Origin of the sequence: Novosphingobium sp. SG919, assembly GCF_012932495.1 — a bacterium.
Taxonomy (GTDB): domain Bacteria; phylum Pseudomonadota; class Alphaproteobacteria; order Sphingomonadales; family Sphingomonadaceae; genus Novosphingobium; species Novosphingobium rhizosphaerae.
Map to the genome: position 1 here is coordinate 1 of NZ_JABCNG010000007.1, position 101915 is coordinate 101915.

Below are 101915 nucleotides of genomic sequence, written 5' to 3' on the forward strand. Positions count from 1 at the left end.
CCAGCCGACTCCCACGCCTCGCGAGCCACGCCCAGCATCGCGCTCTTGCCGGTGCCGGCATAGCCGATGACACTGCTGATCCCGCGTGCATCGGTGACATGCTCCAACGCGCCGCGCTGTTCAGGCGAGAGCACCATGCCGCGTTGCTCGGCGTGGGTGAGCGCGCGTTCCAGGTGACGGTCATTGACGCCGTGGTGGCGCCGCGCGTCCAGCGAGATGGTCGCACGCTCCAACCGCTGTTCGGTCTCCAGCATCGAGCGCGAGGTGAAACGGTCCTCGCCGCGCCCGTCAGGTCCCAGACGGACAAGATCGGGCGAGCCTCGCACCGCCGCCAGCACGGCGTCGAACTGGTCCTTGCCCTCGCTGTGGCGGTGCACGAACGTGGCAAGGTCGCGGTTGGTGAACGTGGCCTGCTGGTGGGTAATGGCATCGAGCGCGATGCCGGGATTTTCGAGGATCTTCTCGCCATTGCTTCTGGCAATGGCAAAATGTTCTTCCAGCCGCTCGCGCGCCAGGCCTTCCTGCGCCATGCGCGCAGCGGCTGGGCCGATCTTGTTCTGAGGCTCCAGGTCAATGCCCTGGGCCTCCAAGCTGCGGTGATCGATCCGTGCATCGATATCGAGCTGGGCCAGCCGTTCATTGACGTGCTCGGCCCAGGCTTCGCGCCAGTGGGTCAGGAGCTCGGTTCTGTTCCACTCGCGCACTTTGGCGCCGAAGCCATCCGCTCCAACTTCGCGCATCCCCAGCATGACATGGGCATGGGGCTTGGCGAGGCCGTCCGGTCCCACATCCCAGTGCACATTGAGATCGGCCACCATGCCTCGGTCGACGAATTCCTTTTGCACAAAGTCCCGCGCCAGTGCGATGCCATCGGCCTGGGTCATTTCGCGCGGAATGGCGAACTCGATCTCGCGGGCCAGTTGCGCGTCCTTGCGCACTTCGACAGCTTCGACCTCGTTCCACAGCTTCGCCCGGTCGCACCATTCCTCCGGCGCGCCTTCGGGCAGCATGACTTCGCTGTGCACGACACCGGTCTTGTTGGAGAAATCGTGGTGCCGATCGAGCCGCTGATCATAGAGCCGATCGGCGGAGCGATAGGCAGCGGCGGCCACGGCGCTCGAGCCGGCACCGCGCGAAATGACTTTGGCCGAGAAATGGTAGATCGCCATGGCGACGCACCAGATACGCCTAAAAGCGCACGTCGGCACGACGTATAAGCGCGCCCTCAAAAGATTTCATCATTCTCGGGACGGCAGAATCCCATGAGGTTTCAGGCAATTGGCATTGATCGTCAAGGCCGATAACTGGAAGGCCTCGCGGCCCAACAGACCGCCGTCACAGGACACCAGACATGCGCAAGCCCCGCAACTATGACGAGGACCTCAAGGCCCTCACCGCCAAGGCCAAGCAACTCAAGGCACGCAAGCAGAGCCAGCTTGGCGAACTGGTTGAAGCAACCGGCGCCGATGCGCTGCCCATCGAAGAACTGGCCGGCGCGCTGCTCTCGATCGCTGCCATCACCGATCCAACGCGACGGGAGGCATGGCGCAAACGCGGCGCCGCCTTCTTTTCTGGCGAGCGGACCGAACAGGCTTCTGGCCAACACGCTGGCGACAACGCGCAACCAGCAGCGCCGCACGACCAGCGCGCGCCATCGCCTGGCGCTGCAACGGGCGCGGCATGACACAAGAGCCTGGCAGGTGAAGCGCCGCGAGCGCACGCGACAGCTCATCGAACTGGGTGGGCTGATCGCCAAGGCTGGCATTGTCGAACTGACCGACGATGATCGCGCCGCTATCTTCGGGTTGCTGGTCGAGGCAGCGGCAAAGCTGCGTTCTGACGACACCGGCAATCAACTGGCGCTGTGGAAGCGGAGAGGTCAGCGGGCATTCGCCGATGCCGACGACACAGACTGAGCAGCCGGCACCGCACGTCCACAACCCGTCGCCAGCGCATTGCCCGCTGCCAGCCACGTCGCCATAGGGACATGCATGGACGATAAGACCAAGACCCGCATTCTCGGCGTGATCGAGCGCGCACCGCAGTGGCTTCGCAACGATCTCGCCGCCAAGGATGCATCGGCCCGCGCCCGCGCAGAAGAGGCGCTTGCCGCGATGCTGGCCGATATGCTCGATGAGGGCAACGAGGCAGCCGGTTGAGAGCTGGCGGCAATACCAAGGGAACTGGCAAAACTTCACGGCATGGCCATCTCGAAAGGCGCAATTCTAAGTGCGAGGGATGATGAACACCGAAGGCCTTGATCCGCATCTGCTGCATGCTTGGCTCGCCGCGCGATCGCTGGCGCGCGGGTTGCCCATGCCGGTGCCCGAGCATGGCGGTTTTCGCGTCGATACCGGATCGGAAATGGAAACTGTCCGCTGGGTGTTTCCGCAGATGTGTGATGGGCTCAAGGACGTCGCACGCAGAATCCATCAGTTGCGCCAGTTCGTGAAGGTCTGCGACACGGCAGAGGCCTTGCGTGCCGCGCTGCCCGCGCACTGGACCGTCCATGCGCCCAGCTATGTGATGCGCGCTAATGGCACAATGCCACGCCGACAACTCGCGGACGGATACTCTATCGCGGTCGAGCAGTCTGGCCCCGTGACGTCGGTCCGCATTGTCACAGACACCGGCATCTTGGTAGCCAGCGGCTACGGAGCCGAGACGCTTGGTGTCTTCGTCTACGACCGAATTGTGACCGAGCCAGAGCATCGCCGCAAAGGCTTGGGTAATGTCCTCATGCAGACCCTGCACGAGGCTAGGCGCGATCCCCACAGTTTCGAACTGCTAGTCGCCACCGACGATGGCCGGGCACTCTATCAAACGCTGGGATGGGAGAAGATCGCGTCCTACGCTAGCGCTTCGATTATAATGGCGTAATCGCCGTCAGCCGGGGGCAACTCACGACCAAAAATACGCCGTTCCAATCCAGCGCTAGGGATGTCGAATCATGCTGACAGCTGCCGGTCAGTATACGCAAAACGGCGTGTCGGCTGGCGCGCGTCCCATCTTCGATCGCTCAGCTAGTTCCGTGCTGATCCTGAAAACCACCGTTTGCGATCGAACCGCCTAGCAGCGTGGTGAGGGTCGATTATGACTTGCCCGCTTTAAAGAGATGGTCGCCGAAGTCGAACTTTCATTCATGCGATTTGCGGGCCGGTGTCATTTCCTCCGCTTGTTCGGAGCGACCGATGCGAGGATTTCCTGTTCTTCGCACGCGGTCAAAAACGAGATACAATCGACCGGATGACAGCACCAAAGCCGCCCGCAACCTTGCGCGCCCGATTTGAGGCCTTCGTGAAAACACTCGAAGGTTTCGAGGACATCGACACGCTCTTAAAAAGTCGGGATGTTCCGGGGAAAAAGCGCGCGGACTATCTGTTCCAAAATCGCTCGATCATCGTTGAGCAAAAATCGCTGGAAATTGATCCGGCGGACAAGCCCCAAAAATTCGTGGAGCAACTCATTAAGGAGGGGAAGCTCATGTTTTGGGGGGCTCTCTCGACGGAGGCCATTTTTCGCAGAATGCCCAATGGCGATGACTTGCGGGAACAGCTTGCTCTCAAGATCGGAAAAGTCGTCAGCGACAATGTGGAATACGCGGACAAACAGTTCCGCGACACACGGGAGATTTTCAATATCCCCGGGGCTGGCAGCATCCTTGTCATTCTCAACGAGGATGCGACGACGCTCTATCCCGACATCGTTACCTATGCTCTGACAAACACCTTTCAAAAGAAAGTCGAGGATGAATATCGGTATCGCAACGCAGACGGCGTACTTCTGATTTCTGAGGCGCACCCGGTAGAAACCCCAGGGTTCCAGAAATCATTCCCGATCCAACCGTATGTGGCTCCCGCCACAGAAAACAGCAGCGACGTGAGCGCGTTCATGAAAATGATGGCGACCCGCTGGGCGCAATTCAATGGCGCCGCGTTCATCCGTGCACGGGCGGGAGCGTCGAAGTCGTGAGATATCACACAAACCCATCTACGCTTTGCATATTCTGCGACAACGCGCTGACACGAGAAACCGCGCCTGAACATATTTTGCTGGATGCTTTCGGCGGCCGCATGACCACAAAACGGGCGATTTGTACGGTTTGCAATAACCGGTTCGGCGGCTCAATCGACAAGGCTTTTGCGGAGCAGGCCGCGCATTTACGTAACATGTTTCAGATGCCTTCCGGCTCGGGGAAGAGGCCGCCGGGAATACGTAATGTCGACGTCATTGGCGGCGAGAAACTCGAACTTTTGCCGGACGGAACGCCGCAGCAGCGTTCGAAACCCTTTAGGGTCACCAAGAATGATAGCGGCTCGTTCGACATCGCCATTTCCGTTCGCTCGCTCGACGAAGTGGCTCGGTTTGTCCCCGACATCGCGGCGCAGACCAGCAAGTCGGTCGATGAGATCTGGAAAGTCCTCGAAGGTACCGAGGCGACTGTTATTTCGAGGCCGGCGGGTGTGCTGAATTTTCAGCTGAGTTTCGGCGGCACTGACCCGATGCGTTCCATCGTCAAATCCTGCCTTGTGCTGTTGGCAACAGGCGTGGGCTCCGACGCGCTCAAGGGCGAGCCGTTCGCGGCGGCGCGTGCGTTCGTGATGAATGGCGGCGATGAATTTAATCTTGCGCGCTGCGTGATTGATGGCCGACCGATGCCTCAGGATGTGGCAGAGGCTCTCGCGGCGGACTTCGGGCCCATCTTCAATCTCATCGTGGTGAAGAGCGACAATAGCGGCCGGATGGTTGGCTATTTCGTTCTGTACAACCTCTATGGTTGGGAAGTTTGCCTCGCTGAATGCGGTGCGCCGCTCGATGTCAACTTCGCCCTGGCGTCCAATCCGTTGGCGCCACAAAGTTGGAGTGCGAACCCCGCTGCGGCGTTGGCACTCGATTTTGAATGGTTGGCCGCCGCCAATGACGAAGGGATCGAAGAAGAGGCCCTTCGACGGATTTCGGCGGCAATGAAACATCAGTTTCCTGTCGCGCAGGCTCGGGCGCGGAAACGAGAGACGGGACGCATCGTTCATGAGGTGCTCTCCCGCCACGCCGTTGATGGGTTCATTCCTGACGAGACCGATGCCAAATTCCGTTTTTCAAGCGAACTGGCTCACCGAATGGCCCATTTCCTCTTGGGAATACCACTGGAGGAAAACGTTAAAGTGCAGCGCCCTGACGGATAGCTTGACTCAACCTGCTGTTCGGCGGATCGCGCTCATATTACTGCTTCATCCCGCGCGCTTGCGGCAGCAGGCGACCTACTCAAAACATTCCGCGCTATTGATGTGAGCGGCGGCTCTTGCTGAAACCCGCCATTCTCGCCAACAAGCCGGTTGGCTTTGCGCCTCAGTATCGGTCATTCAAAGCGCCAGCTGCCCGACCTAAAAGCCGTCATCCATTCATCTGAATGGCGATCTACACGATGGATGAAAACCTGTATAGCCGGTTGGAGCGGTGCCTCAAAGAAATCGAACATTTGTTGGGTTACGCCGAAGCGGCAGGGACACGCGGTAATGTCGGTTGTTTGCTCGAAACGATGTCCGACCTCGCTTAAAGAGGATGGACGGCACTTGGTTCTGAGCCGTAATGACTAGATGCAGTTCATTCCCAACGGACCCTCGATCCCCGACGAGTTGCTTGTTGCCCGTGATGCGGGTGACGTCATCTTCTTTTGCGGCGCGGGCGTCTCCCAGCATGAGGCGGGCCTCCCCAATTTCGAAAGGCTCGGCCGCAACGTCATCGATATCCTCGGCGCCGCCGTGGACAGCCCGGCGCGCTCGCTTCTCACCAAGGCACTGGAGATGGGACGCATGGCCGGCGTCGGCGGGCTGCTCGCGACCGACCGCGTCTTCGGGCTGCTCGAGCGCGAGTTCGAGGTCGCCGATGTGCGCTCAGCGGTCGCCGAGGCCATTACGCCCAAGGCGGGCGCGGGACTTAGCGCCCACCGCACCCTCCTAACCCTCGCGACGTCACGGGCCGGCGTCACCCGATTGGTCACCACCAATTTCGATCTGCTTTTCGAGGCCTGCGACCCGAGCCTCGCCTGCTCGGGCCCGCCGCGTTTACCCGATCCTCGGAGCGACCAAGACTTTCGCGGTATCGTGCACCTCCATGGCCGCGTCACCCCTGATTATCGCCGGCCGGCCGATGAGGAATTCGTCGTCTCAAGCGCCGATTTCGGACGGGCCTATCTGTCCGACGGCTGGGCGACCCGCTTTATCCAGTCGCTCCTTTCTCGCTTTCAGATCGTGTTCGTCGGCTACACTGCGGAAGACCCGCCGGTCCAATATCTGCTGGAAGCGCTAAACCTGCAGCCAGGCACCCGTAAGCGCCTCTACGCCTTCCAGGATGGCGAAAGCGAAGCCGCCAAGGCCCTATGGGAGCACAAGGGCGTCCAGGCGATCCCCTTCGACAGCAGCAAGGGCTTTGAGCCGCTCTGGGATACGCTGGCAGCATGGGCCGACCGTGCCAGCAATATCGAAGGTTGGTATGACGAACTACTCGCCCATGCGCTGGCCGGACCGATGGCGCTCGATCCGCATACACGCGCTCAGGTCGCCGAGATTATGTCGACCAGCGAGGGCGCGCGGCGGTTCGCGACCGCCGAGACGACGCTTGATGCGCGCTGGCTTCTCGTGTTCGACCCGGCGCACCGCTTTGCGAGCCCCGACCATATCGAGCCGCACCTCGACGAAACGCCCAAATTCGATCCGTTCAGCGCCCTCGGCCTTGCGACAGATCCCGTGCCCGATCCGGACACCGCCGACGACTATATGCGCAATCGCAAAGTGCCGAGCGACGCGCTCGACATCTTCGCGGTTAGCCGCAGCGATGTCGATGACACGGCGGGAGCACTTGCCGGACTGCGCGGCAGTGCGGCCCTCGAACTAGCCGCGCTGCCGCCGCGCCTTAAAAGTCTGGGCATCTGGCTGCAACGTATCGCGCACCAGCCTATCACTCTTTGGTGGGCTGGGCACCAGGGCGCGCTTCACCCCGACGTCATGCACAGCATCGAATCCTGGCTTCGGCAGGAACCGAACCGATTTCCCGAGCATATCCGCCGGCAATGGCGGTGGTTCTTCGCCGCCCGGTCAGACGTACGGCCCGATCCAGACCGGGTTCGCTACGATCTCGAGGCGCGAAGCCAGCAAGAGGGATGGTCGCCATCCATCGTCCGCACCTATGTCGATCTCTTCAAGCCGCAGATCACCGCGTCCAAGGCCTATGGCGTTCGCCACCCACTCTATTGGGAAGAGGAGGCGCCGGAGAAGCTGGTTCATCTTGATGTCGAGTATCCGCGTCCGCACGCGCCTCTACAGATACCCGACGAGCATCTGGCCTATGCGATCTCGATTCTGCGCGGGCATCTCGAACTGGCGGTTTCGCTGGAGCAAGAACTGACGGGCAACGACTATCTGCATTTCGAACATACCCGGCCGGACGATGGAGGCCTCGCACTTGGGATCGGCGAATTTGGCATTCGCGGGCCGATTGCGATGTTCATCGAATGGATGGGGCGGTTGCAGGCGCTCAACCCGGTGGGGGCGCGCGCCGAGTTTCAGCGATGGTCGACCGATGACCCCTACGTCTTTGCCCGCTTGCGCATCTGGGCAGTGGCTAACCGGATCATCAATCCCGACGAGGGTGCGTCGGCCCTGCTATCCCTGTCGGACGTGTTGTTCTGGTCGAGCCATCACCAGCGCGACCTTCTTTACGCGATCCGCGACCTCTGGCCTGACCTGTCCGCGGCGTCGCGCACGGCCATTGAGCAGCGGCTGCTCACGACGACATACCCGTGGACCAGTGAGGTGCGGGGCGGGCCGGACCGCGCAACAGCCCATTATCGGTTGAGCCGGCTGCACTGGCTTGTCTCTCAGGGCGTGACGTTCGGCTTCGATGTCGATGCTGAGCAGGCTAGGCTGCGGGCGTTCGATCCGGATTGGATGCCGGTCATTGGCGATCACGCCGCAGATTCCCACGCGCCGGAAGTCTATTCGATCGAAACCGACACCACACCTGATGCTATCCTCGAAACTCCGATCCCCGATATCCTGGCCGCCGCCCGGGAAGCGGGAGGCCGCGCCGACTTCTTCTCTCATATCGAGCGGGACCCGTTTCGTGGTCTGGCCGACGCGCGGCCGCTCCGCGCTCTGGCTGCTTTGAACCATGTCGCGCGCTCGGGTGAGGCACCGCTTCACTCGTGGTCTGCGTTTCTCTACGCCGAAACGCGCCTAAAGGATTCGGTGCGGATGATCGCGCTGATCGCCGGTCGCTTGCGGCAGCTGCCGCCAGCGTTGCTGCTCGGCATTGCGTATCCGGTATCGGACTGGATGCAGCGCATCGGACACAGGTTCTACGGCGATGCCGCTGCTGTACTCCCGGCGTTATGGGACACGGTAGTTAGCGCACTCGCAATCTTCGGCGAAACCCGCCCGCATCCTCCCGATCAGAGCTGGGCCGACGATGCGCTGAAAGCACCGGTCGGCCGGCTCGCTCGGCTGCTGCTCGCCGATCCGATGAAGGACAACCGCGTCGTCGGAGGCGGTTTCCCTGAGTTATGGAAACAGCGCGCCGACCAGCTTCTGGCGCTTCCCGGCGATCACCATCGCCATGCACTAGTCATGCTCGGCGCCCATTATGTCTGGCTCTTCAACGTCGATCCGAAATGGACACACTGCGCTATCCTGCCGGCGATCGCCAGTGGCGACGCCGATGGCGACGCTGTCTGGGATGGTATCTTCTGGACTGGTCGGCTGCCGTCGCGCGACACGTTTGCGCTTATCAAGCCAGGGCTGATCGCACGCGCCCGACAAGGTGGCGCGCGGCGCAAGAGCAACAATGTCATTTCCGGCATGCTGCTCGGCGGCTGGGGTGGCGAGGCCGATGCCGCTGAACCCGAGCGGCTTTTGACCGATGCCGAGTTGCGGGAAGTGCTGATCCATGCCGATGACGAACTGCGCGGTAAGTTTCTCTGGCACCTCAGCCACTTCTCGAACAACATACAGACGCGTTGGCCCGAGCGGCTCGTGCCGTTCCTGCGCACCGTCTGGCCTAAGCAGCGGGCGCTCCGAAATCCAAGCGTCTCTGCGCGCCTGGTCGATCTGGCCCTAGGCAGCGGCGATCAGATGCCCGCTGTGGTCGAGGTAATCCTGCCTCGGCTCGTGCCCACCCGATCGACATCGATGCACATGATGCTGGTTACCAGCGATGGTTCGTCGCACCCGGCCTATCGCTATCCAGCGGCATTGCTCGATCTCTTATGGGCCGTGCTCAGCGACGACGTGCAGCAATGGCCTTACAAGATCGAAGAGGCGCTCGACCGCCTGAGTGAAGATCCGGTAGTGGGATCAGACTCACGCCTTGCCGAGCTCAGGCGACGGCGCCAGCGCTGATCCACTGTAAGCGCAGCCGGTGAGGGAGGAAGCCTGACCCTGAGGACGAGCCCAGGGCGTCATCCTAAGCCTCCCCGCGCGAATAAGTGCTAAACGTCGGCTTCTGACAAGAGCTGACGCTAAACCCGCGGCACGGGAACGATGGGGTTTGTCCCAGATTTGGACCATGCGGATGAAAAGCCGTTCAATGCGCGAAATCAACGCGCCGGCTATTCCTCACCCGGCCTGCCGCGCGGTCTCCTCCAGTTGGGCGATGCGTTCCGAACAGATGGCATAGATGACACCGCTTCCGCCGTCATCCTCTGCGTCATAGAGCGCGCGCCGCAATGGATCAGGCACGATCTGGATGCCAAGGACGAGGCCATTTGCACCCGTGCTGAAGAAACCCTGGCTGCGATGATTGCCAATGCGCTGCGCGAAGAGTCGAGTGAGGCTGGCGCGGCCTAAAGCCGCCCGCCGCATCGGTACTCTCATGATGTATCTCCGGCGCTGGATCGGCCGCGCAGGAACCTTTTGAGCATCCTCGCCCGAGAGCTGAAGGCGCGCGCGCCACTTTTCCATAAATCACGCAAAAACTTGGCGCGCGGATTGGCGTCTGGTATCGTGGGACCGCGCTGCGCAAAGGGCAGCGCCGGGACTGGTAATCCCGCCTGTAACGCAAACTCGGAGAACACGGTTTTCCGGGGTGTCGCGGCGTATGTCCAGACCTTCGGGTTAAAGGCGGCGACGCATGTCACAGGCATGTTACCAGCTCCGGCGGCTCCCGCGCGCAAGCGTGCGGGAGCTCGGGGTCAGTCCGCGTGATGACCTGAGACCTTCCGCTTCCCGCTTCTGACGCGGACCGGAGGTACATATGGACACGATCGTTCCTGCTACTTCATCCCACCTTGGCGCCCCCGCGCTGGGCGCTGCCATCATCACGTTGCCGAGCGAGAATTCCGAACTAGGTGCGCTGTGGCGACGTTACGACGCGCGGCCCGTTCGGCTCCTGCGCACGCGCGAAGGCCGTGCACTCAGCCTGGATCGCTATCAGCGCGCCGGCGAGTTCATGAGTTCGCTGGTCTCACCCATGGCTGATGACACTGCCTATTTGTTCTATTCTGCCGGCATCGTCGCGCAGCTGGCGATGTCGTCGCACCTACTCGACGTGGGTTTTCCCGATGCGTGGTGCGCCAAGTACATCGGCCTCCATGTCGATCGTTCCCTGGCCTACGCCAACGCCACGGCTTTCGGCTGCGACGATGCCGAGACCGAGCGGCTGATGGACGTGCTCTCGCCCTACTGGAAATGGAACGACCTTAGCCGCGCCCACGGCATCAAGCCTGACACGGGAGGCTTTGCCGCCGGGCAGGTTCGCGACATCATTACCGGGCTGGTAGACCATGTCGCCGAAGTGACCGGGCACGGCCGACGCAAGCAGCGCCAGGCGCCGTCCTGATCGGTCTCGCCGCACCAGGCTGATTCGCGCGGTGATACCGATTGGCGGGCAATGGACTGCGCGACACGATTGAATCTGGCTGTTATCCAGCTACGCAGCGCCTGCTCGCAAAATTTTTTTGGTGTTCGTGCGAGGTCGTGTCGGTGCGCTTCGGTATACCGGGCAGCCTGCTGGCGGCAGATGCCGCTTGCCCTGGATTCTCAGGTGGTTGCGCTTTTCCCGCAACGCCCCAATTCTACTCGTGGCCGGCCAATCCAACCCAGGAAACAGGAAGGATGTGCCACATGAATACCGCCTCTCCCAATTCCTTCGTGCGTCTGCCCCAGGTGCTCAAGGAAACCGGACTTTCGCGCGCGACGCTCTATCGCAAGGTCCATGACGGGACCTTCCCCAAACAGTCGCGCATCGCCACGCGCTGCGTGGGCTGGCGTCGCAGCGCGCTCGACCAGTGGCTGCAGAACCCCATGTTCTATTCCGTCGACGACTTTACCTGATGGGCCCCGCACAATGGTGCCGCCCGATGGCAAGTCATCGGGCGGCCTGAATTTTTCACCATGGCCACCAGCGCTGCCACCAGTGCCCATAGACGGCGCGGGCCAGGGTTGAGAGGGCCTTAGCCAGCTCGGCCTGCACCGCCTCGACACTGATGCCATGGCGCTGGGCCAGCTCGGCATAGCTGGCACCCTCGAAGCGCACGGCCCCAAAGATCGCGCGCTGCCGCCTGGTCATCCGACGTAAGCCGCGCTGACCCCGGCGCCAGAACGTGCGCGGCGAGATCGGCGGCAGGACGGGCGTGCCCCATTCGGGCGGAAGAGGCCGGCTCATGGCCGGTCCTCCCCCCAGGCCAGCAGGAAATCGGCAGCCTTGCTGGCCGCACTGGCAGCGCGGAAGATCGCCTTCTCGTCGGCACACAACACTTCCAGCCACGCGCCGACGTAATCAGAGTGCCGCACCGTCGGCACAATGCCCAGCGCGGCACAGGCAAAGGCACTGGCCATTTCCGCAACAAGTTCCTCTTTTGCGTAGGACGCAGAACCAAACTTGCCGGTCTGGTCCCGGTCCAGCCGGCTCTTGTGGCCGGAGGCATGCCCTAGTTCGTGCAGCGCTGTGCGGAACCAGTTGATCGGCTCGGGGAAGGCAGCCTGGGGCGGCACCTGCACCACGTCATGGGTGGGGGAATAGAACGCTTCCCCGCCCCCGATGCGGAAGGTCACCCCGCTGTTCTGGATCACGCGGTCCGCACCAGCAATCGCCAGTTCGGGCGCAATCGGTGCCACAGGCTGCACCATGTCGTCAGGCAGGTCCTCGCACTGGTCGAGATTGAACACGGTAAAGCGCTTCAGAAATGCCACCGTGCGCGCTTCGCGGTCTTCGTCTCGGGCCTTGGCAGCTTCCTCGCGCGGGGTGAAGCGATCAGCATAGCAGACCACCGTGCCCTTCTCGCCGCGCCGGACATGGCCCCCGGCTGCTTCGGCCTGACGATAGGTCAGCCAGCGCTGCGAGGAAAAGCCCTGCTCGATGGCAGAGGTCCACAGAATGAGAATATTTATGCCTGAGTAGGTCCGGCCAGAGCCGGCATTGTGGGGCAACGTGCAGGGACAGCGACTGGCGTCCCAGGGCTGCACCCAGGGCAGACGCCCGGCTTCGAGTTCGGCAATGATGCGGGACGTCACCTCGGCATAGAGGGACTGGCGTTCACGCGTATTCACGGTGCTCATGATCTTCAAGCTCCTTAAACCGCCATGGCCCGGCGCCGGGGTGGCGGGGGGCGGCAGGAGCGGACCGACAGCCCCGCATCAGGCGGCGGGGTGCATCCGAAGGAGCGCAACAGCGTGGAGCACCCGGAGCCGCGCAGCGGGCCGGGTTGCGCCCCGTCGCGGCGGGGCTACAGGGCCGTGACGCCCCCCGTCACCTCGGAGCCGAGGCAAACGCCGCCGCGCACCCACAGCGCGGCGACAACCGGACAGGAGCCAAAGGCGGACCGACGGGGCCGGCCAACAGGGCCGGGCCAAGTGTCAGCGATCGTACCGGCCATGACTAACTAGACGGGAGAGTTGGCTCGGTGGGAGCACAACGGAACGAGGACGTGACGCGATCGCGCGCGATGATCGAAAGTTATCTTTTATGCTATGGCGTCAACTGGCGTGAAGTTAGCGCAATGAGACCGTTTCCGGCGGGCGGTTCTCTATGGCTTCTCCGGCTGACAAAGGAAGGCTTTCCCCAAAGACTTGCGCCGATCTGTTCTTCTTATGTTTGCGATTGCAGGCCGATCGTCTATGCTCGAACAATGGAAAATCGGCGCAACCTTATTTTGTCATTCGACGAAATACGCACAAGTTATCAGGCACGGGCAGTTCTAGACGTTCTAGCCAAGGAGCGGAGTGCCAACAGCTGCCTGCTCGATAAATGGCTTGCAGCAATCGGGCTGTCTGCATCGAGGCAGGCGATTTCCGATTTGCTCGATCGGCTGGAAAAGGAGGGATTAGTTCGACTGGAAACGGTCGATGATTTCCAGGTCGTCCATCTGCGGCGCCTCGGCGGCGACGTGGCATCTGGGCGTGAGATCCGGGACTGGATCGCTAGGCCCGAACTTCCGGAGTGAGCTGATCTTGGGCCGGCATCAACGCACCATCCTCATTGCAGATTTCGAATTGCCGCGCGGAGCCGTCACGATCGAACAGTTGATGGCAATGCCCCGTGCCGGCTGGGAGCATTTGCGGACCCAGATCAATATGCGCCGCCGCGAGGATAAGGGCAGACCTTTAGCGAAGTGCCGGCTTTGCGAAGGTGGAATCTTCATCAGGGCGCAAGCTGATCGGGGCGACCATATCCCGATATACGCGCATTACCCCGAAGCAAGCAGAAATTGCCCTTGGTACGAAGGCAATAATCTGCGTGAGGACGATGCTCGCGCCGCTCAATACCAAGGGCATCAGGAGTCTGCGCTGCACCGGCGACTGTGCTCGACGATTGAGCAATTGGTCAAAGCCGACCCTCGCTGTTCGCACAGCGCGGTGAACACCTATCTGCGACCAGAAATCCACAAGCGCGGTCGTTGGCCCGACGTCTTCGCGGACTTGAGCGGCCTGGGTCGCTTCGCGCTGGAAGTGCAGTTGTCTAAGCCGTTCGCTCCAGAAGTCGCTGCCCGCCACGTGCATTATGATGATGAGGGCATCGCATTGGTATGGATCTTCAGCACTCTTGAAGAACCGATGCCGCAGGGATTTCATGATGTCGTTGCCATGCAGCGAGGCAATGCCTTCGTATTCGATGATGAGGCTGAGGCCGCTTCGATCGAGCGCGGCACCCTAGTTCTGAAATGCTTCATAGAAAATGGCCATGGCGGCTGGAGTGAACCGAGTCTGGTCTCGCTGGACGATCTGCAGACTGGCGCCGGTCGATCGGCATTTGTGGAAGATTGTCGATCCAAGGCACTGAAACAGCGGAGCAAGCAGGAGCGGGCGCGCTGGTGGGATGCTATGAAACTGGCCCGGGAAGAGCGACCGAACTCACCGGAATACAGCAACCACTACGAAGACCCGTGGTCAGATATGAAGTCGGGCGTTCCCGGTGTGTGGGAATGGGAGCGGGATTTCTGGATCGAGCGGTCCAACCGCGCCCGTGCTCACACGGCCGTGCTTTACGCGATCTTGTGTTCAGTGGCGCATAGCGCAGCCGCCCATCGCCCGATTCTCCACATCACCAAGTTTTCCGGCGAGAGTGCGGTATTATCCATGCTCAACAGCAAGCTGAGCGGATCCGACTTCATGCATTGCGCCAGCCTGATCGAGACCTTTGTGGGTTCGACTTCCCTATCTTACCTGCTCGAGAAGAATTCGCTCCGCCGGATCATTGCCGAAGCCAAGCAGAGCGAGGCTCAGGTGGATCAAGATCATGCCCTTTGGCGGATCATGGCCCGGCTTTTCCCGGAAGTGCTCGACGGTCTCGTGAGAGCAGAGTTGGCAGACCTCGGACAATTGCCCGACTGGGCGTCCCCACTATCGGCTGGGCCGGAAACTGAACTGGCGGTCGCGGGATGAAGAAGCTGTTTTCGCAAGCCGAACTCGAGGCGATCGCCGGAGCACTTGGCGATACCAATGTGGGTTTGCAGGGCGCCGAGATCGAAATGCTGATCGCCAGGTGCGAAATGACCGATCCTGGCCCGATCACGAAGCGTGTCAGGATTTATAATGCGTTCGCCGAGAGCCAGAACCGGTGCGGTGATCGGACCCGCGTGCTCGGCTTCATTCGGAATGCGATGAAGCCGGCCCGCTATGTACGCGACCCGGATCGCTTCGAACCCATGCGGACGAGCCTGAATTTCGCGCTGGCCTTCGCCGGGCTGGTAGTCACAGAAGCCGGTGAAATCGAGGCGGTGACCGTCGCCACGACGTTGCCTGAGGCCCAACGACGCGCGAACGAATTGCGCTGCGACCTCGAAACGCGAGGCGTTCATAGGGACGTGCTGGCCTTTTGCCGGGCAGAGCTGGTCGCCGACGACTATTTCCATGCGGTGCAGGAAGCGGTGAAGAGCGTCGCTGCGAAAATGAGGGCTAAGACAGGATTGACCGATGATGGCTCGACACTTGTCGATCGTGCTCTGGGTGGAACGCCGCCGATGATCGCGATCAACCCGCTTTCAAGCGAAAGCGAACGGGGTGAGCAGCGGGGATTTGCAAATCTCGTCCGTGGAACTTTCGGGATGTTCCGCAACCCAACGGCGCATGAGCCTCGCATCCACTGGCCGATGTCGAACGGTGATGCCCAGGATCTTTTGACGCTGGTCTCGTTGATACATCGCCGCCTCGATGCCAGCCATATGCCAGCCCGCGGATAGTGGTCCAGGCAGGGCCAGCGTAACATTGGCCGTTGCCACTCTGCCATAACCACGGCTATCGATTCGGTATGGCTTCGAGACCGCTTCGGGACAGTGATGTACGGCAAGCCGCCTATCGGCGGTTGCTCACGCACGCCCAAGCTTGTCCTGACACCCTGGTCATTGACGAACTCGGCCTCGATCATGGCAGTTGTCGAATCGATATTGCGGTGATCAACGGCCACATTCGTGGCGTTGAAATCAAGGCGGAAGCCGACACCTTGGAGCGCCTGCCGAGGCAAGTGGCCGCCTACGGAGAGGTAGTCGACAAGGCCCTGTTGATCGTCGATCCCAAACATCTTGCGTCGGCCTTGACGATGGTGCCCGATTGGTGGGGCATCATGGTCGCAGAGCGCGGCACGACTCAAGGGGTGCGGTTCCGTCGCGTTCGACCGGAACGAGTAAACAAGGGCATCGATCCGCTCGTTCTGGCTCGTCTGCTGTGGCGGCCTGAAGCGCAGGCGATCCTCCGAAGCCTTGGCGTTTCGGAGCGAGAACTCCGCGCTCCACGCGCGACGCTCTACAAGATGTTGGTGGATAGGCTGCCGCTGCGTCGTCTCTCGAAGACTGTCCGCGAAACTCTCAAGGTCCGAACATCGTGGCGAGATCGGCCACCACTTTTGTGATGTGATGGTTCGAGCCGACCCACCGCCATGTGGAAAGGCTCCCGGTGCCGGCAATCCCGTCGCGACATTGCTCGATGTAGTCGCTGCCGGGCGAGAAGCCCGAGCCCAGAAAATGGGCCGAGCCTGTGACGGTGCCGCTGCATCCCCGATACTGCCCGAAGCCGTTGTCACGCACATTGACACCCTTGGCAATAATCCAGCCATCGTCGCAGGCATAACGGATCGTCGCCGAAGGCTTCACTTTCCTCATGTCCATTTGTGAGTACCCATTGGCGGCAATGGCATAGTCAGCAAATGTCGGTTTGCGGACGGTCTCGCCCAGAGCAGCCAGGAGCGCCCGGAAAAACGTCCATTCCCGCCGAGGCCAGAATTGGATCGGACCAGTGACCTCGGCCATGGATGCGGGAAAAGATGTACCCGCGAGAATGAGACTGCGTGCAGCCGCCATCACATTCGATGCCTGGATCGCGGCAGTGACGATGTTGATTAGCACGTCCTGTGGATCCCATGCTGGTGCTTCGAGATCGAGGACGACATCGCAGTCGGCAATGGTCACACCGAGTTGCTGCAGCATTGTAACGACATTGGCGTCAAAGGCGGGATCCAGGGCTTCATCCAGAGAACAACGTAGTGCAACTCCGGTCTGCATCATCGCGTTCGCGGTCCTAACGGCCGAGCGATAGGCTGTGTTGTTGTCGAGCCTGATGACGGGGATAAGCGTCGCCCCCCGTGCGGACGCCTCCTCGCACAGGAATTGCATTGGATGCTTACCGTCCTGCATTACCTCAGCCGGATCCAGCAGGCCGCAGTCGAGCAGCGCAAGGCGTGTTCCCCATTTCGCACGAAAACGAGCGGCAAACTTTGCGAGGTGGTCGTCGATCGACTTCGAAGGAGTCCAAGTCTCGAAATCGAAATCGGGGGGTGTAACCTCGATAAGAGGAATGGTCCTGTCCTTCACGGCGTCCGGCAAGCGCAAGAGCGCCTGGTATTCACCCTGCCGCCATTTGAGGATCGGAACGTAGTCAGTGTGCGTGATCGGCATTTCGTCGCCCCTCAAAGTCCGAACTGGCGGCGAACTTCGCCATTGCCAACGAGCGTGCGAAACAGGGTGTAGTCATTCGCATCTCGCCGGATCCGGCCGGCGATCACTGCAGGTGCCACACCGAAGCGCTTGGCGTCGGCCACGACCGCCTTGTCGTTGCGGGTGAAGCGCGACACCGCAAGGTTCCAGTTAGCCTCCGGGATCAAGGCCTCTTGCGCAAAATAGTCGGCATCGTGCTCAACCTTGTCAGATGCCGGCGAATCGTTGTCGTCAAAGATCGCCGAAAATTCACCCAACCGGATGTGCAGCTTCAGATGGCCGATCTCATGGAGCAGCGTGAACCAGAAGTTGTCGAGCCGGTCGTGACGCAGGGTCATCGCGACGATGGCATGATGATCGGCTGACGCCAGCGCAGCGCCGTCAAGCAATGTGCCTGGCAAGTGGCGTTCGATCACCAGCGATATGCCTGCATCGCGCAAGTAGTCTGCTGCGAGGCGCGGACCATTGTCTTCCAGACTGAGCCCGACGAGGCCGCGCACCCAGTCCGCGGTGAGACGGTCCCGATCAAACGCCCGGTCCGGGGGATTGCGATCGGCGAGTGTCCGAACCCGCGCTTCCCAAGCGGCAATAGCAGCCTCATGGACTTGTCCGCTCGACCGCACCGACTTGCGGTGCAGGGCCATCGGCAAAAACTGCGAGTGAGCACCCTGCAGGAATGCCGGGATCAACTCGCCAGCAGCTTTCTTGGCCTGCGGCAGCGTGCCCGAGAAGTCCTCGAACCAGCCACGCTTGAACATTTCGGCGAACGGGAATGCCTGCCAGACGGACGGATCGACGCTATCGAGCTTTGGGCTGCCGAGCAGTTGGGCGCGCTCGACGATGCGCACGTTCAGCGCGTCGGCCACCTCGGTGAGGCGGTCGAGACTTGCCATCCGGTAGCGGTCGGATTCGTAGCGCTGGATCTGCTGTTCAGCGACGCCGAGAAAATCACCAAGATCCTTCTGGCTCATGCCGCGCGCGATGCGGGCCTGAATGAGGATATCGGGCAGATCGTGCAAGCTGTCCGCCGAGAATTCAGAGATTTTCCCCGCGCGGAGGTCCTCGTAGAAGCGCACTTCCTCCTCGAGTTCGTCGATCTGGCTGCGCAGCGCAGAGCGCTGCGCAGCCGCAAACGCTTCAGGGAAGTTGCTGCTCGGCGCCTCAAGCGCGGCAGCGGCTGCCGCCAGCTTCTCGACCGATGCCTTGGTCGACCTGTACTGCTTTTCGTTGGTGATCATGGCGTCGCTCCTTTCAGCGGCGCGAGCGGGATGCGGAGAATGCCCTTGGCCAGGCCCGACGACTTCTCGACCTGAAAAAAGTCGAGGAAGGGGGCGCCCGGTCCGTTGGGCATTCCGGCAATGAACATCTCACCGAGGTATTTTGCTTTTTGCGCTGCTCGCTTGTTGTCGAAATCGAGAAGGACTGGATCAAGCTTGGCCGGGTCGACCCCGTGATGCTCCCAGCAGCCATCGTAGTCGCCGGGGTGCGGCTTTGCGGTCACGAAGCTCCCATCAAGGTAGACGTAGCTGCATCCGGCAATAGCCAGGGCTTGGGCCATACGGACAAAGCCATCGAATAGCCACTTGCGATGCGGTGTGGTCGCGAAGCGTGCCTCAACCTCATCAAGGGTCGTATCGTGGATGCCGGGTGGCAGCACAGCCCAAGGGCAGGGGGAGCCCAACTCGATCAAGTCCGGTATCATGCACACAACAATATAGTTGTGTTGAACTCTTGTCGAGTCTGATTTTGCTTCTCCCGGGATGCGCGGGCGGCCCCGAAATCCCCCTAGGTCGCCGAACGAAGGAGGAGCGATCCACGTCCGCTGATACCACCCCTGACAAATCCGAAATTCAATGGCTGCAACGTTGTTGAGGAGCTGCCCAGCACGTCCAACAATAGATCGCGTTGGCGATCTTTCACTGCCCACCGTCTTATCGTTGCTTTTGTCCGCAGAAGAGGACCACGGAGGCTGCTGTGAGCGACCGACGCTAGTTTACGTCAACCGTGGCTCAACTGTATGCCATCAGCCGAGCGCTGTTTGCCCGAAGTTCGGTCGCAGCACCTTGGCGCCGTCGCGCAAGCCATCGAGATAATTCGACCAGTGCTGCATCATGCGCACGCGTTCATCCCAATATTGCCCGCGCGTGTAGGCGCGGCGCACGGCATTGGCTTCGACGTGGGCAAGCTGGCGCTCGATAGCATCGGCGTTCCAAAGCCCCATCTCGTTGAGCAGTGTTGCCGCCATGGCGCGAAAGCCGTGGGCGGTCATCTCGTCCTTGCCGTATCCCATGCGGCGTAACGCTGCATTGATGGTGTTGTCCGACATCGGACGATTGGCTGAGCGCAATGAAGGGAAGAGGTAAGGGCTATAGGCGGCGTCGTGCTCGATTTCGCGAATGATCACGATGGCCTGCCTGGAAAGCGGCACGGCATGCGGCCGGCGCATTTTCATCTTGTGTTCGGGGATCGTCCAGACTTTGCGGTCGAAATCGAACTCCTTCCATTCGGCATGGCGAAGCTCGCCGGGGCGAACAAAGACATGCGGCAATAGGCGCATGGCGATGCGCGTCTGCAGGTCGCCTTCGTAGTCCTCGATCGACCGCAACAGGGCGCCGGCTTCCTTGGGCGTCGTAATGGCAGCACGATGCACGACCTTGGGCGTGACCAGCGCGCCGCGCAGGTCGGCGCAGACGTCGCGCTCGGCGCGCGCGGTCGCAATGGCAAAGCGGAACACCTGGCTGCAGGTCGTGCGCACGCTGGTGGTGGTGTAGAACTTTTTGGTGCGTTCGATCTTCTTGAGCGCAAGCAACACCTCGTGCGCTGAGATCTTGGAAATCGGCCGCCTGCCGATCGCCGGCATGACCAACCCCAATTGCCATTCGTACTTCTTGATCGAAGCGGCAGCGCGCTCCTCGAGCCGCACCTTCTCCAGCCATTCGTCGGCAACGGCCTTGAAGGTGTTTGACGCCGCTACCGAATCTGCAATCTTGTTGAGCTTTGCCTGGTCGACCGGATCGATCCCATCGGCCAGCAGGCGGCGGGCTTGCAGCAGACGCTCCCGCGCATCTGCCAGCAGCACCTCGGGATAACGGCCGAAGGTGATCGTGCGCTGGAAGTCGTGGAAGCGGTAGTTCATCCGCCAATAGCGGGTTCCACTCGGCTTCACGAGGAGGTACAATCCGTCCCGGTCAGACAGCTTGTACGGCTTGTCCTTGGGCTTGGCGCGCGCGACAGATGCCGCCGTAAGCCCTGATTTTCCTGCTTTTTCGGCCATGTTGATGGACCTCCGACAGCGCAAATTGGCCGCAGGTCCATCAAGTGATCCATCATTCGTCTGAGATTGAGTGGAACATGTCCGGAACTGCCCGGAAATTATACCACCGAAAAACCGCAGAAAACAGCCACTTATGAGCCGCTTTGGTACCCCCTGAGAGGAGGCTCTGGAGCGGGTGAAGGGAATCGAACCCTCGTATTCAGCTTGGGAAGCTGCTGCTCTACCATTGAGCTACACCCGCTCGGGTGGGGCGCGATTGCCACAGGGGGGCGGGGTGGTCAACCGTCTTGTTGGGTCTTGGCCGCCAGGTCCGGCAGGGTCTGCGGGGTGAGCACTTGTGGCAGTTTGGCAGGGCTTGCCGCGCCGGGGGCATACCACAGGTACAGCGGCACGCCGGCCGCGCCTTGCGTGGTCAGGAACGTGGTGATGGCTGGATCGGCGCGGGTCCAGTCGCCCACGATCACTTGCACGCCGGCCCTGGCAAAGGCCTTGGCCGTGGCCTCGCGGTCGATCGCGACGCTTTCGTTGACCTTGCACGACAGGCACCAGTCTGCGGTGAAATAAAGGAACACCGGCTTGCCGCTGGCGCGCGCGCGGTCGAGCGTGGCCTGGCTGAACGGTTGTGCGCCAGGCAGGGCGTCGCTTTCAGTCGCAGGTCGCGCGGCCAGGCGCGGCGCGGCGAACAGCGCGACGGCGACCAGGGCGAGAGCCAGCGGTGCGACCCAAGCCGTCACGCGTCGGCCTTGGCGACGCTGGCGCTCGGCCAGGGCCAGCATGGCCAGCAACACGATCGCCAGGATGGCGGCGGCGGCGAACAGGCCCCAGCCACCCTGGCGCCAGGCCAGCCACAGCAGCGCCGCGACGGTGAGCCCCATCGGCACGGCCATGGCGCGGCGGAAGCGGTCCATCCATGGCCCTGGGCGCGGCAGGATGCGGCGCAGCGGCGGGACAAAGCCGATCAGCAGGAACGGCAGCGCCAGGCCCAGGCCGAGCGCGGCAAACACGGCCATGCCCGCCAGCGGCGGCAGCACCAGCGCCACGCCCATCGCCGCGGCCATGAACGGCCCGGTGCAGGGCGTCGCCACGAAAGCGGCGAGCAGCCCGGTGCCGAAGGCGCCGCCCACGGTGCCCGCACTGGCGCCGCTGCGCGACACCGAAAGCCCTGGCAGTTCGTAAAGCCCGGCAAAGTTGGCGGTAATTGCGGTGGCCAGCAGCACCAGCACGGCCACGACGCCAGGGTTCTGGAGCTGGAACGCCCAGCCCACTTGCGCGCCGCCCGCGCGCAGTGCCAGCAGCACCGCGCCCAGCAGCAGGCAGGCGAGGATCACGCCGGCGCTATAGGCCAGCCCTTCGGCCCGCGCGTGGCGGCTGTTGCCGCGTGCCAGGGCCATGGCCTTGAGGCTGAGGATCGGAAAGACGCAAGGCATGACGTTGAGGATCAGGCCCCCCGCCAGCGCGCCAAGCATGGCCAGGGCCAAGGTGCCCCATGAAAACGCAGCCTTGGCACTGCCGCCGATAGGGGTACCGCCCTTGGGCACCGCACCAGGCGTGGCGGTGATCGCCAGGCCGCCGGCGCCGGGCCCCAGCGCCAGGACGCCCGAAACGCTTTGCGGATGTTCGGGCAAGGCGCCCTTGGCCCGCGCCAGGTCGACGATCAGCCAGTCACCCTGGCGGCGGAACGCCTGGGGCGCGGCATAATCGACCATGCCCTGCGCGCCGATGAAGAAGTGGGGATCATCCACCGCCGCGCTGGCGGGAAACGGCACGGCAAGCGACAGCCCGGCCGGTGTCGCTTCGAACCGGGCGGGTTGGTCCAGCCGCGCGGGCAGGGCGGCGCGCCAGGCGGCAAAGCGCCCATCCTTGGCGCCACTGCCCACGGTGATCGTGCCCATCAGGCTGGCGCGCTCGGGCACGCAGATCTGGTTCGTGCAGGCCAGCCATTGCGCTTTCGCGCTGAGTGCCAGGGTGCTGCCCACGCGCGCATCGGCCGGCAGCGTTACCGGCACCAAGACGGCATAGGCCTGTTCGTAGACATGGTTCATCAGCCCCTGCACCACCAGCGTCCGCGGCACGGGGAATTGCAGATCCCCCGCCTTGGCGCCCGCCGGCAGGGTCCAATCCAGCGACAGCGGCAGCCCGGCATCGCCCGGGTTGCTCCAATAGCCATGCCAGCCGGCCTCAGGCTCCATCAGCACGGCCATGGTGACGGTTTGGCCAGGCAGGGCAGGGCCCTCGGCCAGCAGCGTGGCGCGAATATGCGCGGCTTGCTGGGCATGCACCCCAGGCCCGCCCATCAGCGCGAACGGCAGCAGCCACACGGCTGCAACAATCGCGCGCAATGGCAGGTTCAAGCGCGCTATCTGGCGCTCTGGGGCGCACATCAGGCTGGTCCACAACCGCTGCAACAGGGGCACAGGTTCTCCGTCTCCGGCGCGAAGGATCGGTCGTTCGCCCGCGCGATGTACGGCACATGGCCCGCCTCGTCCAGAACGCCCCTTGGTGAATACCCCAAGGGCGGGATAGACATCGGCGGCGGCATCCCCTTGAGGTGACTTCATGCACAAGACCCGGTTCCTGACTTCCGCCCTTGCCGCCATTGCGGCCGCCACGATCGCCGCTGCGCCGGCATCGGCGGCGCCGGCACCCACACCTGCCACGGCCCCTGCGACATCGGCTGCCGCGACCCCGCCGCGCCTGCTGATCGCACTGGCGATGGACCAGTTCTCGGCCGACCTGTTTGCCGAATATCGCAGCCATTTCACCGGCGGCCTGGCGCGTCTGGCGAGCGGCGCGGTGTTCCCGGCCGGCTATCAAAGTCACGCCGCCACCGAAACCTGCCCTGGCCATTCCACCCTGCTCACCGGCAATCGCCCGGCGCACACCGGCATCATCGCCAACACCTGGATCGACCAGTCTGCCGCACGGCCCAAGAAAGAGGTCTATTGCGCCGAGGACGAGACCAAGTCGGCCGCCGATCCCAAGGATTATGTGGCGAGTGTTGGCCACCTGCTGGTGCCCACCCTGGGCGAGCGGATGAAGCAGCAGTGGCCCGCCGCGCGCAACGTGGCGGTTTCGGGCAAGGATCGCGCCGCGCTGATGATGGGCGGCCATGTGATCGACCAGGTGTGGTGGTGGAAGAACAATGCCTTCGTCACGCTGGATGGCCGCCCCGCCATTCCGGCCGCCAGCCAGGAAAACGCCGCCGTGGCCAAGCTGCTGGCCAAGGGTGCCCCGGCCCTGCCGCTGCCCGCGTTCTGCGCCCCGCGCGAAGGCGCGATCCAGGCCGGCAGCGCGACAGTGGGCACTGGCCACTTTGCCCTGGCGGCAGGTGATGCCACGGCGTTCCGCGCCTCGCCCCGGCTGGACCAGGCGACGCTCGATCTGGCGCTCAAGCTGGTCGATGCGATGAAGCTGGGCCAAGGGCCGGCGCCCGACATGCTGGCCGTCAGCCTTTCGGCCACGGACTACGTCGGGCACAGCACCGGCACGCAGGGGCCGGAAATGTGCATCCAGCTGGCCACGGTCGACCAGGCGCTGGGGGCGTTCTTTGCAGCGCTCGATGCGCGCCACATCGATTACGGCGTGGTGCTCTCGGCCGACCACGGCGGGTTCGACATGCCCGAGCGGCAGAACCGCGAAGCGCTGCCCCAGGCCGCCCGCGCCGATGTGGCGCTGCTGCCCAAGGCGCTGAGCGAGCAAGTCGCCGCGCGGCTGCAACTGCCGGCAAAGGGGCTGATCCTGGGCGATGGCGCGGCCGGTGATTTCTGGGTCAAGGCCGATCTGCCCGCGGCGCAAAAGACCGCCGTGGTGGAAGCCGCGCGCGCCATCCTGGTGGCCAATCCGCAAGTCGCGGGCGTGTTCACCGCCGCTGAAATCGCGGCCACGCCGATGCCGTCCGGATCGCCTGAAACCTGGAGCCTGATCCAGCGCGCGCGCGCTTCGTTCTATGCCCCGCGCTCGGGCGATTTCGTGGTCATGCTGCGGCGCGGCGTCATGGCGCTGCCCCAGCCGGGGCCGGGCTATGTCGCCACCCACGGTTCGCCCTGGGACTATGACCGGCGCGTGCCGATCCTGTTCTGGCGCAAGGGGATGACCGGCTTTGAACAGCCATCGCCCGTTGAAACAGTGGACATTGCCCCCACCCTTTCGGCATGGATCAATTTGCCGGCGCCGCCAGGCGCCTATGACGGTCGCTGCCTCGATCTCGATTCCGGGCCGGGCAGCACCTGCGGAGTGAAGTGATGAGCGAGTTGGCGGTGGAACAGGCTGGGGAACAGGCGCTCTCGGGCGACGTGGTGATCCTGGGCGGCGGCCTGGTCGGCATGACGCTGGCGATTGGCCTCGCCAAGCAGGGCCTGTCGAGCGTGGTGGTCGATTCCTCCGATCCGGCAGCACAGACCGCCGCCGGGTTCGATGGTCGCGCCTCGGCGATTTCCACCGCCAGCTGGAATCTCTACACCAACCTGGGCATGGCCGAGGCACTGGCGCCCAAGGGCTGCCCGATCGACGCCATCGCCGTGACCGACAGCATGAAGCCCGGCCGCATCGATTTCCGCCCCGGCGCCGACGAGGGCTCGCTCGGCCGCATGTATGCCAACCGCGATCTGCGGCTGGTGATGTACGAGGCCGCCGCGCGCGAAAGCCTGATCACGTTCCTGCCCAACGCCCAGGTCGCCACGCGCGAGCGCGGCGAACATGGCGTCACCGTGACGCTGGCCGATGGCCGTGTGCTGAAAGGCAGCCTGCTCGTCGCTGCCGAAGGCCGTCGCAGCCCCACGCGCGACGAGGCGGGTTTTACCCCGGCGCGCTGGGACTATGGTCATCGCGCGATCATTGCGGGCCTCACCCACGAAAAGCCGCACGAGAACACCGCCTGGGAAATCTTCTATCCGGCTGGTCCCTTCGCCCTGCTGCCCTTGCTGGACGAGGCGGACGGCACGCACCGTAGCGCGCTGGTGTGGACCGTGGCGGAAAAGGATGCCGCGGGCGTGCTCGCCATGGGCGAAAAGGCATTCCTGGCCGAAGTGGAAAAGCGCATGGGCGGCGTGTTCGGCACAATCGCGCTCAATGGCCCGCGCTCGTCCTATCCGCTCAATTTCCATCACACCGCCAAGGTCGTCGATCATCGCCTGGCGCTGGTGGGCGATGCCGCGCACGGGATGCACCCGATTGCGGGGCAGGGCCTCAACGTGGGCCTGCGCGATGTGGCCGCGCTGGTCGAAGTCCTGGCCGAAGGCGCGCGGCTGGGGCTGGAGCCGGGCGAAGCGCAATTGCTTGCCCGCTATGAACGCTGGCGCGCGGCCGATACTTTCATGGTGGCGGCGGCCACCGACGTGCTGACCCGCCTGTTCGGCCTGCCGGGCCGCGTGCCCAGCCTGGTCCGCCGCTTCGGCATGGCTGGGGTGCAGCGCCTGCCCGCGCTCAAGCGCTGGTTCATGGACGAGGCACGGGGCATGAGCGGGAAGCTGCCGGAGCTGCTCAAGGCGTAAGCAGATCGGCCCGCAGGCGTTATTGCGTCTCGCGGGCCAGGCGCTCGGCCAGTTCGGCGATTTCCGGCGGGTCGAGCAGCCAGGTGCGCGTCTTGCGCCCTTCGCGATGGATCGGCACTGTCAACAGCACGCGCGCATTTTCGCGCGCATGCGGCTTGTAGAGCGAGAAGTGCAAAGCACAGTCGCGGATCGTGCCGATGATCGGCGTGCGGCCTTCCAGGTCGATCATCGTCGCCGCCTGGTCCCAGGGGATGGTCTGCGTGCTCATCGCGCTTAAACGTCCAGGTTGGCCACGTTGAGCGCGTTTTCCTGGATGAAATCGCGCCGCGGCTCGACCACGTCGCCCATCAGGCGGGTGAAGATCTCGTCCGTCACGTCGGCGTCTTCTACCTTCACTTGCAGCAGCGAGCGGACTTCTGGATCGAGCGTGGTTTCCCACAGCTGCTCCGCGTTCATTTCGCCCAGGCCCTTGTAGCGCTGGATCGCCAGGCCCTTGCGGCCATTGGCCATGACCGCCTCGAGCAGTTGCGAAGGCCGGGTGATGCCCGCGTCCTTGCTGTCGGCGCGCGTCGCAGCGGGGGTTTCTTCCCCATCGGGGGCGGCGCTTTCCGGCTCGGCCGTGGCGGCGCTGGCGCGGACCAGGCGGGCGACGCCGGCGTAGACGTCGGCGTGTTCACCGGCCAGCCGCGCCAGCTTGCGCGCTTCGGCGCTGGTGAGGAAGCCGGCCTCGATCATGTGGTGGTCGGTCACGCCGCGCCAGGCACGCTGGATGTGATAGCCGCCTTCCGCGCTCATCTGCGCAGACCACTGCGCCTCGGGATCGCCGCGGTCGAGCCAGCTTGCCGCATCGGCAAGAGCCGCAACGCGCGCATCGGCCGAAAGATCGGGATCGAGCGCCCCGGCCAGGGCCAGCGCTTCGATGATGTCATAGTTGTAGCGGCGCGGCACGAAGGCCATCAGGTTGCGCAGGCGCAGCGCATGGTCGACCAGTTCGGCCAGTTCCTGGCTGCCGCGCGCGCCGCCCGGGGTTTCCAGGATGCGGCCGGCGGTGCCGGCTTCGACCAGGTAGCGATCGAGCGCGGCGTTGTCCTTGAGGTAAACCTCGCTGCGGCCCTTGGCGACCTTGTAGAGCGGCGGCTGGGCGATGAACAAGTGCCCGGCGCGAATGATGTCGGGCATCTGGCGGTGGAAGAACGTGAGCAGCAGGGTGCGGATGTGCGCGCCGTCGACGTCGGCGTCGGTCATGATCACGATCTTGTGATAGCGCAGCTTTTCCAGGTTGAATTCGTCACGGATGCCCGTGCCCATGGCCTGGATCAGCGTGCCGACTTCGCGCGAGGAGATGATGCGGTCGAACCGCGCGCGCTCCACGTTGAGGATCTTGCCGCGCAGGGGCAGGATTGCCTGCGTCTTGCGGTCGCGGCCCTGCTTGGCGCTGCCGCCGGCCGAATCCCCTTCGACCAGGAACAGTTCGCACTTGCTGGCGTCGCGCTCCTGGCAGTCGGCCAGCTTGCCGGGCAGGCTGGCGATGTCCATGGCGCCCTTGCGGCGGGTCAACTCGCGCGCGCGGCGGGCCGCTTCGCGTGCGGCGGCCGCGTCGATCACCTTGAGAATCACCGACTTGGCGTGGGCCGGGTTTTCCTCCAGCCATTCGCTCATCTTGTCGGCCATCAGGCTTTCGAGCGGTTGGCGCACTTCGGAAGAAACCAGCTTGTCCTTGGTCTGGCTGGAAAACTTCGGGTCGGGCAGCTTGACCGAAACGATCGCGGTCAACCCTTCGCGCATGTCATCGCCCGAAAGCGAGACCTTTTCCTTCTTCAGCAGGCCCGACCGGTCGGCATAGTTGTTGAGCGTGCGGGTCAGCGCGGCGCGGAACGCGGCCAGGTGCGTGCCGCCATCGCGCTGCGGGATGTTGTTGGTGAAACACAGCACGTTTTCGTAATAGCTGTCGTTCCATTCCAGCGACACGTCGATGCCGATGCCGTCGCGCATCGCGGAAATGGCGATGGGTTCGGGGATCAGCGCCTGCTTGTTGCGATCGAGGTACTTCACGAAAGCGGCGATGCCGCCTTCGTAATAAAGGTCGTGTTCCTTGACCTCTTCGTGGCGCTTGTCGCGCAGCAGGATGCGCACGCCCGAATTGAGGAACGCCAGCTCGCGATAGCGGTGTTCGAGCTTGTCGAAATCGAAATCGGTGACGTTCTTGAACGTGTCGTGGCTGGCAAAGAAGGTCACGCGCGTGCCCTTCTTGGGCTTGCCATCGGCGGTCTGCGGGGCCGGGCCGGTGACCTTGAGCGGGGCCACGGCATCGCCATGGGCAAACTTCATCCAGTGCTCCTGGCCGTCGCGCCAGATCGTCAGCTCCAGCCATTCCGACAGCGCGTTGACCACCGAAACGCCCACGCCATGCAGGCCGCCCGAAACCTTGTAGGCGTTGTCGTCCGAGGTGTTCTCGAATTTCCCGCCGGCGTGCAGCTGGGTCATGATCACTTCGGCGGCCGAAACGCCTTCCTCGGCATGGATGCCGGTGGGAATGCCGCGCCCGTTGTCTTCGACCGACACCGAACCATCGGGGTTCAGTTCGATCAGCACCAGGTCGCAATGGCCGGCCAGCGCTTCGTCGATCGCGTTGTCCGACACTTCGAAGACCATGTGATGCAGGCCCGAGCCATCATCGGTATCGCCGATGTACATGCCGGGGCGCTTGCGCACCGCGTCGAGGCCCTTGAGGACCTTGATCGAGTCGGCGCCATAGGAATTGGTGTTCGGGGTATTTTCGTTGGTGCTGGCCATAGTCTCGCACATAGGCACTTTGCCCGCAAAACCCAAGCGAATTGGCCATGTTTTGCACAGGGCGCGCGGTGGGTTGTGGCAACCGGCTTGCATGCATGGCCAAGTGCGGCATGCTGCGCGCATTCGATTGGAAACAAGGGGGCAATCCTTTGATCAAGCACACATTCGTTTCGGCCGCCGTGGTGGCGGCGATGGCCACTACCGCCGCGGCCCAGGCCGCGCCCGCTGCGGCGCCCGATTCTGGCGAGGCGCAGTTTCGCGCGATCTATAAAGAGCTGGTGGAAACCAACACGACCGTCAGCACCGGGTCTTGCACCCTGGCGGCAGAGCGCATGGCCGCGCATCTCAAGGCGGCCGGCTATGCCGACAGCCAGATCACCCTGTTTTCCGTGCCCGATCATCCCAAGGACGGCGGCCTGGTCGCCGTGCTGCCCGGCACGTCCAAGGCAGCCAAGCCCATCCTGCTGCTCGCCCATCTCGACGTGGTTGAGGCCAAGCGCGCCGATTGGGAGCGCGATCCCTTCACTCTGATCGAGGAAGGCGGCTATTTCTATGGTCGCGGCACCGCCGACGACAAGTCGATGGCGGCGATCTGGGTCGATACGATGGTGCGCCTCAAGGCGGCCAAGCCGCTCAAGCGCACGGTCAAACTGGCGCTGACATGCGGCGAGGAAACCACCTGGGCGTTCAACGGCGCGCAATGGCTGGCCCAAAACAAGCGCGACCTGATCGACGCCGAATTCGCGCTGAACGAAGGCGGCGGCGGCAAGACCGGCGGCAAAGGCCTTTCCGAGGGGGGCCGCCTCGTCAACCAGTCGATCCAGGTGGGTGAAAAGGCGGTGCAGAACTATCGCTTCGAAACCCGCAATCCCGGCGGCCACAGTTCCATCCCCGTGCGTGAGAACGCCATTTATGAACTCGCCGACGCCCTCGCGCGCCTGCGCGATTTCGACTTCCCCGCCGAACTGAGCGACACCACGCGCGCTTTCTTTGCCAAGGCGGGCGCCGCGCGCGGCGATGCCATGGGCAAGGCGATGCAGGCACTGGCCGCCAATCCGATCGGCAGCCCGGCTTTTGTCGACGCGGAAAAACTGGTGAACACCGACCGCAGCTTTCATTCCAAGCTGCGCACCACCTGCGTCGCCACGCTGCTCGATGGCGGGCACGCCAACAACGCCCTGCCGCAGCGCGCGGGGGCCAACGTGAACTGCCGCATCTTCCCCGGCCATTCGGTGGAGGAAATCCAGGCTGCCTTGCAGAAAGTCGTCGCCGATCCGGGGGTGAGCGTCAGCCTGGTGCCGCCGCAGCGCCCGCTTGCCAAGGCGCCGACGCTCGATCCCAAGATCATCGGCCCGATGGAAAAGCTGGCCGCGCAATATTTCCCCGGCGTGCCGGTGGTGCCCGACATGTCGACCGGGGCGACCGACGGCATTTTCCTGGAAGCGGTGGGCATCCCGACTTACGGCGTGCCGGGCGCGTGGGGCAACCCGGATGGCAACGGCGTGCACGGGTTGAACGAGCGGATCGAGGTCAAGTCGCTGCTTACCGGCCGCGCCTATCTCTATGATCTGGTGAACGCCTACGCGCGGTAACGCCAAGCGGCGTGCCAAGCTGTGGATAAAGCCCGGCTGCCCTTTTGGCGGGGCAGTCGGGTCTTGACCGAAAAGGCGCAAAGGTGTTCGTTGTGCGCATGCGTCATGAAGCGGTCATGCCTGTCCTTCATGCCTCGCCCCGAGCGAGGCTGAAGCCGATTTGGCACAGGAGCGCAAGCGGAGCATGCTTCACCAGGCGCTGATCGAGCGGGCGGCTGCGGCCAGGCCCCATAGCGGCGATGCCGCCGCCACACCCCGTTTGCTGGCATCCAATCGCCATCTCGACAATTGCCCGGCACTGGTTCTGAACGCGGATTACACGCCGCTCAGCTATTACCCGCTCAGCCTGTGGCCCTGGCAGACCGCGATCAAGGCGGTGTTCCTCGAACGGGTGGACATCATCGCGACGTATGATCGCGCGGTGCACAGCCCCTCGCTCGACATGAAGATCCCGTCGGTGATCGCGCTGCGCCAATATGTGAAGCCCAGCGAGTTTCCGGCCTTCACCCGCTTCAACCTGTTCCTGCGCGATCGCTTCGTATGCCAGTACTGCGGCAGCGGCGAACACCTCACGTTCGATCACGTCGTGCCGCGCCGGCTGGGCGGGCGCACCACCTGGGAAAACGTCACCACCGCCTGCGCGCCGTGCAACATGGCCAAGGGCGGCCGCACCCCGGCCCAGGCGCACATGCGCCTGATGGAAGAGCCGATCCGCCCCACCACCTGGCAATTGCAGGAAAAGGGCCGCGCCTTTCCGCCCAATCACTTGCACGAAAGCTGGCGCGACTGGCTCTATTGGGACGTCGAACTGGAAAGCTGACGCCGCCGCGCCGGCGGTGTTCAGGCCGGCTGTTCACCGGCGCGCCCTGCGCCTTTCAAGAATAGCGCCAGGGCTGCCAGGGCAATCGCCGTGGCCACCAGCATCGGCATCGTCGGCAGGTCGATCAGTGCATTGGGCCCGCTGAACCGCGCCAAGGTCTGGGCATAAAGCGGCGGCCCGATGATCTGGGCGATCGATCCGATCGACTGCACCGCCCCCTGCAATTCGCCCTGGCTGCGCGCATCGACCGCGCGGCTGTTCATGGCCGATATCGCTGGCTGCACTGCGCCCTGGAACGAACCGATGCCGATGGCGATATAGACCTGCCACGCCTCGCGCGCGAGGCAATAGGCCACCGCCGACAGCGCCAGCGACACCACGCCCATGATAACGGCGCGCCGTTCCCCCAGCCGCGGCAGCAGCAGGCGCATGCCAAATCCCTGGAACAATGCGGCCGTCAGGCCGACCACCGCCAGCGCCAGCCCCACCGCCTTGGTCGAAAAGCCATAGGCAGCGATCGCCATGTAGGTCCAGATCGCGGGATAGACCACGTTGGCCAGTTGCCACGCGCCCAGCGCCGCCACGAACCACAACACCCGCGCGCTCTGCCCTTTCAGTGCCAGCAGGCTCGACAGCGCGTTGGCGCGGCGCCAGTCGAACGGGCGGCGATGATCGGCATCGAGCGATTCGCGCAAGGTGAAGAAGCCGAACACGAAATTGGCCAGGCTCAGCCCGGCGGCGGCCATGAACGGCACGCGCGGCCCCAGCGTGCCGAGCAGCCCGCCCAGCGCCGGGCCGACCACGAAGCCGATGCCAAAGGCCATGCCCATCAGGCCGAAACTGGCCGCGCGCTTTTCGGGCGGGGTCACGTCAGCGATATAGGCATAGGCGGCCGAAAAGCTGGCGCCGGTGATCCCGGCGATGATCCGCCCGGCAACCAGCCAGCTCATCGCCGGGGCAAAGGCCTGCAGCAGATAGTCCAGGCCCAGCGCGAACACCGCGGCCAGCAGCACCGGCCGCCGGCCATAGCGATCTGACAGGTTGCCGATCACCGGGGCGAACACGAACTGCATGACGGCATAGCCGGCGCCCAGCCAGCCGGCATATTCGGCTGCCTGCGTGATCGAAACCTTGGCCAGATGCATGATCAGCCCCGGAAACACCGGGATTACGATGCCAAAGCCGAGCATGTCGATCAGCACGATGGCAAAGACGAAGCTCAGCGATGCCCGATGCGTCATGAAATGCCCCCTCCCGCGCGCTGGCCCGATTCAGCGCGGCTTGTGTGTCAGCGCCGGTCCAGCGCGGCTTCGCACTCGTCCAGCAGTTGCGCCATGATCGTGGCCACCGGTTCTTCCTTGGTGACCATGCCCACCGATTGCCCGGCCATGACCGAGCCACGCTCGACATCGCCATCGATCACCGCGCGGCGCAGCGCGCCGGCCCAGAAATGCTCGATTTCCAGTTGGGCGGCGGCCATGTCCAGTTCGCCGGCGTCCAGCCGTCGCGCCACTTCGATCTGCTTGGCAGTGAATTCCTCGGTGCCCTTGTTCTTGAGCGCGCGCACGGGAATGACCGGCAGCCGCGGGTCGACCTGGACCGACGCGATGGCATCGCGCGCGTTGCCGCGAAAGAACGCCTGCTTGAACGCAGGGTGGGCAATCGATTCGCTGGCGCAGGCAAAGCGCGTGCCCAGCTGCACCCCGGCCGCGCCCATTTCCAGATAGGATGCGATTGCTTCGCCCCGGCCGATGCCGCCGGCCACGAACACCAGGTGGTCGGCCGCCAGCGCGGGCAGGAATTCCTGTGCCAGCACCGAGGTGGAAACCGGCCCGATGTGGCCGCCTGCCTCGCTGCCTTCGATCACCAGCGCATCGGCGCCCGAACGAAACAGCTTCTTGGCCAGCGCGATCGTCGGGGCAAACACGATCACCTTGGCGCCGAATGCCTTGATCGCTTCCACGCTGCCCTTGGGCGGAATGCCGCCGGCCAGCACGACGTGGCCCACGCCATGCTTTGCGCACACCCCGATCAGATCGAACAGCAGCGGGTGCATGGTAATGAGGTTCACGCCAAAGGGCTTTGCCGTCAGGGCCTTGGTCCCGGCGATTTCCGCGTCGAGCAGGTCGGGCGTCATCGCCCCGCAGGCGATCACGCCAAAGCCGCCGGCATTGCTGATCGCAGCCACCAGGTTCCGTTCCGAAACCCAACTCATCGCCCCGCACAGGATTGCGTGTTCAGTGCCCAGGAACGCGGCGCCACGCGCCATCAGCGCGGAAGTCTTGGGAGTGGCCGTCATGTCTGAAAAATCGCCCCGTCTGCGATGGAGAAAGTGGGCGCGCTTTACGGTGCCATGGCCCGCCGGGCAAGGGCCTTGCGCCACCACAAATCGTCATTTCAACTTACTCTAGGCATTTTAATCCATTTAGACGATCAAACGCCAGGCACTACACCGCGTCCAACGATCTTCCCCTGATGGAGAGCCAAGCGATGTCTGCCCCTTCGAAGTGCCCGTTCCACCAAGGCGCCAGCGCCGACGCGCTGGCCCAGGCCCAGGTTCCGGCACAGACCAACCAGATGTGGTGGCCCAACCGGCTTGACCTGGGCATCCTGCGCCAGCATTCGCACAAAAGCGATCCGATGCCCCATGGCCACGATTATCGCGCGGCCTTTGCCCGGCTCGATCTCGATGCGGTCAAGGCCGATATCCACGCGTTGATGACGCAATCGCAGGATTGGTGGCCGGCTGATTATGGTCATTATGGCCCGCTGTTCATCCGCATGGCGTGGCACAGCGCGGGCACCTATCGCACGTTCGATGGGCGCGGCGGCGCGTCCACCGGCACGCAGCGCTTTGCCCCGCTCAACTCCTGGCCCGATAACGTGAACCTGGACAAGGCACGCCTGCTGCTGTGGCCGGTCAAGCAGAAGTACGGCGCCGCGCTGAGCTGGGCCGATCTCATGGTCCTGGCCGGCAATTGCGCGCTGGAATCGATGGGGCTGCCCACCGTGGGTTTTGGCGGTGGCCGCGAAGACGTGTGGGAAAGCGAAGCCGACATCTATTGGGGCCCGGAAACCGAATGGCTGGCCGATGCGCGCTATAGCGGCGAAGATCGCGAACTGGCCGATCCGCTCGCTGCCGTGCAGATGGGCCTGATCTATGTGAACCCGGAAGGGCCCAACGGCACGCCCGATCCGCTCGCCTCGGCGCGCGACATCCGCGAAACCTTTGCCCGCATGGCGATGAATGACGAAGAAACCGTCGCCTTGATCGCCGGTGGCCACACGTTCGGCAAGGCCCATGGCGCGGGCGATGCCGCCCACGTGGGCGTCGCTCCCGAAGGGGCTGACATTCTTGCCCAGGGGCTGGGCTGGATCAGCACGCATGGCAGCGGCGCTGGGGTAGACGCGATCACCAGCGGGCTGGAAGGCGCTTGGACGACCAACCCGATCGCCTGGGACAACGGCTATTTCGATGCCCTGCTGGGCTACGAGTGGGAACTGACCAGGAGCCCGGCCGGCGCCCACCAGTGGAAGCCCAAGGGCGATGCCGGCAGCGGCACCGTGCCCGATGCCCACGATGCCACGCGCCGCCACCAGCCGATGATGTTCACCAGCGATATCGCGCTGATCGCCGATCCGGCGTACCGGTCGATTTCGCAGGATTTCCACGCCAACCCAGACAAGTTCGCCCGCGCCTTTGCCGAGGCCTGGTTCAAGCTGACCCACCGCGACATGGGGCCGCAGGTGCGTTACCTGGGCAAGGATGTGCCGCAGTCGCCGCGCATCTGGATGGACCCGGTGCCCGCGGTGGACCACCCGCTGGTGACCGAAACCGATATCGCCACGCTCAAGGCCCATATCCTGGCCAGTGGCCTGTCGATTGCCGACCTGGTGAAAACCGCCTGGGCCAGTGCGTCCACGTTCCGCCAGTCCGACAAGCGTGGGGGCGCCAACGGCGCGCGCATCGCCCTCTCCCCGCAAAGGGATTGGGCGGTCAACGAACCGGCCGAACTGGCCCGCGTGCTAGACGTGCTGCGCAGCATCAAGGCGGCGTTCGACGTGGTCGCGCCCGGTGGCCGCAAGGTGAGCCTGGCTGATCTCATCGTGCTTGCCGGCAATGCCGGGGTGGAAGCCGCCGCCAGGGCCGCTGGCCACGACGTGGTCGTGCCATTCAATCCCGGCCGCACCGACGCCAGCGATGAGCAGACCGACGCGGACAGCTTTGCCGTGCTCGAACCCAAGGTCGATGGTTTCCGCAACTATGCCGGCGGGCCAGGCTCCGGCAGGGCCCGGCGCAGCCCGGAAGAACTGCTGGTCGACCGCGCGCAGTTGCTGGGCCTGACCGCGCCGGAAATGACCGTGCTGGTCGGCGGGTTGCGGGTGCTGGGCGCCAACCACGGCGGCAGCAAGCTGGGCCAGTTCACCGATCGCCCCGGCACATTGAGCAACGATTTCTTCCGCAACCTGCTGGCCGCCACCACGGCGATGCGCTGGCAGGAAACCGGGGAAGGCGTGTTCACCGCGTTCGATCGCAAGACCGGCGAGCCCAAGTACGGTGCCACCCGCGTGGACCTGATCTTCGGCGCCAATTCAGAACTGCGCGCCCTGGCCGAAGCCTATGCCACCGATGATGCTGAAAAGCCGTTCGTCGATGCCTTCGTGGCGGCCTGGACCAAAGTGATGGAGGCCGATCGCTTCGATCTGAAAGCCTGATCCCCAGGACTGACAAAGTCGGCAAGAAAGACGCAGATCCCCTTCTCGTGCGCCTTTCTGGCTTACCACCCCGCCTTTTTCCGGTATCCCCAACGGAAGAAGGCGGGGTTTTTCACGTTTGCATGGCACAAGGGGTGCCGTTCCCCCGTTGCAACCGGATGCCGCGCCGCCCCCGCCCATGCTGAAAGCCACCCTGGAAATCGTGCTGTTCCTGCTGTCGGGCATAGCCATGGCCGCGGCCAAGGTCGCGGCGCTGGCAGCGCTGGGTCTGGCGGTGCCGGTGGCGGGGGTGCTGCTGTGGCGCAAGCGGCGGAAGTAGGCGGCGGATGGCATAACCTTTAGAGGCTAGCTGTTGATAGTTCAGGCGCAGCGGCGGTTTAGTTTCTGCAATTCCTGCGGTGGACACGGAGCCGAACCTGCGCGACATTCTCCGTCGTAGATTCACAACGGTGTTTCTGACTCAATGGCGCCTGGCTATCGGTTATTCTTTTTCACGGCTTTCTTAAGCCTGGTCATCGCTGTTGCGTTGGGATCGCTTTTGCAACCCGAACGACCAAATCTTGTCGGTAGCATTGGCCAACGTGAGCAACCCAATTTCTATCGCGCTGTTGGGAGTGACTGCCAACCGGCTAGGATTAGCGTGCTACCCGTCAAGTTGCGCACACGGAAGGCTGATGCATGCGCAAAAGCGGAAGAACAGTATCGTGAAGCCAATGACAGCCTGGTACAAGCCAGGCGCGCAGCGGACGCGGCAGACGCAAGTGCCATTGTAGCGTATGAGCAGACGCGAATTGCTGCGTGGGGCTTTAGTGCAGGAATTCTCACATTGCTTGCCGCTTTCGCAGCCGCTTTTTTTGCTGAACGTGCGGCGCACCACACGAAAAGGAGTGCGGATGCTGCCGAACAGGCGCTTCGGCCGTGGATAACCATGGAAATTGAGCCGGAGAGTTCCGTGCGGTGGGACGATGACGGCGCTTGGTTCAACGTTCTCGTTAAAGTATATAACCACGGCAGCGTGCCAGCAGTGAATTTTCTGATCGATTTTGCTAACGTTCCAATGGAAGCGATTGCTATCTTGCAAGGCAATTTCCGAAAAGAAATCGAGGGGAAGATTGATTCTATAACAGCTCCAGACGGGTTTGGAGAAATAATAACGCCCGGTAAATATGCTGAGTTCCGTTTCCAAGCCGAGGTAAATCAAGAGTGGTTCCTGCCAGATACCACGGGTAAAATTTGTTGTGCGCCCCTCGTTGCCGTCTTCTGTCGGTACCAGTCAGCCAACGATCTCAAACTCAACGGAAAGCTCGGGCAATGTTACATGTTTGGTGTTCGTCCACCACTAGCAAGGAAAGCACAGCCGGCAGCGAACCTCGTTCTATATCCTGATCAGGGTGAAATTGAACCAAGCAAAATTAAGGTTCGGCTGCTCCCACTGAGTAGTGTTGCAAAATAAGCCAAGACGTTCCAGGTTCGACTTGGCCCGAGTGTCGTTCCAGCCGCGAGCGCCGCGCGCGGAGCCCTTCGACAAGCTCAGGGCGAATGGGAGGTACGTATGGAGTTCCCTGAGATTCCGTTCGGGCTGAGCTTGTCGAAGCCACTTGCCCGCAGGCCCTCTGCCGGTGCCAATTGAAAAGTTAGGGGCTAAGTTCTTCTAACCCGACAGCAAATCCGCAATCCGCGCGGCCGAATGCCCATCGCCGAAAGGATTGTGCGCCCGTGCCATGGCGGCATAGGCGGCGGGATCGTCCAGCAGCACGGTCGCCTCTGCCACGATGCGCGCCGCATCGGTGCCGACCAGCTTGGCGGTGCCGGCTTCCACGCCTTCGGGGCGCTCGGTGGTTTCGCGCATGACGAGCACGGGCTTTCCCAGCGCGGGGGCTTCTTCCTGCACGCCGCCGCTGTCGGTCAGCATGATCTCGCTGATGGCGAGGAGGCGGGCGAAGTGGGGATAGTCGAGCGGTTCGATCAGGGCCACGTTGGGCAGGTCGGCAAGGGCCGCGTCCATTACCGCACGCACGTTGGGGTTGGGGTGGACCGGGAAGATCAGCGCCACATCCGGCCGCGCGGCCAGGGTGCGGATCGCCTGGGCGATGGCTTCCAGCCCGCCGCCGAAGTTTTCGCGGCGGTGGCTGGTAACGCCGATCAGGCGCTTGCCGGCAAAGCGGGCTTCGAGCGGCGCCAGGCCACTGGCGAGCGTGGGCTCTGCGGCGATCTTGTCGGTCACCCAGTGCAGCGCGTCGATCACGGTGTTGCCGGTCACGTGGATCGCGGCCGGGTCCACGTTTTCGGCGCGCAGCGCGGCGGCGGCGGTTTCGGTGGGCGCGAAATGCAGCGCGGCGATGGTGCCGATGATCTTGCGGTTCACCTCCTCGGGCCAAGGGTGATAGATATTGTGGCTGCGCAGCCCCGCTTCCACGTGGGCCACGGCGATCTTGCGGTAATAGGCGGCCAGCGCGCCGGCCATGGCCGTGGCGGTATCGCCCTGGACCACCACCCAATCGGGCTTTTCCGCGTCCATCACTTTGCCGATTTCGGTGAGCAGCGCGGCGGTCAACCCGTCGAGCGTCTGGTTGGGGCGCATCAGGTCAAGGTCGTGATCGGGCACGATCCCCGCGATGGCCAGGACCTGGTCGAGCATGCCGCGATGCTGCGCGGTGACGCAGGTGACCACGCGAAAGCGCCCATCGGCGCGCAGGGCGTGGACCACGGGAAACATCTTGATCGCCTCGGGCCGGGTGCCGAACACGAGGAGGACGGTCTTGGGTGCGGGCTGGGTCATGGGCCCGCCTTATAGGGCGAATCTTAAGCGCCGGATAAGGGCTTGCGCTTAAGGGAAACATCGGATGTGGAGCGGTAGTGCTCTGTCAAAATTCGCGGAAGGGCGAATTTTGAATTCCGGCACCGGCCCGCTCCCCCACCCGGCCCCCCATAGGGTACTATCGTCGGGAGGCCGGGTGGGGGAGCGGGCCGGTGCCGAAATCTCGCTTAAACTCGCGGCATCTGCTGGCTGGCGCAGTGGAATCCGCCGCCGCCCACCAGCACGGCATCGCCCATCACGCCCACGGTGGCGCGGCCGGGGAACAGCGCGCCGATCGCTTCCACGCCGGCCGCATCGTGCACCGAGCCGAACACCGGCACGATCACCATATGCGTGGTGATCACGAAGTTCATATAGCTGGCCGGCTGCACCGTGCCGCCCCATTCGATGCGGCCGGGGGAGGGCACCTCCACCACCTCGACGCCGAAATCGCGCGCACGGGCGGCAGCATCGGCATAGATCGCCGCGTTGGGATCGTCCGGCCCGGTGGCGCGGGGCAGGGCCAGGCGATTGGCGCCGACGAAGCGTGCCAAATTGTCCACGTGACCATCAGTGTGGTCGTTGATCAGCCCATCGCCCAGCCACAAGACGCGGTCATAGCCCAGATCGCGGTGCAGCCGCATCTCCAGGTCGGCGCGCGCAAGGTGCGGGTTGCGGTTGGGGTTGAGCAGGCATTGCTCGGTCGTGGCGACAAGGCCGGTGCCATCGCCATCGAGCGCGCCGCCTTCCAGCACCCAATCGGCCTTGCTGGCGGAAAGGCCCGCATCGGCCGCCAGCCTGGCGCCGATCTCCTGGTCCCCCGGCATCAGGTACTTGCCGCCCCAGCCGTTGAACCCGAACAACTGCGCGCGGCGCCCGCCGGCACCATCCGACACCACCAGCGGCCCGGTGTCGCGCAGCCACACGTCGCCATAGATGCGCTCTTCGATGGTCACGGCGGCGCTGGTCAGCCGCTCGGCCCGCATGCGGTTGGCCGCATCGCGCACGATCAGCTTCACCGGCTGGCCGCTCTCGGCCACGGTGCTGGCAAATTGGGCGATCTGTTCCTGCGCGCGGTCGATCACGCCCGACCATTCTTCGGCCAGGTGGGGAAAGCCCACCCACAGCCAGTCCTGCGGGGCGAATTCGGGCGGCATCAAACCGCCCGTGAAGGTGTTTTCGCTCATCAGGTTTGCTTACTTGCCCTGCGTGACGGTTGCGCGGCTGGCATCGCGAACGGCGCGGAATTCATCGCCCTGGTGCCAGTTGGGCCAGGTCGTGCCGGTGGCCAGCGCGCGGCCCAGGCGGTAATAGAGTTCCACTTCCTGGGCCATGCCGGTCATGTCCCAGCTATCGGAATATTCGTCCGAAGGCTGGTGATAGTGATGCTCGACATAGTCTTCGGTGGCCGCTTCGCCTGCTTTGGTGCCGCCATTGACCAGGTCGGTGCCGCGGCCCACGGCAAACATCGGCACGCCGCGCTTGGCCAGGCTGAAATGGTCAGACCGGTAATAGTGCCCGCGCTCGGGGTGATCCTCGGGGGTTTCGGTCAGGTGCATCTGGCCTTCCACCTGGCGCAGGATGGCGGTGAGATCGGACTTGTCGCCCCCGGTCACCTGCACGTCACGCGTCGGGCCGATCAGCGAAAGCGCATCCATGTTGACCCCGCCCACCGTGCGGGCCAGCGGATAGACCGGATGCTGGGCATAGTATTCCGAACCCAGGAGGCCGGATTCCTCCAGCGTCCAGGCGGCGAACACCTGGGTGCGCGGCGTGGGGCCGGCGCGGCGGTTCATCTGCGCCAGCGCGACCAGTGCGCCCACGCCGCTGGCATTGTCGATCGCGCCGTTGCAGATATCGTCGCCGGTGGCATCGGGCTTGCAGTGGCCCAGGTGGTCCCAATGGCCGGAATAGAGCACATATTCATTGGCGCGACTGGTGCCGGGGATCACCCCGATCACGTTGTGCGAGGTGCTGTGCGTCACCGTGTTGTCGAACGACAGGCTGGCCGTGGCGCCCAATGACACCGCGTGGAAGCCCTTCTGCTTGGCGGCGGCCGACAGCGCGGCAAAGTCCTTGCCGGCGGCCTGGAAGATCGCCTCGGCCACGGGGCGGCGGATCCAGCCGTTGGCCTCGGTCTGGTCCATCCCCTTGTTGGCGCTGGCCACGAAATTGCCGGTGCCGCCGCTCGATTCCAGCACGTTCCAGCCATAGGCGGCGGGGAAGGTATCGTGCACGATCAGCGCAGCCTTGGCGCCGTGCCGCGCGGCTTCGGCATACTTGTAGGGCCAGCGGCCGTACCAGGTCATCCGGCGGCCCTTGAACAGGCCCTGTTCGTCGGCGTTTTCATAGTCCGGGTCGTTGACCAGGATCACCGCGATCTTGCCCTTCATGTCCACGCCGGCATAATCGTCCCAGCCCAGCTCGGGCGCGGTGATGCCATAGCCAACGAAGACCAGTTCGCTGGCGTCGATCGTGGTGTGATCGGCTTCGCGATAGGAACCCACCACGAAATCGGCGCCCGGCTTGAACGACAGGCTGCCCACGGTCAGCGGGCTGATGTTCTTGGCCGCGATCGTCACCATCGGCACGGGTTGCAGCCACTGCCCCTTGTTGCCGGGCTTGAGGCCGGCGGCTTTGAAGCGGGTTATGATCGCATCCAGCACCGCCTGTTCCTTGGGCCCGCTGGGCGCGCGGCCTTCCAGTTCGTCAGACGCGAGGGTCTTGATCGTTTCGCGCATCAGCGGAACCGGCACGGAGGGCACCGGGGCGGTCGCGGCAAAGATGGGCGCGGGGGCGGCCAGCGCCGTGGCCAGCAGGAAGGCAGCCGCGCGGGCGCCAAAGGAAACACGCATGGGGCAAATCCCTTTTTACAAACAATCCCGCGCCATGGGGGGAACGCGCGGGCCTCATGCCGGCTACTTGGCAGAGGCGGCCCGCTGCGGCAAGACGGCCTGCCGTGGCCGCGCGAACGGCCAGCTAGAGAGGAAGCCCGCGTGCCGCACGGAATCGATTGGGAACAAGGGTTGGTCCTGGCGCGCGCGCATACCACGTTCCTGGCCCGCGCGCTCGATCGCCAGCCCGATCTGGCTGCCTTGCTGGCACAGGGCAAGATCGAGGCCGCGCTGGCCCATGCGCGCCGCGCGGGGGAGGGGTGCGACGATGTGGGCATCGCCTTGCGGCGCGAGCGGTTGGCCCTGGCGCTGGCCCTCGCGGTGGGTGATATCGCCGGCGCGCTGCCGCTTGGCCGGGTCATGCAGGAATTGTCCGATTTTGCCGATCGCGCACTCGATGCGGCGATTGCCGCCGCGATCGCGCGGCGCGTGCCCGATGCGCCTTCGGTGGGCTTTTCCGCGATTGGCCTGGGCAAGCATGGCGCGCAGGAACTGAACTATTCTTCGGACATCGATCCCATCCTGCTCTACGATCCCGATGCCCTGCCGCGCCGCGCGCGTGACGAACCGGGGGAGGCGGCGCAACGCGTGGCGCGCGGGGTGGTGGAACTGCTCTCCACCATCACCGACGAAGGCTATGTCTTCCGCATCGACTTGCGCCTGCGCCCCGCTTCGGAAGTCAGCCCCCTGGCGATCCCGTTCGAAGGGGCGATCACGCATTATGAATCGAGCGCGCTGGCGTGGGAACGTGCCGCCTATATCCGCGCGCGAGCCGCTTCGGGCGATGTGGCGCGCGGCCAGGCGTTCCTCGACACGATCCGCCCCTTCGTGTGGCGGCGCAGCCTGGATTTCGGCGCGATTGCCGAAATCGGCCGGCTGACCGCGCGGATACGCGATCACTATGCCGCCGGGCAGCAGGTTGGGCCGGGCTATGACTTGAAGCGCGGGCGCGGCGGCATCCGCGAAGTGGAATTCTTTGCCCAGACCCACCAGTTGATCCACGGCGGGCGCAATCCGGCGCTGCGCCTGCGCGGCACGCGGCCCGCGCTCGATGCCCTGGCAGAGGCCGGGATCATCACCGATGGCGATGCCGTGATCATGGGCGAAAGCTATGACCGGCTGCGCGTGCTCGAACACCGACTGCAGATGGTGGCAGATCAGCAGACCCACGCCCTGCCGCAAAACCAGGCCGCACTCGATAGTGTCGCGCAACTGTCCGGCCATGCCGATGGCGCCGCGCTGATCGCCGAGATCCAGAGCATTTCCGAGGCGGTCGCCCGGCGCTTCGACGCGCTGCTGGCGATCATTTCCCCCGCTGGCGCGGTGGCGGTGGACAACCGCAGCCTGGCCCAGGATCTGGCCGACCTGGGCTTTGCCGATGCCAACGGCCTCGCCCGCCGCGTGGAAGCGTGGGACAGCGGCGCCTTTCGCGCGCTGCGCAGCGACGAGGCGCGCGCCGCCTTTTCGCGCGTGCGCCCGCAATTGCTCCAGGCCCTGGCAGAGGCGCCAGACCCCGATCATGCCCTGGCGCGGTGGGAGCGGCTCCTGGCCGCGCTGCCTTCGGCAATCAACGTGTTCCGTTTGCTTGAGGCGCGGCCGGGCCTGATGGCCGTGGTCATGCGCGTGCTGGCCCATGCGCCAACCCTGGCCGACGACCTGGCGCGGCGGGCCGACCTGCTCGATACCCTGATCGATCATTCCGCCTTCGCGCTGCCGGGCGGCGTGGCAGAGATCATGGCCGATCTGGCGCGCGGCGAAGTGGGCGACGATTACCAGCGCCTGCTCGATGCCGTGCGGCGCAAGGTGGGCGAACTGCGCTTTGCCCTGGGCGTGCAACTGGTCGAAGGCCTGCACCCGCCGCTGGCCGTGGCCGCCGCGCTCAGCCGCGTGGCAGAGGCGGCACTGGCGGTGCTGGGCACGGCGGCGGAGGAGGAATTTGCCCGCGTCCATGGCCAGGTGCCTGATGCGCGCATGGTCGTGCTCGGCCTGGGGCGGCTGGGCGGGGGCGCGCTGACCCATGCCTCGGATCTCGATCTGGTGTTCCTGTTCGGCGGGCCGGCCGATGCTTTCGCCCGCGAATCCGATGGCGCGCGGCCGATCGGCGGCACGCTCTATTTCAACCGGCTGGCCCAGCGCATGATTGCCGCATTATCCGTGCCCACGGCGGCCGGCGCGCTTTATGACGTCGATACGCGCCTGCGTCCTTCGGGCGCGCAAGGGCCTATCGCGGTCAGCCTCGACAGTTTCGAGCGCTATCAGCGCGAGGATGCGTGGACGTGGGAGCACATGGCGCTGTGCCGCGCGCGCCCGCTGTTCGGCACCGCCGCCGATCGCGCCGCCTTGGCCGAAATCGTTGGCCGCGTGCTGTGCCGTCCCCGAGATGGCACGGCGCTGCGCGATGATGTGCTGGCCATGCGCAGCGAAATGGCACGGCACAAGCCCGCGAAAGGCCCGCTCGATGTCAAGCTTGCGCGCGGTGGCCTGGTCGATCTGGAATTCCTCGCACACTACCTGCAATTGCGCGATCATGTCGCACTCGAACCTGATCTGGGCGCGGCGGTTTCCGCGCTGGAGCAGTCGGGCCTGCTGCCGGCGGGCCTGCGTGGCGCGCACGATCTGCTGGCGGGGCTTCTGGTCGTAGTGCGCCTGGTTGCCCCTGATGGCATGTTCCCGCCGCCCGCCAGCCGTGCCATCGTCGCCACCGCCTGCGGCCAGGAAAGCTGGGATGCCCTGCTTGACGCGGTCGCCCGGGCAAGACACCGCATCGCCCACGCCTGGGGCCAGGTCTTCGGGCAACCATTGGAGATATAACGCATGAGCACTTTTCCCGGCGTGGGCGATCCGCTGCCCGATCTGCCGCTGACCGCGCCCGATGGCAGCCCGGTGAAGCCTTCTGATTTTGCCGGGCGCAAGCTGGTCGTGTTCTTCTATCCCAAGGATGATACGCCCGGCTGCACCACGGAAAACAAGGACTTCTCCGCCCTGGCAGAAGACTTTGCCGCCGCCGGCACCGCGCTGCTGGGGGTGAGCAAGGATCCGCCCAAACGCCACGAGAAGTTCATTGCCAAGCATGGCCTGGCCGCGCCGCTCGCCAGCGATGCAGAAGAAGGCGGCCTGTCCGATGCGCTCGGCATCTGGACCGAAAAGTCCATGTATGGCCGCACCTACATGGGCATGGAGCGCACCACCTACCTAGTCGGCACCGATGGCAGGATCGCGCAAGTGTGGAACAAGGTGAAAGTGAAGGACCACGCCGCGCAGGTTCTCGCGGCGGCCAAGGCGCTGTAACGCGCGCGGCATGACTCCATCGCTTCCTACCGTGGCGGCGGCGATTCGCGCCGCCATGCTGACCGCCGATCCGCGTGACAAGGTCATGGCCACGCGGTCCGTGGCGCGTGACTGGGCTGCCGGGCAGCTTGCCTTCGCCTTTGACGTGACCATGCCCGATGTGCCGGCGCGGCCCGCACAACCCGAACTGCTGCCGCCGAGCCAGATGCCCAAGCGCGGGCGCGGCGGTTCGGAACGGGGGCGTCTCGCGCTGATCCATGCCTTGTGCCACATCGAATTCGTGGCGATCGACCTGGCGCTCGATGCCGCAGGCCGCTTTGGCGCCGAACGCGGACGCGATTTCGTGTCGGACTGGTTGGGCGTGGCCGCAGACGAAGCGATGCATTTTGCCCTGCTGGCACGCCGCCTGCGCACGCTGGGCAGCCACTATGGCGCCATGCCGGCCCACGATGGGCTGTGGGATGCGGCGCGCGAAACGGCGCACGATGTGGCCGCGCGCCTGGCCGTCGTGCCGATGGTGCTCGAAGCCCGCGGGCTGGATGTGACACCGCAGACCATCGCCCGCTTCCAGGCGGCAGACGATCACACCACCGCGCGAATCCTGCAGCGAATCGTTGACGACGAAGTTCGGCATGTCCGTTTTGGTACAAGCCATTTCGCCAAAGTGTGCGCAGAGCGTGGTAAACAGGCACCGCAGCTTTGGAAAACGCTGGTTACGCAACACTTCCGAGGCAGCGTTAAGCCACCGTTCAACGACTCGGCGCGTCGTTCAGCCGGTTTGTCGTGTGAAATGATGGCGGCTCTTGCGTGAGAGGCGCACCCGCCGCTACCCCACCGTCACGAGATCGGCGGGGGGTTACCACCAATCTCTGAACAACGCCCGGCCGGGCACGCGGTTCCACCGCGATCGTCTGGCAGGCGCGGTTCGCTGGGGGTCAGCACAAAGCGGGTGCCGATGGCGCAAGGCCCGATGGGCAGGGCGCGCGGCATACCAGCCGAAAAGAGGTTGTACGGGTCGCAATGAAAAAAACCTTGTCTACCGGTCTGGCTGCCCTTGGCACCATTCTCACTCTTGGGCTTGCCACGCCGGCTCTGGCCAACAACGCCGCTTCCGCCGATATTGCCGCCCCGCTGCGCAACGCCGAAGCCGCCAAGGCCGGTCTGACCGCGCCGGCCGGCGATGAAGAATTCTCCAAGCTGTTCGCCAGCTGGGAAGCACTCGATGGTGGCAACGCCGCCTCGGCCCAGGCTCCCCTGGTTCGTTCCAGCTCGGTTTCCATCCCCACCCTGATGCCGATCACCAGCAGCCGCGCGATGAGCAGCGCCTTTGGCCTGCGCACCCACCCGATCTACGGTGGCCTGCGCGCGCACAAGGGTGTCGATCTGCCCGCGCCCACCGGCACGCCGATCCGCGCCAGCGCCGATGGCCTGGTGGGCAAGGCCGAACGCTTTGGTGGGTATGGCCTTTATGTTCAGCTCGAACATGGCGGCAATCTCGAAACCCGTTATGGCCACATGTCGCGCATCGCCGTTGCCGAAGGGCAGCGCGTGCACAAGGGCGACGTGATCGGCTACGTCGGTTCGACCGGCCATTCGACCGGCCCGCACTTGCACTATGAAGTTCGCGTTGCTGGCGAAGCGGTCAATCCGCTGCCCTACATGCAGCGTGACGCCAATCTTGCCCAGCTGGCCAGCGCCGCCGACGCGTCGCAGATCCGCGCGTTCAACGCCACCGACGCCGAAGGCGAGGGCGAAGAATAAGCGCCAGCTTTCCCGGATAAAGCATCGGAGAGGATGCGGAAAAAGGCGGTCGGCAACGGCCGCCTTTTTCTATGCCGGTGCCGCGCGCGGTGGCGGCTCTGGCCCGCAAAAAAGGGCGGCAAAGCGCAAGTTCGCTTCGCCGCCCTGTTTGCCTTGCTGGCAAGGCGTGCGGGGTTCAGCCCACCAGTTTCTTGATCACGGCGCGCACATCGTCGGCCAGGTCGGGACGCTCCAGCGCCAAGGCGATCGTCGCTTCCACGAAACCGGCCTTGCTGCCGCAGTCGAACCGGCGCCCGGCAAAGGTCACCGCATGGAACGGCTGGGTGCCGATCATCTTGGCCATCGCGTCGGTCAGCTGAATTTCGCCGCCGGCGCCCTTTTCCTGGTTTTCCAGCGTGCGCATCACTTCGGGCTGAAGGATATAGCGGCCCGAGATGATCAGGTTGGACGGCGCATCTTCGCGCTTGGGCTTTTCGACCAGCCCGGTCACTTCGGTCAGGCTGCCGGAAATCTTCGCGCCCGGTGCGATCACGCCATAGCTCGACACTTCTTCCTCGGGCACTTCCAGCACCGAGATCAGGTTGCCGCCCACTTCGTTATAAGCGTCGACCATCTGCTTCATGCAGCCGGGCGCGCCCACCATCAGTTCGTCGGGCAGGAAAATGGCAAAGGGTTCATCGCCCACCACTTCGCGCGCGCACCACACTGCGTGGCCCAGGCCCATGGCCACCTGCTGGCGTACGGTGACCAGGTTGCCCGGCTTGATGCGGGTATCGTCGAGCACGGAAAGATCCTTGCCGCGGCTGGCCATCGTGGTTTCCAGCTCGAACGCGGTGTCGAAATGCTCCACGATCGCGGTCTTGCCGCGGCCGGTCACGAAAATCAGTTCCTCGATCCCTGCTTCGCGCGCTTCGTCCACGGCGTACTGGATCAGCGGGCGGTCGACGATCGGCAGCATCTCCTTGGGCACGGCCTTGGTGGCCGGCAGGAAGCGGGTGCCAAGGCCGGCAACGGGAAACACGGCCTTGCGGATCGGTTTGCGGGGACTTGCGGTGGTTTCGCTCATGACGTTGTCTTTCCCATTGTCCTGTTACACGATAGTTAAGCAGCCTGCCTTTGCGATGACAAGTTCCGCAACGGGCAGGGCGTGCAAAAAATGCTGCAACGCAATATTCACCATGTTGCCTGCAATGCTGCCTAGCCCCTTGCCCTGCATCGCAAACCGGCTAAACCGCCGCGATGGACAAGATCATCATTCGCGGCGGCAAGCGTCTTTCTGGTACGGTCCCGGTCTCGGGGGCAAAGAATGCGGCGCTCACGTTGCTGCCCTGCGCGCTGCTGACCGATGAAGCGGTAACGCTGCGCAACCTGCCGCGCCTGGCCGATATCGACGGCTTCCAGCACCTGATGAACCAGTTCGGCGTGTCCACTGCCATCGCCGGCGCGCGCCCCGAGGATTTCGGCCGCGTGATGACGCTGCAGGCCACGCGGCTCACCTCGACCGTCGCGCCCTATGACCTCGTGCGCAAGATGCGCGCCTCGATCCTCGTGCTCGGCCCGCTGCTCGCGCGTGCCGGCGAAGCGACCGTGTCGCTGCCCGGCGGCTGCGCCATCGGCAACCGCCCGATCGACCTGCACTTGAAGGCCCTCGAAGCGTTCGGCGCGCATATCGAGCTGGCCGCCGGCTATGTCCGCGCGATCGCGCCCGATGGCGGGCTGCCCGGCGGGCGCTACAGCTTCCCGGTGGTGTCGGTCGGCGCCACTGAAAACGCGCTGATGGCCGCGGTGCTGGCCAAGGGCAAGTCCACCCTGCACAACGCCGCGCGCGAGCCGGAAATCGTCGACCTGTGCAACCTGCTGGTGGCGATGGGCGCGGATATCGAAGGGATCGGCACCTCGGACCTGACGATCCATGGCGTGGAGCGCCTGCACGGCGCCACCTACATGGTCATGCCCGATCGTATCGAGGCTGGGTCCTATGCCTGCGCAGCGGCGATCACCGGCGGCGAAGTCACGCTCCAGGGCGCCAAGATCGAAGACATGGAAACCACCGTCCAGGCGCTGCGCGATGCCGGCGTTTCGGTAGAGCCGGTGCGCGGTGGCCTGCACATTGCCGCCGATGGGGATCTGCGGCCCGTGACCATTTCCACCGCACCCTATCCCGGCTTTGCCACCGACATGCAGGCCCAGCTCATGGCCATGCTGTGCCTGGCCAAGGGCTCCAGCGTGCTGACCGAAACAATCTTCGAAAACCGCTACATGCACGTGCCCGAATTGAACCGCATGGGCGCGCGCATCGAAACCTCGGGCCGCACCGCCGTGGTCCACGGCGTGGACAAGCTGTCGGGCGCCGAAGTCATGGCCACCGACTTGCGCGCCTCGATGAGCTTGGTGATCGCCGGCCTTGCCGCCGAGGGCGAAACCCAGGTCCATCGCCTCTATCACCTCGATCGCGGGTACGAGCGGCTGGAAGAAAAGCTCGCCCTGCTCGGCGCCGATGTGGAGCGTGTCGGCAGCGATTGAGCCGGCCCGCGTGTAGGGCATGCAAAAAGGGCCGCGCAGCATGGCTGGCGCGGCCCTTTTTCTGTCTGCGCTTCGCCCGGTTCAGGCGGCGGCGTCGTCGCGCCGCTTGCGGCCCAATATCAGCCCGCCCAGGCCCAGTGCCAGCAGGGCCAGCATGCCCGGCTCGGGCACGTCGGTGCCGCCCGTGCTGCTGCTGCTCGTGCTGGACGAAGACGGCACTTGCGGATCGCTCGGCACGACATAGCTGCCGCTATACGTGCCGATGTGCATTTCGCCGTCCTGGACCAGGCTGCCGAACACCGCCGAACCCTGGATATAGTTATAGGTGTGCGCGGCCGCCTTGGGCGCCAGCACCGAACCGCCCCACGCGGTCGTCAGTGTCAGGTCCGTCGCGTCCACGAAGTTCCAGATCACGTGTTCGCCCAGGTTGGCCGTGCCACCCAGGAAATTGTCGTTCAGGTTGATCGTGCTGCCGGTCACGTTCACGATCACCGTATCGGCGCCGTTGGTGTTGAACTGGATCTCGCCGATCTTGTCGAGATCGGCTGCCGTGATCGAAAACACCGCCACGCCGTTGCTGCCCGGCTGCGCGTTGAACGTGCCGCGATTGCCGCTGATCGACAGGGTGCTGTTCGCGCCCTGCTGGGAAAGCTGGTAGGACAGCCCGGTCATGCTGGTCGACATCAGGCTGCCGTCCTGCTGCAGGCTGCTGACGAAGCCCGGATTGGTCGTGCCCAGGTTCGCCTGGACGGTGTTGGAATTGACGTTGGTGTTGGCGATCGCGCCACCCACCTGCACGGTCTGCGTGGCGCCGTTGAGGTTGAACCCGCTCGAAACGTTGCCCCCCACGATCGCGCCCGACCCGTTGTTGAGGTTATTGATCCCGCCCGTCACGTCGCCCACCACGACCAGGCCGGGGCCGGTATAGCTCGACGCAGGCAGGGTTGAGATGAGATAGTTGGACGAATTGCCCGTCAGGTTCCCGCCCACGAACGTGCGCCCTTCCACTTCCGATGAAGAGGTAAGGTTGCCCAGCACGATGAGGTTGTAGACCTTGAGCGCATCGATCCCCACCGGGGTGGATGCGGCAATGGCCTGGAACGGCAGCGCCAGCGCAGCCAGCGTGGCAACGGCAGCGGTCAGGCGGGTACGGGCGGGCAGCCGATAAGGGGCGGGCATGGGAAAGTGATGTCCTGTCGCAGCGCGCGCCCGAGCGTCAGGCGCGCGAAAAACCCTGGCCACGCTTGGCGATACAACGCAACACAGTTTTGCGTCGGGTCTCACGATGGCACAGTGTTTTGACAATCCTTAACGCTTGAGGCCCGGTTTGGCGGCCGCTGGCACGCGCCAGGCGGCCTTCCGGTGCGCGGTCGCGTTAACCTTGCGCGCGGGCGCTCAGGATATCCACCTGGGCGCGGATCGGCCCGATGTCATAGCCGACCGCGCCCGCCTTGGCCGCGATCTCGAACGGATTGCCGCCGTTGGCCGCCTGGGCCAGCGCCCACAGCAGCGTGGACCGCGTGCCCGACCGGCAATAGGCGAGCACCGGCGCATCCCCGATCTGGGCCAGCGCCTGCTTGAGAGCTTCCACCTGCGGCATGGAAAAGCCCGCGTGCGTGACCGGAATGGCCACATAGGCAATACCGGCGGCGTCGGCAGCCGCGGCGATTTCCGCGCCGGGGGTCTGGTCGTCGGATTCGCCCTCGGGGCGGTTGTTGACGATCAGCTTCACCCCCAGTTGCTGGGCTTCGGCCACGTCGGCCACGGTGATCTGCGGGCTGGCCAGGAACTGGCTGTCGACTTGGCGAAACTGGGACATGGCAATACCTTGCGTGCGAAAGGAGAAATTTCAGGAGGCCTGGCGCGTGGCGGTGCGCCGGCGGCGGCCGGCAATGTTGAGCAGTTCGACAAACACCGAAAAGCCCATCGCGGCATAGATATAGCCCTTGGGAATGTGAACGCCAAAGCCATCGGCCAGCAGCACCAGCCCGATCATCACCAGAAACGCCAGCGCCAGCATGACCAGCGTGGGATTGTGCTCGATGAACTTGGCCAGCGGATCGGCCGCCAGCATCATCAGCGAAACCGTGGTGATGACCGCCGCGATCATGATCGGCACTTGGTCGGTCATGCCCACGGCGGTCAGGATCGAATCGATCGAGAACACCAGGTCCAGCGCGATGATCTGGGCAATCGTCGCGCCGAAGTTGGCGACGACGGCCTGGCCCAGGCCGCCTTTTTCCCCGTGTCCCTTCTGGTCGAGCAGTTCGCCGCTGGGTTCGGGGTCAAGCGTGTGGTGGATTTCCTTGGTCGCTTTCCACAGCAGGAACAGCCCGCCGGCCACCAGGATCAGGTCGCGCCCGGAAAACGCGGTTTCGAACGTGGGCTCGCCATGGGCGCCGGGGGCGCCAGCCAGACCCAGGTCGAACAGCGGAGCCTGCAATGTCACGATCCAGCCGATCAGGGACAGCAAAGCCAGGCGCAGCACCAGCGCCAGCGCCAGGCCGATGCGCCGCGCGCGTGCCTGCTGGTGGGCTGGCAACTTGTTGGACAGAATCGCGATGAACACCAGGTTGTCGATACCCAGCACGATTTCCAGCAGCACCAGGGTGACGAACGCGGCCCAGGCCTGCGGGTCGGATAGAAGAGCGACAAGGTCCATGGGCCGCTTGTGCCGTATCGTTCAGGCTGCGGCAAGGCGCCAAGCGGCACTAAAGCGCGGCACTTTTGTCACGAATTGTGGCTGAGAATGATATTTTGCGATTGAATCGCGTATGCGCGTCGATTCCGTTCGCGCATCGGCTTTTTATTCGTTATAGTCTTCCGCGCAATGGAGAGGGCCGGCCCATAAAGCCCGGCACGTCGTCCTTGTCGTGCCCCTGGTCTCCGCGTCCGGCCAGTGGCGCCGGGAAAATTGGGGCGGATTGTAAGGTTTATTGGGTTTTATGGGTTTTGACAGAGGGCGGCGTGGTCGCGGACGCGACAAGCGCGACGGTTTCGGCGACGACGGCGGTTTCGATCCCTACGGCGGTGGCGGCGGTTTTGGCGGTGGCTACGATCGCGGCGGCTTCGGCGGCGGTGACCGTGGCGGCTTTGGCGGCGGCAACCGCGGCGGCGGCTTCGGCGGTGGTGACCGCGGCGGCTTCGGCGGCGGCGATCGCGGCGGCTTTGGCGGCGGCAATCGCGGCGGCGGCGGTGGTGGCGGCTTCGGCGGCGCTCCCCGTGGTGGCGGCATGCCTGCCCAGGTGGTTGGCACCGGTAAGGGCGTCGTCAAGTTCTTCAACGGCCAGAAGGGCTTCGGCTTCATTCAGCGTGAAGACGGCGGCGAAGACGTGTTCGTGCACATCAGCGCCGTGGAACGTGCCGGCCTTGAAGGCCTGGCCGAAGGTCAGACCCTGGAATTCAACCTCGTCGATCGCGGTGGCAAGATTTCTGCCGCCGACCTTCAGGTTGTGGGCGACGTGATCCCCGTGGCGGCCAAGCCGGCTGCCCCGCAGCGTCAGCTGACCGGCGAAAAGGCCACTGGCACCGTCAAGTTCTTCAACAGCATGAAGGGCTTCGGCTTCATTACCCGTGACGATGGCCAGCCCGATGCATTCGTGCACATCAGCGCTGTCGAACGCTCCGGCCTGCGCGAGCTCAACGAAGGCGACAAGCTGGAGTTCGACCTCGAAGTTGATCGACGAGGCAAGCACTCGGCGGTCAACCTGGTGCCGCGCCAGGATTGATCCCGGCCGCATTGCCCCTTGGGTCTGATGGACCTGGGGGCCTTGCATCACCACATACGCGTGCAAATGGCGGTCCGCTGGGCCGCCATTTGTCGTTTTACAGCCATTTCCGATCCATACACCGTCCTTGGAATTTACAGGAGCATACCCCATGTCGATCACCCCGCTCATGCCCGTCTATCCCCGGTGCGGCGTGCGTCCGGTGCGAGGCGAACACTGCCACCTGATTTCCGAAGACGGCACGCGCTATCTCGATTTCGCCAGCGGCATCGCGGTCAACCTGCTGGGCCATTCGCATCCTCACCTGATCGGCGCGTTGCAGCGCCAGGTCGAAACGCTGATGCACGTGTCCAACCTCTATGGCAGCCCGCAGGGCGAGCATCTGGCGCAGCGCCTGGTCGACATGACCTTTGCCGATACGGTGTTCTTCACCAATTCCGGCGCGGAAGCGGTGGAATGCGCGATCAAGACCGCGCGCGCCTATCACCAGTATCACGGCCAGAGCCCGGAACGGTTCGAGATCATCACGTTCCGCAATGCCTTCCACGGCCGCACGCTGGGCACGATCAGCGCGTCGGACCAGGAAAAGATGCACAAGGGCTTCCTGCCCATCCTGCCGGGCTTCCACTATGTCGATTTCAATGACCTGGAAGCGACCAAGGCACTGATCGGCCCGCACACGGCCGGCATCCTGGTCGAACCGATCCAGGGCGAAGGCGGCATCAAGGAAGGCACCGAGGAATTCATCAAGGGCCTGCGCGCGCTGTGCGACGAACATGGCCTGATGCTGATCTTCGACGAAGTGCAGTGCGGCGTGGCGCGCACCGGCACGATGTTCGCCTATGAACAGTATGGCGTGACGCCCGATATCATGTCGATCGCCAAGGGCATCGGCGGCGGCTTCCCGCTCGGCGCTTGCCTGGCCACCGAGCAGGCGGCGCGCGGCATGGTGTTCGGCACGCATGGCAGCACTTATGGCGGCAATCCCCTGGCCATGGCCGCGGGCGAGGCCGTGCTCGACGTGGTCGCCAATCCCGAATTCCTGGCCCAGGTGCGCGCCACCGGTGATCGCCTCAAGGCGCGGCTCGAACAGTTCATCGGCAACTATCCCGACTTGTTCGAACTGGTGCGCGGGCGTGGCCTGATGCTGGGCGTCAAGTGCAAGATGGAGCCGCGCCCGTTCGTCGCCCACATGCGCGACAACCACCAGCTCCTGGCGGTTTCGGCTGGCGACATGACGTTCCGCGTCCTGCCGCCGCTGGTGATCGACGACAGCCACATCGATGAATTCATGGACAAGCTTTCGGCCGCCGCGGCCAGCTATGTTCCTCCGGCTCCCGCGGCGTGAGACGAGCAGACATGATCAGGCACTTCCTCAACCTTTCCGATGCCGGCGGTGATGCGGTGGCGGCGATGCTGGCCGATGCGCTGGATCGCAAGGCGGCGCGTGCCGCGCTGCCCAAGGGGCGGGCCGATGCCGATGCGCCCTTGGCCGGGCATGTGCTGGCCATGGTGTTCGAAAAGAATTCCACCCGCACGCGCGTATCGTTCGACGTGGCGATGCGCCAGTTGGGCGGATCGGCGCTAGTGCTCGATGCCGGCACCACGCAACTGGGCCGCGGCGAAACCATCGCCGACACGGCTCGCGTGCTCAGCCGCATGGCCGACGCCATCATGCTGCGCACCGACGACCATGCCAAGGTCGAGGAACTCGCGCATTATGCCAGCGTTCCTGTCATCAATGGCCTTACCGACCTTTCCCATCCGTGCCAGATCATGGCCGACCTGCTGACCGTGATCGAGCATGGCAAGGCGCTGCCCGGGCTCGAAGTGGCTTGGCTGGGCGATGGCAACAACGTGCTCAACTCGATCGTCGAGGCCGCCGGCCTGATGAAGTTCAACGTGCGCATCGGCGTACCCGAAGGCTATGATTGCGACGCCGGGTTCGTCGCGCGCGCGCAGGCCCAGGGCGCCAAAGTCACGGTCTATCGCGATGCGGCGCAGGCCGTGGCCGGGGCGGACGTGGTGGTGACCGACACCTGGATTTCCATGGGCCAGGCCCATGCAGAGGCCAAGCTGGCGGCCATGGCACCATTCCAGGTGAACGAGGCCCTGATGGCCCAGGCCAAGGGCGATGCGCTGTTCCTGCATTGCCTGCCTGCTCACCGCAACGAAGAGGTGACCGACGCGGTGATCGATGGCCCGCGCTCGGTGGTGTGGGACGAGGCTGAAAACCGTATTCACGCGCAGAAATCGGTGCTGCGCTGGGCGTTCGGCCAGATCTGACCGCGCTGCTAACCAACGAAAGTTTCCATGACTGACCAAGCCGAAACCGGATTTGACCAAGTGCTGCAATTCACCGTCCCCGCGCGCGACGCGCGGGGGCGCGTGGTGCGGCTGGGGCCGGTGCTCGATACCGTGCTCTCGGCCCATGCCTATCCGGCGCCGATCCGCAACCTGCTGGCCGAAGCGCTGGCGCTGACCGCGCTGCTGGGCGCCCTGCTCAAGGACGATGATGGCCAACTGACCATGCAGGCCCAGACCCAGGATGGGGTGGTGGACTTGCTGGTATGCGATTATCGCGGGGGCGAATTGCGTGGTTATGTTCGCCACGATCGCGCGCGGCTTGATGAACTCGGGCCGCACCCTTCGCTTCATGCCCTGTTCGGGGATGGCTATCTGGCGATCACCTTCGATCTGTCCAGCAGCGATCAGCGTTACCAGGGTATCGTGCCGCTGGAAGGCGACAGCCTGGCGCGCGCCTGCGAAAGCTATTTCTTCCAGTCCGAACAAGTGCCTACGCTGATCCGCGTGGGCGTGCACAGCGAAGGCGGCCGCACGGTGGCGGGTGCCCTGCTGGTGCAGCACCTGCCCGATGGCGAGGAAGGGCGCGAGCGGTTGCATGCCCGGCTCGACCATCCCGAATGGGAGCACGTGGCGGCGCTGGCCGGTTCGCTCACGCCTGCCGAACTGACCGATCCGCAACTCGGCCTCGAAAACCTGGTGTGGCGCCTGTTCCACGAGGAAAGCGAAGTGCGCGTGGCGCGCGGCCTGCCGCTCACCCGCGGATGCCGCTGCTCGGCAGAGCACTACCGCGAATTGCTGGCCCGGTTTGGCGAAGCCCAACGCGCCGAAATGGCCAATGACGATGGGCTTATCGTGGTGGATTGCGCGTTCTGCTCGAAAGAGTTTCCGCTTCGTTTCGATTGAGGCGGGCAAAACGCGCAGGCCTTCAATTGCGGCGCCGTTGCTCTATATTGCAAACACCTGTTGCGCGCGTCGGGCAGGGATGGAGGGTGGTTGATGACGTACCGTGCTGCGTTGCGCCGCGCTTGCGCTGCGGCGATCCTTGCTTCTGCCCTCGCCTGGGTGGCGCCGGCGGATGCCGAGCGGGGTGACGCGAGCCTTGCCATGCTCGATCGGATCCTGCCTGGACAATGGCAGGTGCGCGCGCGGGAAACGGGTGGTTTCGAAAGCCGGCTTTGCCTGGCCGAAGGGCGCCCACTGATCCAGCTGCGCCATCCCGGCCAAGCCTGCCGCCGGTTCGTGGTGCAGGACGAGGCCAACGCCGTGTCGGTCAGCTATGCCTGTGGCCCAGCCGGTTCGGGGCTCACCCGCATCCGCTTCGAAAACGAGCAACTGCTGCAGATCGAAGCCCAGGGCATCGCCCAGGGGTTGCCTTTCGCCTTCAATGCCGAGGCACGCCGGCTGGGCGCCTGCACCCGCTGACCGGCACCAGGCCAAAAATCGGCGGGTGCCGGGGGCTTGCCTGCGCTGGGCGAGAGGGCTAGCCCCTTGGCCCATGACCGATACCGACTTGTCTTCATCTTCCCCCGCGGCACAGGCGCCGCTTGCCGTTGTCCTGCTGTCCGGCGGGCTGGACTCGATGGTCTGCGCGGCCCTGGCCCAGGAGCAGGGCTTTCGCGTCCTGGCCTTGACCATCGACTACAACCAGCGTCATCGCGTGGAACTTGATGCGGCGCGCGTGATTGCCGCACGCTTGGGGGTTGAACGCCACGTCATCCTGCCGCTCGATCTGCGCCAGTTCGGCGGCTCGGCGTTGACCGCTGCGATCGACGTACCCAAGGATGGCCTGACCGACGACATCCCGATCACGTATGTGCCCGCCCGCAATCTGGTGTTCCTGTCGCTTGCCCTGGCGTGGGCCGAAGCGGCCGGGGCCAAGGATCTCTATATCGGCGTGAATGCGCTGGACTATTCGGGCTACCCCGATTGCCGGCCCGAATTCATCCATGGCTTCGAAGGCCTGGCGCGCGTCGCCACCAAGGTCGGCAGTCAGGGTGGCACCGTGGCCGTGCATGCCCCGCTCCAGCACCTCAAGAAATCGGAAATCGCGCAAGAGGCCGCGCGCCTTGGCCTCGACGCCGGGGAAAGCTGGTCGTGCTATGATCCGCTGCCCGATGGCCGCGCCTGCGGCGAATGCGACAGTTGCCGCCTGCGCAAGGCGGGCTTTGCCGAAGCGGGCCTGACCGACGGCACGCGCTACGGCGCCTGATACCGCCAACCCGTTGCAACAAAAAAAGGGGATGAGCAGCCAGCCTGCCCATCCCCTTTTTGCGTCAGCGCGCGGTCACTGCCGCACGAAGACCCCGCAGGCCAGGCGAGCGCCGCTGTTGCCGCTGGGATCGGTCTTGTAGTCGTCGGGCGCGGCATGGATCACCAAGGCGGTGCCATCGGCGTCGAACAGGGCCGGCCCGGTCATGTCGGCGCCGCCACGCAGGCTGAAATCGAGCGCGCCGGTGCCGTCGGCGCCCACCGTCAGGTTGGTGAGGTCACCCAGGTGCGATCCGGCCGGATTTTCCGCGCCGTGCTGGTGCCCATCGGGATTGAGATGTCCGCCGGCCGTGGTGAAGCCGGGCGCCTCGCACTTGCCCACGGTGTGCAGGTGAATGCCGTGCACGCCGGGCGGCAGGCCCTTGGCATCGACATGCACGCGGAAGCCATCGGGGCCCTGCAACAGTTCGGCCGTGCCGGCACTGGCACCGCTGGCCAGCATGAGCGTGGCATTGGCCACGACCTGCGCCTTGGGCGTGGGGGTGCTGTGCATGCCCCCCATGCTGCCATCACCGCACGCGGCCAGGGTTAGCGGCAGGGCCAGACCCGCCAGGATGGGGAGGGGACGCAGAGCGCGCAGTCGGCGGAAAAGAAGCGATGAAGGCATCCGGGATCTCCTTGGCATATTGCCGCTGTGCCGTGGCGCTAGTCGATGTGCCGGGCATTGCTGCAGCGGACAACGAAAAAGGGGCCGGATTGCTCCGACCCCTCTTCGTTTTTTTGCGTTCGGCTTGGGTAACCCGGCCCCGTTTTACCGGGGCCGAGGAACTTAGTTGCCCGAACCCGGACCGTAGGTGATTTCCACGCGACGGTTCTGGAGTTCACGCACGCCGTCGGCGGTCGGAACGCGCGGGTTGGCTTCACCGAAGGCCTGGCTGGTGATCGTCGAGGCCGGGATGCCGTGCGACGTCAGGTAAGCCTGGACCGAGTCGTTACGACGCTTGGACAGGCCAAGGTTGTACTTCGGCGAGCCCGAGCGGTCGGTGTAGCCGGCCAGCATGATCGGAACGGTCTGGCAGTTGCCATACTGGGTGATGGCGTTGTCCAGGATGGTGGCCGCTTCAGGCGTGATGTCCGACTTGTTCCAGTCGAAGAACACGATGTACGGGCCCTTGTTGCACACCGGCGGCGGCGGAGGCGGCGGCGGAGGCGGGGGCGGCGGCGGAGGCGGCGGGGGCGGCGGCGGCGGGGGCGGCGGCGGAGCCGGCTCTTCACCACCGAAGTTGTAGGTCAGCGTGCCCAGGATCGAGTGCGAACGGAAGCGGGTCGAGAAGTCCGCACCGGCATAGGCGCCGTTGGTGCCGACCAGGTTGACGTCGCTGACGTTGAAGAAGCGATACTTCAGGCCCACGTCGACATGCTTGGTGAGCGGCGCGCGAACGCCGGCCAGAACCTGCCAGGCGAACTTGGTCTGCGAGTCGTCAAGAAGGCCGACCGGGGTGGCGACGTAGTACTTCGCCTTGGCAACACCGGCACCACCGCCGATGAAGCCCTGGAGGCCATCGTCGGGACCGAAGTCGAGCAGGCCGTTGACCATGAAGCTCAGCGCGCTGGTGCTGCCGCCGATCTGGCCAGCGTCACGGGTGTATTCCACGCCGCTGACGTTGTTGCGAACCTTGTCGTTACGAGCGCGGCGATAGCTGGCTTCGGTTTCGAGGCGGAAGCCACCGAAATCGTAACCGACGACTGCACCGAAGTCATAACCGGTCTTGGCGTCGACCGTTACGGCATCCGTGGTGCCGTTCACATCGTGGTTGGCGTCTTCAAGCAGCATCGCGCCGCCATCGCCTTCCACATACCAGCTCTTGCTCTTGGCAAGCGCGGGCGTCGCCAGTGCGCTTGATGCCAAGGCAACGCCCAGGATCAGTTTCCGCATTACGTTTCCCCTTTTTAGCGAGATCATGCCACGTCGTGGCAGTTGTCTACCGGTTCTGTTATGTTCATGCAAGCGGACACACGCGTGAACTGTTGCCGAAAAGCAACTGTATCAGTCACCATCGCAGCAATTTCCCGGTTGAAACCACCCTCATGTGCCCCCTCCAATGCTGCAGGTGAAAAGCGGTTCCCGAATTTCGCGCAAAAAATGCCGATGAGCTGCATTTGGTCCGCGATAGGCGGAGATCGGGCCTTGCCATCCCGCATGCGCGCGGGGTGCCAATCTGGCGCGAGCGTGCCGGGGGCAAAGCGGCAACACCGGGCTTCACATGGCTGGCGCAATCTTGTGCACTGCACTAGGAACGGGCGGTGCGGCCTGCCCGCACGCCATTGCCGCCACTGACCCGGGGACACGACAACACCATGCTGCGCCGCCTTTACGATTGGACCATGGCCAAGGCCGCCCATCCGCAGGCCAGCTGGTGGCTGTTCCTCTTCGCCTTCATGGAAGCCAGTTTCTTTCCGATCCCGCCCCACCCGCTCCTGGGTTTGATGTGCCTGGCAGAGCCGCGCAAGGCCGTCCGCTATGCCGCATTTGCCACGGCGGGATCGGTGCTGGGCGGGATGCTGGGCTATGCGATCGGGCATTTCCTGTACGACAGCGTGGGCACGCAACTGCTTGCCCTGCTGCATCTGACGGAAAGTTTCCCCAAGGCAGCCTGCTACTTGCGCGAATATGGCGTGGAGATCATCGTGCTCAAGGGGGCAACGCCGATCCCCTTCAAGCTGCTGACCATCACCGCCGGCTTCATCGGCATGCCGCTGGTGCCGTTCCTGCTGGCCAGCGTGGTTTCGCGTTCGATCAGCTTCATGATCGTGGGCGTGCTGTTCCGCCTGTTCGGGGCACCGATCAAGCGGTTCATCGACAAGTACCTGGGCCTGGTCACCGCCGGGTTCGTGATCCTGGTGGTGGCCGGCTTCGCAGCCGCAACCTTGCTGGGCGGTGGCGGTGGCAAGACCGCGGCGATGGAGCGCTGCGAAAAGGCGATTCTCACCCAAGGGTAAACGCCGCTGCGGTTAATGCCGCGGCTTGACTGTGCAGCGCAACGTGCCAAGCTTGGCCCCTCAAGTCTTCAGGCTTTCACGGGGCCTGACCGCTTTGCGTCGGGCCGGGCCCCTTTCTCGCACGGAGGGAAGGCATGGTGCGTGGCGGAGCGAATACTGGACGAATTGATAGCGATTTCTTGAGCCAACTTGCCGGCTATGGCCTGACCACGATCGAGGTGCATTATTACATGCCCGATCACCCGGCGCTGTTGCAGATGTTTGCCTTTCAGCAATACGATCTTGCGCCGCGGTTCCCCCGCCTGGGCGGATTCCTCGATCATTGGCGGCGCGAAATCGATGCTGCACTCCATTCCGTGCGCATCGCCCATCGCCACCTGATCGGCCCGCAGGAATACCGCGCGGTCAATGGGGTGATCACCATCAACTGAGCGCGGCGGAAGAGAGCCGGCGCTTTAGGTCGTGAACTCGTAAATGGCGCCCCCGAGGCGCCAAAATGGCGAACATATCGGGCCAAAGTGCGCGCCGCGAAGGCCGGTAGCCTTTGCAAGGGCACTTTGGGCTGAGATGGAAGCCATTTTGGCGTCCCTTCGGGATTTGACCCAAAGGCCCCCTCGCAGCGTCGAAAGCACTTGAAATATGTAAGATATTCCTGCGCGCTTTCTCCTCGCGACGGGGCCTTTGGCCTCAAACCTCGGGGGCGCCATTTATGAGTTCACGACCTAGTAGCGCCAGCTCTTCAGGTCGGCGCCGGGTGGGGCGGTTTCCTCGATCCGCTTGAGGATCTGGGGCAGGTAGAACGTGTGATAGCGCAGCCGCGCAATGGCGTTGGGATGGGCATGATCCCCGTTCCAGCAATGCTCTGCGCGGTCGCCGTAATCGACCACGCCGCGATAGGGCGGATCGCTCTTCTTTAGGAAATCCTCCATCAGGTAGACGGCGTTGTTGAGGAAGAAATTGTCCATCGTGCCGACATAGATGTGTAGCTTGCCCTGCAGCTTGGGCGCCAGCTTGGGCCAGTCACGCTCCAGCGTATAGCGCAGGTCATAGTTTTCGCGCCAATAGGCCGCCACCTTGGGATCGATCACCCCGGTGCGCTTGTCCCACAGCCGCTGGGGATAGCCATCGGCACCCATCGGCGAAAACACCGCTTCCCAGATGTCCCATTGCCCGCCCGAGCGGTTCTTGTCGCCCAGCACCAGCTCCAGGCGGTTTTCCATCTCCATCGTATAGGGCACGTGGTCCAGCCAGTCGCGCTTGCCGGGATGCTCCACCCGCCCGAATGGCCCCTCATAGGCATAGGCGTTCTTGTCGGCATAGATGTCGGTCAGCATGAACTGGCGAAAATCGATGGGATCGGGGCAGGCGGCAAAGGCGCCGTTGTAATCGTCGGGATACTTGATCTGCACGCCCAGCGATTCCCACCCGCCGGTCGATCCGCCATAGAGGAACCGCGCCCAGCCCTGGCCCAGGCCGCGGAACTGCTTTTCGATGGCCGGCACCAGTTCGTGCGTGATGGCATCGCCATAAGGGCCGAGGTTGGCCGAGTTCACCGCATAGGAATCGTCGTAATAGGGGTTGGAGTGGTCGATCTCCACCGCCAGGAAGCGGGGGAATTTGTCGCCGATCCATTGCTGGTAGAACGCATAGGCTTCTTCCTGCTCGGTGCGGTTGTAGCAGGGCAGGTTGAAGCGTTCGCTGGGCTGGCACTTCAGGTTGGGATCGGGTGGGCTCGTGCGGAAGCCGCCGAAGTCGGCCGGGAAGTGGCCGTGGAAGATCATCAGCGGAAAGTGCGCTTCTGGATGCTTGTCGAAATCGCGCGGCACCAGCACGTGCGCCGTCAGGAAGATGTCGCGCCCCCAGAACTTGGAGAGCAGCGCGCTGCGCATCTTGAAATGGCGCACGAAGGGCGTGTCGGCCGGCGGGGTGATCGGCGGGTTCACCTGGTCGAGCGTGAGGGCGATCGTGCCCGGCCGCGCGGGATCGAAATCGATCTGCTGCGGCGTGCTGAACAGATTGCCCGGCTCTGCGCGCCAGTTCTGCCCGGCGCCGCGCGGGGCGGGCAGCTTGACAGTCTTGCCGTTGCCCAGGTGATAGGTGTCATAGCGATGCAGCACCGCCTGCACCGTGTAGTGCCCTGCCGGCACGGACTTGAGATCGAGCGTCGGGAAGCCGAGCACGCCGCTGCCCACCGTCGTGCTCTCGCCGGGCTTGAGGCCATCGACCGTCACGCCGAAGACCTGCGCGCCATCATAGTCGGGCTTTACCTGCTCGCGCGGTTCGGGATCAGGCTTGGCGGCCAGGATCACCAGCACGCGCCCATCGATGGGGCCGTCCTTGGCCGTGGCGGGCACGGTGACCCGGAAATCTTCGGCGCTGGCCGGCGCTGTGGCCATGATCATGGCGAGCGCGGCAAGGCCCAGCCCTTGCGCGAAACGACGATGACGCGTGTTGCGATTCATGAATTTTGCCCCCGCCTGGTGATCGTGGCGAAGGCCGCACTATTCCCGCAAAATCATCGCTTGTCAGCCATTTCCCGCAGCGGCATCGATCCGCGGCAAGTGCTGCTGTTCCAGCGCGGCATAGAAGTGGGCCACGCTGCGCTGCAGCTCGTAACGGGTCAGTTTCATGGATGCGAAGCGTTCGGGAATGGGAAGCGCGCCCGCCTCGGTCATGTCCAGGCCCCGCGCCACGGCCTGTTGCAGCGCCGGTTCCAGCCAATCGAGCCAGTCGCGGGTCTGCGCGATGGCGGCCTGGCCGGTGGGATCGAGCGGGCCGTGGCCCGGTACCAGTTGGCGATGGGGCAGGGCCGCCAACTTGGCGAGGCTGTTGCGCCAGGCGGCCAGGTCGGCATCGGGCGTCGCTGGCGCGCGGTCGTGGAACACCAGGTCTCCGGCGAGGACGGTGCCACTCGCCTCGTCCACCAGCACGAGGTCACCGGCGGAATGGCCGGCGAGCGACAAAGCCGTCAGCTTGCGCCCGCCCACTTCGATCGGGCCGGGCACGACGCTGGCGCCGGGCAGGATGACGGCGGTGCCGCGCATCCAATCGGCGAGGATGCGATACATCGCATCGGCAAAGCCATTTCCGTCGCGCTCCAGTTCGGCGCGGGTGGTGGGCAGCGCGGCCACGATGGCCGGATCGAACGCGGCGGTGCCCAGGGCATGGTCGGGGTGCAGGTGGCTGAGGAACACGCGGCGCACCGGCCCGCCGGCCAGCTTCCGGGCCAGGGCGGCCAGCCCCTGAGCATAGCGCAGCGAAGGGCCGCAATCGAACAGGATCGCCCCGCCCTGCGGACAGGCCAGGATCACCGCGTTGGCAATCGCCCCGCCATTGCCGAAAACGATCGCTTCATCCGCGCCGCGCACCAGCCAGATGCCCGGCCCGATCGCTTGCGGATCATAGGCGTAGGCGCCGGCAAAGGTCTCCGCATGGGCTGCGATGGGTGTTGCCGCGATGAGGCCCAGCGCGGCGCGCCGCGTGCAGGTCATGGCGTGAGGTTTCCATCGAACGTGCGGCCATTGCTGTCGGCCATGTGCAGGTGCACCGGGCCTGACACGCCAGGCGGCAAGAGCAGCGTGAAAGCGGGGTCTTCCGACACCGAACCGTTGATCGCCATGGTGCCCAGCGCGGCGCCATCTGCGCCGCGCACGGTCAGCGCTTCGATATTGTAGGCGGCGATATTGTCGACGTAGCCGGTGTCCATCGGATGGCGCACCGTCAGGCGCAGGCGGGTATCGCCGGCCTCGCGCCACAGCGCGCCGCGCATTTCGCCCAGGTGCTGCGCCCAATCGCCTTTGACCCGGCTGACCGGCGGCGCGGAACATCCACCCCCGGCGGCATCGATCCAGCGCCCGGCCACGTGCCACACGCCGTCAGCGGTCAGCACCAGGGCACGCACCGGGGTGCGCTGGTCCAGCTTGATGCGCAGCGAGACGTAAGGGAGCGCGGCCTGGGGCTGGTAATCGATCGCCACGGGCAGGGGGTTGAGATCCATCAGCACGACGATGCGCTGCACGCCCGCCAGGGCGCGGGCATCAACGGTAACGGGAAAGACGTGCTGGTTTTCCGTCACATCGGGCATGGCCACGATCACCGCCGGATCAAACCGGACCGGCGCCTTGCCGAGCAGCCAGGCGGCATGGTTGGCCCACATCGGCGAATCGAGCGGGTCGGCCACCGGCGCGGCCAGGGTCGTTCCCGGCACGGCCAGCAGGATGGCCAGCAAGAAGGGGGCAGCGCGCTTCATACCAAGGCACCATTTGCCTTGGGCCGGGGCCCGCTTACAATTGCACCATAGGCCAAGAACGGAAGGCATGAGAGGATGATCGCAGCGAGGGGCCGCATGCTGCCCGCCGGGGTCGCAGGCGCGGCGATCCTGGCCCTGGCGTCTTCGCCGGTTCATGCCCAGGCTTCGTCCCAGGCACCGTTCGATGCCCAGGGTTATCGCAGCGCCGCCTTTCGCGCACCGGTCGATCGCGATCCCGCGCCCGCCACGGCCATATCGCCGGCGCAGGCGCAGGCGCTGGGCCTGGCGCCGGGCGCTGCCTTGTTCCTCGATGTGTTGCCGGCCGAAGGCGCCCGCCGCGATGGCGCAACTGGCGCATGGCAGCTGGCCAGCCCGCACCAAACCATACCCGGCGCGCTGTGGTATCCCGAAACGGGGCGCAGCCCGCCCGATCCGGTGTTGTGGCAGGCGCTTGCCGCGCGCGTGGCGGCGTTCCGGCAACAACACCGAGGGGCGCCGATCGTGGTGTTCTGCCGCGCCGATTGCTGGATGAGCTGGAACGTGGCGCGGCGCCTGGCGCTGGGCGGCGTCACGGGCGTGCGCTGGCTGGCCGAAGGCATCGAAGGCTGGCACGATGCCGGCGGCAGCCTGGTCGATACGGCCCCGGTGCCCGTGCCGAATTCCTGAATTTCTGGATGTTCACCACAGGAGACATGCGATGGCCACTTTGATCGTCAGTTATCCCGCGCAAGAAGGCGCCAGGTTCGACACCGCCTATTACACCGGCACGCACATTCCCCTGGTGGAAAGGCTGTGGACGGCGCACGGCTTCACCCAGGCCGAAGTGCTGTTTCCGGCGGGCGAGCAGCCGTGGAAAGCCGCCGTTCTGCTGCGCTTTGCCAGCCAGGCGGCAATCGATGCCGCGCTAGCCAGCCCCGATACGCCGGAAATCCTGGGCGACGTGGCCAATTTCACCGACATTGCCCCGGTGATCTACCGCGCCGGGGACTGAACGAGGTTACGGCGCTTGGTAGACCGTCTTGCCGCCGACGATGGTGCGCAGCACGCGCGTTTGCGCGATGGCATCGGGGTTGCCGGTGAAGATATCGCGGTCGATCCAGATCAGGTCGGCAAACTTGCCCGGTTCCAGGCTGCCGACCTGGCCTTCCGCGCGCAGCGACCAGGCCGCGTTGATCGTGGCGGCGCGCACCGCCTGCGGCACGGTGAGCGGCGGGCCGCCCGACAGCGGCTGGCTATATTCCGGCCCGGCCGAGGGATCGTTGCGCCGTGTGACGCCCACTTTGAGGGCGAACCATTCGTTCAGCGGATCGACCGGCCAGTCGCTGCCGAAAGTGATCCGCGCGCCGGCCTTGGCCAGCAGGCCCGATGGCTCCATGAAGGCATAGCGTTTCGGCCCCAGGAAATCCTTGGCCCCGGCCACTGTATCGGCGGCCTGCTTGCCCCATTGCAGCGACAGCACCGGGGTAACGCCCAGCGCCTTGAAGCGCGGGAAATCGGCGGGATCGACGATCTCGTCATGGGCAATGGCCGGGCGCGCGTCGCGCGCCGGGTGGCTCTTGCGCAAGGCGGCTACGGCATCGAGCGCGATGCGCACCGCGCCGTCGCCATCGGCGTGCATGTGCGGGTCAAAGCCCAGCGCGGTGATGCGATCGAGCAGCGGGGCCAGCACGGCCGGCGGGAAATAGGGCGCGGGGCCACGGTTGGTGCCGGGCTGCCAATCGGGCTTGTCAGCCGTGCCGTGGTTTTCCAGATAGGGCGCGATCATCACCCCGGTAAACGCGGGCGCGGTGATCACCCCGTCCATATAGAGCTTGACCGTGCGCACCATGATCGAGGGCTGCACGCGCGCGGCGCCTTCGTCATAGGTGCGGCGCCATTCGATGATGCGCGACAGCGCGCCTTCCGGGCTCGGCCCTTCCTCGGGCGCGATGTGCGGGGCGAAATGGCCGCGCGCGGTCAATTGCCCGGCTTTCGACAGGGTGGAAAAGGCGCGGATCGATTCGACCGGCGCATCGGCATCGAGGAACGTGGTCACGCCTTGCGCCGCCATGGCGGCCAGTGCGGCGCGGGCGGCCACCACGTCGTCTTCCGACGTGGGGGTGGGTATCAGCTTGCGCACCAGATCCATCGCTGAATCCTCGAGCAGGCCGGTGGGCGCGCCGCTGGCATCGTGATGGATCGCCCCGCCCACTGGATCGGGCGTCTTGGCATCGATCCCGGCCAGTGCCAGGGCGCGGCTGTTGACCAGCGCGGAATGGCCGAACGAGTCGAACACCGCCACGGGGCGTGGCGTGGGCAAGGCATCGAGCATGGCCTTGGTCCGCTCGATGCCCAAGGGTTGCATTTCGTGCTGGAACCAGTGCACCGCGACCAGCCACTTGCCATCGTGGCCGCCACCGTTTCCACTGGCCCCATCCTTGGCGGCGCAGGCGCTCAGCGCGGCCTGGAATTCGGGCACGGTCAGCCGCTTGTATTGCAGGTCGCATGCCTGCAGGCCCGATCCCCCTTCCAGCGGGTGCATATGCCCATCGACCAGGCCGGGCATGACCACCCCGCCCTTCAGGTCGATGGTTTCGGTCGCCGGCCCGGTAAACGCCTTGGCCCCGGCATCGCTGCCCACATAGACGATGCGCCCGTCCTTGATCGCCACGGCCTGGGCTACGCTGTCCTTGGCGTCGATGGTGTGAATGCGGCCGTGGAGCAGCACCGTATCGGCGGCAGGCGCCGCGTGGGCCGTGCCGGCGGCGAGCGCCAGGGCCGAACCGGCGAGAAGCGAAAGCAGGCGAAGGGAAGACATTTGGGCAACCTCGCGCATCGGCGCGACGCCCCCTGCGCCGCCCTATCTGTGATCTAAGCAGATAGGGCGGGGGTAGGACAAGTGTCCAATTTCAACCGCGAAACGTCAGCGCGGCTTTTCCGCCTCGGCCAGGGCGGCGCGGGCGATCGGCTCCATCACGGCATAGCCGGCCGCATTGGGATGCACCCCGTCGCTCGACAGGCCTGGTTTCATCGCGCCTTCGGGCGTGGCCATCGCGCTGTAGTAATCGGCATAGGCCAGGCCCCGCGCGCGGGCGAGATCCTTGAGCCAGGCATTGAGCGTGGCAATCTGCGCGGCAGGCTTCATTTCGCTGCGCCAGTTGAAGCCACCGGCCGGCAGCACGCTGCCCAGCACCACGGCAATGCCGTTGGCCTTGGCCAGATCGACCATGGCCAGGACATTGGCGGCATATTCCTCGGGGCTGGTGGGGCCGGTGTTGCCGGCCACATCGTTGGTGCCGCACATGATGTGCACCACCCGCGGGCGCAGGCGCACCACATCCTGGTAGAAGCGCAGCAGGATCTGCGGGCTGGTCTGCCCGGCAATGCCACGGTCCACCACGCCACCGGCAAAGATGCCGGGCGCCGTGGTCAGCCACCATTCTGTGATCGAATCGCCGATGAACACCGCGCGCACCGGCTGGGGTACCTGGCGATCCGCTTTTTGATAGCGGCACAGGTTGGCCCAGTCATAGCCGCCCACGCGGCTGGGCGTGCAGGGTTCGGGTACCATGGCGGTGGGCCCGGTGGGGGCCACCGCCACTGCCACGGCAGCGCGCGGCGCGGGTGCAGCCGGCACCACCACGGGTGCGGCCGGCTGCCCGGCCTGGGCTGCGAGCACGGGCGAAGCGGCCGTGGCGAGCGCCAGCGCGCCGGCCAAAGCAACCAACCGCACGCGCATCAGATGATACCCACCGCCTTGCCGGCGCGTTCGAACATGCCGATGATGGTCTGCACCTGATCGGCACTGTGCGCGGCACACAGCGAGCAGCGCAGCAGGGTCATGCCGGCGGGCGTGGCCGGCGGGCGCGCCAGGTTCACATAGAGCCCTTCGTGCAGCAGCGCTTCCCACATCATCGCGCCGCGTTCCAGATCGGGCATGATCACCGAGATGATCGCGCTTTGCGGTGTTTCCGTGCCCAGCTTGAAGCCACGCTGGATGAGGCCGGCGTGCAGCGTCTTGGAATTTTCCCACAAGTGCGCGCGCTTGTCGGCCGCGTGCATGAGCTTGCGGATCGAGGTGCTGGCGGTGTGGACCACGCTGGGCGGCAGCGAGGCGGTGAACACATAGGGCCGGCAGACCAGGCGCAGGATTTCGAACTTGGGATGGTTCGAAACGCAAAAGCCGCCGACGGTGCCGACCGACTTGGAGAACGTGCCGATCACGAAATCGACCTGGTCGAGCACGCCCTGGTCCTCGGCCACGCCACGCCCGTTGGGGCCGATGAAGCCCATCGAGTGGGCTTCGTCCACCAGCACCATGGCGCCGTGGGCCTTGGCCACGGCGATCATGTCCTTGAGCGGGGCGATGTCGCCCAGCATGGAATAGACGCCTTCGAGCACGACCAGCTTGCCCGCGCCTTCGGGAATGCGCTTGAGGCGCTTTTCCATCGCTTCGATATCGTTGTGCTTGAACGGCACGACTTCGGCATCGCCCATCTTGCAGCCGTCCCAGATGGAAGCGTGGCTGTCGATGTCGAGCACGATGTAATCGCCCTTGCCGGCCATCGTGCTGATGATCCCCAGGTTCGCCTGGTAGCCGGTGGAAAACACCATGGCATGGTCCATGCCATAGAATTCCTTGAGCGCGTCTTCGACGGCGCGGTGCCCGGCATACGTGCCGTTGAGCACGCGGCTGCCGGTGGTACCCGAACCGAATTCGTCCAGCGCCTGCTTGCCCGCGGCGATCACGTCCGGATCGAACGTCATGCCCATGTAGTTGTAGGTACCCAGCAGGATCGTCTCGCGGCCGTTGCAGATCGCGACCGTGGGTGAGATCACCTTTTCCATCACCAGGTTGAACGGATCGGTGACGCCGGTGGACAGCAGGGCGCGGCGCTGTTCGATCAGGCCGTCAAACTTGGAAAACAGGTCGGTCATGGGCAGTTTCACCCTTGCAGCTTGGTCACGGCGTCGATCAGCTGGCCGTACGTCTCGATCTCGGCCTGCTGGTTCATGCTGATGATGATGTCGAATTCGTCCTCGATCGCGGCAACGAAATCCATCACCGTCAGGCTGTCCCACTCCAGGTCGCCGGCAAAGGTGGTGGCATCGCTGATGGCCACGCCCTTCTTGTTGAAGGGCTCGATCAGTTCGGCAATCCTTGCGGCGGTCGCTGCGCGGTCCATCTTGTCTCTATCTCCGTGGGGCAGGGCTGTGCCCCTGCCAGAACATTGCGGCGGAAAAGCGGCCTGTGGCCTGCCCTGTCAAGCCTGAACGGGGAATTACACCAGTTTCATCACCGCCTGCATGAACGGCCCGATCGACACCGGCTTGGCCAGGTATCCTTCGGCGCCCGCCTCGCGGATGCGCTCCTCGTCGCCCTTGCCGGCATAGGCGGTGACGGCCAGCACCGGAATCTGGCGCAGCACCGGATCGGCTTTGAGCGCCTCGATCAGTTCCAGGCCCGAAATGTTGGGCAACTGGATATCCATGATCACCAAGCCCGGCACGAACTGGCGCGCGCGGTCCAGCGCCTCGCGCCCATCAGCCACCGGCTCCACGGTAAAGCCGTTGGCGACCAGCAGGTCGCAGAACAGTTTGCGGTTGAGGTCGTTGTCCTCGACAACCAGAATTCTTTTTGCCACGGAACACCTCTATTGCGCGAGGGCACATGGCTCTCATCCTTGGGCCCCACCTCGTTCGCGCCATGCTCTATTGACCTCGAAAGGCTCTGACAATCATTCGCGAACCATCGTCCCCCGTACCCGATCCCCAGGATCTGGCGCTGGCCGCGCTCGGCTGGGTGCTGGGCGACGGGCAGCGTGCCGAACGCTTCCTGGCGTTGAGCGGGATGACGCCCGAAACCCTGCGCAGCGGCCTGGCCGATCCGGCCGGGCAAAGCGCGGTGCTGGGCGGGGTGCTCGATTTCCTCATGGCTTACGAGCCCGATCTTGTTGCCGCGGCCGACGCGCTCGATATAAGCCCCCAGGCCTTGGCCGCAGCACGGGAGAAGTTGGGATGAGCCGCCCGCTGGTGATCAGCGATTGCGATGAAGTGCTGCTGCACATGGTGGCCCCGTACAAGGCCTGGTTGAAAGCCCACCACGACATCGACTTCGTCATGGAAAGCAACGATTTCGGCAAGGCCATGCGCCATGCCGCCGATGGCAGCGCGGTGGAGCCGCGCGAAATCTGGCGCTTGCTCGACTTGTTTTTCGACACGCAGATGCACGCCCAGCCGGCCATTGCCGGCGCGGTGGAGGCGGTGGGCACATTGGCGACACGCGCCGATTTCGTGATCCTCACCAACCTGGGGGACAGCTATCGCGCGGCGCGCACGGCGCAGCTGGAAAGCGTGGGCATCACGGCCCGCGTCTTTACCAACCAGGGACCCAAGGGGCCGGCGCTCAAGGCCATTCTCGATGAATACCAGCCGACGCGCGCGGTGTTCATCGACGATCTGCCCCAGCATCACCATTCGGCGTCACAACTCACGCCCGAGGTTATCCGCCTGCATCTGTGCGGCGAGCCCTTGCTGGCGCCGCATATCGATTGCGCGCACAAGGCGGGGCACGCCCACGCGCGGATCGATACCTGGGACCACGCGCTGCCGTGGCTGATGGCGCGGCTGGATTAGCCCGCCTGGACTGGGCTGCCTGGACTGGGCCGCCGCCTGATTTTTCGCTTCACGTCTTGGAGTTTGCCGTAATGACCGTTTCGATCGATGCCCGCCTTGCCGAACTGGGCCTGGAACTGCCGCAGGCCGCCGCGCCCGTGGCGGCCTATGTGCCCACGGTTCTGGCGGGCGGGCTGCTGCACGTTTCGGGGCAGTTGCCGTTCATCGAGGGCAAGCTGGTCACCGGCCGCCTGGGCGAAGACGTGAGCCTGGAACAGGGCGCCGCCGCGGCCAAGGCCTGCGCGCTGATGCTGCTGGCCCAGGCCAAGGCTGCGCTCGGCTCGCTCGATCGGATCGAGCAGGTCGTGAAGCTGGGCGCCTTCATCAATTCGACCGGCGATTTCACCGATCAGCCCAAGGTGGCCAATGGCGCCTCGGAACTGATGCAGGCCGTGTTCGGCGATGCCGGGCGCCATGCCCGCAGCGCCGTGGGCGTGCCGGTGCTGCCGTTGGGCGCTGCGGTGGAAATCGATGCTGTCTTTGCTGTTCGCGCTCATTGATCGCTTCCTCCTGCCGGCGCGGGCTGCGGACCGGGCCGGCTGGTTGGCGCACGCGATCTATGCCCATCGCGGGCTGCACGGCCCCGGCGTGCCGGAAAATTCGCTGGCAGCGGCCGATGCCGCCATCGCGCGCGGCTTTGGCATCGAGTGCGATGTGCAGCGCAGCCACGATGGCCAGGCCATCGTGTTCCACGATTGGACGCTCGAACGCCTGACCGGCCGCGAGGGCAGCGTGGGCGATCTCAACGCGGCAGACCTGGCGCGCATCGGCCTGCTGGACGAAGCCGGTGCTGCGGTGCCGGGCGAAACCATTCCCGGCCTGCGCCAGTTGCTCGATCGCATCGAAGGCCGCGTGCCGCTGCTGATCGAGGTGAAATCGCAGGGCGGCCGGCGCATTGCGCCCTTGTGCCTGGCGGTGCGGCGCCTGCTCGAAGGGTATCGCGGCCCGGTGGCGGTGATGAGCTTTGATCCCCGCGTGCCCGCCTGGTTCCGGCGCTATTCGCCCCATGTCGTGCATGGGCTGGTGGTGACCGAGGCGGGCCGCCGCACCCTGCTGGCCCGCCTGAAGAGGCATCTTGCGCTGTGGCGGGCGCGTCCCCAATTCCTGGCCTATGACATTGCCGATATCGCCAATCCCGTGGTGCGCCTGGCCCGGCGCCGAGGTGTGCCGGTGCTGACCTGGACCGTGCGCACGCCCGAAGACGCCAAGCGCGCGGCCGCCTATGCCGATGCGCCGATCGCCGAAGGACCGGTGCTGTTGGCCCCTCCCGCATCATGAGCCTGGTCGCCCGCGTGGAACACGCGGTGGGCGCGGTTCCGGCCGATGATTGGGACCGGCTGGCCGGCGCGGACAATCCCTTTGTCAGCCACGCGTTCCTGACCCTGCTGGAAGAATCGGGCAGCGTCGGCGGGCGCAGCGGGTGGACGCCACTGCCGCTGCTGATCGACGATGCCGATGGCCGGCCTGCGGCGGCATTGCCGGCCTATCTCAAGCAGCACAGCCAAGGCGAATATGTGTTCGATCACGCCTGGGCAGATGCTTGGCAGCGCGCGGGCGGCGAATATTATCCCAAGTTGCAGATCGCCGCGCCGTTCACCCCGGCCACGGGCCCGCGCCTGCTGTGCGAGGGGCGGCCCGACCTGGCGTTGCCGCTGTTGCGCGCGGCCGAAGCGGTCGTGGACCAGAACGGCCTGTCATCGGCCCACGCCACGTTCATCGCGCCCGCGCAGTTGCCGCTGTTCGAGGAGGCCGGCTGGCTCTTGCGGTCAGACCTGCAGTTCCACTGGGAAAACCGCGGCTATGCCACGTTCGACGATTTCCTGGCCGTGCTGTCTTCGGCCAAGCGCAAGAACCTGCGCAAGGAACGCGCCGCCGCCCAGGCGGGGGTGGAGATCGTGGCGCTGACCGGCGATGCGATCACGCCAGCGCACTGGGATGCGTTCTGGGTGTTCTACCAGGATACCGGCGCGCGCAAGTGGGGCCGGCCCTATCTGACCCGCGCGGCGTTCGACCTTATCGGGCAGCGCATGGCGGACAAGGTCTTGCTGGTGCTGGCGCTGCACGAGGGCGAACCGGTGGCAGGCGCACTCAATTTCATCGGCCGTGATACGCTGTACGGCCGCTATTGGGGTGCCGTGGTGGACAAGCCGTTCCTGCATTTCGAGCTGTGCTATTATCAGGCGATCGACGCAGCCATCGCGCTGGGCCTGTCGCGCGTGGAGGCGGGGGCGCAGGGGCAGCACAAGTTGGCGCGCGGCTATGAGCCGGTGCAGACGTGGTCGGCGCATTACATCGCCGATCGCGGTTTTCGCGCCGCCGTGGCCGATTTCCTGGTGCGCGAGCGCGAAGGGATCGAACAGGGCCAGCTCGAACTGGCCGGGCACACCCCCTATCGCAAGGGGTAACCTTGCCGGTCAGGCAGCGCGGCGGGCGGCGGCGCGCAGCCATTCGCGGGCGCGGCGCTGCGCTTCGGCAATTTCGCGTGCGGTCAGGTCTTCGGCAACATCGGCGCGGGCGCGGGCGGCATCGTCATGCCCGGCAACGGCGGCCAGGTTGAACCACTTGTGCGCTTCGACCAGATCGCAGCAGGCCCCATAGCTGCCGGTGGAAAACGCGACGCCCAGATCGAAATAGGCGTGGCTGTCACCCTGTGCAGCAGCAGCCAGGCATGCGGCGATCAGGCTGTCGGCGCGGTCTGCGGTGCCGTGCGCGCCCATCGCGGCATGGGCGGGCGGTGGCGGCGGCACCAATGACATCCTGCTCTGCGCCGTTTCGGATTGTGCTTGTGGCATCGTTCATTCCCCCTGCGAATCTGCCAGACCCAACCCCTGGCGGCACGGCAACGCTCGCCAATTAAGGTCAACAAACCGTTAATCATGAATCGCTGCGTGCCGCGATTTGGCCGGTGGACTGGTGCGCAATGCCTATCGGCCTGTTTCACATCGGTTCAGCAGCAATGCGCCAAGGTGTTGAGGAAGTGCTTGTGCGCCCTTTCCAGCCTGCCTATAGGCGCGGCAAGCCGGGGGCTGGTCGCGCCAACATGCGGCGCGTTGCGGCCCTGGTGGTCGGAAGGCGCAATACGGAGGGCCGGATGGCTGGGGTTCTGGGTGACGAAATTGACGTGTTGGCAAAAGCCCGCCGGGCCATGCCGGGTGATTACGTTCCGAGTGACGACGAACCCTATATGAGCGAGCTTCAGCTCGACTATTTTCGCCGCCTTTTGCTCGAATGGAAGAAATCGATCCTCTCTGCCTCGGCCGGCACGCTTTCGGCCCTGCAGGATGGCCCGCTGCGCGAACCCGATCTCAACGATCGCGCGTCGAGCGAAACCGACTGGGGCATCGAACTGCGCACCCGTGATCGCCAGCGCAAGCTGATCGCCAAGATCGATTCGGCCATGCGTCGCATCGACGAAGGCGAATACGGCTTTTGCGAAGTGACCGGGGAGCCGATCGGCCTGGGCCGCCTGATCGCCCGCCCGATCGCGACGATGACTGTCGAAGCGCAAGAAGCGCACGAGCGCCGCGAAAAGATTTCGCGCGACATGTGATGGGCTTGGCGGCACGCTCGGCCTGGCCATGCGCCGGCCGGCGGCCGCGGGCGATCCGCCACGCTGTGATACTCGGTAAACGCGCGGGCGGGCCTGCCGCCCCGCTGCCATCGGCACTTGTCCGCTGGGCCATGCCGATTTTAAGGATTTTTTTGCCGTTTTCGTTTACAGCGTCGGTACGGATAGCTGCGCATGATGGGCAGGGCGGGCGCAAGCCACTTGTGGCTAGCCCCATCTTCCTTGATCCATCCTTGCTGGCCCATCTCTGCTGGAACGGAACCTGACGGTGACTGATATCGACCATCGGCAATTGGGGCGCGACAGCCTTTTTCTGATGGCCGACCTGCGCCTTGATGGGCAGGACGGCGAGCATCGCGTGCGCGTGCGCAATCTTTCGGCCGGGGGGATGATGGCCGAAGGTGCGCTGCGCGTGTCGCGCGGTACCCGGCTTGAGGCGAACTTGCGCCACATCGGCTGGATCGAAGGCGTGGTGGCCTGGGTGCAGGACAACCGCTTTGGCATCGCCTTTGTCGAACAGATCGATCCCAAGCTGGCGCGCGAGCCGGTGGCCACGCAGCCATCCGACGATTACGCCCCGCGCTATGTGCGCCCGCCGCTGGCGCAGAACGAAGCCAAGCGCCTGCGCAAGCTGTGAGCCGTCACAAGCTTTGACTGGGCGCGGGCGAATTCTACCACGCCCTTCTTTACTGGCCTGCCGGCCTTGATCTGCTAGGCAGGGGCCATGGCCCCGCTGTTTTGCCATTCGCGCCGCACGCTTGCGGCGTTTCTGCCGCTGTTGGCCCCGGTTCTGGCCGGCGCTCTGGCCAGTTGCGGCGCAGACCGTCGCGGCCCGCTGCCGGTGGCGCTGGCTGGCGATGAAACCGCATTCCAGACCGCCGCCACCCGCCTTTCGCCCGCGGCCCAGGTCTTGCGCGCGGCAACGGTGGAAGGGTTGGTGGGATTTGACGCGCAAGGACGCGTGGTGCCCGCGATTGCCGAGCGCTGGATCGTGACCGACGATGGCCTCAGCTATATTTTCCGGCTGCGCGATGGCACCTGGCCCGATGGCACGCCGATCGACGCACCCAGCGTGGCCACTGCCCTGCGCCGGGCGCGCAGCGCGCTATCGGGCACGGCGCTGGGGCTCGATCTCGCGCCGATCGACGATATCCGGGTGATGACCGATCGCGTGGTGGAAGTGGATTTGTCCGCGCCGCTGCCCGACCTGCTCACCCTGTTGGCCCAGCCCGAACTGGGCCTGCCACGCACGCGGCTGGGTTCGGGCCCGCTTGGCCTGCGCCATGATGGGCTATCGGCCACGCTTTCCCCGATTCCCCCCGAAAAGCGGGGGCTGCCTGCGCAGGACGGGTTCTCGCGCAGCGTGCGGCCGCTTGCCCTGGAATTGGAGCCGATGGCCGTGGCGGCGCAGCGGTTCAACGACGGGCTGATCGATGTGGCGCTGGGCGGCACGATCGATTCGCTGCCCTTGGCTGGTACCACCATGCTTTCGCGCGGCAACGTCCAGCTCGATCCGGTCATGGGCCTGTTCGGATTGCAGGTGCTGCGCGCCGACGGGTTCCTGGCCGATCCCCTGCGGCGTGAGGCATTGGCCCTGGCGATCGATCGCGATGGCCTGGTGGCTGCATTCGGCATCGGTGGGTGGAGCGGCACGACGCGGCTGGTTTCGGCCGAAGTGCCCGACAGCGACGGCAGTGTCGGCGAACGCTGGGGCGGCACCACGCTGGACCAGCGGCGCGCCCTGGCCCGCCAGCGCGTGATCGCGTGGATGGCGACGGGCCAAGGCGCGCCGCGGTTGCGCATCGCCGCGCCCGACGGGCCGGGTTCCCGCCTGGCGCTGTCGCGCATCGCCGCCGACCTTGCCGGCATCGGCGTGGAGGTGGAACACGTGGACGAGGGCAGGGCGGCGGACTTGCGCCTGGTCGACAATGTCGCCCGCTATACCCGCGTTGCCTGGTTCCTCAACCAGTTGGCCTGCCCGGTCAGCCCCGCGGCGTGCAGCCCGCAGGGCGATGCCCTGGCGGCCCAGGCGCGGGCCGAGCGCGATCCGGCGGCGCGCACCGCGCTGCTTGCCCAGGCCGAGCGCGCGGTCACCGCGGCCAATGGCTTCATTCCGATTGCCCGGCCGCTGCGCTGGTCGCTGGTGCGCGGCGGCGTGACCGGGTTTTCCCCCAATCCATGGGGTTGGCACCCTCTGCCACCGCTGACCGTCGTGCCAAAATAGGCATTTTTTCGAAGAATCGCCACGATGATGGCGATTTTTGGCATTTGGTCATGGCGGTGAAAGGAACAAGCGGCTAGGGGGCTCGGGCCGAGAGATGGTATATCGGGCTTCGCGTGGTGAGGCCGTGGCACTGTCATCAGGCCTTTAGACCCTTCGCGTAATAATCCCCCGCCGGTCCCTGCCCACGTTGCGGCCCGGCCCAGACCCGTTGAGTTTCATGCCCTTTTCATCTCTCCCTGCTGCCGTTTCCGAATCCCTTGCCGCTCGCGGCTATGCCGAGCCGACTCCGGTCCAGGCTGCCGTGCTCGAAGCGGAAGCGGCCGGCCGCGATCTTCTCGTTTCGGCCCAGACCGGCTCGGGCAAGACCGTGGCCTTTGGCGTGGCCATGGCCGCCGACCTGTTGGGCGACGGCATTCCGCCCGCCGGCGCGCCGCTGGCCCTGGCGATTGCCCCCACCCGCGAACTGGCCCTTCAGGTGAGCCGCGAACTGGCCTGGCTTTACGAAAAGGCCGGCCTGCGCATTGCCACCTGCGTTGGCGGGATGGACCCGTCGAAGGAACGTCGCCAGCTCAACCATGGCGCGCATATCGTGGTGGGCACGCCCGGCCGCCTGCGCGACCATCTGGAGCGCGGCGCGCTCGACCTCTCGGCCCTGCGTTTCGTGGTGCTCGACGAAGCCGACGAAATGCTCGACATGGGCTTCCGCGAAGACCTGGAAGAACTGCTCGACGCCACCCCGGCGCAGCGCCGCACCCTGCTGTTCTCGGCCACCATGCCCCGCCCCATCGCGGTGCTGGCCAAGCAGTACCAGCGCGACGCGCTGCGTATCTCGACCATCGACGAACGCCAGGGCCATGGCGACATCAGCTATCAGGCGGTCGCCGTCTCGCCCAACGACATCGAGAACGCGGTGATCAACCTGCTGCGTTTCCACGAGGCGGAAACGGCCATGCTGTTCTGCGCCACGCGCGACAACGTGCGACGGCTGCACGCCACGCTGGTCGAACGCGGCTTTGCCGCCGTGGCGCTTTCGGGCGAGCACAGCCAGAACGAGCGCAACCAGGCGATCCAGGCGCTGCGCGACGGGCGCGCGCGGATCTGCGTGGCAACCGACGTGGCCGCACGCGGGATCGACATTCCTTCGCTCAGCCTGGTGGTGCACGTGGAAGTGCCGCGCGATGCCGAAACCCTGCAGCACCGTTCGGGCCGCACCGGCCGCGCCGGGCGCAAGGGCACGGCCGTGCTGGTGGTGCCCTATCCGCGCCGCCGCCGCCTGGAAGAAATGCTGCGCCGCGCGCGGATCGAGGCGGAATGGATGCCGGCACCCGGCGCGGACCAGATTCGCCAGCGCGACAGCGAGCGCCTGATGGAAAAGCTGCTGACGCCGATCGACGCCGAAGATTTGGCCGACGTGGACGTGGCGCTGGCCGAAACGCTGATGGAAAAGATGGCCCCGCGCGACATCGCGCTCGCCCTGGTGCGCAGCCATCGCCTGGCCATGCCGCAGCCCGAAGACCTGATCGACCTTTCCACCGAGGAAGGCCGCAAGGCCACCCACCGCACCGGCTTTGACGATGTGGCTTGGTTCCGCATGGATATCGGCCGCCGCCAGAATGCCGATCCGCGCTGGCTGCTGCCGCTGCTGTGCCGCCGTGGCCACATCACCCGCAACGAAATCGGTGCGATCCGCATCGGGCCGAGCGAAACCTTCTTCCAGGTGCCCAAGGCAATGGAAGACCGCTTCCGCGCCGCGCTGCAACGCACCGCCCGCGAAGGCGCCGAGGACGAAAGCGGCATCCGTATCGAACCGAGCGAACCGCCGCGTGAAATGGCCCGCACCAACCGCCGTCAGGGCAATGGCCCCAACCGCCCGCGCGAAGGCTTCGGCCCACGTGGCGACGGTCCGCGCGGCGATGGCCCCCGCACCCCGCACCGCAAGGGCCCGCCCCGCCGCCGCGAGGGCTGATGCTGCAACGATCCTCCCCCACATCGTGGGGGAGGTGGCGGCCAACGGCCGTCGGAGGGGGCATGTTCCCCAACTCGAAGCCCAATTACCCCGCGCGTTCGTCCTGCCGCTCCAGCGGTTCGGTGCGCAGCAAGCCCGCCAGCGCCTGTGCATCGGTGCAGGTTGCTTCGCCGCCCAACCGGGCCTGCAAGGCGCGGTAGTGTGACAGCACGGACTGGCCCAGCGCGCTGACCTTGGCGCCGCCGCCGTGGGCACTGCCGGGGAAGGTTTCCACCAGCGGCCCGTGCCAGCAGCGGTTCATCACGTCGACCAGTTGCCAGGCGCGGCGATAGCTCATCCCCATGGCGCGGCCCGCGGCCGAGATCGAGCCTTCGCGGGCGATGGCATCGAGCAGGTCGGCCTTGCCCGGCCCCATGGCGATGGCATCGCCGCAATAGAGTTGCAGCTTGATCTTGATATGCGGTGCCGGTGCCATGGCCCGAGTTTAGGCCAGCACGCATGCCGGCTCAAGCGCGATGGCGATTTGCGCCGGTGTGGCTGCGATCGACGGTGGCGCATTCGAAACAAACGGTTATCGTGGGGTTCGGCAATTGGGAGAGAGCGCGATGCGGCCGGGGTGGACAACGTGGGCGATGGGCAGCGTGGTGCTGGGGCTGGGCCTGGCCGTATCGGGCCATGCGGCCACGCCTGATGTGGTGGAATCCCGAAGCGCGCAGGGTGATGTGGCGCTCACCATCTATAACGGCATGGCCCTGATCGAGGATGTGCGGCGGATCGAGCTGCCCAAGGGCCTCAGCCGCCAGGAATTTCCCGATGTCTCGGCGCAGATCAGGCCGGAAACGGTCACCATTTCCGCGCCTGGTGCCGCCGTGGTGGAACAGAATTTCGATTACGACCTGCTCACGCCCAGTGCCTTGCTCGACAAGTCCGTAGGCCAGGACGTGAGCGTGGTGCGCCTGGGGCCGGATGGCAAGGAAGTGGCCACGACCGCGCATGTCCTGGCCAACAACCAGGGCGCGGTGGTGCAGGTGGGCAACCGGATCGAGGTGCTGCGCGAAATGCCGGGCCGCGTGGTCTATTCCGGGCTGCCGGCAGGCCTGCGCGCGCGGCCCACGCTTTCGGTCACGCTCGATGCTGCCAGCGGCGGGGCGCGGGCCGTGGGGCTGCGCTATCTCTCGCGCGGGTTCGGCTGGAAGGCCGATTATGTGGCGCTGTTCGATGAAGGCGCGGGCAAGCTCGATGTCCAGGGCTGGGTTACGCTGACCAACAGCACGGGCACCGGCTTTGCCAATGCGCGGGTCATGCTGGTGGCGGGCCAGCCAAGCGGCGACGGCGACGATGGCAATGCTGTCGTCTATCCCCCGCAAAGGCGGCGCCCGATCGGCAATCGCGTGGGCACCGGCGGCGAAGACGGGCGCGAGACGCTGGGCGATTTCCACGTCTATCCGCTGGCCGGGCGCACCACGGTGGCCAATGCCCAGACCAAGCAGGTCAGCTTCCTCAACGTGGCCGGCGTGCCGGCGCAAAAGCTGTATCAGTATCGCAATGACTGGCAGCATAGCGCGGAGGAAGGCGAAAGCGTCGATACCGTGCTGGCGTTCACTTCGGCCAAGGATGGCGGGCTGGGCGATGCTCTGCCGGCCGGCACGATGCGCGTCTATATGCGCGACGCGCGCGGCAATCCACAGTTTGTGGGGGAAAGCCCGCTGCCCCACACCCCGATGGGATCGGACCTGGCGCTGAAAACCGGCACCGCGTTCGATGTTAAAGTGCAGCCCACGGTTGAAAAGCGCGAGCGCATCACCGGCGAGGAATGGCAGCGCGTCGATCAATGGCGGATCACCCGCAATGCCGAGGCGCCCGTGACGTATACGGTGGAAGCGCATCCCACGTATTGGCGCACGCAGATGGCCTGGAAAGTGACCAATGCCCGCGCCGTTCCGGTGGAAGTGGACGTGATCCAGGATGGCCTCGACAATGGCTGGCACGACACGCGCGTTTCGGCCGAAAGCCAGCCAGGACGGCAGCTTTCGCGAGACAGCCGGGTCTGGCGCGTGAAGGTGCCGGCGCGCGGCGCGGTCACCCTGACGGCCACGATCGACACCCGCTATTGAGGCGGGTGGCGATGCGCAGCCTGATCGCGGCCGTGGCGCTGTGGCCCGGCCTGGCGCTGGCGCAGCAGGCGGTGACTTCGCCAGCGCCGGCCAGCGTGGCGGTGACGATCTATCGCGAGCCGGGACGGACAGCGGACGCCCATTTCGATGGCAATTGGCTGCGTGGCTATGCCCTCGTCACCGAAACGCGCGATGTGGCCTTGCCCGCCGGGCCGGCCACCGTGCGGTTTGAAGGCGTGGCGGCCGGGATGCTGGCCGAAACCGCGCTGGTGCGCGGGTTGCCTGGCAGCGTGGCCGAACAGAACCTGGACGCAGACCTGATCGGCGCGCGCAATCTCTATGCCCGCAGCTTTGGCCGGCCGGTCATGCTGCGCCGGGTCGATCCCAAGACCAAGGCGGTGATCGAGGAAGCGGGCGTGATCCGCTCCGGCCCCGATGGCGCGGCGGTGATCCAGACGCGCGAGGGCTTTCGTTCTGCCCGCTGCGCCTGGCCCGGTGAATATATCAGCTATGGCGAACTGCCCGCCGGCCTGGTCGCCAAGCCCACCCTGTCGGTGCAAACCGCCGCGCCGGTCGCCACGTCGGCGCGCCTGACGCTCAGCTATCTTGCCTGGGGGTTCGACTGGCGTGCCGATTATGTGCTGTCGATGCGGCCTGATGGCCGCCATCTCGATCTGGCGGCGTGGATTACCCTGGCGAGCAGCGACGATACCGCCTTTGCCGGGGCTGCCGCCGCCGTGGTGGCCGGCAAGCCGGAAAAGCAGCGGCGGGGCTGGGGCAGCCGGTACAACAGCGGCGAGTGGTTGTCGTTTCAATGCGAAACCAACCCTCCACCTCCGCCGCCACCCCCGCCACCTCCGCCGGAGTCGGCGCCGCTCATGTTGATGGCCCCGGCACCCGTGGCGGGCATGGAGGACATCATCGTCACCGCGCAGCGCCGCGCGCCCGTGATGGCGCGGCAGGAAGCCTTGGGCGATCTCAAGCTCTATCGCCTGCCCATGCCCACCACGATCGCCCCGCGCGCGCAAAAGCAGGTGGCCCTGGCGCAACGGCGCGGCGTGAAAGTGCAACCGTTCTATAAGGGCACGCTGTCGCTCGACGATCGCGAGAATCAGCCGCTGCGCCAGGCCATCCGCCTCAACAACCGCAAGGCCGATGGCCTGGGCCTGGCCTTGCCGGCCGGGCATGTCGTGGTGCTGGAACCGCATGGGGCCACCACCCTGCCGGTGGGCGAAGGCCGCATGGACGACAAGGCCGAAGGCGAGGAGATCGAGATCGAACTTGGCCAGGCAACGGCGGTGCATCTGGCCGAGGCCGAGACCACGGAAGACGAACATAGGCAGTGGCGCGATCACATAGCCACCCTGACCAACAGCCGTGACCAGCCCGTGCAGGCCGAACTCACCATTCCCGTGCCGGAAGACCAGCGCCTGACCCGCCCCTCCCGCCCGCTCACCCGCAAGAACGGCCAGCCGCTCTGGCGCGTGACCGTGCCCGCCCACGGCACCGCGCGGCTCACATTTCGGATAGAGGACAGTGCGCAAACCCGTTGACCTTGCCGCGCAAATCCCGCAAAGGCGCGCTTCCCCGGACGGGGGCGGTTAGCTCAGTTGGTAGAGCATCTCGTTTACACCGAGAGGGTCGGCGGTTCGAGCCCGTCACCGCCCACCAGGACCACGCTCCAGAGCGTCCCCCGACATCCTTGAAAATCCAGCAAATCCGGGCTAAAATCGGTCTTGTCAGGTCCACTGCGTCTCCGCAGATGTCACCACGGCTCACCCTTTTGGGGGCCTTTCTGGGGGCCGCGCGAAGGCCCCCTGAAAAAAGGCCCCCACGCCATGCCGCTCACCGATGTTGCGATCAGGAACGCCAAGCCCCGCCCCAAATCCTACAAGCTGAGTGATGGGGGCGGGCTCTACCTCCAGGTGGAGCCGTCAGGCGGCAAACTCTGGCGACAGAAATATCGCTTCGAGGATCGCGAGAAGAAGCTGGCGATCGGGTCCTACCCCGCGATTTCGCTCAGCGAGGCGCGCAAGCGTCGCGATCAGGCCCGCGCCCAGCTATCAGCCGGCCTCGATCCCGCCCGTGAAAAGCAGCTGGCCAAGTATCGCGCCAAGGCGGCAGCGTGCAACACGTTTGGTGAGGTGGCCAAGGAGTTCATCGCCAAGCGCGAGCGCGAAGGCATGTCGAAATCGACCGTCGAGAAGAGCGGCTATTACATCTCGCGCCTGGGGCTTGGCATCACGCGTCTGCCGGTGGCCGACATCACGACCCCGGAAATCCTTGAAGCGCTGCGCCGCATCGAGGCGAAGGGCAACTATGAGACTGCCCGCCGAGTCTTGCAACTCACCGGACGTGTCTTCCGCTACGCGGTGGCGACGGCGCGGCTAAAGGACGATCCGACTCGCGATCTTCGCGGCGCCCTGACCGCGCCCCAGCCCAAGCATTACGGCGCGATCATCGATCCGAAGCGCACCGGCGAACTGCTCCGTGCAATCGAGGGGTACGAGGGTCAGGAGCTGACCAAGCTGGCCATGCAGCTCTCGCCGCATGTGTTCGTGCGACCCGGCGAGCTGCGGCATGCCGAATGGTCGGAGGTCGATCTCGAGGCTGCGGTGTGGACCATCCCGATCGAGAAGATGAAAATGCGGCGGCCTCACCACGTTCCGCTGTCCAAGCAGTCGGTTCAGATCCTACGGCTGGTTTATGCGATCACCGGGCCCTCGGGCTATGTCTTTCCGTCTATCCGCTCGCCGCAACGTCCGATGAGCGAGAATACGGTCAATGCTGGGTTGCGGCGTCTTGGCTTCACTGGCGACGAGATGACGGCACATGGCTTCCGCGCGACTGCCAGTACGCTCCTCAACGAATCCGGCAAATGGTCGGTTGATGCTATCGAACGCGCGTTGGCCCATGGCGATTCCGACAAGGTCCGCGCCGCCTATCATCGCGGGACGCACTGGAAGGAACGCGTGGAAATGGCGCAGTGGTGGTCGGATTACCTCGACACCCTGCGCAATGGCGCCGAGATTGTCCGGTTCCCGGCGCAGACGGGGTCATGAACCGGGGATAGCTGCGTTTCGTCCGCGCCTGGCGACGGGCGTAGGTGCCGGACGGGCAGCGTCGCTTGAACGCATCGTCTCAGGCCGTCTCGACCTGATCGCGCTCTCCTTCTGCTGAGCTCCAGTCGAGCCGGCTCCGCATTCTCGTCGGCATGGCCGGTACGATCGCTGACACCTGGCCCGGCCGCGCTGGCCGGCCCTGTCGGTCCGCCTGTGGCTTCCCTCCGGTTGTCGCCACGCTTTGGGTGTGTGGCGGCGTCTGCCTCGGCTCCAGGGTGACGGGGAGCGTCACGGCCCTGTAGCCCCGCCGCGACGGGGTGCAACCCGGCCCGCTGCGCGGCTCCGGGTGCTCCACGCTGTTGCGCTCCTGCCGGATGCACCCCGCCGCCTGATGCGGGGCTGTCGGTCCGCTCCTGCCGCCCCCCGCCACCCCGGCGCCGGGCCATGGCGGTTTAAGGAGCTTGAAGATCATGAGCACCGTGAACACGAGCGAACGCCAGTCCCTCTACGCCGAGGTGACGTCCCGCATCATCGCCGAACTCGAAGCCGGGCGCTTGCCCTGGGTGCAGCCGTGGGACGCCAGCCGCTGTCCCTGCACGCTGCCCCACAATGCAGGTTCGGGCCAGACCTATTCAGGGATCAATATTCTCATTCTCTGGACCTCTGCCATCGAGCAGGGCTTTTCCTCGCAGCGCTGGCTGACCTATCGCCAGGCCGAAGCAGCCGGGGGCCATGTCCGGCGCGGCGAGAAGGGCACGGTGGTCTGCTATGCCGATCGCTTCACCCCGCGCGAGGAAGCTGCCAAGGCCAGGGACGAAGACCGTGATCCGCGCACCGTGGCATTCCTCAAGCGCTTTACCCTATTCAATCTCGACCAGTGCGAGGGCCTGCCTGACGACATGGTGCAGCCTGTGGCGCCGATTGCGCCCGAACTGGCGATTGCCGGCGCCGATCGCGTGATCCAGGGCAGCGGGGTGACCTTCCGCATCGGTGGCGGGGAAGCGTTCTATTCGCCCAGCCATGACGTGGTGCAGGTGCCGCCCCAGGCTGCCTTCCCCGAGCCGATCAACTGGTTCCGCACGGCCCTGCACGAACTGGGTCACGCGACAGGCCACATGTCCCGGCTGGACCGGGATCAGACCGGCGAGTTCGGTTCTGCGTCCTATGCAAAAGAGGAACTTGTCGCGGAAATGGCCAGTGCCTTTGCCTGTGCCGCGCTGGGCATTGTCCCGACCGTGCGGCATTCCGATTACATCGGCGCTTGGCTCGACGTGCTGCGCGCCGACGAGAAGGCGATCTTCCGAACCGCCAGTGCGGCCAGCAAGGCCGCCGATTTTCTGCTGGCCTGCGGGGAGGACCGGCCATGAGCTCGCCTCTTCCGCCCGAATGGGGCACGCCCGTCCTGCCGACCTTGTCGCCGCGCACATTCTGGCGCCGGGGCCAGCGCGGCCTGCGCCGGATGACCAGGCGCCAGCGCGCGATCTTTGGGGCCGTGCGCTTCGAGGGCGCCAGCTATGCCGAGCTGGCCCAGCGCCATGGCATCAGTGTCGAGGCCGTGCAGGCCGAGCTGGCCAAGGCCCTCTCCACCCTGACCCGCGCAGTCTATGGGCACTGGTGGCAGCGCTGGTGGCCGTGGTGAAAAATTCAGGCCGCCCGATGGCTTGCCATCGGGCGGCACTTTGCGCGGGTCTCATCAGGTAAAGTCGTCGACGGAATAGAACATCGGGTTCTGCAGCCACTGGTCGAGGGTGCTGCGGCGCCAGCCCACGCAGCGCGTGGCAATGCGCGACTGTTTGGGGAAGGTCCCGTTCTGGACCTTGCGATAGAGCGTCGCGCGCGAGAGCCCGGTTTCCTTGAGCACCTGGGGCAGACGCACGAACGAATTGGGCGAGGTAGAATTCATGGCACATCCTTCCTGTTTGCTGGGTTGGATTGGCCGGCCACGAGTAGAATTGGGGCGTTGCGGGAAAAGCGCAAGCGCCTGAGAATCCGGGGAATGCTGCATCTGCCGCGAGCACGCTGCCCGGTACACCGAAGCGCACCTGTACGACCTCGCACGAACACCAAAAAAATTTTGCGCGCAGGGGCTGCGCGGCTGGCAAAACCGCCAAGGTCAACGGCATCGCGCGATCAATTGCTCGCGATATTGCCGCGCGAATCAGCCTGGCGCGGCGAGACCGATCAGGATGGCGCCCGGCGCTGCTTGCGTCGGCCGTGCCCGGTCACTTCCGCGACGTGGTCCAACAGCGCTACAATGATGTCGCGAACCTCCCCGGCGACAAAGCCTCCCGTGTCCGGCTTGATACCGTGCGCGCGGCTAAGATCGTTCCATTTCCAGTAGGGCGAAAGCACGTTCATGAGCCGCTCGGTTTCCGTGTCCTCGCAACCGAAGCCAGTGGCGTTGGCATAGGCCAGGGAACGATTGACATGGAGGCTGATGTATTTGGCGCACCACGCGTCAGGAAAACCCACATCGAGCAAGTGCGACGACATCGCCAGCTGCGCGACGATGCCCGCCGAATAGAACAGATAGGCAGTGTCATCGGCCGTGGGCGAGGCCAGCGATCCCATGAACTCACCTGCTCGCTGATAGCGATCCAGGCTGAGCGCGCGGCCTTCGCGGGTGCGCAGGAGCCGGACAGGCCGCGCATCGTAGCGTCGCCACAGCGCGCCTAGTTCGGAATTCTCGCTCGGCAACGTGATAATGGCAGCGCCCATGGCAGGGGCGCCAAGGTTTGATGAAGTAGCAGGAACGATCGTGTCCATATGTACCTCCGGTCCGCGTCAGAAGCGGGGAGCGGAAGGCCTCAGGTCATCACGCGGACTGACCCCGAGCTCCCGCACGCTTGCGCGCGGGAGCCGCCGGAGCTGGTAACATGCACACGTCATGCGCCGCCGCCTTTAACCCGAAGGTCTGGACATACGCGTCGGCACCCCGGAAAACCGTGTTTTCCGAGTTCGCTTCGTGTGCGGGATTACCAGTCCCGGCGCCGCCTTTTGCGCAGCGCGTTCCCACGATACCAGAGGCGAATCCGCGCGCCAAGTTTTTGCGTGAATTATGGAAAGTAGGGCGTGCCCCTTCAGCTCTTGGACGAGGATACTCAAAAGGTTCCGGCGGGGCCGATGCGGCGCCGGCGACACATCATGAAAGCTCCGATGCGGGGGAGCGGCTTTAGGCCGCGCCCACCTCACCCGACCCTTCACACAGCGCATTAGGAATCATCGCCGCCAGGGTTTCTTCAGCACAGGCGCGACCGGTCCCTTCTTTGGCATCCAGATCGTGTCGGATGCATTGCGGCGTGAGCGATGACGCAGAGGACGATGACGAAAGGGGTGTCGTCCATGCCATTTGTTCGGAACGCATCGCCGTGCTGGAGGAGACTGCGCGGCAGGGAGAGTGAGGTATAGCCGCCGCGTTGATTTCCCGTATCGAACGGATTTTCATCCGCATGGTCCGAGTCTGGGACTTACCGGCCATTCCACAGCCACAAGTTCAAAGACCGGTTTCCCGCAAAAACCCGACATCCAGCTTTCGACCATCGAACTCGGAACGAGACGACCACTGGATCGCTGATGGTCTGTCAGTTGTTGACGAATGGTTTCCACCCGATCGACAGGAGCCGGAACAAAGCTGCCTCCACTCTCACCTAGAACGATCGCCGCTAGCAGGGCTAACACTAAAGCAAACTGAAAATTAGTTGACCTGACGAAGAATTTCAACGTAGCTGCGCGTGTTTACCTCGGATGACACGCTCTTAAATAGAGACGTAATTCTGCGGCGCAACCTAAGCCTCATACTAGCAGATCTCTTCATACATCGCCTAAGCGTTTAAGTTCGATGCGACACACTTCGCTAAAGTGCCGCAGTGGATCCATGCCCCCATTTTGGGCGACCTGTCGCAATTCATGCAAGGTGTGGTTGGGGCCGAGATAAGCCTGAACGATGGCATCGAGAACGTGCTCAGCTTTCTCGATCACTTCGCTGGGAGCGATGAGGCGCATTCTGGCGACTAGAGCATAGAGGGTGACGAGATCCGAAATATCTTCGCGTTCGTGGCCAAGGGCGTCTCCGAACAGCCTCGTCGCCTCCTTGATGAAGTCCGTGTAGATTTCCTCGCGTCGACTTCGCGCTTCTGATTTGATCTTTTGCGAGATCTGAGCGCGAACGGTGAGCCACGATGTCAGGAGCGATCCCAAGCCACCGACTGCCGCCCCAGCGAGACCGACCACTGCGGTCAGAATGGAGCCGGGTTCGCTCAAAGCGGCTGGCCCACGCCAAGGCAGGAGCCGGGTGTGTCGATTATGAGCGGAAGCATCTGATAGGTCATCAGCTAGTTCGTTTTTGCCACCGCGGTTGCCCAGCCACCACCGAGCGCCTGACACAGTGCGACGGCGGCGAGCAGGCGATCGCTGCGGGCCTGGGCAAGCGACAGCTCGGCACTCAAGAGACTACGTTCCGCGTCCAGCTGTTCGAGATAGGGCGAATAGCCCTCGCGATAACGATGAGCGGCCAAGTCCTGGGTGCGCGCCAGTGCGTTACGCTGACGGGTGAGCGTCTCCTCCTGCTCTCGCAGACGATCGACCGAGGCCAAGGCGTCCTCCACCTCGCGGAACGCGGTAAGCGCCGCCCGGCGATAGGCGAAGGCCGCCTGATCGCGCCGCGCCGCCGCGCCTTCTGCTTGCGCTCTAAGCCGTCCGCCGTTGAAGATCGGCGCGAGGATGCTGCCACCGAGCGAAAAGATTGTCAGAGGGTTCGTAGGAAGAAGGGAGGACGCAACGAAGCCTCCCGAAGCAGCAAGGCTCACATTCGGCATCATCGCGGCGCGTGCTGCGTCGAGCGAGCGATCAGCGGCAACGATCTGCTGCTCAGCTGCGGCAAGGTCCGGACGATGGCGCAAAATGCTGGCTGGCACTTGCGTCGGTACGGAGGGAACGGCGAGCGCGTCGAGCGGGGCGCCGCGCACAATTGGTTCGGGAGATCGACCAAGCAGCACGCTCAGCGCATTCTCCAGCTTCGTTATGGCAAGCTGTACCGACGGGATGGCCTGGGCGGTCGCCTCATATTCCGCTTCCGCCTGGGCGAGGTCGAGCTGCGAGCCGTAGCCTGCCTCGGCCCGTCGGCGAATGAGATGGAGTGATCGGCTGCGCGCCCGCAGCGTGCGTTGAAGAATGGCGAGGCGGGCGTCGGACAGTCGCAACTGGACATAGCCGCTCGCGACAGAGGCGGCGATCGCCAGTCGGACGGTGTCCTGCGCATAGCGTGTCGCAAGGAGTTGCGCGCGGGCGGCGGCTTCATTGCTGCGCAATCGTCCGAACAGGTCGAGGTCGAAGCTTATCTGCACTTCCTGTTGGGTTGCCCATTGATCAACGTCGATCCCGAACGGATTGACGCTTCGGGTGCGCCCGCCTGACCCCGCCCCTTGGGCGGCCGGCAGGCGAGCGCCGCGGGCAGCGGCGAACTGCGCCCGCGCCTCCTCGACGCGCGTCGCGGCGATCTCGATATCTTCGTTGTGGGCAAGCGCTTCCTGGACCAGCGCATCGAGCGTAGGGTCGCCCAGCGTCTGCCACCAGGTGGAAGCGACGGATTCCTCTTTCCCAGCTCGATCCCCGCGCCACTGAGGCGGCGGCGCGACGGCTGCTGCCTTTGGCGGAGCTGGACGAGGCCCTGCGCATCCCAACAGCAACGCTACCATGAGAAAGGAACAGGCCTGCGGCTTCACGACGCTGTCCCGGTATCGATCCGCACCTCAACCGACATGCCCGGCCGCAGTCGGTTCGCCTGTTCTTGACCAGGATCGATGCGGACTCGCACGCCTATTCTCTGCGGGATCTTCACGAAGTTTCCGGTGGCGTTGTCGGGCTTGAGTACCGCGAATTCCGACCCTGCCGCCGGGGCAAGCCTTTCAACGTGGCCTGCGAGCGACGCTTCGCCGAGCGCATCGACTGTGAACGCAACCGGCTGTCCGACCCGCACGCGGGTCGTCTGCGCTTCCTTGAAGTTGGCGATGATCCACCGGTCGGGGGGCACTATCGCCAGGAGCTGGGTGCCATTGGTGACGTAAGCACCGACCCGGATACCGACTTCGCCGAGTGCGCCGGCTTCGGGCGCTCGGATGACGGTGTGCTCAAGGTCTATCTCAGCGGCGTGCAATTGCGCTCGCGCCGCTTCGACCTGCGCTTCAAGACCGCCGCGCCCGACTTCCACCGTGCGAATATCCTGTCGTCCGATCTCTGTGCCCGCCAGTGCCTGACGAAGCTGCGCCTGGGCAAGCGCGAGCGCGGCGCGCGTCTGGTCTTGCTCGCGGACAGAAATGGACCCGTCTCGCGCAAGATCGTCGGCGCGCGCCATGTCCGCCTGCGCTCGGGCAAGCTGCGCCCGCGCGCTTGCAGCAGCCGCTGTCTGTCCTGCTAGCCCGGCAGTCCTGGCGGCATGGGCCTGCTGGGCGTTGTCCAGCGCCGCTTGCGTAGCGGCCAGATTGGCACGAGCCTGCTCGACCCGGGCGCGATAAATGCGGTCGTCGATCCGCACCAGCACCTGCCCCGCCTTCACGTCCTCATAATCGTGAACCAGAATTTCCCGTACGTAGCCGCTGACCTGCGGCGCGATCACCGTTGTGCGGCCACGGACATAGGCATTGTCGGTATCCACTGACCTCTCGCCGAAGGGCGGGAGGTCCCAAGCCGACAGCACCATTGAAACAGCCAGAACGGCGAGAGCTACGGCTACAACGATCACGACAGGACGACGACGAGTTGGCCGCCATGCCGTTGAGCGAGTCTCCCCTGTCGTCTCGTTCGACGGTACTGCGTCGGTCTCACTCACTGAAATTGCTCCCACCGGCGGCGGCGACGCGCAACCAGGATGTTGAGGAAGATGAAGAGCGCGATGGCTAGGGCCATCAGCGCTACGAAACGAAAAGTGTCGGTGAAAGCGATCACGGCCGCCTCGCGGCTCATCGCCTGCGCCAGCTGCGTCCCGCCTTGCCCTGCTATGCGCGCTGCGACCAGCGGATCGCCTGCCGGCATGTCGGCGGCCAGCACATTTGCGGCATTGCGTGCCCAGACCGTTTGCAGCGAACCCAGCAGGGCCGATCCCATCAGTCCACCGACATTCTGGGTGATGCTGAATGTGACGACGAAGCTGACCAGATGATCGCCGCCGCGCTGGATCATCTGCAGGAAGCCGTAGAGAAGGGCGGGCCCGACAAACAATGTGGTGCCGAAGCCGATCAACGCCTGGCTCCAGATGAGCTGGCTTGGGCGGGTCAGGGCGTTGGCGTCGCTGTCGAGCCATGCGCCCGTCGCGATGATCAGCGCCGCCATCAGCACCTGCCACGGCAGACGGCGTTCGGACAAGGTGAGTGCCGCCGTCACGATACCGAGCAGCATCGCCAGTGCCACGATCAGGAAGAGGCGATGCTGCTGGTCGTTGTTGAGACCGCCCAGGGCGAGCAGACCGACAGCACTATAGGTTTGCTCGGCTAGCGCTAGACGCATCACCAGCGCCACGGCGACAAAGCGCACGATCCCCCACGTGCCGATCCACTCGAAATGAACGAGCGGATCGGTCCGGCCGGACTCGATCAGGAAAGCGCCGATCAGGCAAGGAATGGCGATCGCCAGCGCGACACCAAGCCAGGGCGCATCGGTCCACCAGAGCAGGCGCCCTTGCCCCAGCACCTGACACAGCAGCAGCAGACCCGTCACTGCCAGCGGAATGGTCAACGCATCGAGAGGCGAAAATGCCCTGCTACGCTCGCTTGGGGGAAGAGGTATTAGAAGGATCAGTGCAAGCGTGGAGCAGGCCAGCGCAACTTCAATTGCATGAAGCCCCCACAGGCCGTCCGCCGTCAACACATCCACCGGCACCAGCCGCGCCAAGGGCGTACCAAGTTGCGCCAACCCCATGCCGATGACAGCACCGAGTGGCTTGGCTTTCGGCGGCAGCGCCTGCATCAGATAGTAGATGCCGAGCGTGATGAGAGCGGCCGCCTCTATTCCGCTCGCAGCCCGCATCAATATGGCGGCAGCGAAGCCGGGCATGGCGAACTGGCACAGCCCGACGATCACGTAGAGGAGTAGTGCGATCCCCGTCACTTGAGGGATGCCGTACTGCGCGCGTGCTTTCACCAGCGTCAGATTGGCGGTAGCGTTGATCGCCACGTAGACGGCAGGAAGCGCCGCGGCCTCGGCGGCGAAAAGGCCGAGTGGTCCGGCGATATTGCCGCTGTTCACGGTGGTGAGAGCATTACCGAAGGTCGAGGTAGCACCGAGGAACAGCCCGACCGCGAGGTAGGCAAGTCGTCGCCGACCGGGATGCGCGGGCGAGAAGGGCGAGCCCGCGAACATCGGCCGCTCTTCCGGCCGGAATACATGTTCGGTGCTCATGGCAGTTGGCCTGCTCCGCCGGACAGGCCGGTCATCCAGCGCAGGCTGGACAGGCTCGGCAGAAAGACATGCTCCCCGCCGCGTACGACGGTGAAATCAGGCAGCCCCTTCAGCCGGCGCCGAACGGGCCTCGCCGGATAGCTGTAGTCGTCGGCGAGATCGCGGCGGCCGACGATCGGATCGCCCCGCGCACCTTCGCCGACGAAGTTACCGTCGTTGATCCATTGCGACTGGACGAATTCGAACTGACGGGCCGGATCGGCGTTGACGATCGCGAGCACGATGCCGCGATCCTCACCGTCTTCCTCCGTCGCGCCCTCGGGCAGCACGGGGCCATAGGCGGAGCCGCGCCTAAGCAGCCTGTGGGTGCGGGCATCGGAAATGGTCCCGTCCAGCGCGTCGCGGGGGTTGACGCGGCGGATGTGGCTTCCGACTGGCGTCCGGAGTCCGTCGGGATCGTCCTGCCGGTAGCGAAAATCGTTGCGGCGCAGCGGATCGGAGACGATGGACGGGTCGTCACGATCAGGGGAAAGGGCGAGCGGGCAGCCGCTGCGCCAGCGCCCCATCATCTTCGCGGCAACCAACTCTTCGCCGTCAGGCGTCTCCGCGTTTTCGCGCAGGTAACGACGGAAAGCGGCGACGTTTTGCCGGATCTTGCGGATCGAGATGAAAGTGCCGTTGCGCCAGAGGATTTCAGGGCCGGGGGCCGCAGCAATCTCTCCAAGTTCATTCTTATAGCCGAGCACGAATTCGCCGGCCCGCGTCACGTCCTGACCGGGCAGCGGCTCGCCGCCCTCTCCTTCGATGAACGGCCGGCTGAGGCCGTCGACATATCCGAAATGCTCGCGCATCGTCGGCGGGATGCCGACATCGAGATGCGAGAGCAGCCGCACGCCTGGCAAGCCTCGCAACGCCTCGTGACCAAGCGCCAGCTTCGCGTCGCGCGCTTCCTCGCTCTGCCCCATCAGAAAAAGGCCCAGATGGAACCCATTGCCGCCGTGCGGCCAATCCCAATGAGCCGGGTCGCTATGACCCACGTCGCCGAGGAAAACTCGCCGCGCCGCCATCCCCTGCACGAAGGGCAGCGGAAAGCCGGCGATGATCTCTTCCGGAACGCCGATGCGCCGCAAACCCTCGGCGGTCAGGACAACGTTGATCCATGCGCTGTCCGCGGGAGCGTCCCAATCCCGCGCCGAGGTGATGTGGGGTAGCAGTCTTGCCAGACCCTCCCGCGCCGCCGCGCCATCGTCGATGCGGAATAGCAGATAAGCGCCGAAATAGGGCATGGGGCGATTGCGCAGCACCGTCCCCTGAATGTCTTCGAGTTCGAGTTCCTCAGCCATGGTCAGCTAGCCGCATCGAGCATCTCACTGACTGCGGTGCCGAGCCGCTTCAGTCGCGCCACGTCCCTGACCGAAAGGTCGTGGTGGCAAACGTAAAACATCTCGGCTGTGACCAATGTCGCGAGAATCAGTTCCTGCGTGGCCGGCTCGCTGGCGCGACCATATCCCTCCCAAACGCCTTCGAAGAGCGCGTCGAACCAAGGGCCGCCCTCCCGGATGATGTCCGCGAGATAAGGCTTGAAATCACCATCATAAGTGACCGTGACCAGAGCCTGCGTATCGTCGTTTATGAGGATCACGCGCAGCTCGTGGACTGTGCCGATGCGGCCTTCATAATAGCGTGATTCTGCCTGGAACTGGCCAATGCGCTCGCGCAGCAGCGCAGCTTTGCCGGGGATGAGCTTGGCCACCGCGGTCGCCTCACCGCGCTTGCCATACCGCAGCCCGGGGCCATCGGGTTGCTGGCGGACGTCGACCACGTCCTGCGTGCGATCATTAGGCGTGAAAAGCGCAGCCATGAAATGTCTCCTTTGCGGGTCAGACTTCGGACGTGGGAGCCGGAGTGTCCGACACCGGAAGCGACGAAGAGCGCCGCCACCCGCCGCTGCGCAGCGCCGCCGAGGCTTCGTAGACACCGCGCCGGATCTGCAGGATCGGATCGTCGGTTGGTTCGATGCCGTCCACGAGCTGGCTGGGATCGTGGTTCATCATCGGATCGCCTATCTCGGCCTCGTCGGTGGGCGCCATCAGCGTCAGGCGACCGATCGTCACGCGCCGGCGCTCCTCGGGCCAAAGGGCGGTTGCGTCGTCGAGCGGATCGCCCGGCTCGGCCAGTTCGATCTGGAGATCGAAGGCGACGCTTTCTTTAGCCAGTCGCCCCGTGAGTTCCTCGAACAAAATATCGACGGGTTTATCCGCGAGATTGGCAGGCGGCTGGCCTTGCTCTCCGGCAACTGGAATCCAGTGGAAGCGCGCCGGAGTTTCTTGATCGGCGGCGTTGAGCAGCCGGAAGGCATGAACCGAATGAAAGGCTGTGTGTGCAAAGCTGACTGGAGCCGGCGATTCCGCGCGCATTTGAAACACAGCCGCCGCATTGGGATGCTGCGGCAGGATCGCTTTCAGCCCGTCGAGATTGGGCGGGCCGCCGGGCTTGAGCGGCGCGGCCGCCTCCACGAGCGCGATGAACTGGTCGATCGACCGGGCAATGAACAGCTTTTGGCTGAGCATCACGAGATGCGTGATCCGTCCGTCTGGCAGATAGAATCGCGTCGCCATGCCGACCGTGGCGTTGAAATGGGCGAAGGGGTCACCCCCGCCCTTGGAATAGCGCACCGTGACCGGCACTTCCTGCCCACTCAGGTGTATCGCCCGGCTGTAATGTGCGGCCCCCGGGGTCGCCCGGAACGTCCCACGGTAGAGACGACCGTCCGCGTGCAGTGTGCGATAGCCTTCATACCGGCCAAGCACAGCGTGGATCTTTTCGACCAGTTCTGCCGCGAGGCGATATTGGCTGTTCTGCGTCATGGGCTGCTCCGGCACCCGGCTCGCGTCGGGCTTCAGCAGCGGGCTTAGGAAACCAAGATGACTCGGTGCAGTGAGGAGATGGAAGGTCTACGTTAGCGCTTTTTACTAACGCTTCGTCACCTTACGCTCCCGACTTGCGAAGGTAGTGCGGAGGAAACCAAGCGATGGAGTTTCCCGCCGATGACCCAGGCCCCGAAGAACGATCTTGCAGGCCGTGTCGCGGTCATCACCGGTGCTGGTGGCGGCATCGGTCTGGCGCTGGCGCTCGACGCGGCCCGGCGCGGGATGGATGTCGTCCTGGCCGATATTGGAACTGAGGCTCTGGCGTCGGCGAAGTCGCAGGTCGAGGCGCTCGGCGTCCGCGCCATCACCGTGCAGACCGATGTGCGCCATCTCGCCGAACTGGAAGTCCTGCGCGATCAGGCTACCGCACAACTCGGCGAGCCATGGTTGCTCGTCAACAATGCCGGCGTCGCGAAGATCGCGCTCGCCTGGGAAACGGGCGAAGCGGACTGGAAGCGACTCATCGACATCAACGTGTGGGGCGTGATCAACGGACTGCTCGCTTTCCTGCCCGGGCTGCGCGCTCGGCAATCCGGCTATATCCTCAACACTGCCTCCGTCGGTGGTCTGCTCGCGATGCCGGCAAATGCCGCCTATGTTGCTAGCAAGCATGCCGTGGTCGGCCTTTCCGAGACGCTGTTTCGGGAACTCGAAGCAGACGGCTCCAAAGTCGGGATCTCCGTCTTGTGCCCCGCGCTGGTGAAGACCGCCATAGCAGGTACCAAGCAGGTGGACGGAAAGACCGTATCGGCGATCGACTCTCCCAATGCCATGGAGCCTGCCGATGTGGCGCGGATCGCGCTTGATGCCGTGGAGGCGAACCAATTCTGGATTCTCACCCATGGCGAACATATCTCGCCCTATATGCGGGCACGGCTGGAGCAAATGACGGGCCAGCGCAACCCCGACCGGACCAGCGTCGACCGCTCAATCCTTGAAACAGCGGCCGCCGCCACTGGCCTCGACTTCCTGCACGTGTGAGAGGTCAGCGCTGGGTCAACGCGACCTAACCTGATATGCTGGACGCGATCAGGGAGCGTCGATGAATTTTCCTGCCGTTGAAGAATTCACCTTTGGGCGCTTTCGCCTGTTCCCGGAACGCCAAATGTTGCTGAGGGACGAGGAGCCGGTTCGGCTCGGCAGTCGGGCAACTGAGATTCTCAGCCTGCTAGTCCGCCACGCGGGCGCGCTCGTCAGCAAGGCGCAGATCATGGAAAAGGTCTGGCCCGACACGACCGTCGTTGAGGCCAATCTCTCAGTACATATGAGTGCGTTGCGCCGCGCGCTGACAGATGACACCTCCGCCTCTCCTTACATCGTCACGGTGCCGGGACGTGGGTATCGGTTCACGGCCGCTGTTGGCCAGGGACAGCAAGATCGGCCGGTTCCCGAGCCCGCCGCCGCTCGGTCGAACAACCTGCCGTTATTGTTGACCAGGCTGATCGGGCGTTCCGACGCTCTTCAGGCACTCAACGAACTGCTCGCGAGCCAACGTCTCGTCACAGTCGTCGGCACTGGTGGCGTCGGCAAAACCGCACTCGCGCTCAACGTCGCCGAGCGGAAACTTGCCAACTGGCGCGATGGCGTGTGGATCGCGGATCTGGCTTCCTTGGCCGATGCGGACATGGTGCCTGCGGCCATCGCGACGGTGCTGGGGCTGGAGGTTCGTTCGACCAATCCCGTGCCCGCGCTGATCAGCGCACTTGCCGACAAGCAGATGCTGCTGCTGCTCGACAATTGCGAGCATGTGATCGAAGCGGCCGCAATGATCGCCCATGCGATCCTGCAATCCGCGCGCTCGGTGACGATCCTGGCCACCAGCCGCGAGCCGTTTACGATCCCCGGAGAGCATGTCTTACGGCTCGACCCTCTGGGCGTGCCGCCGGAAACGGAACTGGTCGGCGCTCGGGAAGCGCTTCACTATGCGGCAATAGAGTTGCTCAGTGAGCGCGCAGCCGCTGTCGAATCCTCATTTGCGCTGGGTGACGAGGACGCGCTTGCTGCATCATTGATATGCAGAAAACTCGGTGGGGTTCCTCTCGCGATTGAATTTGCCTCGGCGCTCGTGCCGATCTTCGGACTGCGCGGGCTTGCTACGCGCCTTGACGACCGGCTGCGGTTGCTCGGGGGGCATCGGAACGTTCAGGCGCGGCACCGGACGATAACGGCGGCGCTAGACTGGAGCTACCAGTTGCTGGCGCCGGAGGAACAGCGGGCGCTGCGGCGCTTGGCGGTCTTTGCAGGCGGGTTCTCCATCGAGGCCGCGAACGCGGTGCTGGGACCGGGGATGGACGAGGAGACAACCGCGGAAATCATCTCGCGGCTTGTCCTCAAATCTCTTGTCTCGCCCGATGTTCGGGATGCGAATGTAAGATTTCGATTGCTCGAGACGACAAGGGCCTTCGCGCTCGATGTGCTGGAGGCCGCTCGCGAAGGCCCGCAGGTATCCCGGCTCCACGCCGAATATTTCGCTAGAGTTCTTCATGGCGAAGGTTCGTCGAGCCCGGCCAATGACGATTATGCCGCCTTTGTACCTGAGCTCGACAATATCAGGGCCGCCCTGCGCTGGGCCATGTCGCCGAGCGGCGACGTCACTACGGCGCTCGCTATCGGTGCCGGAGCCCTGCCGATTTGGTTCGGCCTATCGCTCCTCACGGAATGCGGGACACGCATGACAGCGCTCATGGATGGCCTCGATCCCCTGCAGCGGCAGACGCCTCACGGTGCCGCGATCGACATTGCGATCCAGGCGACCGGCATATTTACCTTCGGTGCTCCAGATGGGAGTTACCGCGATTGGACGGAGCGTGAACGCATCGCCGCCGACGGCAACCTCCTGATCGAGCGCGTCCGCCTGCTGCTAGGCCGCTGGACCTACAATATCCGAATGCCCGACTATGCGCTGGCGGACGAACAGTCCCGCGCATTGATCGATATCGCCGAGGCCCAGAGCGAGCCTCCGGAGACCGGCGAGGCACCGCTCGCTCTTCTGGTCGATCCGGCCCATATGCATGCGACGGCAGCGTGGGCGCGGGGCACCACTCTGCATCACATGGGCGAGATGGCAGCGGCACGCGCGTGCCTGGAGCGATTCCTGCTTCGGGAAACACCGCAGATGCGTGCCTTCTTCATGACTATTACGGGATTCGACCGACGGTCGGACGTTCTGGGCCTGCTCTCTATAGCGAAGTGCCTGCAGGGCGAAGTGGATCAAGGGCTGGCCGATGCTGCTGAAGCGGTGCGCGAAGCGCGCGCCACTCGCAAGGCGCTGCCGATCTGCGAGGCTCTCCAATGGGCTTGCTTCTCGATGGTGCTGATGGGCGAGCCTTCGTCCGCCACTTCCATCCTTGTGGGCGAACTGCTTGGCACCGCAAAAACCCATTCGCTCAACAGCCATTACGGTGTTGCACTGGGGCTAAAGGGCTGCCTCATAGCGTCATCTGGCCAGCATGAGCGCGCCATCGAGCTGCTACGGAGCGGTCTTGGCCAATTGAACGAAGCACATTACGGGCCGTTTGATCCTTTCTTCACGGGCGTGTTGGCGAGCAGTCTCTCGGCAATCGGGGAGTTGCGCGAGGCACAGCACTGCGTCGCCCGATTTGAAATGGATAGGCAGACGCCGCACGGCTTCTGTGGTCCTGACCTCACGCGCCGAAGGGCCCTATTGGCGGCGCTGGCAGGCCAAGCCGATCTGGCGGAGCGCTTATTGCGCGCTGCGATTGACGAGGCGATCGAACAGGGCACGCTGTTATGGCGCCTACGAGCCGGTCGCGATCTGGCCGCCCTCTATGAAGCACAAGAGCGACAAGAGGCGGCCGACGCCGAGCGCCAAAAGCTGTCGCTCCCAGCGACCGAACCGCTGCGGTCGCGTGAGGCACAATTGCTTTGGTGATCATGACACCAGCATCAACGCCGCCTTGTGGTCGGACCGTTCGGCGAGGAGCCAGCCAGGCAGCTTAGACAAAATCTTCCTGGCGATACTGGGCGCAATCGCCAGCCGGTCGATCGCCGATGTAGGTAACTCGATCGACCAGGCAAGCGCACCACACGGCTCCACGATCTCCACCGCGATCCGCAGTTCGTCTCCAGCCATGCGCAACGTTCCGTGCAGCAAGGCGCGGGCGCCGGTTTCCCGCGACACTTTGCGCGGGCTCCAGCCGCGCTCGTGGCAGCGATAGACGGCTAGCCGGGAGGCAAGGCGTACCGAGGTCGAATGATGCAATAGGGAGATCAGCTCCTCGGTAACTCCCTCCGCCAACCTGTCATCGCACCCGACGAGAAACGAACGGAATGGCATCACGGCCAAATCCACCTTCGCCCGCATGTCGCGCATGAGGCCAGTCGGCGTCGACATCGTCACGAAGGCGGGCCGATAGCCGCCTTGCGGTAGAGAGATTTGGAGCGACGCCGAGCGCCCTGGCCCGGCATAGTAATCGGCCAGTTTGGCCCGAAGGCGACGAGCCTCGACACGAACGGTTGAATCCACGCAAGGATCGTATGGCGCCCCGGCACCGTATAGTGCGTCTCCGATCACCAGCTCCTTCAATCTATCGCCGCGTCCTGCCAGAACTTCCTCGACAAGAAATGCGAGCAACGCGAAGAGCCGCCTGCTGCGACGGAAGGCTGCGCTGTTGCGCAGCAGCTCCAAGTGCGCGCGCACAGCCCATGTTTCCGGCATGTCCACCAGAGCGTGGCTCCTGTGTCTATTCTTACGGGGCCTCCACCCCTTGCCAGGCGAGAGTTCCACACCCGCTGTGGCGCGACGACTTAAACGTTCCAAAGAATTCCAAATCTGGCCGGTCCATCGTCGGAGCGGCTGCTTTTGTAGCGATCGGTCGTTCAACCTTGAGGCGTCAATGGCCGGGTTTGGTCGCGAGTTGCCCCCGGCTGGCGGCGATCACATCGCTGCAATCGAGGCGCTAGCGTAGGACGCGATCTTCTCCCATCCGAGCGTTTCGTAGAGCGCCCGACCATCGTCTGTGGCAACCAGCAGTTCGAAACTGTGGGGATCGCCCCTGGCCTCGTGCAGGGTCTGCATGAGGACATGACCCAAGCCTTTCCTGCGATGCGCCGCCTCCGTCACAATCCGGTCGTAGATGAAGACACCATCTGTCTCGGCCCCGTAGCCGCTGGCTGCCAAGATGCCGGTGTCTGTGACAATGCGAGCAGACGTCACGGCACCGGACTGCTCGACCGCGATAGAGTATCCGTCCGCGAGTTGTCGGCGGGGCATTGTGCCATTAGCGCGCATCACATGGCTGGGCGCTTGGATTGTCCAGTGTGCTGGCAGCGTGGCACGCAAGGCCTTCGACGTTTCACAGACCTTCAGGAGCTGGCGCGGCTGATGGATGGTGCGGGCAAGCGTCTTGAGCCCATCACCGATGCACGGGAACACCCAGCGGACAGTTTCCGTTTCCGATCCGGTATCGACGCGGAAACCGCCATGCTCGGGCACCGGCATGGGCAACCCGCGCGCTAACGATCGCGCGGCGAGCCAAGCATGCAACAGATGCGGATCAAGGCCTTCGGCGTTCATGATGCCTCGCACGTCGAATTGTGCCTTTCGGGATGGCCATCCGTGAAGTTTCGCCAGTTCGCTTGGTATAGCCGCCAGCTCTCAACCGGCTGCCTCGTTGCCCTCATCGAGCACATCCGCCAGCATCGCGGCCAGCGCTTCTTCGGCACGGGCGCGGGCCGATGCATCCTTGGCGGCGAGATCGTTGCGAAGCCACTGCGGTGCGCGTTCGATCACGCCGAGAATGCGGGTCTTGGTCTTGTGGTCCATGTATGTCCCTATGGCGACGCGGCTGGCGTGGGGCAATGCTCTGGCGATGGGTTGTGGACGTGCGGTGCTGGCTGCTCAGTCTTTGTCGTCGGCCTCAGCAAATGCCCGCTTCCCACGCCGCCGCCACAGCATGAGTTGGGTGCCAGTCTCGTCGGTGCGCAGCTTTGCCGCCGCCTCGACCAGCAATCCAAGGATAGCGGCGCGATCATCGTCGGTCAGTTCGACAATGCCGGCCTTGGCGACCAGCCCGCCCAGCTCGATCAGCTGCCGCGTGCGTTCGCGCCGCTTCACCTGCCAGGCCCTTGTGTCATGCCGCGCCTGTTGCAGGGCCAGGCGATGGCGAGCGCTGGTCGTGCGGCGCTGCTGGTTGCG

98 protein-coding genes and 2 tRNA genes are annotated in these 101915 nt (G+C 64.9%); 54 read left to right on the forward strand and 46 right to left on the reverse strand.

Annotated elements, in window-relative coordinates:
• A partial coding sequence (mobQ, locus tag FHT19_RS22235; RefSeq protein WP_169476875.1) for a MobQ family relaxase occupies nt 1-1169 on the reverse strand: 1169 nt, incomplete at its 3' end.
• Between the two features lie 182 nt (nt 1170-1351).
• Here mobQ and FHT19_RS22240 point away from each other — a divergent pair.
• The 11 genes from FHT19_RS22240 (at nt 1352) to FHT19_RS22290 (ending at nt 11324) form a co-directional block, all read left to right on the forward strand.
• A complete protein-coding gene (locus FHT19_RS22240; protein WP_169476876.1) occupies nt 1352-1684 on the forward strand; it encodes a conjugal transfer protein TraD in 333 nt (110 codons plus the stop codon).
• Nucleotides 1685-1700: 16 nt separating this feature from the next.
• The gene (locus FHT19_RS22245) at nt 1701-1916 is read left to right on the forward strand and encodes a conjugal transfer protein TraD (protein ID WP_248290612.1); all 216 of its coding nucleotides are present in this window, start codon (nt 1701-1703) and stop codon (nt 1914-1916) included.
• Between the two features lie 75 nt (nt 1917-1991).
• Nucleotides 1992-2159, forward strand: coding sequence for a DUF6771 family protein (locus FHT19_RS22250; protein ID WP_169476877.1), 168 nt, complete (start codon nt 1992-1994; stop codon nt 2157-2159).
• Nucleotides 2160-2238: 79 nt separating this feature from the next.
• The gene (locus tag FHT19_RS22255; protein WP_169476878.1) at nt 2239-2880 is read left to right on the forward strand and encodes a GNAT family N-acetyltransferase; all 642 of its coding nucleotides are present in this window, start codon (nt 2239-2241) and stop codon (nt 2878-2880) included.
• A gap of 366 nt (nt 2881-3246) precedes the next feature.
• Nucleotides 3247-3972, forward strand: a complete 726-nt coding sequence (locus tag FHT19_RS22260) for a hypothetical protein (protein ID WP_169476879.1) — start codon at nt 3247-3249, stop codon at nt 3970-3972.
• The gene (locus tag FHT19_RS22265) at nt 3969-5183 is read left to right on the forward strand and encodes an HNH endonuclease (RefSeq protein ID WP_169476880.1); all 1215 of its coding nucleotides are present in this window, start codon (nt 3969-3971) and stop codon (nt 5181-5183) included. Before FHT19_RS22260 ends, FHT19_RS22265 begins: the two co-directional genes overlap by 4 nt.
• A 224-nt stretch (nt 5184-5407) precedes the next feature.
• Nucleotides 5408-5554, forward strand: a complete 147-nt coding sequence (locus FHT19_RS22270) for a hypothetical protein (protein ID WP_169476881.1) — start codon at nt 5408-5410, stop codon at nt 5552-5554.
• A 40-nt stretch (nt 5555-5594) separates the two neighbouring features.
• Nucleotides 5595-9392, forward strand: a complete 3798-nt coding sequence (locus FHT19_RS22275) for an SIR2 family protein (protein WP_169476882.1) — start codon at nt 5595-5597, stop codon at nt 9390-9392.
• A gap of 159 nt (nt 9393-9551) precedes the next feature.
• Nucleotides 9552-9839, forward strand: a complete 288-nt coding sequence (locus tag FHT19_RS22280; protein ID WP_169476874.1) for a hypothetical protein — start codon at nt 9552-9554, stop codon at nt 9837-9839.
• 406 nt (nt 9840-10245) lie between these two features.
• Nucleotides 10246-10830, forward strand: a complete 585-nt coding sequence (locus FHT19_RS22285; protein WP_169476883.1) for a hypothetical protein — start codon at nt 10246-10248, stop codon at nt 10828-10830.
• Between the two features lie 284 nt (nt 10831-11114).
• Complete coding sequence (locus FHT19_RS22290; RefSeq protein ID WP_169476884.1) at nt 11115-11324, forward strand: AlpA family transcriptional regulator; 210 nt, start codon at nt 11115-11117, stop codon at nt 11322-11324.
• A gap of 55 nt (nt 11325-11379) precedes the next feature.
• Here the strand turns inward: FHT19_RS22290 and FHT19_RS22295 are convergent, their stop codons facing one another.
• Together FHT19_RS22295 and FHT19_RS22300 are read right to left on the reverse strand one after the other, a co-directional pair.
• On the reverse strand, nt 11380-11655 hold the full coding sequence (locus tag FHT19_RS22295) for a sigma factor-like helix-turn-helix DNA-binding protein (protein ID WP_169476885.1): 276 nt from the start codon (nt 11653-11655) through the stop codon (nt 11380-11382).
• The gene (locus FHT19_RS22300; RefSeq protein WP_169476886.1) at nt 11652-12548 is read right to left on the reverse strand and encodes a zincin-like metallopeptidase domain-containing protein; all 897 of its coding nucleotides are present in this window, start codon (nt 12546-12548) and stop codon (nt 11652-11654) included. Before FHT19_RS22300 ends, FHT19_RS22295 begins: the two co-directional genes overlap by 4 nt.
• Nucleotides 12549-12916: 368 nt before the next feature.
• Here FHT19_RS22300 and FHT19_RS22305 point away from each other — a divergent pair, with 368 nt between their 5' ends.
• The 4 genes from FHT19_RS22305 (at nt 12917) to FHT19_RS22320 (ending at nt 16332) form a co-directional block, all read left to right on the forward strand.
• Nucleotides 12917-13432: a hypothetical protein gene (locus tag FHT19_RS22305; RefSeq protein ID WP_169476887.1), complete on the forward strand. Its 516-nt coding sequence runs from the start codon at nt 12917-12919 to the stop codon at nt 13430-13432.
• Between the two features lie 7 nt (nt 13433-13439).
• Nucleotides 13440-14870, forward strand: coding sequence for a hypothetical protein (locus FHT19_RS22310; RefSeq protein ID WP_169476888.1), 1431 nt, complete (start codon nt 13440-13442; stop codon nt 14868-14870).
• Complete coding sequence (locus tag FHT19_RS22315) at nt 14867-15667, forward strand: TIGR02391 family protein (RefSeq protein ID WP_169476889.1); 801 nt, start codon at nt 14867-14869, stop codon at nt 15665-15667. Before FHT19_RS22310 ends, FHT19_RS22315 begins: the two co-directional genes overlap by 4 nt.
• A gap of 68 nt (nt 15668-15735) precedes the next feature.
• Nucleotides 15736-16332 (forward strand): sce7726 family protein, encoded by a 597-nt coding sequence (locus FHT19_RS22320; protein ID WP_169476890.1) that lies wholly within the window; start codon nt 15736-15738, stop codon nt 16330-16332.
• On the opposite strand, the gene FHT19_RS22325 is transcribed toward FHT19_RS22320, so the two are convergent.
• The 6 genes from FHT19_RS22325 to FHT19_RS22350 form a co-directional block, all read right to left on the reverse strand.
• Nucleotides 16289-17374: a beta family protein gene (locus FHT19_RS22325; RefSeq protein ID WP_169476891.1), complete on the reverse strand. Its 1086-nt coding sequence runs from the start codon at nt 17372-17374 to the stop codon at nt 16289-16291. The genes FHT19_RS22320 and FHT19_RS22325 overlap by 44 nt on opposite strands.
• 11 nt (nt 17375-17385) lie before the next feature.
• Nucleotides 17386-18651 carry an XRE family transcriptional regulator gene (locus FHT19_RS22330; protein ID WP_169476892.1) on the reverse strand — a complete coding sequence of 422 codons (1266 nt, stop codon included), beginning with the start codon at nt 18649-18651 and terminating at the stop codon, nt 17386-17388.
• Complete coding sequence (locus FHT19_RS22335; RefSeq protein WP_202804688.1) at nt 18648-19103, reverse strand: hypothetical protein; 456 nt, start codon at nt 19101-19103, stop codon at nt 18648-18650. The genes FHT19_RS22330 and FHT19_RS22335 overlap by 4 nt, the downstream gene beginning before the upstream one ends.
• Before the next feature lie 333 nt (nt 19104-19436).
• Nucleotides 19437-20687, reverse strand: coding sequence for an integrase arm-type DNA-binding domain-containing protein (locus tag FHT19_RS22340; RefSeq protein WP_169476893.1), 1251 nt, complete (start codon nt 20685-20687; stop codon nt 19437-19439).
• A 167-nt stretch (nt 20688-20854) separates the two neighbouring features.
• Nucleotides 20855-20928, reverse strand: a tRNA-Gly gene (locus FHT19_RS22345).
• Between the two features lie 37 nt (nt 20929-20965).
• A complete protein-coding gene (locus tag FHT19_RS22350; protein WP_248290613.1) occupies nt 20966-23026 on the reverse strand; it encodes a protein-disulfide reductase DsbD domain-containing protein in 2061 nt (686 codons plus the stop codon).
• 217 nt (nt 23027-23243) lie between these two features.
• On the opposite strand from FHT19_RS22350, the gene FHT19_RS22355 reads away from it, so the two are divergent.
• Nucleotides 23244-24929, forward strand: coding sequence for an alkaline phosphatase family protein (locus tag FHT19_RS22355; RefSeq protein WP_169476894.1), 1686 nt, complete (start codon nt 23244-23246; stop codon nt 24927-24929).
• Complete coding sequence (locus tag FHT19_RS22360; protein ID WP_169476895.1) at nt 24929-26176, forward strand: UbiH/UbiF/VisC/COQ6 family ubiquinone biosynthesis hydroxylase; 1248 nt, start codon at nt 24929-24931, stop codon at nt 26174-26176. Before FHT19_RS22355 ends, FHT19_RS22360 begins: the two co-directional genes overlap by 1 nt.
• Before the next feature lie 19 nt (nt 26177-26195).
• Here FHT19_RS22360 and FHT19_RS22365 read toward each other — a convergent pair whose 3' ends face one another.
• On the reverse strand, nt 26196-26444 hold the full coding sequence (locus tag FHT19_RS22365) for a hypothetical protein (RefSeq protein WP_169476896.1): 249 nt from the start codon (nt 26442-26444) through the stop codon (nt 26196-26198).
• Between the two features lie 5 nt (nt 26445-26449).
• A complete protein-coding gene (gene gyrB / locus FHT19_RS22370) occupies nt 26450-28969 on the reverse strand; it encodes a DNA topoisomerase (ATP-hydrolyzing) subunit B (protein WP_169476946.1) in 2520 nt (839 codons plus the stop codon).
• A gap of 152 nt (nt 28970-29121) precedes the next feature.
• On the opposite strand from gyrB, the gene FHT19_RS22375 reads away from it, so the two are divergent.
• Complete coding sequence (locus FHT19_RS22375; RefSeq protein ID WP_348981815.1) at nt 29122-30561, forward strand: M20/M25/M40 family metallo-hydrolase; 1440 nt, start codon at nt 29122-29124, stop codon at nt 30559-30561.
• Between the two features lie 184 nt (nt 30562-30745).
• Nucleotides 30746-31381, forward strand: coding sequence for an HNH endonuclease (locus FHT19_RS22380; protein WP_168556005.1), 636 nt, complete (start codon nt 30746-30748; stop codon nt 31379-31381).
• 20 nt (nt 31382-31401) lie between these two features.
• Here FHT19_RS22380 and FHT19_RS22385 read toward each other — a convergent pair whose 3' ends face one another.
• Entirely contained in the window at nt 31402-32622 is a 1221-nt protein-coding gene (locus tag FHT19_RS22385; RefSeq protein WP_168556006.1) for an MFS transporter, read from the reverse strand.
• Between the two features lie 47 nt (nt 32623-32669).
• Nucleotides 32670-33680, reverse strand: a complete 1011-nt coding sequence (locus FHT19_RS22390) for a nitronate monooxygenase (RefSeq protein WP_169476898.1) — start codon at nt 33678-33680, stop codon at nt 32670-32672.
• Between the two features lie 191 nt (nt 33681-33871).
• On the opposite strand from FHT19_RS22390, the gene katG reads away from it, so the two are divergent.
• The 3 genes from katG to FHT19_RS22405 all read left to right on the forward strand — a co-directional run bounded on the left by katG (nt 33872) and on the right by FHT19_RS22405 (nt 37550).
• On the forward strand, nt 33872-36097 hold the full coding sequence (katG, locus tag FHT19_RS22395) for a catalase/peroxidase HPI (RefSeq protein ID WP_169476899.1): 2226 nt from the start codon (nt 33872-33874) through the stop codon (nt 36095-36097).
• Between the two features lie 178 nt (nt 36098-36275).
• Nucleotides 36276-36416, forward strand: a complete 141-nt coding sequence (locus tag FHT19_RS22400; protein WP_169476900.1) for a hypothetical protein — start codon at nt 36276-36278, stop codon at nt 36414-36416.
• A gap of 144 nt (nt 36417-36560) precedes the next feature.
• On the forward strand, nt 36561-37550 hold the full coding sequence (locus FHT19_RS22405) for a hypothetical protein (protein WP_169476901.1): 990 nt from the start codon (nt 36561-36563) through the stop codon (nt 37548-37550).
• A gap of 198 nt (nt 37551-37748) precedes the next feature.
• Here the strand turns inward: FHT19_RS22405 and wecB are convergent, their stop codons facing one another.
• The 3 genes from wecB to FHT19_RS22420 all read right to left on the reverse strand — a co-directional run bounded on the left by wecB (nt 37749) and on the right by FHT19_RS22420 (nt 41749).
• Nucleotides 37749-38876, reverse strand: coding sequence for a UDP-N-acetylglucosamine 2-epimerase (non-hydrolyzing) (wecB, locus tag FHT19_RS22410; protein WP_169476902.1), 1128 nt, complete (start codon nt 38874-38876; stop codon nt 37749-37751).
• A 206-nt stretch (nt 38877-39082) separates the two neighbouring features.
• Nucleotides 39083-40081: an agmatine deiminase family protein gene (locus FHT19_RS22415; protein WP_169476903.1), complete on the reverse strand. Its 999-nt coding sequence runs from the start codon at nt 40079-40081 to the stop codon at nt 39083-39085.
• A gap of 9 nt (nt 40082-40090) precedes the next feature.
• Nucleotides 40091-41749 carry a M28 family metallopeptidase gene (locus FHT19_RS22420; RefSeq protein WP_169476904.1) on the reverse strand — a complete coding sequence of 553 codons (1659 nt, stop codon included), beginning with the start codon at nt 41747-41749 and terminating at the stop codon, nt 40091-40093.
• Between the two features lie 141 nt (nt 41750-41890).
• On the opposite strand from FHT19_RS22420, the gene glnE reads away from it, so the two are divergent.
• The 4 genes from glnE (at nt 41891) to FHT19_RS22440 (ending at nt 46837) form a co-directional block, all read left to right on the forward strand.
• Nucleotides 41891-44599: a bifunctional [glutamate--ammonia ligase]-adenylyl-L-tyrosine phosphorylase/[glutamate--ammonia-ligase] adenylyltransferase gene (glnE, locus tag FHT19_RS22425; RefSeq protein WP_169476905.1), complete on the forward strand. Its 2709-nt coding sequence runs from the start codon at nt 41891-41893 to the stop codon at nt 44597-44599.
• A 3-nt stretch (nt 44600-44602) separates the two neighbouring features.
• Nucleotides 44603-45076, forward strand: coding sequence for a peroxiredoxin (locus FHT19_RS22430; RefSeq protein ID WP_169476906.1), 474 nt, complete (start codon nt 44603-44605; stop codon nt 45074-45076).
• Nucleotides 45077-45086: 10 nt separating this feature from the next.
• Nucleotides 45087-45887 carry a ferritin-like domain-containing protein gene (locus FHT19_RS22435; RefSeq protein WP_169476907.1) on the forward strand — a complete coding sequence of 267 codons (801 nt, stop codon included), beginning with the start codon at nt 45087-45089 and terminating at the stop codon, nt 45885-45887.
• A gap of 209 nt (nt 45888-46096) precedes the next feature.
• Nucleotides 46097-46837: a M23 family metallopeptidase gene (locus tag FHT19_RS22440; RefSeq protein ID WP_168556017.1), complete on the forward strand. Its 741-nt coding sequence runs from the start codon at nt 46097-46099 to the stop codon at nt 46835-46837.
• 175 nt (nt 46838-47012) lie between these two features.
• Here FHT19_RS22440 and galU read toward each other — a convergent pair whose 3' ends face one another.
• Nucleotides 47013-47903, reverse strand: a complete 891-nt coding sequence (gene galU / locus FHT19_RS22445) for a UTP--glucose-1-phosphate uridylyltransferase GalU (RefSeq protein ID WP_168556018.1) — start codon at nt 47901-47903, stop codon at nt 47013-47015.
• Between the two features lie 173 nt (nt 47904-48076).
• Here galU and murA point away from each other — a divergent pair, with 173 nt between their 5' ends.
• Entirely contained in the window at nt 48077-49360 is a 1284-nt protein-coding gene (murA, locus tag FHT19_RS22450) for a UDP-N-acetylglucosamine 1-carboxyvinyltransferase (RefSeq protein ID WP_168556019.1), read from the forward strand.
• An 81-nt stretch (nt 49361-49441) separates the two neighbouring features.
• On the opposite strand, the gene FHT19_RS22455 is transcribed toward murA, so the two are convergent.
• The 3 genes from FHT19_RS22455 to FHT19_RS22465 all read right to left on the reverse strand — a co-directional run bounded on the left by FHT19_RS22455 (nt 49442) and on the right by FHT19_RS22465 (nt 52022).
• Nucleotides 49442-50539, reverse strand: coding sequence for a choice-of-anchor A family protein (locus tag FHT19_RS22455; protein ID WP_169476908.1), 1098 nt, complete (start codon nt 50537-50539; stop codon nt 49442-49444).
• Between the two features lie 196 nt (nt 50540-50735).
• Nucleotides 50736-51179 carry a TIGR01244 family sulfur transferase gene (locus FHT19_RS22460; protein ID WP_169476909.1) on the reverse strand — a complete coding sequence of 148 codons (444 nt, stop codon included), beginning with the start codon at nt 51177-51179 and terminating at the stop codon, nt 50736-50738.
• Nucleotides 51180-51209: 30 nt separating this feature from the next.
• On the reverse strand, nt 51210-52022 hold the full coding sequence (locus FHT19_RS22465) for a TerC family protein (protein WP_169476910.1): 813 nt from the start codon (nt 52020-52022) through the stop codon (nt 51210-51212).
• 283 nt (nt 52023-52305) lie between these two features.
• Here FHT19_RS22465 and FHT19_RS24695 point away from each other — a divergent pair, with 283 nt between their 5' ends.
• The 6 genes from FHT19_RS24695 (at nt 52306) to queC (ending at nt 57604) form a co-directional block, all read left to right on the forward strand.
• A complete protein-coding gene (locus FHT19_RS24695) occupies nt 52306-53088 on the forward strand; it encodes a cold-shock protein (protein WP_168556119.1) in 783 nt (260 codons plus the stop codon).
• 151 nt (nt 53089-53239) lie between these two features.
• A complete protein-coding gene (locus tag FHT19_RS22475; RefSeq protein ID WP_168556023.1) occupies nt 53240-54436 on the forward strand; it encodes an aspartate aminotransferase family protein in 1197 nt (398 codons plus the stop codon).
• A gap of 11 nt (nt 54437-54447) precedes the next feature.
• Nucleotides 54448-55374: an ornithine carbamoyltransferase gene (gene argF / locus FHT19_RS22480; RefSeq protein ID WP_169476911.1), complete on the forward strand. Its 927-nt coding sequence runs from the start codon at nt 54448-54450 to the stop codon at nt 55372-55374.
• Nucleotides 55375-55401: 27 nt separating this feature from the next.
• The gene (locus FHT19_RS22485) at nt 55402-56298 is read left to right on the forward strand and encodes an Hsp33 family molecular chaperone HslO (protein WP_169476912.1); all 897 of its coding nucleotides are present in this window, start codon (nt 55402-55404) and stop codon (nt 56296-56298) included.
• A 93-nt stretch (nt 56299-56391) separates the two neighbouring features.
• Nucleotides 56392-56817, forward strand: coding sequence for a hypothetical protein (locus tag FHT19_RS22490; protein WP_246866079.1), 426 nt, complete (start codon nt 56392-56394; stop codon nt 56815-56817).
• A gap of 73 nt (nt 56818-56890) precedes the next feature.
• Nucleotides 56891-57604: a 7-cyano-7-deazaguanine synthase QueC gene (queC, locus tag FHT19_RS22495; protein WP_169476913.1), complete on the forward strand. Its 714-nt coding sequence runs from the start codon at nt 56891-56893 to the stop codon at nt 57602-57604.
• Between the two features lie 75 nt (nt 57605-57679).
• Here queC and FHT19_RS22500 read toward each other — a convergent pair whose 3' ends face one another.
• From FHT19_RS22500 to FHT19_RS22510, 3 genes are all read right to left on the reverse strand, one after another.
• Nucleotides 57680-58156, reverse strand: coding sequence for a superoxide dismutase family protein (locus tag FHT19_RS22500; RefSeq protein WP_246866080.1), 477 nt, complete (start codon nt 58154-58156; stop codon nt 57680-57682).
• 276 nt (nt 58157-58432) lie between these two features.
• Nucleotides 58433-59539, reverse strand: a complete 1107-nt coding sequence (locus tag FHT19_RS22505) for an OmpA family protein (protein ID WP_169476914.1) — start codon at nt 59537-59539, stop codon at nt 58433-58435.
• Nucleotides 59540-59562: 23 nt separating this feature from the next.
• On the reverse strand, nt 59563-59763 hold the full coding sequence (locus FHT19_RS22510) for a hypothetical protein (protein ID WP_169476915.1): 201 nt from the start codon (nt 59761-59763) through the stop codon (nt 59563-59565).
• 198 nt (nt 59764-59961) lie between these two features.
• Between FHT19_RS22510 and FHT19_RS22515 the strand changes: the two genes are divergently transcribed.
• Both FHT19_RS22515 and FHT19_RS22520 read left to right on the forward strand, forming a co-directional pair.
• Nucleotides 59962-60603, forward strand: coding sequence for a YqaA family protein (locus FHT19_RS22515; protein ID WP_168556122.1), 642 nt, complete (start codon nt 59962-59964; stop codon nt 60601-60603).
• 134 nt (nt 60604-60737) lie between these two features.
• Nucleotides 60738-61034: an usg protein gene (locus FHT19_RS22520; RefSeq protein WP_168556028.1), complete on the forward strand. Its 297-nt coding sequence runs from the start codon at nt 60738-60740 to the stop codon at nt 61032-61034.
• 291 nt (nt 61035-61325) lie between these two features.
• Here the strand turns inward: FHT19_RS22520 and FHT19_RS22525 are convergent, their stop codons facing one another.
• The 3 genes from FHT19_RS22525 to FHT19_RS22535 all read right to left on the reverse strand — a co-directional run bounded on the left by FHT19_RS22525 (nt 61326) and on the right by FHT19_RS22535 (nt 64852).
• Nucleotides 61326-63065 carry an alpha/beta hydrolase-fold protein gene (locus tag FHT19_RS22525; protein ID WP_169476916.1) on the reverse strand — a complete coding sequence of 580 codons (1740 nt, stop codon included), beginning with the start codon at nt 63063-63065 and terminating at the stop codon, nt 61326-61328.
• A gap of 63 nt (nt 63066-63128) precedes the next feature.
• Nucleotides 63129-64094, reverse strand: coding sequence for a quinoprotein relay system zinc metallohydrolase 1 (locus FHT19_RS22530; protein WP_169476917.1), 966 nt, complete (start codon nt 64092-64094; stop codon nt 63129-63131).
• Entirely contained in the window at nt 64091-64852 is a 762-nt protein-coding gene (locus tag FHT19_RS22535; protein ID WP_169476918.1) for a quinoprotein dehydrogenase-associated SoxYZ-like carrier, read from the reverse strand. Before FHT19_RS22535 ends, FHT19_RS22530 begins: the two co-directional genes overlap by 4 nt.
• Nucleotides 64853-64927: 75 nt before the next feature.
• Between FHT19_RS22535 and FHT19_RS22540 the strand changes: the two genes are divergently transcribed.
• Both FHT19_RS22540 and FHT19_RS22545 read left to right on the forward strand, forming a co-directional pair.
• On the forward strand, nt 64928-65518 hold the full coding sequence (locus FHT19_RS22540) for a rhodanese-like domain-containing protein (RefSeq protein ID WP_248290614.1): 591 nt from the start codon (nt 64928-64930) through the stop codon (nt 65516-65518).
• 31 nt (nt 65519-65549) lie between these two features.
• The gene (locus FHT19_RS22545; RefSeq protein ID WP_168556032.1) at nt 65550-65843 is read left to right on the forward strand and encodes an EthD family reductase; all 294 of its coding nucleotides are present in this window, start codon (nt 65550-65552) and stop codon (nt 65841-65843) included.
• Between the two features lie 6 nt (nt 65844-65849).
• Here the strand turns inward: FHT19_RS22545 and FHT19_RS22550 are convergent, their stop codons facing one another.
• The 5 genes from FHT19_RS22550 to FHT19_RS22570 form a co-directional block, all read right to left on the reverse strand.
• Nucleotides 65850-67649: an amidohydrolase gene (locus FHT19_RS22550; RefSeq protein ID WP_169476919.1), complete on the reverse strand. Its 1800-nt coding sequence runs from the start codon at nt 67647-67649 to the stop codon at nt 65850-65852.
• Between the two features lie 105 nt (nt 67650-67754).
• Nucleotides 67755-68570: an SGNH/GDSL hydrolase family protein gene (locus tag FHT19_RS22555; protein WP_168556034.1), complete on the reverse strand. Its 816-nt coding sequence runs from the start codon at nt 68568-68570 to the stop codon at nt 67755-67757.
• The gene (locus FHT19_RS22560; protein WP_169476920.1) at nt 68570-69769 is read right to left on the reverse strand and encodes an aminotransferase class I/II-fold pyridoxal phosphate-dependent enzyme; all 1200 of its coding nucleotides are present in this window, start codon (nt 69767-69769) and stop codon (nt 68570-68572) included. The genes FHT19_RS22555 and FHT19_RS22560 overlap by 1 nt, the downstream gene beginning before the upstream one ends.
• Before the next feature lie 8 nt (nt 69770-69777).
• A complete protein-coding gene (locus FHT19_RS22565; RefSeq protein WP_168556036.1) occupies nt 69778-70017 on the reverse strand; it encodes an acyl carrier protein in 240 nt (79 codons plus the stop codon).
• A gap of 96 nt (nt 70018-70113) precedes the next feature.
• Nucleotides 70114-70476: a response regulator gene (locus tag FHT19_RS22570; RefSeq protein ID WP_168556037.1), complete on the reverse strand. Its 363-nt coding sequence runs from the start codon at nt 70474-70476 to the stop codon at nt 70114-70116.
• A 134-nt stretch (nt 70477-70610) separates the two neighbouring features.
• On the opposite strand from FHT19_RS22570, the gene FHT19_RS22575 reads away from it, so the two are divergent.
• The 5 genes from FHT19_RS22575 to FHT19_RS22595 all read left to right on the forward strand — a co-directional run bounded on the left by FHT19_RS22575 (nt 70611) and on the right by FHT19_RS22595 (nt 73911).
• Nucleotides 70611-70853, forward strand: a complete 243-nt coding sequence (locus FHT19_RS22575) for a DUF3572 family protein (protein ID WP_168556124.1) — start codon at nt 70611-70613, stop codon at nt 70851-70853.
• Nucleotides 70850-71467 (forward strand): HAD family hydrolase, encoded by a 618-nt coding sequence (locus FHT19_RS22580; protein WP_169476921.1) that lies wholly within the window; start codon nt 70850-70852, stop codon nt 71465-71467. Before FHT19_RS22575 ends, FHT19_RS22580 begins: the two co-directional genes overlap by 4 nt.
• Nucleotides 71468-71538: 71 nt before the next feature.
• Nucleotides 71539-72006, forward strand: a complete 468-nt coding sequence (locus FHT19_RS22585; protein ID WP_169476922.1) for a RidA family protein — start codon at nt 71539-71541, stop codon at nt 72004-72006.
• On the forward strand, nt 71978-72784 hold the full coding sequence (locus FHT19_RS22590) for a glycerophosphodiester phosphodiesterase family protein (protein ID WP_169476923.1): 807 nt from the start codon (nt 71978-71980) through the stop codon (nt 72782-72784). The genes FHT19_RS22585 and FHT19_RS22590 overlap by 29 nt, the downstream gene beginning before the upstream one ends.
• On the forward strand, nt 72781-73911 hold the full coding sequence (locus FHT19_RS22595; protein WP_168556041.1) for a GNAT family N-acetyltransferase: 1131 nt from the start codon (nt 72781-72783) through the stop codon (nt 73909-73911). Before FHT19_RS22590 ends, FHT19_RS22595 begins: the two co-directional genes overlap by 4 nt.
• A gap of 9 nt (nt 73912-73920) precedes the next feature.
• Here FHT19_RS22595 and FHT19_RS22600 read toward each other — a convergent pair whose 3' ends face one another.
• A complete protein-coding gene (locus FHT19_RS22600; protein WP_169476948.1) occupies nt 73921-74223 on the reverse strand; it encodes a hypothetical protein in 303 nt (100 codons plus the stop codon).
• Nucleotides 74224-74597: 374 nt separating this feature from the next.
• Here FHT19_RS22600 and dksA point away from each other — a divergent pair, with 374 nt between their 5' ends.
• The 4 genes from dksA to FHT19_RS22620 all read left to right on the forward strand — a co-directional run bounded on the left by dksA (nt 74598) and on the right by FHT19_RS22620 (nt 79264).
• On the forward strand, nt 74598-75056 hold the full coding sequence (gene dksA, locus FHT19_RS22605) for an RNA polymerase-binding protein DksA (protein WP_168556042.1): 459 nt from the start codon (nt 74598-74600) through the stop codon (nt 75054-75056).
• Between the two features lie 286 nt (nt 75057-75342).
• On the forward strand, nt 75343-75711 hold the full coding sequence (locus FHT19_RS22610) for a PilZ domain-containing protein (RefSeq protein WP_169476924.1): 369 nt from the start codon (nt 75343-75345) through the stop codon (nt 75709-75711).
• Between the two features lie 87 nt (nt 75712-75798).
• Entirely contained in the window at nt 75799-77298 is a 1500-nt protein-coding gene (locus tag FHT19_RS22615) for an ABC transporter substrate-binding protein (protein ID WP_169476925.1), read from the forward strand.
• Nucleotides 77299-77515: 217 nt separating this feature from the next.
• Entirely contained in the window at nt 77516-79264 is a 1749-nt protein-coding gene (locus FHT19_RS22620) for a DEAD/DEAH box helicase (RefSeq protein WP_169476926.1), read from the forward strand.
• Between the two features lie 85 nt (nt 79265-79349).
• Here FHT19_RS22620 and FHT19_RS22625 read toward each other — a convergent pair whose 3' ends face one another.
• Nucleotides 79350-79739 (reverse strand): LysR family transcriptional regulator, encoded by a 390-nt coding sequence (locus FHT19_RS22625; protein ID WP_168556046.1) that lies wholly within the window; start codon nt 79737-79739, stop codon nt 79350-79352.
• Between the two features lie 157 nt (nt 79740-79896).
• On the opposite strand from FHT19_RS22625, the gene FHT19_RS22630 reads away from it, so the two are divergent.
• From FHT19_RS22630 to FHT19_RS22655, 6 genes are all read left to right on the forward strand, one after another.
• Nucleotides 79897-81378 (forward strand): DUF4139 domain-containing protein, encoded by a 1482-nt coding sequence (locus FHT19_RS22630; protein ID WP_169476927.1) that lies wholly within the window; start codon nt 79897-79899, stop codon nt 81376-81378.
• Between the two features lie 11 nt (nt 81379-81389).
• Complete coding sequence (locus FHT19_RS22635; RefSeq protein WP_169476928.1) at nt 81390-82931, forward strand: hypothetical protein; 1542 nt, start codon at nt 81390-81392, stop codon at nt 82929-82931.
• Between the two features lie 42 nt (nt 82932-82973).
• Nucleotides 82974-83049, forward strand: a tRNA-Val gene (locus tag FHT19_RS22640).
• A 167-nt stretch (nt 83050-83216) separates the two neighbouring features.
• Complete coding sequence (locus FHT19_RS22645; RefSeq protein ID WP_169476929.1) at nt 83217-84440, forward strand: integrase arm-type DNA-binding domain-containing protein; 1224 nt, start codon at nt 83217-83219, stop codon at nt 84438-84440.
• Nucleotides 84441-84910: 470 nt separating this feature from the next.
• On the forward strand, nt 84911-85807 hold the full coding sequence (locus tag FHT19_RS22650) for a zincin-like metallopeptidase domain-containing protein (protein WP_169476930.1): 897 nt from the start codon (nt 84911-84913) through the stop codon (nt 85805-85807).
• Nucleotides 85804-86079 (forward strand): sigma-70 region 4 domain-containing protein, encoded by a 276-nt coding sequence (locus FHT19_RS22655; RefSeq protein WP_248290615.1) that lies wholly within the window; start codon nt 85804-85806, stop codon nt 86077-86079. Before FHT19_RS22650 ends, FHT19_RS22655 begins: the two co-directional genes overlap by 4 nt.
• Nucleotides 86080-86133: 54 nt before the next feature.
• On the opposite strand, the gene FHT19_RS22660 is transcribed toward FHT19_RS22655, so the two are convergent.
• The 9 genes from FHT19_RS22660 to FHT19_RS22700 form a co-directional block, all read right to left on the reverse strand.
• Nucleotides 86134-86343 carry an AlpA family phage regulatory protein gene (locus FHT19_RS22660; protein ID WP_169476931.1) on the reverse strand — a complete coding sequence of 70 codons (210 nt, stop codon included), beginning with the start codon at nt 86341-86343 and terminating at the stop codon, nt 86134-86136.
• A gap of 278 nt (nt 86344-86621) precedes the next feature.
• Nucleotides 86622-87206, reverse strand: a complete 585-nt coding sequence (locus FHT19_RS22665) for a hypothetical protein (RefSeq protein ID WP_169476932.1) — start codon at nt 87204-87206, stop codon at nt 86622-86624.
• A 1044-nt stretch (nt 87207-88250) separates the two neighbouring features.
• Nucleotides 88251-88700: a hypothetical protein gene (locus tag FHT19_RS22670; RefSeq protein WP_169476933.1), complete on the reverse strand. Its 450-nt coding sequence runs from the start codon at nt 88698-88700 to the stop codon at nt 88251-88253.
• 71 nt (nt 88701-88771) lie between these two features.
• A complete protein-coding gene (locus tag FHT19_RS22675) occupies nt 88772-90160 on the reverse strand; it encodes an efflux transporter outer membrane subunit (protein ID WP_248290616.1) in 1389 nt (462 codons plus the stop codon).
• Complete coding sequence (locus FHT19_RS22680) at nt 90157-91176, reverse strand: HlyD family secretion protein (RefSeq protein ID WP_348981814.1); 1020 nt, start codon at nt 91174-91176, stop codon at nt 90157-90159. Before FHT19_RS22680 ends, FHT19_RS22675 begins: the two co-directional genes overlap by 4 nt.
• A gap of 83 nt (nt 91177-91259) precedes the next feature.
• The gene (locus tag FHT19_RS22685; protein ID WP_169476934.1) at nt 91260-92828 is read right to left on the reverse strand and encodes an MFS transporter; all 1569 of its coding nucleotides are present in this window, start codon (nt 92826-92828) and stop codon (nt 91260-91262) included.
• Nucleotides 92825-94171, reverse strand: coding sequence for a peroxidase (locus FHT19_RS22690; protein ID WP_169476935.1), 1347 nt, complete (start codon nt 94169-94171; stop codon nt 92825-92827). The genes FHT19_RS22685 and FHT19_RS22690 overlap by 4 nt, the downstream gene beginning before the upstream one ends.
• 2 nt (nt 94172-94173) lie before the next feature.
• Nucleotides 94174-94689 carry a hypothetical protein gene (locus tag FHT19_RS22695; RefSeq protein ID WP_169476936.1) on the reverse strand — a complete coding sequence of 172 codons (516 nt, stop codon included), beginning with the start codon at nt 94687-94689 and terminating at the stop codon, nt 94174-94176.
• A 19-nt stretch (nt 94690-94708) separates the two neighbouring features.
• Entirely contained in the window at nt 94709-95695 is a 987-nt protein-coding gene (locus tag FHT19_RS22700; protein WP_169476937.1) for a catalase, read from the reverse strand.
• A 180-nt stretch (nt 95696-95875) separates the two neighbouring features.
• On the opposite strand from FHT19_RS22700, the gene FHT19_RS22705 reads away from it, so the two are divergent.
• Together FHT19_RS22705 and FHT19_RS22710 are read left to right on the forward strand one after the other, a co-directional pair.
• Entirely contained in the window at nt 95876-96739 is an 864-nt protein-coding gene (locus FHT19_RS22705) for an SDR family NAD(P)-dependent oxidoreductase (RefSeq protein WP_169476938.1), read from the forward strand.
• A 61-nt stretch (nt 96740-96800) separates the two neighbouring features.
• Complete coding sequence (locus tag FHT19_RS22710; protein WP_169476939.1) at nt 96801-99650, forward strand: winged helix-turn-helix domain-containing protein; 2850 nt, start codon at nt 96801-96803, stop codon at nt 99648-99650.
• On the opposite strand, the gene FHT19_RS22715 is transcribed toward FHT19_RS22710, so the two are convergent.
• The 4 genes from FHT19_RS22715 to FHT19_RS22730 form a co-directional block, all read right to left on the reverse strand.
• Complete coding sequence (locus FHT19_RS22715; protein WP_169476940.1) at nt 99651-100442, reverse strand: hypothetical protein; 792 nt, start codon at nt 100440-100442, stop codon at nt 99651-99653. It abuts the gene before it with no gap.
• Between the two features lie 213 nt (nt 100443-100655).
• Nucleotides 100656-101294: a GNAT family N-acetyltransferase gene (locus FHT19_RS22720; protein ID WP_169476941.1), complete on the reverse strand. Its 639-nt coding sequence runs from the start codon at nt 101292-101294 to the stop codon at nt 100656-100658.
• Nucleotides 101295-101375: 81 nt separating this feature from the next.
• Nucleotides 101376-101543, reverse strand: coding sequence for a DUF6771 family protein (locus FHT19_RS22725; RefSeq protein ID WP_169476942.1), 168 nt, complete (start codon nt 101541-101543; stop codon nt 101376-101378).
• Between the two features lie 75 nt (nt 101544-101618).
• The coding region (locus FHT19_RS22730; RefSeq protein ID WP_248290618.1) for a conjugal transfer protein TraD at nt 101619-101915 on the reverse strand (297 nt) is incomplete at its 5' end.

Coding starts and splice junctions, on each gene's coding strand:
- FHT19_RS22240 (WP_169476876.1), top strand. CDS start 1,352: ATGCGCAAGCCCCGCAACTATGACGAGGACCTCAAGGCCCTCACCGCC.
- FHT19_RS22250 (WP_169476877.1), top strand. CDS start 1,992: ATGGACGATAAGACCAAGACCCGCATTCTCGGCGTGATCGAGCGCGCA.
- FHT19_RS22255 (WP_169476878.1), top strand. CDS start 2,239: ATGATGAACACCGAAGGCCTTGATCCGCATCTGCTGCATGCTTGGCTC.
- FHT19_RS22260 (WP_169476879.1), top strand. CDS start 3,247: ATGACAGCACCAAAGCCGCCCGCAACCTTGCGCGCCCGATTTGAGGCC.
- FHT19_RS22270 (WP_169476881.1), top strand. CDS start 5,408: ATGGCGATCTACACGATGGATGAAAACCTGTATAGCCGGTTGGAGCGG.
- FHT19_RS22275 (WP_169476882.1), top strand. CDS start 5,595: ATGCAGTTCATTCCCAACGGACCCTCGATCCCCGACGAGTTGCTTGTT.
- FHT19_RS22285 (WP_169476883.1), top strand. CDS start 10,246: ATGGACACGATCGTTCCTGCTACTTCATCCCACCTTGGCGCCCCCGCG.
- FHT19_RS22290 (WP_169476884.1), top strand. CDS start 11,115: ATGAATACCGCCTCTCCCAATTCCTTCGTGCGTCTGCCCCAGGTGCTC.
- FHT19_RS22295 (WP_169476885.1), bottom strand. CDS start 11,655: ATGAGCCGGCCTCTTCCGCCCGAATGGGGCACGCCCGTCCTGCCGCCG.
- FHT19_RS22300 (WP_169476886.1), bottom strand. CDS start 12,548: ATGAGCACCGTGAATACGCGTGAACGCCAGTCCCTCTATGCCGAGGTG.
- FHT19_RS22315 (WP_169476889.1), top strand. CDS start 14,867: ATGAAGAAGCTGTTTTCGCAAGCCGAACTCGAGGCGATCGCCGGAGCA.
- FHT19_RS22320 (WP_169476890.1), top strand. CDS start 15,736: ATGGCTTCGAGACCGCTTCGGGACAGTGATGTACGGCAAGCCGCCTAT.
- FHT19_RS22325 (WP_169476891.1), bottom strand. CDS start 17,374: ATGCCGATCACGCACACTGACTACGTTCCGATCCTCAAATGGCGGCAG.
- FHT19_RS22330 (WP_169476892.1), bottom strand. CDS start 18,651: ATGATCACCAACGAAAAGCAGTACAGGTCGACCAAGGCATCGGTCGAG.
- FHT19_RS22340 (WP_169476893.1), bottom strand. CDS start 20,687: ATGGCCGAAAAAGCAGGAAAATCAGGGCTTACGGCGGCATCTGTCGCG.
- FHT19_RS22355 (WP_169476894.1), top strand. CDS start 23,244: ATGCACAAGACCCGGTTCCTGACTTCCGCCCTTGCCGCCATTGCGGCC.
- FHT19_RS22360 (WP_169476895.1), top strand. CDS start 24,929: ATGAGCGAGTTGGCGGTGGAACAGGCTGGGGAACAGGCGCTCTCGGGC.
- FHT19_RS22365 (WP_169476896.1), bottom strand. CDS start 26,444: ATGAGCACGCAGACCATCCCCTGGGACCAGGCGGCGACGATGATCGAC.
- gyrB (WP_169476946.1), bottom strand. CDS start 28,969: ATGGCCAGCACCAACGAAAATACCCCGAACACCAATTCCTATGGCGCC.
- FHT19_RS22380 (WP_168556005.1), top strand. CDS start 30,746: ATGCTTCACCAGGCGCTGATCGAGCGGGCGGCTGCGGCCAGGCCCCAT.
- FHT19_RS22385 (WP_168556006.1), bottom strand. CDS start 32,622: ATGACGCATCGGGCATCGCTGAGCTTCGTCTTTGCCATCGTGCTGATC.
- FHT19_RS22390 (WP_169476898.1), bottom strand. CDS start 33,680: ATGACGGCCACTCCCAAGACTTCCGCGCTGATGGCGCGTGGCGCCGCG.
- katG (WP_169476899.1), top strand. CDS start 33,872: ATGTCTGCCCCTTCGAAGTGCCCGTTCCACCAAGGCGCCAGCGCCGAC.
- FHT19_RS22400 (WP_169476900.1), top strand. CDS start 36,276: ATGCTGAAAGCCACCCTGGAAATCGTGCTGTTCCTGCTGTCGGGCATA.
- FHT19_RS22405 (WP_169476901.1), top strand. CDS start 36,561: ATGGCGCCTGGCTATCGGTTATTCTTTTTCACGGCTTTCTTAAGCCTG.
- wecB (WP_169476902.1), bottom strand. CDS start 38,876: ATGACCCAGCCCGCACCCAAGACCGTCCTCCTCGTGTTCGGCACCCGG.
- FHT19_RS22415 (WP_169476903.1), bottom strand. CDS start 40,081: ATGAGCGAAAACACCTTCACGGGCGGTTTGATGCCGCCCGAATTCGCC.
- FHT19_RS22420 (WP_169476904.1), bottom strand. CDS start 41,749: ATGCGTGTTTCCTTTGGCGCCCGCGCGGCTGCCTTCCTGCTGGCCACG.
- FHT19_RS22430 (WP_169476906.1), top strand. CDS start 44,603: ATGAGCACTTTTCCCGGCGTGGGCGATCCGCTGCCCGATCTGCCGCTG.
- FHT19_RS22435 (WP_169476907.1), top strand. CDS start 45,087: ATGACTCCATCGCTTCCTACCGTGGCGGCGGCGATTCGCGCCGCCATG.
- FHT19_RS22440 (WP_168556017.1), top strand. CDS start 46,097: ATGAAAAAAACCTTGTCTACCGGTCTGGCTGCCCTTGGCACCATTCTC.
- galU (WP_168556018.1), bottom strand. CDS start 47,903: ATGAGCGAAACCACCGCAAGTCCCCGCAAACCGATCCGCAAGGCCGTG.
- murA (WP_168556019.1), top strand. CDS start 48,077: ATGGACAAGATCATCATTCGCGGCGGCAAGCGTCTTTCTGGTACGGTC.
- FHT19_RS22455 (WP_169476908.1), bottom strand. CDS start 50,539: ATGCCCGCCCCTTATCGGCTGCCCGCCCGTACCCGCCTGACCGCTGCC.
- FHT19_RS22460 (WP_169476909.1), bottom strand. CDS start 51,179: ATGTCCCAGTTTCGCCAAGTCGACAGCCAGTTCCTGGCCAGCCCGCAG.
- FHT19_RS22465 (WP_169476910.1), bottom strand. CDS start 52,022: ATGGACCTTGTCGCTCTTCTATCCGACCCGCAGGCCTGGGCCGCGTTC.
- FHT19_RS24695 (WP_168556119.1), top strand. CDS start 52,306: ATGGGTTTTGACAGAGGGCGGCGTGGTCGCGGACGCGACAAGCGCGAC.
- FHT19_RS22475 (WP_168556023.1), top strand. CDS start 53,240: ATGTCGATCACCCCGCTCATGCCCGTCTATCCCCGGTGCGGCGTGCGT.
- argF (WP_169476911.1), top strand. CDS start 54,448: ATGATCAGGCACTTCCTCAACCTTTCCGATGCCGGCGGTGATGCGGTG.
- FHT19_RS22485 (WP_169476912.1), top strand. CDS start 55,402: ATGACTGACCAAGCCGAAACCGGATTTGACCAAGTGCTGCAATTCACC.
- FHT19_RS22490 (WP_246866079.1), top strand. CDS start 56,392: ATGACGTACCGTGCTGCGTTGCGCCGCGCTTGCGCTGCGGCGATCCTT.
- queC (WP_169476913.1), top strand. CDS start 56,891: ATGACCGATACCGACTTGTCTTCATCTTCCCCCGCGGCACAGGCGCCG.
- FHT19_RS22500 (WP_246866080.1), bottom strand. CDS start 58,156: ATGCACAGCACCCCCACGCCCAAGGCGCAGGTCGTGGCCAATGCCACG.
- FHT19_RS22505 (WP_169476914.1), bottom strand. CDS start 59,539: ATGCGGAAACTGATCCTGGGCGTTGCCTTGGCATCAAGCGCACTGGCG.
- FHT19_RS22510 (WP_169476915.1), bottom strand. CDS start 59,763: ATGCAGCTCATCGGCATTTTTTGCGCGAAATTCGGGAACCGCTTTTCA.
- FHT19_RS22515 (WP_168556122.1), top strand. CDS start 59,962: ATGCTGCGCCGCCTTTACGATTGGACCATGGCCAAGGCCGCCCATCCG.
- FHT19_RS22520 (WP_168556028.1), top strand. CDS start 60,738: ATGGTGCGTGGCGGAGCGAATACTGGACGAATTGATAGCGATTTCTTG.
- FHT19_RS22525 (WP_169476916.1), bottom strand. CDS start 63,065: ATGAATCGCAACACGCGTCATCGTCGTTTCGCGCAAGGGCTGGGCCTT.
- FHT19_RS22530 (WP_169476917.1), bottom strand. CDS start 64,094: ATGACCTGCACGCGGCGCGCCGCGCTGGGCCTCATCGCGGCAACACCC.
- FHT19_RS22535 (WP_169476918.1), bottom strand. CDS start 64,852: ATGAAGCGCGCTGCCCCCTTCTTGCTGGCCATCCTGCTGGCCGTGCCG.
- FHT19_RS22540 (WP_248290614.1), top strand. CDS start 64,928: ATGATCGCAGCGAGGGGCCGCATGCTGCCCGCCGGGGTCGCAGGCGCG.
- FHT19_RS22545 (WP_168556032.1), top strand. CDS start 65,550: ATGGCCACTTTGATCGTCAGTTATCCCGCGCAAGAAGGCGCCAGGTTC.
- FHT19_RS22550 (WP_169476919.1), bottom strand. CDS start 67,649: ATGTCTTCCCTTCGCCTGCTTTCGCTTCTCGCCGGTTCGGCCCTGGCG.
- FHT19_RS22555 (WP_168556034.1), bottom strand. CDS start 68,570: ATGCGCGTGCGGTTGGTTGCTTTGGCCGGCGCGCTGGCGCTCGCCACG.
- FHT19_RS22560 (WP_169476920.1), bottom strand. CDS start 69,769: ATGACCGACCTGTTTTCCAAGTTTGACGGCCTGATCGAACAGCGCCGC.
- FHT19_RS22565 (WP_168556036.1), bottom strand. CDS start 70,017: ATGGACCGCGCAGCGACCGCCGCAAGGATTGCCGAACTGATCGAGCCC.
- FHT19_RS22580 (WP_169476921.1), top strand. CDS start 70,850: ATGAGCCGCCCGCTGGTGATCAGCGATTGCGATGAAGTGCTGCTGCAC.
- FHT19_RS22585 (WP_169476922.1), top strand. CDS start 71,539: ATGACCGTTTCGATCGATGCCCGCCTTGCCGAACTGGGCCTGGAACTG.
- FHT19_RS22590 (WP_169476923.1), top strand. CDS start 71,978: ATGCTGTCTTTGCTGTTCGCGCTCATTGATCGCTTCCTCCTGCCGGCG.
- FHT19_RS22595 (WP_168556041.1), top strand. CDS start 72,781: ATGAGCCTGGTCGCCCGCGTGGAACACGCGGTGGGCGCGGTTCCGGCC.
- FHT19_RS22600 (WP_169476948.1), bottom strand. CDS start 74,223: ATGGGCGCGCACGGCACCGCAGACCGCGCCGACAGCCTGATCGCCGCA.
- dksA (WP_168556042.1), top strand. CDS start 74,598: ATGGCTGGGGTTCTGGGTGACGAAATTGACGTGTTGGCAAAAGCCCGC.
- FHT19_RS22615 (WP_169476925.1), top strand. CDS start 75,799: ATGGCCCCGCTGTTTTGCCATTCGCGCCGCACGCTTGCGGCGTTTCTG.
- FHT19_RS22620 (WP_169476926.1), top strand. CDS start 77,516: ATGCCCTTTTCATCTCTCCCTGCTGCCGTTTCCGAATCCCTTGCCGCT.
- FHT19_RS22625 (WP_168556046.1), bottom strand. CDS start 79,739: ATGGCACCGGCACCGCATATCAAGATCAAGCTGCAACTCTATTGCGGC.
- FHT19_RS22630 (WP_169476927.1), top strand. CDS start 79,897: ATGGGCAGCGTGGTGCTGGGGCTGGGCCTGGCCGTATCGGGCCATGCG.
- FHT19_RS22635 (WP_169476928.1), top strand. CDS start 81,390: ATGCGCAGCCTGATCGCGGCCGTGGCGCTGTGGCCCGGCCTGGCGCTG.
- FHT19_RS22645 (WP_169476929.1), top strand. CDS start 83,217: ATGCCGCTCACCGATGTTGCGATCAGGAACGCCAAGCCCCGCCCCAAA.
- FHT19_RS22650 (WP_169476930.1), top strand. CDS start 84,911: ATGAGCACCGTGAACACGAGCGAACGCCAGTCCCTCTACGCCGAGGTG.
- FHT19_RS22655 (WP_248290615.1), top strand. CDS start 85,804: ATGAGCTCGCCTCTTCCGCCCGAATGGGGCACGCCCGTCCTGCCGACC.
- FHT19_RS22660 (WP_169476931.1), bottom strand. CDS start 86,343: ATGAATTCTACCTCGCCCAATTCGTTCGTGCGTCTGCCCCAGGTGCTC.
- FHT19_RS22665 (WP_169476932.1), bottom strand. CDS start 87,206: ATGGACACGATCGTTCCTGCTACTTCATCAAACCTTGGCGCCCCTGCC.
- FHT19_RS22685 (WP_169476934.1), bottom strand. CDS start 92,828: ATGAGCACCGAACATGTATTCCGGCCGGAAGAGCGGCCGATGTTCGCG.
- FHT19_RS22690 (WP_169476935.1), bottom strand. CDS start 94,171: ATGGCTGAGGAACTCGAACTCGAAGACATTCAGGGGACGGTGCTGCGC.
- FHT19_RS22695 (WP_169476936.1), bottom strand. CDS start 94,689: ATGGCTGCGCTTTTCACGCCTAATGATCGCACGCAGGACGTGGTCGAC.
- FHT19_RS22700 (WP_169476937.1), bottom strand. CDS start 95,695: ATGACGCAGAACAGCCAATATCGCCTCGCGGCAGAACTGGTCGAAAAG.
- FHT19_RS22705 (WP_169476938.1), top strand. CDS start 95,876: ATGACCCAGGCCCCGAAGAACGATCTTGCAGGCCGTGTCGCGGTCATC.
- FHT19_RS22710 (WP_169476939.1), top strand. CDS start 96,801: ATGAATTTTCCTGCCGTTGAAGAATTCACCTTTGGGCGCTTTCGCCTG.
- FHT19_RS22720 (WP_169476941.1), bottom strand. CDS start 101,294: ATGAACGCCGAAGGCCTTGATCCGCATCTGTTGCATGCTTGGCTCGCC.
- FHT19_RS22725 (WP_169476942.1), bottom strand. CDS start 101,543: ATGGACCACAAGACCAAGACCCGCATTCTCGGCGTGATCGAACGCGCA.